Raw genomic sequence first — 115343 nt, forward strand, 5'->3', positions numbered from 1 at the left:
TTGCCCTCCTCCACCCGGCAGCCCTCCGGGCTCAGGAGCACCGTCTTTTTCTGATCATCAATGGAAAAATAGTAGCTCTGTGGTTTCTGCAGAGCCTGGGGCTGAAAGTGCTGATCCAGGCTGGCAAAGATATCGGCAATCATGGCGCTCACCAGGGAAGAACCCTGCGCCTAACGGCGCAGGGCCTCCGTCAACGCAGGGACAAACTGTTTCACATCAGCCACCACCAGCACATCGGCCACTTCGCCGATGGGCGCGTCCTTGTCGGTATTGATGGCAACCACATAGTCGGAATTCTTCATGCCCGCCAGGTGCTGAATGGCGCCGGAAATCCCGCAGGCCACATAGAGCTTGGGCGTGACCGTCTGCCCCGTGTTACCCACCTGACGGCTGTGATCGACCCAGCCAGCGTCCACCACCGGACGGCTCGCGCCCAGTTCGCCGCCCAGGGCCTGGGCCAGGGCCTGAACCATCTCCACGTTTTCAGCCTTGCCGATACCACGGCCAGCGCTGACGATGATTTCGGCGCGGCTGAGATCCACGCCGGTTGCTTCGGCGGCCTCATAGCCCACGAACTCCATTTTTCCCTGGCCGACGGCGTCCACTTTCCGCACATCGGGTGTACCCGCTGGTTCCGCCTGGGGATTGAACGCCCCCGCCTGCAGCGTCAGCACCGTCAGCTCGGTGGTGGCCTGGACGGTGCGTCGCAGTTTGGCATTACATGCCGGAACAATATAGCCGTCCTCCGCCACCTCCATGACTTCGGAGATCTGTCCGGCTCCCAGTCGGAACGCCACCCGTGGCGCCAGATCCCATCCAGAGGAGGAGTGAGAGAAGACCACCATCTGCGGCTTCAGCTGGTCAACAATCGCGGCTATGGCATCGGCGTGGGCATCTGGTTGAAATTCTCTGCCAGCTGGCGTCTCCAGCAGATGGAGGGTTCCATTCCAGGCGGGAAGCTGCTCAGCGCTGCCAGCCAGAAACATGGTGGCTTCGGCACCCAGCGCCTGGGCGAATGCCACCAGCTCGTATGTGGAGTCCTGTATCTTTCCTTCGCGAGATTCTCCTATCAGTAATACGTTCATGGCTGCCTCCTTACTTCACCAGGCCGGTTTTTTCTTTGAGTATGCCCACCAGCTGCGTTACCAGGACAGAAACTTCCCCTTCCAGCACGCGGGCGCCGCCCTTCTTCTGCGGAACGAAGAGGGCCCGGGTGCTCACAACCGCAGCGGGCTCAGACAGAACCTGTGCCGCCGGAATGCTGGTCAGCTCCTTCTTTTTGGCTTTCATGATGTTGGGCAGGGTGGGGTAACGGGGAGTGTTCAACCCCAGCTGACAGGTGAACAGAGCCGGCGTGGGCACCTTGACCACCGCCTTGGTACCGCCCTCGAGTTCACGCTTCACCGTCACGGTGCCACCGTCGTAATGGAAGCTGACCACGGTGCTGACTGCGGGAATACCCAGCATCTGCGCCACCAGAATCCCCACCTGTGCTGAACCGCGATCCTGGGACTGCATTCCCGTGAAGATCAGATCAAACCCTTCATTCCGGGCAAAATTGGCAATCATGGTGGCAATTTCCCAGGGGTCGCGCTTGTGGCTGCTGTCATCCTGAATATGCAGCCCCTTATCCGCGCCCATGGCCAATGCCTTCTTCATGGCCTCCTTGACCCGGTCAGGGCCGATGGAAAGCACTGTGATTTCCGCGCCACCACCCTGGGACTGCAGCTGTACCGCCTGCTCCACGGCGTACTCATCGTACTCATTCATGCGCCAGGCCAGATCGCTGTCCTCATACCAGGTGCCTTCGCCATTAACCTTGAAGCGCGATTCCATATCGGGAACCTGCTTGATACACACGAGAATTTTCATCATAGCCTCCCATTAACCTTCGGTTTCCTTATTCTACAGGTATACATCACAGGCGCTCGGCCAGGATTTCCGCGATATCCAGCGGTTTGAGGTCACCCTCCAGCTCGGCTCCCTTCACGCCATCTTCAAACATGGTCAGACAGAAAGGACAGTTGGAGATGAGCACCGGCGCGCCAGTCTGTGAAGCCATTTCCACCCGATGCTGGCTGATGCGGCTGCCCAGATTCTCCTCGGCCAGAATTCGCCCGCCTCCAGCTCCGCAGCAGAAGTTCTCCATACCACAGCGCTCCATCTCCACAATGCGGGCACCAGCAGCCTTGAGCAGCTGGCGGGGCGGGTCGAGTATCTCATTATGACGGCTGAGGTAGCAGGAGTCGTGGTAGGTGCACTCGAAATCGCGGGAGCTGAGCTTGAGTCGCCCCGCTTCCAGCAGTTTCTGCAGAAAGACAGTGGAGTGCTCCACCTCCACATTCAGTCCCAGGTCTTGGTAGTCCTTGGCCAGAGTATTGAAACAGTGGGGGCAGGTGGAAACGATCTTCTTCACACCATACCCCTCCATCAGCGCGATATTCTCCGCCGCCAGGGTCTGGTAGAGATATTCATTGCCCAGCTTGCGCATCGGCTCACCACAGCACTTCTCCTCTTTACCCAGGATACCCACCCGTACGCCAGCCTGCTGACACAGCTTCACAAAGCTGCGGGCCACGTTCTGATTGCGTTTGTCAAAGGAAGCGTAACAGCCCACAAAGAACAGTATATCCACGTCAGCATCCTCAGCCAGAGTCCGGATGCCCAGATCCTGTGCCCAGTCGCCACGGGCAGCAAAGGGCATACCCAGGGGATTTCCATTTACCTCAGTATTTTCCATGGCCGCCATGACCTCTTCACCGGGAAACTCGCCCTCCATCAGCACCAGATTGCGACGCATGTCGAGAATCTTGCGCAGATGCTCAATGGAGGCGGGACAGATATCCTCACAGGCACGACAGGTGGTGCACGACCACAGGGCATCCCGCGACACGGTGTCGATGAGGTTCGCCTCACCACCAGCAAAGGCGACCTCACCCACCTGGTTGACAACCTTCATGGGCGAGAGGGGTTTGTCGGTAACATGGGCCGGACAGCGATCCTGGCAGCGTTTGCATTGTGTGCAGGCGTCCGCGTCAAAGATATCTTTCCATGTCAGATCCTTGACGGTGGCCGCACCGAAGCGCTCCGCGCTTTCATCTTCCAGGTTCAGGGTGGACATTTTCCCCATGGGCCCACGATAGGCCAGCAGGGAGTTGGCAGGCGTGGTGAAGAGGTGGCGCAGCTTGGTAAAGGGTATGGACACGATGAACAGCAGCGCCAGGGCAAAGTGCACCCACCACAGATACAGGTGGAGGTTCAGCAGTGTGGACTCACCCAGCCCCTTCAGACCATGGGCGAACACCAGGCCCACCGGCGACCAGATGGCCAGGGGGGTGCCCAGCTCGGTCACGGCCATACGCGCCCCTTCCAGCACAAATCCGCTGAACAGAATCAACAGCAGGAGTCCGTGCATGAAGGCGTTCTCCCAGCTGGTTTCAAGGCCCCGCGGGCGAACGAGATAGCGCCGCACCAGCAGGCCAAGCAGCATGAGCATGGCGACGAGTCCGGCAATATCGAGGCTGAGGGAAAAGACTTTATAGAAGTTCCCCTTCAGGAACTGTATGCCGAAAATGGGGTCAGTGATATCGGCCTGCAGCAGGATCAGGCAGGTGCCGATAAAGAGGATGGCAAAGCCCCAGAAGAACAATCCATGAGCCGTTCCGGCTCCCCGAACCCTCATGACCCTGGTCTGCAGCAGCATGTTCTTCAGCAGACTGATGACGCGTTCGCGCAGATTATCGGTGCGTGTCAACTCTCCACCCTGGCGATACACCTTTATACGGCGCCAGAAGCCCCAGGCCATGATGCCGATTGCCAGAAAGCTCAACAGGTACATGGGCACCAGCGTGAGTGCGCTGCCACCGACATTCCAGTAAATTTCCCGTGTAAACTCCATAATTCCCCCTTGGGTAAACTTCTCTTGCGGCTGTGAAGTTGTCATCAGTTCCGTAACAGCGCGGTACCGATCACCAGACGCTGAATTTCGCTGGTGCCTTCATAGATTTCCGTGATCTTGGCGTCGCGCATCATGCGCTCCACCGGGTACTCCCGCGTGTATCCATAGCCACCGTGAATCTGTACGGCTCTGGTGGTCACATCCATGGCAGTCTCCGACGCGAAGAGCTTGGCCATGGCGGCCTCCCGAGAGTAGGAACTGCCGCTGTCCGCCTGAACCGCCGCGCGGTATACCAGCATCCGGGCCGCATCGACCCGCGTCTGCATATCCGCCAGCGCAAACGTGATTGCCTGGAAATTGCCGATGGGCTGATCAAACTGCCTGCGTTCACGGGCATAGGCAACAGCATGATCCAGGGCCCCCTGGGCGATGCCCAGGGCCTGAGCGGCTATGCCGATACGGCCTCCATCAAGGGTCTTCATGGCCACCTTGAAGCCTTCGCTTTCACTGCCCAGGAGGTTTTCCAGCGGGATATGGCAGTTTTCAAAGACAAGTTCCGTGGTGGGCGACGAGCGGATGCCCATCTTGACCTCTTTCTTGCCAAAGGAAAAGCCAGGTGTCCCCTTTTCCACCAGAAAGGCACTGATACCATGGTGCTTGCGGGCCTGGGGATCGGTACGGGCGAACACCACATAGATGTCAGCTTCGCCGCCATTGGTGATGAAGTTCTTGCTGCCATTGAGGATCCAGCTCTCCCCATCCCGCACCGCCGTCGTACGGGTACCACCGGCATCGGAACCCGCCGAGGGTTCCGTCAGCCCGAAAGCGCCCATCTTCTCACCCGTTGCCAGGGGTCTCAGGTAACGCTCCTTCTGCTGTGGCGTACCGAACAGATTGATGGGGTTGGCCCCCAGGGAGACGTGGGCCGACAGGGTCACCCCGGTGGAGGCGCACACCCGGGAGAGCTCTTCCACCGTCAGTGCATAACTCAGATAGTCAGCACCGGCCCCGCCATAGGTTTCCGGAAAAAGAATGCCGGTCAGCCCCAGCTGCGCCAGGCGATCAAACATGAGCTCGCGGTCAAAGGTTTCTGTCTCGTCACGCTGGGCAGCTGTCGCCGCTACCTCCTGCGTGGCAAATTCGCGCACGGTATCACGGATCAATCGCTGCTCTTCGTTCAAGGTAAAGTGCATGGTCTACTCCCCACCTGGTATAAATTGAGGCGCTCGCTTCTGTAAAAAAGCCTGCATGCCTTCACGCTGGTCAGCACCGGCAAAGAGTCCCGCGAACAGCGCGCTTTCATAGGCCAGTCCATCGTCATGACCCATATCCAGGCCACGGGCAATGGCCTCCTTGGCACTGGCCACCGCATTGCGACTGTTTGCGGCTATCCGCCGGGCACACTCCCGGGTTCTCTCCAGCAGTTCAGCGGGCTCACACAGAGCGTTGGCAATGCCCCATTCACAGGCTTCACGGGCGCTTATCATGCGTCCGGTCATGATGAGTTCATTGGCACGGTTGCGCCCCACCAGCTGTGGCAGCCGCTGGGTTCCACCAAATCCCGGCATGATTCCCAGGGTCACTTCCGGCAGCCCCACTTTGGCCGTGGAGCTCATGTAAACGAAATCACAGGCCATGGCCAGTTCCAGACCTCCCCCCAGGGCAAACCCATTGACCGCCGCCAGCACCGGCGTCTTCATGGAGACAATGCGACGCAGGAGCTCCTGCCCCTGCCGCGCAAAGTTCAGTGCCTGGGCGGGTGTCATAGCAACCATGGCGGCAATATCCGCGCCCGCCACAAAGGCCTTCTCGCCAGCACCTGTCAGGATGATGGCACCTATGGCGCTGTTTGCTTCAAGCTCCTGCAGCGCCTGTTGCAGCTCCATGACAACCTCGGCGTTCAGGGCGTTCAGCGCCTTGGGCCGGTGAATGCAGACCAGGGCGGTGTGTTCGTCTCTTTCAAGAATCAGATGCCGGTATTGCACGTGAACCTCCTCACAGTGCGCGCAGATACATGAAATCAGGCCGGCAGCCAAAATAACTGCAGGCGCGTCCACTTGGTTTTTTCAGCAGCCTGCTAAGGGTATGAATAAAATCCCTGACCACTCTTGCGGCCCAGTCGCCCGGCGGCCACCATCTGGGTGAGCAGCGGACACGGGCGGTACTTGCTGTCCTTGAAGCCGTCAAAGAGCACCTCCATGATCGAAAGCACCGTGTCAAGACCAATCAGATCCGCCAGTGCCAGCGGGCCCATGGGCTGATTGGTGCCAAGGCGCATGGCCAGGTCTATATCCTCTGCAGTGGCCACCCCCTCATGGAGAGTGCAGATGGCCTCGTTGATCATGGGAATCAGGATGCGGTTTACGATAAATCCGGGGTAATCGGCGGAGATGGCCACTTCCTTGTCCATGGATTCCACCAGCTGACGGGCACGGGAAAAGGTCTCTTCGGAAGTCCCCAGGCCACGGATGATTTCCACAAGGCCCATGACCGGCACGGGATTCATGAAGTGCAGGCCGATAAATCGTTCGGGGCGCCTGGTGTTGCTGGCCAGGCGCGTGATGGAGATGGAAGAAGTGTTGGAAGCGATAATCGCTTCCGGCTTGAGAATATCATCAAGGTGCTGCAGGGTTTCCAGCTTGGCCATGAATTTTTCTGTTACCGCTTCTATGGCAATATCACAGGACTGAAATTCCTTCAGGGAACGGGTGCACCCTATACGCCCGAGAATCGGTCGAATGGCGTTTTCTTCCAGCTTGCCCTTCTCCACCTGACGGATCAGGTTTTTTTCAATGCCCGCGACACACCGCTTCAACTGCTCTTCACTCATATCGTGAATGATAACCTTATATCCGTACTGAGCACACACCTGGGCGATTCCACTGCCCATCTGCCCCGCGCCGACAACTCCGATATACTGCATATCCTGCTCCTACACCCGTTCAAATATGGCGGCAACCGCCTCGCCCCCGCCAATGCACAGGGTAGCCAGTCCATAGCGAAGGCCTTCGCGTTTCATTTCATGGAGCAGGGTTCCGGCAATGCGGGCACCACTGGCACCGACAGGATGACCGATGGAAACCGCTCCCCCATTGACATTCATTTTTGCCAGATCTATGCCCAGGGACTTCATCACCATGAGTGGAACCGCAGAAAATGCTTCGTTGACCTCGAAGAGATCGATATCTCCTGTCTTCAACCCCGCCAGAGCGCAGGCCCTTTCGATAGCCCCTATGGGCGCCTCAGCAAAGCGATCGGGATGGGTACTGAAGGTGGTGTAGGCCACAAGGCGTCCAAGTGGCTGCAAAGCGTGCCGTTGCACCGAGTCCTCGTCAGCCAGCAGCGCCATGGCCGCACCATCATTGATCGTCGAGGCGTTGGCTGCCGTGATGGTGCCTTCTTTGGAAAAGACCGGTTTCAGCCCTTCAATCTTTTCGAAGACCACTTTGAAGGGCTCCTCGTCATCGGAGATCAGCTTTTCCCCCTTACGCACAGCCTTGAGAATGGGAACCATCTCCTCAAAAAAGCGGCCGTCGCGGGTCGCCGACTGGGATCGCTCATAGGAGCAGATGGCATACTTGTCCTGTTCCTGACGGGAGATACGATGGTGTTTTATGAGTTCTTCCGTCACCAGCCCCATATGACGGCCGCTGTACGGGTCGATAAGGGCGTCATGGAGCATCAGATCAACGGATTGTACCGCGCCCATGCGCGCACCGAACCGCATGGATGGAAGAGCGTAAGGGCTCATGGACATATTCTCCATACCCCCGGCCATCACCAGTGACGAGTCACCCAGGCGAATGGCATCGGCCCCGAGCATGATCGCCTTCAAACCACTCCCGCAAACCTTGTTCACCGTCAGCGCCGGAACACTGTCAGGTACCTCCGCAGCGCGCATGGCCTGACGTGCCGGGGCCTGCCCGGCTCCACCGGTCAGCACCTGACCGATGATCACCTGGCTGACCTGCTCCCCCTCAAGGCCCGCCTCGGTCAGCATACAGCGCATGACCGTTGCCGCCAGTTCTGGAGCGGGCATATCCGACAACTGGCCGCCAAAACTGCCAAAGGGCGTCCTTCGTGCATCTACAACATATACTGTTTCGTTCATAGCACCACCACTCTTTTACGTTCACGTAATACACAGGGCATCATTTTCCAGCAACCTCCATCACTTACCGCTCTCGGTTTTTGCGAAAATACAGCGTTTTATTCACTACGGCATGCTCAACGTGGTCATGGTCACAGAGGCTGATCCGATAGACGCGATCCAGGGAGTGCGCTGACTCCAGCTCCCTGCGGATATACTCAAGCTCCGCGTCTTCAATGGAGAACTCAGCGTACAGCGTTGTCCTGCCAGGTTTAAGAAATGCGATTTCAGCAGACTTGTCCCACACCACATACGCTTTCCCGAGCAGGCGCATGAACATCACCATGTACACCGGGTCAACGGCGGCAAACATGGAACCGCCAAAAAGCGTTCCCACAGCATTGCGCGTCCAGATATTCAAAGGCAGCTTCACCTTCACCCGTTTCCAGTCGTGGGATATGAACACCACCCGCGCGCCGGTTCGGCGATAGGCAGGAAAGATATTGAAGGCCAGTCGCGCCAGTTTTGACTTCCATGATTCGCGCAGGTTTTCCATATGCATGCAGACCTGATTACATCATCTTTACGTTAATGTCAACTATAAACAAAACGCTATTATATTCCCAGTAAAGCAGCAGCTAACCAACCAGTTAACCATATTCGGCAATTGACAACTTCGCCATGGAGTGATAACTTGCAGAAAATCTTACGTAAAGGTAATTCAATGCCAACTCAGAAAAGTGACCTCATCCCCATCGGCGAAGTCGCAAATCAATTGGGAATAACCACCAGGACCATCCGTTATTACGAGGAAATCGGCCTGATGGGCTGCCCTGAGCGACTCAGCGGCAACACTCGCATGTACGGTCGCCCCGACATACTGCGACTGAAATTCATCCTGAAGCTCAAGGAGCTCGGCATCACCCTGAAGGAAATGCAGGAACTGGCGGAGAACTTCGACGTCCACAATCAGGATTTTGCCACCATTACGCCGAAGCTGCTCGACATACTCGACAGCCATATCAACAAAGTCGATGAAAAGATCGCGAAACTCAGTTCACTGCGCAAGGAAGTCGTCGAGTATCGCGCGCGCATCGTGGACATTCTCAAAGGAAAAACGCAACCCATACAATAACCCGTGGATTCACCGGAGGATCATAATGTCTTTTCAGTACCCTGTGCAAATGCGGTTTTCTGATATTGACGCTTACGGTCATGTCAATAACGCTGTTTTCTTTACCTACCTGGAGACAGCCCGCACCAACTTCTTCCTTCAGTCGTTCCGCCACTTCCTTGACCAGGGGCTGCTCTTTCTGGTCGCCCATGCAGAATGTACCTACCGCAAGCCCATCCCGCTCTGTGAATCGGTGAACATCGACATGGATATCGCCCACATTGGCCGCAGCAGCTTTACGATCACCTACCGCATTCATGACGGAACCTCCCTCTACGCTGAAGCCAAAACCACAATGGTCTGCCTCGAAAAACAGTCGGGCAAACCCGTGTCCATTCCCGAAGAGCTGCGTACCCTGCTGACAGAGCATCTGACCGCACCAGCCTGAACACACTGCCCCTCAACGACATGGGAGGGGCATGTTTCGGCTGTTCTGCTTTTCCCCTCACTCCCCATTATCAGCACCGACCCACCTGCAGAAAAAAGGGAAGCCCGCAGGCTTCCCAAAACAAGGAGGTTCTCTTCAGCTTTTCTTGTTATCCAGGTGACTCTTCAAAGTGTTATCGTCCAATCTTCCATCGAAAAAGCGCACCGCGCGCGCAGCCATCAGAGACACAAAACAGGCGATCATGCTGTCCCGCCCTAACAGGTTGCTGAGATACCTTAAACACGCAGGCAATTGAAAATCCACAGGTGCAAGGCGCCTGCAGAGCAGCCTGCTAAAGTCCCAGCATTCCTCGCTTCAGGCTGGGGTCAGCCGGAGTATGGCCTAGGTAGATCCCCAGGATGCCTTTCGCCAGTTCAGGGTTTCGCAGGGAACCCAGTACGGTTCCATTCTGCAGGGCGGTGATGGTTCCATCGCGCAGCAACCGCAATTCCACCTGATCACCCCGGACAAAATCCTGAGTGAACCAATCAAGGAACGCGACCGTGTCTGCCTGTGCGGCCATTTCGGGTGAATTGTTTCGCAGCCCTGCCTCAAAGGCTTCCACGATATTCTGTTTGCCGACCCTGCGATGGAGGAAGTCCATGCGTATGATCTTGCCAGCTGGCTCGTTTACGGCTTCCTGGAAACTGCGCACGGAAGCAGCGGTGTACAGTGAGCCAATGTAGATATCGAAAATCATGCGTTTACGCACTCCATATCCGTTCAACTTCAACTCATCATTCTCCAGGGTCACAACCGCGGGCAGACGCACTCCGGCAACCTCCACAGCACCGGCACCTGTTCCGGTCAGCAGAATCAGCAGTACGATTGACAGAACTCTCATGACTCTCTCCCTCACATGTTCTTCAGTTTCACCATACATCAGACCCCTACTCAACCCGGGTTCTCACCAGCTCCCAGCTCTTGACCTGCCAGGTGATGAATCCCGTCGCCACCAACCTGTCATCCTGGTCGTACACGCGTGTCTGCACCTGTCGCTGGACCACACCGTCTGTCTGAAGCGGTCTGAGAAATTCTTCGGCAATCTGCTGCTCCGTCAGATCGGTAACGGCCCGCAGACGACTTTTCGCCTGATAGGCATACTCCACTTCCAGACGCGCCATAATCAGGCGAAACCGGGAAGGGTCTATATGGCTCAGCAGGGTTATGCCCGAAGAAAATTCGGCGATGGTGGCAATGGCACAGGCGTGTATGCCACGGATATGGTTGAAATTATTGCGCCTATAGGGCGCTGTGGTCATAATGCCCTTCTCGTCAATACTGAGGATGCAGAAGCCGTGGGGCCGGTTAAAGGGGATCATCCTCCCAAGCACCAGGTTCAGCACCCACAACCAGAATTTCGAGTGCCGGGCGCGCCCCAGCAGTGTACGCAACAGAGCAAATCCTTTCATTACACTTTCCTCCCGGCTGCAAAGCCTTGATGTACAGCGTCAATAACCATGGCCGGTTCATGGGCGTCTCCCACCACATGGCAGGCAATGTGCTGCTGTGATGCCAGGGTCTGCAGACCGCGCACACTGCGACTGCCCACTGCCAGCACCACGGTATCCGCTGCCAGCAGCTGACTGCCCGAAGATCCACTGACGCGCACGCTGGCCTCTTCGATCTGCTCCACGTTCGTCTGGGTGAGGGTGCGAATGCCAAAGCGTTGCAGATCCTGCAGCATGGTCCAGCGGGTCGTCTTGCCAAAGTTGCGTCCGAGCTTGTCTGTGGCTTCAACGATGGTGATATCCTTCTCGCCTCGGGTCGCCATGCGCAGCAGTTCTACGGGTTCCTCAGCGCGATGGGCCAGCAGGAATTTCAACTCCTCACCGCTGAGCGTGCCGGACTCGGCCAGCAGCAGGGCGGTTTCGATTCCCACCGCGCCACCGCCGATGATCACGACCCTTCGGCCCGCTTGGGCTTTACCACAGAGCACATCCCACGCCTGAACAACATGGGGTTTTTCGGCACCGGCGATTTTTGGCAGCACCGGCTGCGCACCGGTGGCCACGATCAGAACATCGGGGCGCTGGGCTTTCAGCAGTTCCTCATCCACTTCGCGGTTGAGGTGCACCTCCACCCGCTGGCGACTGAGTTGATGGGCAAGATCCTTCGCCAACTGTACAAACTCTTCGCGTCCCGGTGGAGCCCCGGCCAGGAGTAACTGTCCACCGAGCCGTGAGCCCTTCTCGCAGAGCAGTACCCGATGTCCACGGCGCCCGGCTGCCAGCGCGGCACTCATGCCCGCAGGGCCACCACCGGCCACCAGTACCCTGCGCGGGGTTTCCGCTGGCTCCAGCATGGTCTCCAGCTCATGGCCCGCCTCGGGATTGCACAGGCACTCCACCGATTTCATCTTGAAGAGATTGTCAAAACAGCCCTGACCGCAGGCCACACAGTGAATGATCTCCCGCTCGCGGCCGGTCGCCGCTTTGCGGGGCAGCCAGGGGTCGGCAATCAACGCGCGCCCCATGGCCACCATATCGCACATGCCCTGCCCAAGCAGCCTGCGCGCTGTCGCAGGATCGTTGATACGATGGCTGGCAATGACGGGAATCCCCACAAGGGTGCGTATTTCACGGGCCAAATAGGCGAAGGCACCCCGTGGCACCTTGGTAATTATCTGCGGAACCTGGGCTTCATGCCAGCCCACATTGACACAGATGGCATCGACCCCGACGGCCTCGAGAGCCAGGGCGAAGGTCTGCAGGTCGCGGCGACCGATACCACCGGGCATAAAGTCGTTGCCGTTGAGACGCACCATCACCGGATAGGCATTTCCCGTGGCCTCCTTGACGGCACGCACCACCTCCAGGCCAAAGCGCATGCGATTCTCCAGGCTTCCTCCGTATTCATCCTGACGTTGATTGGTCAGGGGTGAGAGAAACTCGCTGATGAGATATCCGGTTCCCGCCAGAATCTCCACGGCATCAAAGCCCGCCTCACGGATCCGCGCGGCACTGCTGGCAAAGCGACCAACGATGTCCTGAATCTCCTGGGCGCTGAGTTCGCGGGGCGTCTCGCCGGTAAGCCGCGATGCCACTGGCGACGGAGCCACGGGTTTTTTGCCGCCCAGCAGCATGGAGTGGTTGTAACGTCCAGCATGGTTGATCTGCACGGCACTGCGGGCACCATGCTCCTGAATGGCCAGGGCCAGGCGACGCAGTCCTTCCACATACCGGTCATCGTGGGCACCTATATTACCGGGATTACCGGAAAGCTCGTCCACGGTGGCATATCCGACACAGATCAGGCCTGCCCCGCCCTTGGCACGCTCGGAATAAAAGGCCACCAGGGCATCAGTCACCTGGTAGTTGCGACACATGTTCATGTGCATGGCCGGCATGCAGATGCGATTGGGGATTTCCATGGTGCCAATCTGCACCGGCGTGAAGAGGATATCTTCAGCAGTATCTGTTTCCGTAAGGCACTGGGAGGCTTTGGGCGCGGGCCCGCTGGATTCGAAGAGGCTTGCGAACTCGGCGGCCACCGGCTCCAGCAGGCCACTGTTTTCCAGCGCGCGCCGCAGGGGTTCGGGCTCCTGCAGGAAGTCCTGCATGAAGACGACTTCCGAGGCCTTCAGATACTTGTGAAACGGGTCTTTGAGGGTGGAGCCGAAGAGCTCTTCGATGATGGCCACCACGCTGGGACGATCCATGAGGGGCAGCAGGCGACGCGCCCGTTCCAGCAGTTTGGAGACATAGAAGAGGATGGTGTCATCCACACCGCTGATGCGGGTGCGGTGGCCGGGGTAAATCTCCTTACCCCGCAGTGTCGCCAGTTTGCCGATGGTTTCGCTGTAGGCATGGTAGTTGTGGAAACGCCCTCCACTTTCCAGATCCACGTCCAGCAGGGGTGACTGGAAGATTCCCTGGAGGAGGGTATCGCCGGTGACAGCCCAGTCGCTTCCCACATACACCAGGTCACTCTGGGAGTGTCCCGGACAGGGGAGAACCTCGAACCCCAGACGCGCGGGCAGATCCGATTCCTCGAGAATACGGTACTCCTCAGGCACCCGGGGGAAAATGGTTCCCTCATCCATGGAGTCCCGGAACTGCTTCACATAGGCAGGGCTGAAACCCAGACTGCCCAGCAGGTCTCCCAGGCCATCCAGCCACTCGCCGTGGCGGGTAATCTTAAGGCTGTCGCGATAGGGGAGCCATATCTGGGCGGGACTGTTCTCCTGCAGCCACGAGGCCAGGCCGTAGTGGTCGATATGGCAGTGGGTAATGATCACATGGCGCAGGCGCTCCAGATCCATATGTTCCTGGAAGTAGCGCTGAGCTGCCGGAGTAGGGGGACCGCTGTCGAAGAGAATGATCTCGCCATCGGTTTCCATACTGTAGCAGTGCACCTCACCGGCAATGTAGGGTGTGTCTATGGAGTGTTGTTGCATGGGTTTGTCCTTCCAGACGTAATGCTCTTTCTGCCCGGCAGCAGGGAAAGAAAAAGGACACCCGTTGCCGGGTGTCCTGCCGGAGTCGTTGCGGCTCAGAAGATATACTTTTCCTGTTCAATGGCAGTTGCCGCCAGGGCACGCTTGGCCTGCAGCAACCCGGTAGCGTCGTACTTGGCAAAGCGTCGGATACCGGAAAGGATCATGGTCAGCGTATCACCCTCCTCCGCATAGAAGGCACCGCGCTGCGCGGCTGCTCCCGCTGCTTCACAGGCGCTGAAGGCGCAGATCTTCAGGGTTGCCGCCATCAGTTCCTTCTTCTGGGCGCTGATCTGGCTGGACTGGGCCTTCTCCACCCGCTTCAGTACGCTCTCCAGAGCGAAAATCTGAATGCAGAGGTCGGCGGCGGCCAGCAGAATCTCCTGCTCATCCTGAAGCTTGTCCATGTACTTCTGTACCGCCGCACCGGAGAGGATCAGGAAGAGGTTTTTCAGGTTCTTCACCAGCTGCTTCTCACGGGCAAAGGGGTCATTTTCGTCAAGCTCTTCGAAGGAAGGAGTCATCAGCTGTTCAAAGGCTTTCATGGCTTCACTCTGCAGGGGAAGCTCTCCCTTCATGGCCTTGCGCAGGATCATGCCGGGAACCAGCAGACGGTTGATTTCGTTGGTTCCTTCAAAGATCCGGTTAATGCGCTCATCTCGGTAAAAACGCTCTGCCGGATATTCACTGACAAACCCGTAACCACCGTGAATCTGCAGCACTTCGTCGACGGTTCGCGCCAGCACCTCGCTGCAGAAGACCTTGGCGATACCGCATTCGGGAGCATACTCCTCAATGCCCTTCTGATACTCTTCGTAATAATTGTCAATGCCCTTCTCAATGGTGGCCAGCTTGTTATCCAGCAGGCCGGCCAGACGATAGATCAGGCTTTCGGCGGCGAAGATATCAGCGGTCATATTGGCAATCTTTTCGCTGATGGCACCAAAGGAGCTGATGGGCCTGCCGAACTGCTTGCGCTCATTGGCATACTTGATGCCCTCCTGCAAAGCCATCTTGGCCGCGCCGCTCACGGCGGCACCCAGCTTGAAGCGGCCCACATTGAGGACGTTAAAGGCAATTTTATGGCCCTTGCCGATCTCTCCCAGCAGGTTTTCCACGGGGATCCTGCAGTTATTGAGAATAACCTGGGTGGTGGAAGAGCCCTTGATGCCGAGTTTCTTCTCCTCGGCGCCAATCTCCAGCCCTTCAAAATCCTTTTCCACCAGGAACGCGGTGAAGTGCTCCTTGTCGATCTTGGCGAAGACCGTAAAGAGCTGGGCAAAACCGCCATTGGTGATGAACTGTTTGGTGCCGTTGAGGATGTAGTACTTGCCATCCTCGGACAGCACGGCCGTGGCCTGAGCGCCCAGGGCGTCGGAACCGGAACCAGGCTCGGTCAGGCAGTAGGCGGACATCCACTCGCCGGTGATGATTCGGGACAGGTAGCGCTCTTTCTGCTCCGCTGTGCCATAGTAGATGAGGGGCAGCGTGCCGATGCCGGTATGGGCGGCAAAGGCCACCGAAAAGCTGCCGGCGGGAGCAATTTTCTCCGCCACCAGCATGCTGGTGGCCTTGTCCAGCTCCAGTCCGCCCTCTTCCTCGGAGGCGTCGGTCATCAGGAGGCCAAGCTCACCAGCTTTGCCCATCAGCTCCACGACCAGATCAAAGTTCTGCTGTTCGATCTCGTCAATATGGGGAATGACATCGTTGGTGACAAACTGCTGCGTGGTATCGGCAATCTGTCGCTGCTCATCGGTAAAGTCTTCGGGAGTAAAGATATCTGCGGGATCCATCTCGGTGATCAGGTATTCGCCGCCTTTGAAAATTCGTGCCATGTCAACCTCGCCATTGTGTGATTTTCAGAAAGACACCTGCAGTGGTGCCAGAATCCAGCGTGTCAGTCAGCTGCCTACAGGCGCTCAAAGATACCTGCTGCGCCCATGCCGCCGCCAATACACATGGAAACCATGCCGAAGCGTTCCTTGCGGCGTCCCATTTCGGCCAGCAGTGTGGCGGTGAGCTTGGCGCCGGAACAGCCCAGGGGATGGCCCAGGGCAATGGCTCCACCATTGACGTTGATGATGTCCGGGTTCAGTCCGAGTTCGCGCACCACGGCCAGCGACTGGGCGGCAAAGGCCTCGTTGAGCTCAATGAGCCCCAGGTCGCTCTGTTTCAGGCCGGCCATTGCCAGGGCAGCGGGAATGGCCGCCACGGGGCCGATTCCCATGATCTCCGGTGCCACTCCCCGTACGACAAAACTGACATAACGGGCAATGGGGTCCTTGGATATCTTCTTCAGGTACGCTTCGGAAACCACCAGGGCCACAGCGGCCCCATCGGTCATCTGCGAAGAGTTGCCGGCGGTAACCGATCCTCCCATGCGGAAGACGGGCTTCAGCTTTGCCAGGCCCTCCAGGGTAGTATCCGCCCGCACACCATCGTCAACACTGACCACTTCCTTCTTTCTCTGCACCTTGCTGCCAGCCAGGCTCACCTGCTCCACTTCCACGGGCAGAATCTCATCCGTGAAGCGCCCGGAGGCGATGGCATCGGCGGCCTTTCGATGGCTGGCCACCGCAAAGGCGTCCTGGTCTTCGCGGCCGATGTTGAACTGCTCGGCTACTTTCTCTGCGGTTATGCCCATGGAGGCGTAGGCTTCGGGCCAGTTGCTCACCAGATCGGGGTTGGCGCTGTACTTGTTTCCGCCCATGGGAACCATGGTCATGGACTCGGCACCGCCGGCGATAATGCAGTCACCAAAGCCGGCCATGATGCGCTCCGCTGCCTGAGCAATGGTCTGCAGGCCCGAAGAACAGAAACGGTTCACCGTCTGACCAGGCACCTGGTAGGGCAGCCCCGCCTTCATGGCAGCCACACGGGCAAAGTTCATGCCCTGTTCGCCCTCGGGAAAGGCGCAGCCGAGGATAATATCTTCCACATCGTTTCCATCAATACCCGTGCGCTCCACCAGCCCTTTGATAGCGGCGGCGGCCAGATCGTCGGGGCGCATGTCCTTGAACATGCCTTTTTTCGCGCGGCAGCCGGGAGTCCGGTAGGCCGCCAGTATGTATGCTGTCTTCATGTATCCCTCCTCATCAGTTGCGTAATGGCTTGCCTTTTTTCAACATGTGCTGAACACGTTCCACCGTCTTTTTATTGCCGCAGAGCTTCAGGAAGCCTTCACGCTCCAGATCCAGCAGATACTGTTCGCTGATGGGTGTTCCCGCAGGCACATCACCACCGCAGATGACATCGGCAATCACACTGCCCATGACGGCTTCGTATTCTGTGGCAAACCCACCCTGAGCCATATTCCACAGCTGGCTCTTGATGCTGGCGGCAACACTGCGGCCAGGCGCGGGGATATTCTCCAGTGGTTTAGCGGGACGGTAGGTGCGGGCCAGGCTCTGAACCTTGCTCTTGGCATCGGCCACCAGACGATCGATGTTCATGGAGATGGAGTCGCCCTGGCGCAGGTACCCCATGCCAAAAGCCTCTGCGGCTCCCATGGAAACTTTGGCCATGCCGATATTCTGGAAATTCTTGAAGATGAAGGGGGAGACATCCGTATCAAACTGCTGGGCCAGGCTTACAGCCCGCAGACACATCTCCTTGGTGCCGCCACCGGCGGGCAGCAGGCCGACACCCACTTCCACCAGGCCCATGTAGGTTTCGGCGTGGGCGTTTATGGCGTCGCCATGGAGGGCGAATTCACAGCCACCGCCCAGCGTCATCCCAAAGGGCGCCACCACCACGGGAACCCGCGAGTACTTGACGGCCATGGTGGCCTGCTGGAAGGCCTTGACGACCATGGCGACGTCATCGTAGGCACCTTCGGCCAGCGCCACGGCCAGCATCATCAGGTTGGCACCGACCGAGAAGTTGGCACCCTGGTTGGTGATCACTAGGCCAACCCCTTCGCTCTCAGCCCGTTTGATGGCCTTGTGGGTCATGGAGAGAATATCACCGCTGAGGGCATTCATCTTGGAGTGGAACTCAAAGGCGAACACGCCATCACCCAGATCCACGATGGAGCAGTTGCTGTTCTTCTCCACCACCGCTCCGGCCCGTCGCAGGATATCAAAGTGGATATGCTCTGGGTCCATGGGAACTTCGCGGTACTGTCCGCTCTGGATGTCGTAGTAGAGGCGGGTGGCGCCTTCAAACCGGTAGAAGCTTTCGATCTTCTCCAGGGCAGCCGGCACGGCGACTCCGTCGGCCTTGGCCCGCTTGACAAATTCTGCCACGCCGATGGCGTCAAACATCTCAAAGGGACCGATCTCCCAGTTGAAGCCCCAGCGCATGGCATTGTCCACGTTGACAATATCATCGGCGATTTCAGGAATGCGGTTGAAGGTGTAGATCAGCGTGTCGCGCATGCTCTTCCAGGCGAACTCGGCGCCCTTATCACTGCCGTTGACCACCATTTTGAGGCGCTGCGCCGGGTCGTCAACCTGCTTGACCGCATCCACGGAACCAAAGCGGGGGCGCTCGGAGGGCTTGTATTCGCCACTGATGTAGTCATAGTAGAAGACCTTTGAACCGCCCTCTCCCTTTTCCTTGCGGTAGAAACCACCCTTGGTCTTGTTGCCCAGCAGCCCCTTGTCGATCATGGCGCGCAGGAAATCGGGCACCTGGAAGACATCCCGCTCTTCGTCATTCACCAGTACGTCATAGGAGTTGGAACCCACATGGGCCAGGGTGTCATTACCCACCAAATCAGCAGTACGGAATGCGGCACTTTTGGGCCGGGCGGTGGCGGTTCCGGCGACGGCGTCTACCTCTTCCACGCTCATGCCCATGTCCAGCATGTGACGCATGGATTTAAAGATGGCGTACACGCCAATGCGGTTGGCGATAAAATTCGGAGTATCCTTAGCCGAGACAATGCCCTTGCCGAGGCTCTTGCCCAGGAAAGTTGACATTGAGCTCAGCAGCTCGGGGTCCGTATCACTGCAGCCCACAATTTCCAGCAGGCGCATGTAACGGGGTGGGTTGAAGAAGTGGGTCACCAGGAAATTCCGGCGCACTTCCATGGGCAGTACACTGGCCAGCTCGTTGACGGAGAGGCCGCTGGTGTTGGTGGACAGAATGGCTCCCGCTGACAGATTCGGCACGACCTTTTCCGTGAAGAACTGCTTCTTGATCGCCATATTTTCGATAATCACCTCAATGACCCAGTCGCACTCCCGGAGTCGACCCATATCGTCTTCGAAGTTGCCGGTTTCGATGCGCCGGGCATCTTCCTTCAAATAGAACGGCGCGGGCTTCATCTTCAGCAGCCCTTCATAACCGCCACGGACGATGCGATTGCGCACTGTGGCGCTCTCCACGCTGAGGCCACTGGCTTTTTCCGCCTCGCTGGCTTCACGGGGCGCGATGTCAAGCAACAGCACATCGAACCCTCCATTGACCAAATGGGCAGCAATGGTGGCACCCATCACACCCGAACCGAGCACGGCTACCCTTCTGATTTGCCTCATGTTTTCCTCCATATACGCATAGTTTCTCTGTTCACTGGCCTGTATTCATTCAGTTTACTTCTGAGCGTTGCCATTGCCGTTACCGTTGGCGTCGAACATGCCCTCAATGCTGACCCGATACTTCTCGGCAATGACCTTGCGCTTGAGCTTCAGGGTCGGCGTGAGCTCGCCATCTTCGATGGAGAAGTCGCGGGGCAGAATGACGAATTTTTTGATGGTCTCGTAGGAGGGCAGCTTCGCGTTCACATCGCGCACCCGCTCTTCAAAGAGCTTATGAACTTTTTTATGGGTAACCAGGTCGCGAATTTCGATATAGTTCAGCTTTTTGTCCTGGGCGAATTCCAGCAGCCGCTCAACATTGGGCGTCAGGAGCGCTACCAGGTACGGCTTGCGATCGCCATACACAAACGCCTGGGAGATGTACTTGTCCAGCTTGAGTTCATTTTCAATCGGCTGGGGAGCCACATTCTTGCCACCAGCGGTGACAATGATCTCCTTTTTGCGATCGACGATATACACAAAGCCGTTTTCATCAATCCGCGCAATATCGCCGGTGTACAGCCAGCCATCGATGATCGTCTGGGCAGTGGCTTCAGGATTCTTGTAATACCCCTGCATCACCTGAGGGCCACGCACCAGCAGTTCACCGTCCTCGGCAGTTTTGACTTCCGTCTGATCCAGTACCTGACCCACAGAACCAAACCGGTTATCGGCAATGGTGTTCAGTGTCAGAGCCGGACTGGTTTCGGTGAGCCCATATCCTTCAAACACGGGAATCCCCACTGCCCACATAAATTCGTTGATGGTCTTGTCCAATGGAGCACCACCGGAAATAAAGAACCGCATGCGGCCGCCGAAGCGAGGCTTGATCTTGCTGAACACCAGGCGCTTCGCGAGCCCGTACTTCACGCCCAGCGAACCGACCGGTTGGTTTTCTATATAACGGCGATAGACGTACTGTTTGCCGACATCCACTGCCCAGTGGAACAGACTGCGTCGCACCGCCGGCGCCTGGTGCACATTTTCGTAAATCCGGGAATAGATCTTCTCAAAGAGCCTTGGCACACTGACCATGACCGTGGGACGAATCTCCTGAATATTCTCCACCACCTTGTCCACGTTTTCCGCAAAGGCCACATGGGCACCGTACATCAGCGGAGCATGGTAGCCCGCCGTGCGCTCAAGAACGTGGCTCAGGGGCAGAAAGCTGAGGAAGACCTCGTCTTCCGCCATGCCACCAAGCTTCTGCACACCGGCGCAGGCGTCAAAAAGCATGTTGGAGTGCGTAAGCATGACACCCTTGGGTACACCCGTAGTACCGGAAGTGTAGATAACCGTAATCAGATCTTCAGGTGTGATCTGTGCTATCTCCTCTTCGAGCTCAACACGCTCTTCATCGGTCAGGGGATGGGATACTTCCGAAAGCTGCTGAAGGGTATTCACCGGCAGATCATCGGAGCCGAGGAACTGCTCAAAAGAGACCACCCGCTCCACATGGGGAATATTCTGCCGGATCTGCAGGATCTTCTCGTACTGCAACCGCGTGGAGACGAACACAATGCGCGATTCGGAGTGGTTGATCACATACTCTGCCTGCTCAGCTGTATTGGTGGCGTAGATAGGCACCGTTATGGCCCGCGCCGCCTGGACACCAAAGTCCGCAATTGCCCAACCGGTACGATTTTCCGAGAAAATCGCCACTCGGTCACCAGGCTTGATACCAGCCTTGCGCAACCCCCTGGAGGCCATCAGAATGCGATCATAAAACTGCGCGTAGCTCAGCGTCACCCACTCACCACGCCGCTTGAAGGTCACCGCTGCCTTATGGGCATGGCGCTTCGCGTTCAATTGCAGGATTTTTAATATGGAACCATATGACATCATATCCATAGCACAGCCTCCTGGAGCATGGGTCGAAAATACATAACCTTTACGTGCAAGTCAACCAAAAAACAAACGTCTTTATAAATGCGAGAACGGGACGCACCTGAGGCGCGCCCCGTAAAAAAACTCAGAAGGAGTAGGTCAATGAAACACCGACAATGTTAATGGTGTTACTGTACTCACCCCGCAAAGAACCTTTCAGGGTATTCTCGGGAACACTCTGCTGCTGGTCAATTTTTGCGTCCTTCACCATGAGGTGAGCGTAGCCCACATCAATACCCATACGCTCATTCACCTGGTACCCAAGACCAACAGAAATCCAGGTGCGATCATTACCGGGGACCCGTGGCTGACGGGCCTGGGCATCGGGAATCGCCTCCTCGTCAAGGGCCAGGCCGGCGCGCAGAATCGTGCGTGGATTCAGGCGATACGTGGTTCCCACCGAATAGCGCATCTGATCTTCCCAGTCGAAGGTGGTGACACTGTCATCACGACCGTCACTGAACTGCACCCGCAGCTCATCAAAGGAGCTCCAGCCCATCCAGGTCACGTCAGCCATAACTGCCCAGTCGGGATTCACCTGATGATGCACACTCAAGGAGGCACTATCGGGAACCTTGATCTTGGCCTTGGCGCTGCCGTTGGCAAAATTGGGCGAAGCGGCAATGGCGCCATCAAGAGCTGGATTTCCCGATATGGTTTCCGGAACTGTGAACTTGGCACTGCCGCTGGCCGTATAGCTGATGGTGGAACGATAGGCAAAACCCATGCGGGTCTGATCGTTAAACTCATAGAGGAACCCGAAGTTAAACCCATAGCCGGTATCGTCCGCCTCCAGCACCACCTTGCCATCACGGTTATGCACCAGGGGAGCCAGTGCCTCGTTGTAACCAGATTGCGCATAGGCGATAGTCCCGAAATCTATGGCGTTGGAGAGCTCGGCATCCAGGTACTGCAGGCTCAGGCCGGCCCCGACACTGAACTGATCATTGACGCGCCACGCGATGGACGGATTGACGTTCACGGTCATGAAATCCGATTTAATGGCATAGTAACGGCCATACCAGTCTTCCTTGTAATCCGTGGCATTACCAAATGGCGCGTTAATCCCCAGTCCGACGTACAGACCATTCTCCAGCTCAACCACAGAGTAAAAGTTCGGCACAATCGTGTTCTGCCCAGGCTGCCCGCCAGTGCTTCCACCCGTCGTCGAACCATCGTCCTTAAACTTCAGATCAGGAACAATCAGCGTCATGCCACCAACAACCTGCTTCCCCTTCAGCAGCGTCATAGCCGCAGGGTTAAAATAAACCGTCGTTGCATCAGCACCAATAGCGGCACCCCCGGAATACGCGTTCCCAAGCCCGCTCACCCCCTGGGTCGTTATACCAAAACCTGCGCCATAAGCGTGGGTAATTCCACTGCACAGAAGCGCACTTACCGCAAACGCCATTCTCTTTCCACTCATCTCTCCACCTCGCTGATAACGTTTTCAAAGATTATCACATGATACAGGCAAGCAACAGCATCAGGTTTATCGATCCTTTACGTTCATGTCAACATCAAAATAAAACGTATTTATAATCTTGACGCCTTCGATAATCCCCCACTCAATCAGATATATTTACCCTGTCAATCTTCTACAGGAAATACCACTGCATTTAAAGATCCTCAATGACCTTAAACGACTCGCTCACTTGCCCTGTCAATCATAACATGCGTTTACAATTAATTTATCCCCATAAGCGAACCCACCACCACAACAACCAGGAAATCTGCGGAAATCATATTTCCAAACAGCATTTCACGACATACGGCATCGTATTTCTGCGTTTTACCTGGCAAAGCATGAGAGAGAGCCAATCCAAAAATCCCCATACACACCAATGAGAAATCGGTATCTCCTGAGAGGCTGCTGAAAACCCCCATCTGCTGCGTTGCCGGGCATCGCTCGTCACTGCGACGTACAGGGAGTACGCCTCACTCCTCACCTTGCTCGCGCCTTGCACCTGAGAGCTTTTCAATTGCCTGCATAACGCTATGGACCCGCAGGGTTGACGCCATGACGGCGGCAACCGCAAACCTAAAGCCACGGAGGGCGGTTGTTTGCGGTCCCCAGTTCCAGGCAAGCGAACGGCTGAAAAAGACAGCACTGGGGGCCGCTTTTACGCCATTCCAGCATGGCATAAGGGTCGGCGCCGACAACCTCCCGTTTCGGGGGTGCGAAAGTTGAGATCAAACAAGAAAAAATTTCATCCGATTGATCACATGATAAACAACAGAAAAAGCCCCTGAAACAAAGATTTCAGGGGCGAATTTGATTTGCGTAAAAACTGAAATGGCGGAAGAGGTATCAGTCACTTTAAGCGCATATCTATCAGCAAATAAGATACTTTACTGGGGTCAACTCTGTTTATACCCCTAAAAATACCCCTTAAAATAATTCACACTAATAAGGGTCATCCTTCGCCATTTACTCTAGCTGACTGTCGATGTAATCGTACCAGGCTTGAACTTCTCTTGGGTTATACACTCCTAACGTGACCACCATTGTAATATAATTACTGGTGGTTACAACAGCCCTAGAGACATTCTCTCGGGCACCAGGTGGAACGTTCAGTGATACCCCGACACCCGCTGCCGCCACGGCCATGGCGGCGATGATCAATAAAGCATTTCTGTATTTTCGCATTTATTATTTCCCCTCCGGAGTGGAAATTCTCTCAAAAGCCGCTTTGGCTTCTTCCTGTTTTTCCCGCTCAGATTCGCTTTCTACCCACGCTTCGGCTGCCAAACACTCCAAGAGTACCGGTATTCTCCCTTGGAGGAGAATCTGGGCATGGTAGGCCGCTACCGCCGGATCGGAGAGCCATTCACTATACTTAAGGCATTGGACTGGGTATTTTTTGGGGTCAAGGGGATCAAACAAGGCAAGATATTGATAGCCTCTTTGCGCGATTTTCATTGAGAGAATTCCAGGGATTGGCGCTACGATTAGCGCTACAAAGAAGGCGTAAAATGTCGGCACTAAATACACTATAGTGCCGCTACTAATTAATACTGAAATACAGACAATAACGGCAACTACGATGCGCAGCAATAATCGTTTTTTTGCTGCATCCAATTCTGCTTGAGTGGGCGGCTGGCCCTGTATGTTGATTATTGTGCTCACTTCGCCCCTCCTTGATGGTTCTTTGCTTTCCATTGTTTAACTTCGACCAAAGACCACCTTGATGCTTTACCAATCTTAACAGGTCTTGGGAAGTTATCCCGCTGAATTTTCATGTAAATTGCCTGGCTACTCATCCCAGGTTTTCCAATAGCCGCTTTTACGCCTTGAATGTCGAGCATTTGCATAAAACTCCCCTTCACTACTTCCTGGACTCAAGCTTTCGTGCGATCCATTCCTCTATCTCGGACTCTTTCCAGAGCCTCCTCCTTCCGAGTTTGAGGCTCTTTGGCATTTCACCAGTTCGATCAAGCTTTCTGACAAAGTCCTTACTTATACTCAACATTTCAGCAATCTGGTTTACTCCTATCAACTGGTCAGGCATGCCCTTGTCCGATGAAGCGACATGGCACTCAGACGGCAACAACTTGTCTTGCATCACTGCCGCCTCCCCTTGCTCTTTGCGCATGCAGCACGTCGTTTTCAAACTGAAATCCAGCCAGGTAACCCGCATCAATCAACTCATTGCATGCCTTCTTCAGTAGCTCCTTGAAATGCGCAAGACGCTGAGTTCTTGAGCCACACAGCCTGCAGACATTGTCGATTTTGATTGGATAGATTTCTCGGTGAGTGCTCCAGTACATGAGGAGCCATTTTGATAGGTCTCGTGAGAGTTTATAACGAACATGCATTGGCATGACGCTTACAAATAGTCGCTCCATCCCACTGCTTGCCTGAATGAGCACCCAGCTCTTATACTCAATCTCAACCGACTCGATGATATGACCTGAAAATTCCCGAACAGGCTCTTTTAGATCACTTTCATAATAGGCAATTTCAATGTGCGATTTATTAATTCGCTTCAGTGATTGACGTATTCTCTCCCTTCCAGCCCCGCCCTTTTTTCCCAAAAGCGATTCCAGCTTAGTAAAATTCACCTTCACTACTTCTCCAGTTCGATATGGCAGCAGCAACGAAATTATCACAGTCAGCACGTCAAGATCATATTGACTCAACCTATATCCCGTGTACTTGACTTTATAGCCTGACTGGCAGGGTATCGATTCGTCAATGCGAAAATCTCTTCCTTTTTTGTCTTCAGATACCTGAAACAAACCTGACCTGCAAAGATCCGTGAAGATGATACCGTGCGCCCATTGGGCAACTCCCATCCTCCAACCCAGCGAATCAGGTGGACTATCCAGGAGTCGTGACTTGATCAAATGACATACTTCAGGTGAGTTTTTACTCATGGCAGCCCACAAGCTCATACGTTCACCTTCGGTCGCTTAGATTTCCGTGGTGCATGCTTGCGCACAAACTGTTTGCGTTTATTTCTTTGGCAAAGCCACGCGATTTCTGAAAACTGATTTAGAAGGTGCTCATTTTCATCTTCGAAGAATGGCAGAAATGGGGCTTCAAGGGTAAAGTGGAGCCACCAGCGCTCCAGTTCATCCTGCATGATTTTGATTGCTTCATCCCGGATTTGCCGAATGCGTCGATCCGACAAGTTGGCCGGACCACATACCTCAATACTGCTTTTCCGAAGGTTCTCGAGTTTATGAAGAATCTCTCGCTTCTTCTTTGGTATCGCCTGTTCAAGAGCTGGCATTAAGCCTGAGAGAACTTCCAGCATTTCCTGATAACTCTCCTGCTCTTCATGCTCATTTGCGCCGCTTTGATGCATGATTCTGTCGAAGTACTCGTTGTTATCAACAAGTTTCTCGTTTGCTTTGTAATCGATGTTTACTTTCTCATGAAGCGCCATTTTGAAGTATTGCTCGGGCTCTTCCCTTATGATCAGAACCTCGTATGCCGTAATGGTCGCTATCGACATAAAGTCTTCTTTTTCCAATCCGGAAAAATATAGTCGCCTCTTATGAAATTCTTTTTCAAGCCACTTTTCACGACGCTTGATGAACGCATTCACCCGATGCCAGTTCGTTGCAATTCGCGCAGCATTTGGGTAAATTGTTTCCGGGTGTTGTGCTACCGTACAACTCTCGTTTGCGCTGGCCCCCGTCGCCAAACTTGCGGCCAGCGCATCCCTTTTTTTCAGAGTGGACATCTCTTCCTCCTATGGTGCGCAGACATACTGCATCCGTTTCTCAACTTTCCTGAAACACCACTCCGGCACCTGGTCACCAAGCTCATCTCGCAGCTTCTGCTCTATGTCAGCTTTGCGGGTTCTGCAGTTCACAGCATCGGTAACCTGACAGCGCGTATAGCCATGTTTCTTTGCCCAGCTCGTAAGCGTCTCGCCTTGTAACGACAAGGCAAATGCTATATGGGCACGGCGTTTTCGTTTCCATTCTTCAGATTGCATGTTATTCTCCCTTCACTCGAGTATTGCACTATGCCAGTGCGTAATATTTATGTATTTGCGTATTTTGATGTTCGCATATCGCTAAATCTATGTCAAGCACTGAGGATAAAATGAGTGAAATATCACGAAGAATGAAAGAGTTACGCGAAGGCCTCAACCTAAACCAAGTGAAATTCGCGAAACTGCTTGGCACATCAAATACCATCATCAGCGACATCGAAAGAGGTTCACGCAACCCGACAATTGACCTGCTTATTAAAATTGCCAATACAGTTGAGGGCACTGACCTGCACTGGATACTCACAGGGAAAAGGTCGCCAGCCAATCAACAAATTGACTCTGATAATGCATCTATCGAGGAATTGCTTGCTGGTTCACTTCGCATTGACCCCGCATCTGCGAAACTCCTACTCTCTTCCCTTAAGGAAGGCCCAAAGCAGCAACTCGCATTGCTCTTCCTGAAGGCATTAAATGGCGACACGTCAGCCATGGCAGAGGTATCCGGTGCCATGAAAGCCATGGAAGCGCTTCTGCTATCCAGTCTACGGAAATAAAAAAAGCCCCAGGTTGCAGTAAGCATCCTGGAGCTCATCAATATTCGCAATTCCGGGAACCTCTATCCCGTCCTTTCAAAGGAAAACCCCGGGCCGCGATGTGCACCCGGGGTTTTTGGTATTTGAGGAAAAAATCTACTTTTTTAATTTATACTCACGATACCCAAGCCACACAGCTCCTGCCGCAACAAGCACCGTGGCGTATAAACCCCAGGCAGCGTTTGAGCCAAAATTAAACCAAAGCAATAAAGCGACGCCCAGGTAAACCCCCCCCGGCTACCAACTGAAGCACAGTTTGTCTGATCCAGGAAAAAACACCGTAGGCGATAGCTGCAACCAGCATCAAATAGGCGATGCCACCCACATGATGCCCTGTCTGAAACATTCCAACACCCCTCCAAACAAACTGATTCAGTGGCATAAACCACAAAACAACCCCGGCAACACTTACCAGTAAACCCTTAATCTTATTATCCATGAATCACCTCCGTTGTTTTGGTTATAATGAATCACAAGAGAATTTCAAAGAAAATTTTCACACTCAGCTCGCTGGAATTCCCTCCACCACAGCCTTCCCAAACACAATCCGGGCATAGCGCTCCATCTTCTCCACGCTGCTGATCCTTGGCGCCAGCGTGTGGCCTTCCTCCGGGCAATGCCACTCAAGATACTCACCCCGCTGCTGCAGGTGATAGACTCCAAAGCGAGTGCGGCAGATCAGCGGCATCTTCCTGACCGGCATACCCTGTGTCAACCTCATTCCTCTTGCTTCGACGACACTGACCATACATCACCCCCTGGTCACTGCGCGGAGGAGCTGGGCCACACTGTCAGCCGTGAAGCCGCCATTACCCTGCTCTTCATGATTCTTCATGTAGTTTAAGTGCTTTAACACCTGACCCATTTGATCTTCCAGGGCGCTCACCCTTCGGTTAAGCCCCTCCATCCAGGGAGGAGTATCTTTGTTGATGGTCATTCGCACAAGGCTCACATGGGTTAAGTCCATCATCCGTATCAAACTCATGAGCTCACGAAACCTCCAGGCTGGAACATCACTGAGCAACTGAACATTGAAGTGCTTGCGGATTATCTTTGCCATCTCAGCAAAAACATCTTCAGCAGCAGATTGCGGCACGCATAAATTCATTACACGTTCCTTCATGGCCTTCACGGCCTCTTTTTGCTGATCCTCATTTATCGCACTGCCGAACACTTCATAGGGAAGATCCCGTTCGACCAACCTGCATTCTTCGAGCAAGTCGCAGAATTCCCGCACCGGTCCATCCATCCACTTCTTCCCGTATTCGAAAATATCAGCGGCCAGGACAAATGTAGTCAGGACGTAGCCAACGCCGGGCACATACACCTCAGCATCACTCCGATTCGCTTCAGGAAACCATACTTTCGGCATAACTGAATTGGATTCCGTGAACTTGGCCACATCAACTTCATGGAGCCAGATTTTGCGATCAACCTGGACGTATCGAATATACTCCCGCTGCCCGTGAAAGATAATAGTCTCCACCGCCGGCAAGCAGTACTTGGGAACATACAAAGCCATAGATACAGGAAGTGCCCTCACCTTGGCGGTTTCGTCCACCTTACCAGCGGGAATGTCGATGTTGTAGTAGCGCATCATGGCCTGCGCCTGCGGCGTATCGCATTGACTGATTATCACCTGAGCCATAGCCACCGAAAACCAGGTCTGCATTCCTGGGTAGGTTTTACTCTTGGGAGTATTACGCTGCACCCAATCCACATTGACCTTGAACACATCACGATATTGCTCAAATATCCCCGCCAGCCATTCATCATAACTGACCCGGTGAGCAGCCCATATTCCAAGCGCATCGTACAGATTCCGAGCACGCACGGTGTTTGTCGAACGACTCCCAACAGTCCGGCACTCAATGATCAGCGGCGGCTCATTGCTTTTGCTTTCGCCTCCACCTGGAGCGCTGCCCGACCCCGGCAACTCGGCATCATCCCTGTGATACGCGCCGTGGCGGCGAATACTGGGCAAAACCTCAGAAGTGACCCAGCGCTTCACCTTCTTGGCCGCCTGCGTGCGGCTCCCAAGAATCAGTGCCCACATACCGGATTCAGTGACGAAGTTTGCTTTTTGCTTACCGCCAGGCGAAAGGGTGTAACGTACGGTTACGTCCTCGGCGTCAACCAAGTCTTTAAGCGCTTTTCTGGAGTTTGTATGTTCCAACGCAGTGCACAGATCATTCACGTTGAACAGGGGTTCGCCATCCACAATGTCTGTGCGAACAGGTATTCCATCGTAATTAAATTCGATAGTTTGAAGATTGGTGCCACTCATGGCCGCACCTCCCTGGAAACCACAGGGAGCAGATCAATGACTGACGCCTGGATATCATCGCGGATATCCTGCATGATGAGCATCAGGCCGCACCTGCGAAAATCGTTGATTTCGGTGATGTTGTCGCTGCTGAGGGCAAAGGAGAGGAAGTCGATCTTGCGGGAAACGTCTTCGAGACGAGCCAGCGGATCAGCTGGCGCAGAGGAGAGTTGTTGGGCCATGATGGCACCTCCAATGGTTTTGAGTATGCCGTCAGGTATGCGTAACGGCGGGCGCACTCACGGTCCATTGGAACCGCCCCGGTATTCCCGTAAAGGTGTTATATTTCCGGCTGTAACCCGCCAATAATGGTTGGCAGAAATAAAAAAGCCACAGCTTACGGGTGCGGATAGCCGCCAATGGTTTCGTGAGGATTTCAGGATAAGTGAAAAGTGGTGGGGATGTCAAGGGGGGATATGAAAGTTACATTTTAATTGCAATACTGATTGATATTACTTAACATTCAATCATAATTGCAAGGAGGAGACTATGAAGAGAGTGATTATCGTTTTACTTACCCTTAGTTCTTCGCTCGCCCTTATGGGCTGCTTCAGCCCGACTACACATCAGCGGCAGCAACAGCAGCAGTTTGCCGAGCTCATGCAAGCCCGCATGCAACAGGCCAACCAGCAGCGTTTCCAGCAGCAACAACCACCGCAACTACAACAACCAGAATCGTTTATCACGGAAGATGAGTTGATGAATAAAATAAATCAACTCCCCGCCCTTAACAAACCCGTCACCTACCAGATCCAAAAAGCAGGCCCTATTATCAACGGTTCGCGTTACCTTGACCCAGAGGGAAATATTGAGCGAATCAGGATTGATAACCTTAGTGGTGACTCAACCTATATGATTTATGATGGGAGAGTGGCAACTATTAAGTTCATGCGAGCAGGTACAGGCAGCCCTCCAATCACTATTGCCACTATTCAACGGCAGGTGAATGGGCAACAGCAAGTGACGACGGTGACTGGTCAGCGATTCGTGGGAGACGATGTAATTGCACTTTCCAGGGGCTTCCTCGTGACCCGCGGTGGTTTTAATGGTTTCATTTATGAGCTTGGAAAGCCCGCTATTTCCGTGGCCATACCTGAAGACTGGAGAATTACTTCATATCAACCAGGTGAAGTACTCGAAACGCGACACCTTCTCGCCCACAAACCAGACACTGCTCAGCAGGGATCTGTGGCATCTGTGGCAAGTGCTGTGAGGAGTTTTGGTTCTACTATCGGAGTAGCGCGACGTGATGATTTTGCTCTCATTAATTTTGACACCGGCGCAGCCACGCTGATCAACATCAACGTTGATGCACTTGCGCGACCACTCTTTAACCAATACGGAAATCCTGACTACGAGCACATTCGCTGGCGGCTCGACTGGTACAACACTGAGGAACTTGGCCCAGTGCTCCTCTCAAGGGAAGACGGGACGCGTGCTTTTGCCACAATACTTAACACAAATGAGCAACATGTGATTTTTGAACGGAGAATGGGAATCAACTGGATGGTAGCTAAAAGAACACCCAATGGAGGCATTGAAGTAGTGGCCCGGTTAGGCCTACAAGATAATGTCATCCCCGATCTCGTATCTCACCTTCAATCATCAAGTGAATTAGCTGCAGAATAGACACTGAAAACGCCCATTTTCTCCCCAGTAGGTGCCCCGCTGGGGAGTTTTTATAATCCCAGTTCCCTATGGTAATTGATCAGGTGGAGTGCCGATACTCTTTTCTTGATAGGATGTTTTGATTATTGGCTTTTGCAGCCTGAATATATGTCTCTACGTACTTCTCGAATTTTGTTGCGATAAAGTGCGCCTTCCCGGTCAACCTGGAATGCTCCGAAGCAGGTATTTTGAATGATTCAGAGGATATATACTGTTGATTGGAGATATAAAGAGCCTTCGAGAAATCTAACCCCTTCTGCTCACCATGAACTGTGAAATAGGCAGCTTTATGCTTTATTGATGTCCTCAGCGGGATTGCGAAAGTCGAGGTGAGAGTTGTCATTGTAAAATGAGAAATCAAGCTTTCTTAACTGCATTTTTTCACCACATAAATAGAAAAGCCCCCGATAAAGGAGGCTTTCCCGACAGGTAACTCTGTTTGGGGCTTTCATTATTTAAAGTGGGGTGCCCCTGCCGCCACTTACATTCTGTTTGGAACTTTCTTTTTTTAAGGTGGGGCGCTCCTACCACCACGGCCTGTCTGTATGTAATCTAGGAAAAGAGTCAGGGGATGTCAAGGGGGGAGTTATATGCTGACTATCCAACACTGCTCGTTAGCAGGCTAAGATAACTGGGCTTCTTCATCCAAGGGTTTTCGCAGTTTAACCCATCCGTTTATCGTTGGCTTATAACCGTCTGGCCCATCAGCGATCTCGAAAAACAGCTTTCTGTAGGCATTTATCAGGCGCTTGGCATAATCGTCGTGACGCTTCCCGATAGTTGCACATTCGTATTGCCTTAACTGTCGCAGCTTGTTTAAGGATGCCCCGGAGGCCTTATGGATTTCACGAATAATAAGTATTTTATAGATATCCAGCGCCCCTCGAAAAAGGTGATTGAATCCACGCTGCACGTTGCTGCTGAACTTACATTTATCCCCAGGTAAGGCAGCCCAGGCTGAAACCATATGCGATAAAAAATTATGAAATTCCGTCAGCGGATCAGGGAAGTATTTACTGTTTTCATAATAGAGACTGATGGTGGTATAAGCCTCGTAAAACAGATGGAATATTTCATTTTTATGACTATCTGTAAACTCAAGCGCAATGGTTCGGCTGTTATCATCATCTACAACATCGTTTATCTTGATATGAAGAGACTCTATTTTCCACTGACTCTTTTGAACAGCATCAACGAACCCCTGTAGCTCTGATTGGTGAAACCGCCCTGAATCAAGTAGAATCTTGAGTTTGAAAAGGAAGCCTTCTGTTGCCAGGAAATTTCTACCCGCCGTGAAATAAGAGATAAGCTCGCGTTCCATGAACTTCGCAAAATAATATAAATAAAAAGCCAGCCCCCGAGGGCAAAGCCTAGGAGCTGGCACGGTTTGATTTTCTTGAGTCACCGACCAGTATCCTCCAGATAGTCTCTGTAGGAATACCCTTCCACTAGGCGGCGGGTAGCCTGGCGAATATTCTCATCTGGAAACTCGGTTACAGCACCCGCCACATTACCCTTACCAGGCCTGTTGAAATACTCAGGTTCACGATCTGCACCCTGAAACATGACATCATGCTCGCCAAGAGCATACTTGCCGCCATGGTTTGGGAGAGGAATCATGCCCATACACATCTCCTTCTACTGTTTTACGAGTGGATTCATCCCTTAAATTGTTATGTGCCCACACTGGACTACAAAAATGTAGCTTAAGAATCTACATCATCAACGGTGTTGTTGCAATAGTGAAGTGTGTATTTACTGTCACATAATTTCCAGAAAACCCTGACAGTAGCAGGGTAATCCGGTCGTGGGTCTCCGCTGTGTTGCCGGTGAGTAGTTTGATAGTTTACGTTGATATAGATTTTTTTAATTGACAAGTTCAAGTGATGAGATTTTTCAGAGCAAAACGCTATTCACATAACCGGAAACATCACCCGATTAAAGCAGCAGCATCTTCGTAAATCCGCAACCAACCAGTATTTCAACATCATTTCAACACTAAAACCCACAAAAGTTGTGGAAAACGCATTAGTTAAGGCTAACATGTGTACTCAGCCGACGTTTTTGTGTACTCAGCCGACCTTTTAGTGTATTCAGCCGACCGGAAAAACAGTTTTCCACAGGATAAACCACTGCAAAAAAACCATGTTACTTTTTACGCAATCTCCTAAAGCTATTATTAAAGCTATTATTAAAGAAAAGAGCAAGAACCATGCCAAATATTCATGTTTTTGCGTATTTTTTTATTGACAGAAGAAGAAAATTTACTACCATGAAAAGCATCTCTCACTCTTGCCCTTAACTGGGTCTCGCCTGCACTTTGCAGGTTTATAAAATCACACACACTACTTCACTCCGCGATTCTATGCACTCCATAGCCGGAGACTGTGATTCCATGTCCTGCATGGCCAGTAGTATTGTCGTTTGATTTTCTCCTTGAGCAAGGATAAACCCTTCCCTGCTGTCACAATGCGCCTGGGCTATCTAGTTACGCGCCATTTCCCTTTCTACCCCTTCAGGTGTTTTGTAATCCGCGATTCTATGCACTCCATAGCCGGACGGCTGCGGTTCCATATCCTGTATGGCCAGCCTGCATCTTCGCACCTGATACACACATAGTCATCGTTTTAAAATTTCCAACCCACCAGGGTGCAATATCCCTGTGGGATACGTGCGTCCTGGAATTACATTCTAAGGAGCATGTCATGGATGTTGTTATGTTTACTACGCTTTGTGCGGTTCTCCCTGTAGTCGCCCTTGTGGTTGCCACACTGGAGAAGCCAGCAAGAAGAGCGATAGCAGAAGTTAAGCGTACCCGGGTCAACCCGAGTACCTTAGAAGTTATCTAATCAACCCTGCAGGGGGTCGCAAAGTACCCCTTGGGGGAAAAATGCGTCCTCCTGGTCCATTACCTGCCGCATCTGCAGCAGCGAACAACTGGAGGATTCAAAGATGAAGCGCACAAAACGAGTTGAAATATTCAAACACGAGATTCTCGGTATTTTCTTTCGCACCATAAATGGCGTCTCTAATCACTTCGGAATGACCTTTGACACCGTTCCATACGGATCAGTGCTTATTGGTGAAAGATGGCTTCCGCAAGGAGGGCATCATGTTTGAAGTAGAACTCGGCGAATGCCGAATCATCCGTGATGCGGAAGGTGAAGTTATGGACATGGAGTTCTTTCCATACCCCGGTTTTGTCTTCCAGGAAGCCCTTTTCCTTGAAGGAATCAATCTCCCAGCCCATGAAGCCGCCCAGGTGTACCACTCGCTTCACGGCGAACGGATCATAGACTGGCTGAAATGGGCAATTGAGAACTTCCACGCGATGGAGGAATTCTATGCCGCATAGGAGAAACTCAGACCCAAAATTCATGACAATTATGGCGACAAAACTTCTTGATCTCGGAAATATGGTATTTGCCGGTTTTTTTATCGCAGATATCTTTTCTGAAGAAGCGCCACTTGTTATAACCTTTGCAGTTGCCATTACATCTTGCCTTTATGCTGTTTCTGCTATACTTTATGCTTTAGGTACAGCAGAAAAAAGAGCTCCTGATGATGGCACCCAAAAGAACCAAGGAGGTGAATTATGAGCAACCCTATACTGGCATTGTTATCGCCATTTATTTTGCTCGCGATCGGCATACTTGGTGGTAGATTCGTCTACTACTGGTCGCACCGAAAATAATTCCACCTCACACATCAATCAAACACATCATCTACCCCAAGGGGACCAAAGCCCCTTGGGGCTTTTTGCGTCTCCGGAACCAACTGGAGGATACCATGACCATACAAGAAATCTTCGGAGAAGCAGTCTACTCTTACTCCCGCGCTCAAGCCATTGCCGATGGCATCCTTGTGGACGTGTCAGAAACCGCTAACGAAGCTGGGTTCACCGTACCCGTCGCCATGACAAGCGCCCTCTGGGAGGACGCTGTATCATGGGACAATGGCCATCCGAGTCCAGCTATACCTTGGCAGTTAGCCGATGATCCAGAAACTTATGGCGATAATGCTGGACACTGGATCTTGGTGTCTTCTGATGGTGAAAATGAGTTACCCGGTGGCCCATGGCCAACCCAGGAGCAGGCAGAGCAGGAAGCACGCAAACACATACAAGAAGCACATCAAGACGAATCAGGTAGACTCTGGGATGTTTTGTATATGGCCGCATGGGCCATTAAGAACAACCGTGTTGACGGCCCAGAGTTGAAGTTCAGCCTGAAGCGCATACCAAAAGGCGACACCCGTGCCCGCCTTGTCACTTACAAAGCCTACAGTGGCCCAGGTGACAACGGTGAACACGTTATCACCCTCATGCTTCCGCATGAGGATTGAGGGGTGAGTCATGAACCTGTGCAATCTTCCAGCGGCAGAGGAGATTGACTGCCACGGGCAGTTTATAAGGATTATATGGCCCGATAACGATGGGTACGAGGGGTATGAAGACGACTGGTTTTGCCGTGTATGCGGTGAACAGGTTGATGATCCCTACGACCCAGATTGTGAATGTAACTTATAACCACCCCACCCGGGGAGCCACGCTCCCCGCTGGGGAGTCGTGCGTTCTCTTGGAACACCCAATAAGGAGCACGACATGAAAAAGATATCTGTATACGAAATCGTAACCAACAAGATCATCGACCAACTGGAAAAAGGCATAATACCCTGGCGCATGCCCTGGAGCAAAAACGGCCTCGCCCGCAACTGGAAAACCCAGCGGCCTTATCGTGGCATCAACGCCATGTTGCTTGCCCCAGGCGAGTACCTGACCTTCAAACAAGTTCAGGAAGCCGGTGGAAAGGTCAAAAAGGGAGCCAAAGGGCAAACCGTTGTCTTCTGGAAATTCCCCAAGGACCAGGAAGAAGGTGAAGTTGTCCAGGTAGAAGGTCAAAAGAGGGCTCCAATCCTCCGCTACTACAATGTTTTCCATATCGACGATACGGAGGGTATTGAGAGTAAGAGGATAGGTGAAGAGTGGAACCACGATCCTATCCAGGAAGCTGAGCGCATCGCCGCCAGCTACCAGCAAGGACCATCCATCTCCTTTGCCCCAGGCAAAGCCTTCTACCGCCCCAGCACGGACCAGGTATCAATCCCATCACTGAGCGACTATAGGCAACCAGAAGAGTATTACTCCACCCTCTTCCATGAACTGGCTCACAGCACCGGCCACCATTCACGACTCAACCGCACAGGTGTTGTCGCGAGTAATGGCTTTGGTTCTGAAGTCTACTCGGAAGAGGAACTGGTAGCTGAAATGGCTGCAGCTATGCTTTGTGGCGTTGCCCGTATCGAGAACGTGACACTGGAAAACAGTGCCGCGTACATCGGTAGCTGGCTTCGCAAACTCAAGAGTGATCCCAAGATGATCATCAAAGCTGGCAGCGCAGCCCAAAAGGCAGCTGACTGGATACAGGGGGTGACCCATGAAGAACATTGACCTTCATGTTCAACTCTTTGAATTCAAGAACCTCAAGGATTGTATCAAGGTCATAATCACCGCCAATCGCGGCAAGTATGTCATCAGCGTAATTGATGAAGATTCAGGGAATACACTTCCTGAAAAGCTCATCAGAGACGATATCGACTCCGCAATTGAAGAAAGTGTCAAAATAATCAAGTCATAACACCCCAACCGGGGGCACAAAGCCCCCGATGGGGCTTTTTTTGCGCCTCCAGAAATGGAACTGACAATGCAAAAAGACAATCAATTCTACCCGACACCCGCAAAACTCGCCCGCCACATGTGGTCAAAATTCACAACGCGCCCAAGGCACCCCAGAATACTTGAACCATCTGCTGGTAAGGGGCACTTGCTTGATGTAGCACCTGCCTGGACCCAAAATGGCTCCAGACAAAATAACCCTTACGAGTGCATTGAGTTGTCAGCTGACAATCTCGCTGTACTTGAAAGCAAAGGGTATCGTGTCATTGGCTTCGACTTTCTCCAGTTTGAGGGCAGTGGAGCCTATACCCACAACCAACAAGAACCAAGCCTATCCCATACACCCCTCCTTTTCAACGAAGAGGAAGTCGTGTAATACCCACACCGCCCCGCACCGGCCACCAAGCCCAGCGGGGCTTTTTTTTTGCCCAAAACGAAGTGGCCCCCTGCCAGGGGAGGAGCAGGGGGCCGAAGGAAGGAGTTCTATGAGAGAAGGAGAGAGTGAACAACAATAAAAGCACGTTACATGCCAAGAGTGTAAGTGTCACTATAGTTCAAATTACACTTGGAACCATTATAAATTGCTGTGCAATTTCAATACACCCCTGTGCAAATTTTAACCATTCAGTAAACTACTTGTCACTCAAGGTAATTCGCAATTCCAGCCCCACCTGCACAAAACTTCCGCTCCTACCCACATACCCTGTAGGGAGATGATTATTCCCTGACCTCCATTCAAGCAGAGGCCTACATGTACGAAAAGGAGAATTTCTGGGAAGTGCTATACATATCCGAACGCATTCTGAGTGCTCACTTTAAGCGATCAGTCTTCATTAACCCAGCCCCGCCCCATGATGTATTCATTTACAGCAAGGATAGAACTGTCTCTGTCCGCGATCAAATTCCATATTCCGTACTCAAAACCATTCTCGCCTCAATCTCTCATCTCAATGAGTCCCGAATATTTACCAGAAGAATGACGCACTCCTACCGCCGCATCCGCATACTGCAGCGGTCACGGCAAATTCTACAGGCGAGAGTGCTGAGAGTTACTCTATCCAGGGATCTCATTCTGGAGCTCCCCGGAATCCACATAAAAGGCCTCTGCTCCTTTAAACACCAAACCCGCCTGGCAAAATCCCTCGACATTAATAGCTCGGTGCACGTCTACCCGGTAGCCGTTCGAGATGGTGTTGTTATGTGCTCAATGCAGCACCCGGTCATCCCAGAAGCACTCTTACGTCAAAAACTCAACCAAGATCACAGCCACATTCAGTTTGAATGCACATACCGCTTACCAGGCATCAAAGCAGTCATAACCACCAATCATAAAATCCCATGGCAAGCCATAAAAGCAACAGCCAAGGAGATCGGCGAGCAAATACTTATCAAACTGGATGGGCAACATGTTCAGTAAATTCCGAAAAGACAGACCACTCTATCTTGGTGATGGTGTTTCCCTTTCAAAGCAGCACAAGCCACTGCGTATTTCGATTGATCAGAAGCACCGTAGTGGCCACTTCTGGTGCTTTGGAACCACTCGCAGTGGAAAGACCCGCCTCATCGATGGCATGATTGAGCAGGATATTCGTGCCGGTAGGAACATTGGGTTCATTGATCCCAAAGGCGACATGGAGATCCTTGCAAAAATCATCCAGGTTGCCAGGGAAACTGGCAGGATGGATGACCTGATTATAATTGACCCATTCTTCCCGGATATCTCAGCCAGGCTCAACCCACTCAAGCACTGGTCTATCATCGAGGAGCTTGTTGGGCACACTGTGGCCGGTATCGAAGTGGGCCGTGAGCCGTTCTTTTTCAACGTATCCTACGAACTCACCCTGGTTGTAGTTCAAGCGCTGACTCTCATTGCAGAGGCAGACAACACTAAAGCTCTATGGAATTTTGAATTCCTCAAAAATCAGATATCCCGGCTTGACCTGACAGAACTTCATAACTCTGTAAGCCATCTCGACTCTGACGAGGCCCGCCAAATTGCCCGCGATATCCGGGCAATCCTTAGCAACCCACCAGACTACTACGGCAAAGTTGCCTCCAGTTTGCGCGTTGCCCTTACTGAGCTTTCCCAGGGTGCAGTTGGGTATATTCTCGGCCAGACAACGGACGAGAACCGCATCCTTGACCGGCTATACAGTGGCAAAGGTGTGATCTTTGTGGTTCGCCTTGCCTCTATGATGACCAGGAAAGCCAGCTACACCCTCGGCAAAGTCATTATCTCAATGATCCAGGCGTATGTAGGCCGATTATTTCTTTCCGGCCAGAAACTCAATCCAGAACTGTGCCTCTACATCGATGAAGCTCACAATGTGCTTTATCAAGGTATTGACGACCTATTCGCGAAGGCCGGCGGAGCCGGGTGCTGGGTACACGGATTCTGCCAGAGCTACAATCAGCTGGTAGCAGCCCTCAAAGATCGTTCCCTTGCTGACTCCATCATGGATAACATCAACACAAAAATGTTCCTCCGGGTTCCCGACCCAATCACCGCCAAGTATGGTCTGGAGCACTTTGGCAACATCAGGAAATTCCTGCCTATCCTCAGTAGTGACGGCCATTTCTCAATGCGCGAGGCAGAAGAGGCGCTTCTGCAACCCGATACCCTGCAGAAGCTGCAGCCGCGCCAGTTCTATATGACTACATACAGCGGCGCGTACAAAGGCATCACGCTGCCCTGCGAAGAGAGTTATGTGAAGCTTAAGTTCCCAGGGAGCGATGCCAGTGAATCCGTGCTCACCCATGACAACACAGATTCAAGGGGTGAAGGATGATCGCGGCACGTAGAACTCTGGCAATTCTAGGCGTCATTCTTTACTCCAACACCGTTATCTACCTGATGACCATCGGTAAACTGAGCCCTCGGTATGCGCTACAGATAACAGGCGTCGTCGTGATCATTTGCTTAATCATCAGGACCCGATATTTTCATAAAAACCCTGAAATCATCATCAATATCGCTGACATCTGCAGCATCTGGAAAGAAGAAACGCCCCTGCCAGTCCAAACAGATCCGGTACCCATCCAATCGGCCCCACCTGAACATATACCTGGTCCACCTGAAGAACCCATGAGCAATGCAGCTCCCCCAGAAGAAAATACCCAAAATCTCATCCCTGAAAAGTTTAACGAAGCGGATATGGGATGGTTCAAGGCCCATGAGTACCTGACGCACCTGTCATTCCAGGTGAATACATCAGAGAAGCCCATCGCTTTTGATTTTGGAGGCTATGTCTTTGTTTCGAGCGGTGTACTGAGAAAGGTCCTGGAGAGCTATGCCATCACAAAGGAGCGCTGGAGAGAGGAATATACGAACCAGACACAACACATTAACGATTTCCTTACTTCAACACTCCAGAAACTACTGGCATTCGATGGTTGTGGCGAGTTCGTGATTCACATGCCAGGTAAAGCCAAAAAGAACAGCCTGTACGCCATTCCTCTGCACCACTTTGATCAATCACATTTCGGCAGCACGCAGCTGAAAATAGAGATCATGAAGATTGAACCGTTTGTTGAACAACAAAACGACTTGGAGGAGGAATCATGAACCCACTTGATTACGTCAACGAGGAAGAATATGGCCAAATGTGGGCCATAATTTTTGAAAATCTCTTCTCGGGCAACATTGCCCGCGCCTTAGCGCTCATGTGCTTGCTTGCAAGCATGTGGTTCTGGATCAGGAGGAAGCAACCCGCACTTGGCTTCATATTCGTGATCTTTACAGTGATATTTGCCTTCGGGCAGCCATTGGTGGAGGTATGGGCATCATGAGCAGCTCAGGTCCTGTGATCGTACAGTCTTCCCCAGGCAGGAGCGAGCCACCAAAGAATATCATCGATGCAATCAGTGATATTCAGCGTTTCAGCGTCTCAGAAGTAACCGGATCACTGCCTGAAGACTTCTTCACCATAGCCAACAGGCTGGACATGTTCTTTGTTGGCCTGAAAACGGCCCTTGCGGGCCTTATCTTCATGGCACTGCTCACACCCCTGTCCCTTGGGGTGATCGGCCAGTATATCCCTATTTTTGGCGCAAAAGAGCCAACGTTATATGACCAGTTCTTTGCATATTACCTGATGTTTGCCTTCACTCTCAGCTACGCCTTCTTGGTAGCTATGGTGGGGAAGTATTATCGCGGTACCGTAGTGAAAGTAACTATCCGCAATCTCATGGCAGGCGTGATGGTAGGAGCCACGCTCAAAGCCCTGATCATCTTCATCATCTACCATGTCATCTACTTTAAAATCCTGACACCGCAAACCCTCTCATCCATCATTGCTCACCTGATGAAGCTACCCTTCATCTCTACCCAAACAGGCCACGCCTGGTACTACTGGTTACTCGATTTCAGGCCAGTATTCATCCAGGGGGCATGGCTCCAGGTAATTGGGGCATGCCTTTTCATCGCCATCCCTATGCTCAGCATAGCTGGATATAAATACCATCGTAAAAAGGAGAAACTTTATGACCACTTCTAATGACAACAAAAAGCAAGCCAGACAACAAACCCAGGAACAACAGCGTCAGCGACGCGACGAGACCAGAGCACGAAAACTGGAGTCAGCAGCAAAGCCGAACTCTGCTGTTATCGAACAGAACACATCGGAGACATTCTACTTACGCCGCCAGATGTCAAGCTTCGACTTCTTCATGCGCCGATTCAAAGATCGCACCGGCATCTCAATTCCGTTTGCCGAAGCTGAGCGGATACGCCAGGAAGCAATTAACCCACTGCTGGACGCATTCTTTGAAACCAATAAGCGCCTGGCCAAGGAGCTGGCCATGGAGTTCAAGGGAACAAAGTTCAAGATCGCTGGCGAGCAAGAAGAAGCTCCGGAAAAGGAAAAGACCACCAAGACGTAATCACTATTAGGAAAACTCACAGAAACCAATAAGCCCTGCTGTATTCGCGAAATTTGCGTAGAGCCAGCAGGGCTTTTTTTTCGTCCCGGTGCCCACGGCCCCGAAGAACTCCCCCTGCACCCACCGGCCACCCCTACCCAGCAGACATCACCCGCACCAGAGCAGCCAAAGACCATCGCCAACAATGGAACCGGTGCGACAATTAAGGCTCCAAAACCGCCAGTGAAGAATATGGCTGAAGTTCAGCAAGATGAACCTGTCATCAGAAAGGGAGGTAGTTCGCCAGGAAAAAGAGGGATATGACCAAACATAAATTCCCTTGACATGTATGCACATTGTGCCGATATTATACGTGGACGCGGGGTGAGAGAAATCACATCACGCTCCACTTCCGAGGCTCGACATTCATGGTCGAGCTTTCGCGTTTCTGGGGTAAAGATGCTTTATATTGCGTACCTTGACGAGTTTGGTCATATTGGCCCTTATATCAGTGCAACAGACCCTAAACATAAAACTCATCCGGTTTTTGGCTTAGGGGGCCTTGTGTTACCGTACAACCAGGTACGCGACTTTTCTACTTATTTCTTCAAATTGAAAAATAATCTCCTAAATTTTGAATTACAGAAAAGCAAAAAACACCCTGCAAAATGGGAAAAGAAGGGCTCTCAACTTTATACCGTCAAAAATGTGGAAAAATATCATGAACTCCGGGCAGCAACCTATCGTCTATTTAATGCCGTCAGAGATAGGGGCGGATTTTTGATATATGTGGGCATTGAAAAAAAGAGACGGGTGGAGGGTCATGACGCAAAAAAACTTTACCATTCCGTATTGCGCGAAGCCATAAAGAGGCTTGATCAGGAAGCTGAACAACGCGAAGCCCAATTCATGCTCATTCTTGATCAACAAGAGGAAAATGTACTCCGTGGCGAAATTGTGGAAACGGCATCAATTGCCATGTATGGCGTAGAGCCCCGTTATAGATTGATTGAGCCTCCGGTTCAGGTCGAAAGCCATCTCTATCAAACAGTACAATGTGCAGATTGGCTTTGCGGTATCTTTGGACGCTTAATTCATTATGAATTTGAGCCGACAGTCAGGCCGGGCTACAAGATCTTTCTTGATTATTTCAATGATCGCATCAATCAAGTAGCACTCAGGAGTAGTATTCGTTCCCTTCCTAGACCTGCATCATCTCAGGATTTTTCCCGGCTACAGGCACGATTCAACCACTGTCAAAAATAGAAAATCACCTATTATTGTCGTAAAACTACTGACCAATCCCCGCTAGGGAATTCTTTAATCATCCGCAAAGGCTCGTTCAGTCAAGCGCAATCCACCAGCTACCCACAACACAGAGAGGGCCCGCCGCCCACCGCCGGCGCCACTCAGTCAAATATCTGGAACCCGCCGGCCTCCCGACCATCTACACTCACTCTGGACTCTCCCCGGCAGCAGCCATTGGTTCGCGCCGATGAACGGCCCCGGAAACTCCCCCTGCACCCACCGGCAACCCGCGACTCCGGAGAGATCCCCCGGTACCCGCCAGCCGCCCATTGCCCGAAGAGATCCGCAGCATTCATCCCGGTGTCCAGCCCGGAGGAGACCCCCTGGTACCCGCCGGCATCCCGTCCATCAACACTCACTCTGGACTCTCCGGCAGCGGCCATTGGTTCGCGCCGGTGCACGGCTCCGAGGAGATCACCTGGTACCCGCCAGCTGCCCGCAGCCCGGAGAGATCCGCAGCAGAAAGCAAAGGACACTCCTGTTTTTGGCAATAGCCTACATAAATACAATGGGACAGAGCGGAAGTCCCAGCTAAATGAAAATAAATTTCAAAAATCTGAAATCAGAAAAAATTGTAAAAAAAGCCGAGTTACCACGCAGATGGTAATTCGGCTTGATGGTTGATCAAAGTAGGTGGAGAGAACTACTGATTGCGGCCTTTATGGACACTGATAAGAAGCCTGATGCTGAATTTGCGCTTATGATGGGTGATGAAATACCGCTGAACAGCTTCCCAGGAAAGCCCCTGACTCCTTAATTCTTCAATCACAGGCAGGTGTTTTTGTAAAAACACACGGGAAGGGTGAGTGGGACGATTGCGAGGGCTCCTCTTCTTACTCGTCGAGGATCTGATAAACCCGGCACCAGGGCGGTATGTTTTGCTGACCTTCAGCAAAGCTGCCGTCCTGGTCTGCTCCTTCGTAAGGTTTTGCGCCTGGCACTCATTGATAAATTCGCGATCAGCCGCGAGCAGCCGAGACTCATGGAGTAGTTGAGCCTGATCCTGCCAGCCCATCCGATAGAATCGATGAAGCACATCAGGAAAGCGACTGGCGCTCAGTCCAGTCGCTTTAGCCAAAGACTCATCAAGATTTATCCGAGAGGTACTCATTATAGACTCCAATCAGGTAAGGGCCTGACACGGTCAGCCCGGTTTTGGACTTCAATCGCTTCGCTACTTCCCTCCACGAGCAACCACTTTCCCTCAAGTCAGTGATATACGCAAAATGCTGAATGATCTTTGCGTACTTGAATTTTTGCTTAGACCTCCAGTTTTCTGCCTGTATGTAGCTCATCACTTCGTTTCGCCTGACTTCAAGAGGGTGCGCAGGCCCTTTGCGCGAAAGCGCAAACTTGGCCTTAGCGACCTCAGCCTTGAACTCTTTAATAGCTAGCAGTAGGCTTGCCATGGCAGCCTCTGGGCCAGAGGCGTCAAGCTTACCGGCGTTTGCAACAAAGCCTGGCTCTGCCAGGAGACGGCTTTGTCTGCACAATATATCGGTAAGTGCCTCTGAATGTTGTGTCTTGAAGTAGTGCATGGCCTTAGACCACTGCCTACGATGGACACCACATAGCTTCTCGATGGTCTTTTCTTGCGGTTCCATGTCTCTTGCTCCGGTGATTTTTCGGTTGCCATTGAAGGTCAGTTGCGAAGCAACTGGACGGAATTGGCAACCGCCATATCGCAAAATACTGATTATTTTACAAATAACAAAATCATTGCATGATTACTATAAAAATTATTTATTTGTAAAAAATATTCGTATTGCAGCGATCTCTTTGCTTTTTCTCTTATGAAGCGCATCGGCGCGGATTTTATCCCCGTTTAGTGACGCAGTCACTAAACGGGGATTCTTGGACGTTGTTGGTGGGGAATTTTGCGAATTTCCAGCGACGAAGGAGCCGAAATTCAGGAAATTCCCAGACCAATGACAACCTTCACCCGAGCCCAGCCGAGGCCAGGCATTATCCACACTTTCCATGCCTGCCGCCGAAGGCGGCAATGGGAGCCATGGAGACCTAAGTAGAAGTCTCAGAAGAGCTCCCAGGTGGTGTGGGAAGAGTGGATAATGCCATGCATGGGGCCAGAATGGCCCAAATACGACATACCTCGCCATATTAGAGGCGAGTACCTCCCCAACGCCGCTTCCGCCGCGACTTTTCCATGCCCACCGTAGGTGAAGGGGCAGCAAGGACCGCTCATAAGTCCAATTGCAGCCCCTATGGTGTGGGAAAGTCGCGGCAGCGGCGCCTGCAAGTTATCCACACCACGGAGCACATTGAAGTATAGAGCTTCTGTGCTCCTGTTCGCGCTTCGCGCTCCGGCATGGATAACTTGCAGCCAGTGAATAAAAGTGGACTACATAAGTGGGGCAGAGCGGAAGGAGCCATGAAAGGAAAATTTTTTCAAAATATGGTCAAAAAATTCTAAGACTGCTTCCTGAGCTGCCGTGCAACAGGTGGTGCAATGTTTTTCTTGAAAAATTCCCGGATTTGCGTAACATGACACCTACGCATTATTCTTGCCCTTAGCTGGGTCTCGCCTGCACTCGCAGGTTTTCAAGATTATCTTTCACTTTACTCCGCGATTCTATGTACTCCATAGCCGGACGACTGCGATTCCATGCCCTGCATGGCCAGAAAGTGAACCAAAGATATTCTTCTCCCTGAGTAAGTGAAACTCGCTTACTGTCATTTGACGCCAGGTTGCCGTTTTTACTGCAAAGAAGCGTCATTATCCCTATTGGCATATTTGCAATCCGCGGTTCTATGTACTCCATAGCCGGATGGCTGCGGTTCCATGTGCTGCATGGCCAGTCAGTAAATTGCCCATCATCAAAAACCCATTCCCTTCAGCCCAAAAACACGATCAACTCAATAAAGCACCATAATCCGCCTGTTTGCACACGGTATGCGTCAGCATACTGTAGTGGCGTGCTGCTTGTGTTTGAGCGTGTAACCTTTGTGGGAATGTACCAATAGAAGCACTGGCATTAGCTGGATGCAAAGAAACAAGAATTGTGAGGTGAAAATGAAGAACAAGAATCGCTGTGAATGAAGGTGGCCCCTTCTCAGCGTGTGGCGCAGATAACCACAGTAAAAACTTGCCAGGTGAACCCAAACATCTGCAAAGAAAAGGGTAATACTCTATTCGGCGTGCGTGGAGGCTCTACCACACAAAAAAAGAGAGTGTTTCAGACCGAATTTTGCTGCGCCAGCAGCAAAATCACTGAGACGAAGCGCTTGAGGAGTCTTAACAATCGGCTTCCCCTGTGATCCACATAGCCTATAGAGCTATTTCTAGGAGGTCAGCCATGCATGGCAGCGTGCAAAAACAAGTGAAATCCCTTTTCCGGACGGTTGATTCCGTCGGGACATCCAAACACCAGGCAAAAGAAGTCGCACGATTTCACGGGGCAAAAGGATGGCATGAAGTAGGGAGACAAATTGGAATCCACTCACACCGCACTCGGGATGAATACACCCGCGTCTGGGGTGAGCTTGGCCAGTATATGCGTTCTGAATTCAAGATTCGCGATATGCAGCGGATCACCCCAGAGCACGTACAGTCTTTTCTTGAAGGTAAAATAGCGGCGGGAGTGACCTATAACTCATTCACCACATACAGCTCCGCTCTTCAGAAGCTGGAAGTGGCTCTCGATAGGTTGGGCGAACAATACGGGAACCATGATCCCGGCACCTACGGTTTCAGCAACACTATAGCCCTGATGCGAGCAGAAGCCAGAGGAGTGCTTGAGCGAGCAACTGAAACCAGAGCCTACGAGGCGCCAGGTAAAATCATTGAAAGCCTCAGCGGCACCTTCCAGCTTGCAGCCTCAATGCAGCTGGAGTCCGGAGCGCGGATCAGTGAAATCTCAACGATTCACGCCTCCCAACTGAACCCAGATCGTAACTCCGTCACCGTCCAGGGCAAGGGTGGCAAAATCCGCGAGCTGCAGCTCTCTGAAAACACTTACATGAAGCTTGAAGAGGCCATAGGGGCTGCACACAAGGAAACATTCAGCCTTTCAGGCAGTTTTTACCGCAGTGCCCTCCAGGTTGCCGCAAAGCACAGCAACCAGAAATACACCGGCAGCCATGGGCTCCGGTGGAATTTTGCCCAAAACCGAATGGCCGAACTTACAGGAGGCCAGGGCAAACCCTATGAACAGGCTCTAGTCCAGGTATCCCAGGAAATGGGCCATGAACGCGGCTCGATCACAGAGCATTACCTACAATGAAGACTTTAACATATCATCAGCACCAGATACCGCTTCATCACTTTGATTTGTCATTAAATCCGGGAATCTCACAACACTGTCGAAGTAGTGGGGATATTCTGCAGGAATACATGATCTCGCCAGACAGTAAAGCAGGAAATAACAAAACAGATTCCACCAATCCGTATTCAGGTCGAAGCCAGACCGCCAAAAAAACCAAAAAACTTCCGGCCTCACCCACATACCCCTTAGAGGGGAATTTCTCCTCACAGCAAATTCCTGGAGGACAATTATGAAGTGCATTGGCCAAGACATCGGATTTGGAGATGTGAAAACTGTTATTGAAGATCAGATGCTGAAGACGCCAACAGCGATCGCCTATGAAGGCTTTGGCGCAAGAGTTGATCTGGATGGCCCGACATCCATCGAATTTGAAGGACAGAACTACCTGGTCGGCGAGGATGCCATTGAAAGTGGCCAGCCTGTTTTTGAGACAACCAGTATTGATTTCCTGCTCCGCTACGCACCTCTCTTGGCTTATCACGCCATAAAAGCTGCAGGCTTTGACTTTGACGAGAAAATTCACCTTGGCGTAGGCCTCCCCGTCTCCTATTACACCCCAGAGAATAAGGCAGCCCTGGCTAATCGCCTGAACACTGCCGTGGTCAACAAGGAGCGATTGCAGTTGAACACACTGGTATACCCCCAGGGTGTTGGTGCATTCTACGACTATCGACTGACTACCAATGAGAAAATTTCAAGCGCTCTCATCGTTGACATTGGCTACAACACTGTTGATGTCGTTCACATATCCAAAGGACGCCCAAACAAATCCGGCAGCGGTATGTTTGACCGGGCCGGAATCTCTGTGATTATTCGTGAGCTTTCACGCTTTATTTCAGACCGGCACCAGATTCAACTTTCCAACCAGGTGATCAAGGAGATTTTTATCTCTAAAAAGCTTTCCCTGTACGGCAAGGAAATCAGTCTGGAAGAACCAATTCGGCAAATTGTCGAGCGCTATACCACCCACCTGCTGCATAGCCTGGAGGATGGGTACCACCAACAACTTGCCCAGGCTCAAAAAATCGTCATTACCGGTGGCGTCGCCCACTACCTGCAGCACTACATTCCCACAAAAATGCAGGAAAGCATTGTCATTCCAGAATCACCTGAATTTGCGAATGCGCGTGGCTTCTACAAGGTACTGATAGCATCCATTTCCGATTCGGAGAATGTCGATGCGTAAGCAATACACCTTCGACCCTGACGTGCACACTCTTATCACTTCGGCTCCGTACCACGCACGGAGCCTGATAGTGAATTGCCTGATCCGCTACGGCTCTCAAACAGCAGAAGGGCAAGCAATACTCAAAGCAGTTGGAGCAAAAATTGATGCAGTGGGCTCATCAGAGAAGTTGGTCACCACTGACGATACACTATCGAAAGACAATCTCCCTGCTCTCGGTAAAGGGCAGCAAAAGGAGTCTCTCTCACGACCACCAGATGATTTCCTCGGCAATTTTGACTGAGAAGGAGTTGTAATGAAAATAGAACTTGAGCAAAAAATAGTTGATTTTCAATCAATCCAACGTTGGGCCTATTACGACCCGGAGCTCGGTTGGATGCATGCTGATCATACGTCCGCGACATTGGAAGATTTTCAATCGCATATCAAACACTTCCGAGTGAATGTGATGGTGAACTACACCTGGCATTCAGTTTCGCAACGATACCGGACAAATTGCAGCCCTGTCGCCATTAACCTTAAACTGAATCAAATCACCCTTGAGATACTTGTGCAAACAAATCTTGAGCAATCAGGATACGACGGTCTGATTAACGCTGAAATGGATTGCTCATGCCGTCCGGGGCAGATGTGCCCAGAGCCACAACCAGATACCTGTACTGCAGCGGTGTTGCGTGACGGGCAGCTGGTTGATGCTTCCGTTAGCCACTTGATTGCCCACCACCACAGCGAAAGTGGACATACCTTTTGCTTTGGTTTTACTGAAAAAGCAGGCACCCGGAATGTGACTGATGTAGATGCAAAGATTAGCCGCCTGGCAGATTGCATCCGCGTCAACGTTAATCCTCACATAAAGCTTTTTTAAGGAGATAAATGGTGAAACAAAACGAAAAAGACTTCTACGCAGGAATCTGCGTAGCCCTGCAGATTGTTGCCCAGCGCGGCGAATGTGTGATCTGGCGGGAAATTGCAGGATCAGTGAGTGAGGAGCGGCTGCGGAAGTATGTTACGGAAATTGAGCCGACCGAATACGAAGTGGCCGGATTCAGTAGATTCGCAAAAACCGAGTTGGGGTGGTAAATGAACGCCATTGACCTTTTCGCTGGCCTTGGCGGTTGGTCTACCGGTGCAAGGATGGCAGGTATCCACATCCTTTGGGCAGCAAACCACTGGCCGGAAGCCGTCAAGTGGCACGCCAAAAACCATCCAGACACAGCCCATGCCTGCCAAGACCTTCACCAGGCTAACTGGGAGCAGGTCCCCAGTCATGATATTCTACTGGCCAGCCCCTGCTGTCAGGGACACAGCAGGGCGCGGGGCAAAGACAATGGCAATCCGAAGCATGATGCCAGCCGGTCAACCGCCTGGGCGGTGGTGAGCGCGGCAGAATTCCATCGCCCCCCATTTGTGATCGTTGAAAATGTGCCGGAGTTCATGCAGTGGACGCTGTACCCAGCGTGGGCAAGTGCAATGAACGCACTGGGTTACCAGCTGGCCCCGCACGTAATCGACTGCGCTGACCTCGGAGTGCCGCAGAATCGCATAAGGCTTTTCCTTGTTTGCACCCGTAGCCGCGTACCCCTTCACCTGAAATTCCCAAGTAAAAATCACCAGCCTGCCTCATCATTTATTGATTTCAGCGCAGGAAACTGGTCACCAATCCTTCGCCCAACGCGCGCAGCCGCAACGCTTGCCAGAGTAGCAAATGGCCGCCGAGAGTACGGTGAACGATTTGTTATGCCGTATTACAAATCCGGCTCAGGATTAACCGGCAGAAGCCTCAACCGTCCCATTGGGACAATTACAACCATCGACCGCTGGGCGGTAGTGGATGGAGAGAGAATGCGCATGCTGACTGCAGATGAATGTCTCGCAGCACAATCATTTCCGGCAGATATAGCGCGGCCAAAGAGCCATCGCCTGACGGTGCATCTCGCAGGTAATGCAGTACCGCCATTGGCAGCCAGCAATATACTGAAAGCCCTCACCAGGGCGGCGTGAAGGAGAATCTATGTCAAAAAGAAATATTCCCATCAACATACAGGGCCAACCACCCACTCAGGCAGAGCTTGATCGTGCAAAAAAACGATTATTGCTGCGCATCGTAGTTGCCGTTATTGTCTGTATTTCAGTATTAATTAGTAGCGGCACTATAGTGTATTTAGTGCCGACATTTTACGCCTTCTTTGTAGCGCTAATCGTAGCGCCAATCCCTGGAATTCTCTCAATGAAAATCGCGCAAAGGGGTTATCGTTATCTTGGTTTGTTTGATCCCCTCGACCCGGAGAAGCACCCAGAGGAATGCCTTGAGTACAGCAAGTTTCTCTCTGATCCTGCGGTAGCGGCCTACCATGCCCAGATACTCGCCCAGGGGAGAGGACTGGTGATTATGGAGTATAGGGCAGCTAGGGCATGGATAAGTGCCGCTCCTGAACGTGAAAAACAGGCCCAGGCTAAAGAGGTATATGCGAAAATATGCTCCAATATAGTCGTATAAAACAAGGAGTCATTTATAATGAATATTCATTCAGCATTAATATTTGTTTTTATTGTATTACTTATGATATTTTTGCACACAAGCCCACTTGAATCAAGCCAATGGATTGGAATGGTTATGCCATATCTCTTCATTCCGCTATTGATCTCAGCAGCTCTTTTGGGTGTTTATGGAAATAATGGTGAGGCTTTTTTAACTACCCTCGCCGCATTGGCAATGTTTTTACTGTTTACAGCTGAAGAAAGGGTGCCGGGTCTCTTTAATAAGGACGGTGAGAATCAAACACATCAAGAAGAGAGTGCAGTTGATGTAAAAAATATCAGTGAAATTACTGGTGCAGAACTCATTGAAAAATTCAAGGTGTGGCTCGCTTTTCAGCCTTCCTGCGACCTTGATGATTACTACTGGAATCCAACAACAAAACGCTGTGAACGCTTCGATGATCTGCTACCTGGATGCAACAAGTTGAGCAGCGAACCAGCACAGCGCAGTAAACGCTATCAGGAGGCACAAAGTGAGTAGAAAGACCAAGAACAATATGTTGCCGTATCCTGGAAGTAGTGCTTCACCTACTGCACAGCAAATTCAATCCTTAGTTAATCAGGTGGAAGAAGCTGGCATTAGGAATGTAACGGATTTAGACGCAAAAACCATACAGGATATCCGTGATGGGAAGATTATTGTAGGTGACCCTAAAGGCGATATGAATCTTCAAAGAGAATATTTGGATCATCTGCAGACCCTGCGGTAGAGGCGAACTTTAGTCTTTAACACAAAAGAGAGTGTATTATGAAAAAAGAGCTTTTAATGATTTTTGGCAAGAATAGGGTGTTTGGAATAAAATCAACATTCTATATCTTGCTGTGCGGTTTTCTGTGGATTACAACCTCAACCCCATCGGTGCCTTTTGTAATTATGGTATTTGATCTTGTGAAAATGCTTGGTCTTTTAGCCGTATTACTTGTGCCAACTATAATGCTTTTAATACGAATGGCAGCTTCCTCTTACACGGAAGATCCACCATTTAATGGTATAAGTCACTTTTTAAGAATGCTTGGTGTATATTTTACAATGCTTTGGTGGATCGGGTTTGGTGGTGATGCCTGTTATACGTGGTGCCTCGAAAATACGACTGAGGCAATAGCTGTCGCAGTAGCGCTTTTTCTGGTTTATGTAATAGTCCAGTTAAGTGGATTGGGAACGGATACTAAAGTTAGTTCACCCACAACCGGCTATTACGCAGTATCACCAGAAATCTACAAAAAAGACAAGCAACCGAATTAGTGGACCATCATAAACCATAAACCGCACCCATTGGGTGAGATATAAGGAGATAAATAGTGAAACAGGAATTTAATATTAGCAGCCCTTGGACAGGTGCCCAAATTCAAGCCCACATAAAAACCATGGAAGCGCACAACCGACTTATAAAAGCCCTGATTTTCGCAGTATATGTAACTTTTGCATGTTTAGTTATGTATGCTCTCCTTCACCCGCAAATAATTATGAATAATGTATTCTTGTCTGTGGTGGTTATTTTTATATGCTCAGGCATTATCACTGGATTGAGTTTAAGTTTGTCAAAAATCTCTGATTTCAAGGAAACGGAAAGTTACCCACCACAGCTCATTAACCCACAAAACCCTGATGTGCAGCACTATTTACAGCGTTTGCGCTCTATTGGACGTTACTACCTCACGCGGCAGGAAATAAAAGAACTATTGGTAATTGAGGAAAAATACGAAGCCTTGCAAATTAAAAACAAAATTATTGGATATAAACCAGGAGATGTTGAAGTTTAAAAAGCTTCGCAATTGGCTGAATTATATGATGTTGTAGATAGACTTCGCCTCCATGACGCCGCTGCAGCTGGCCAAAAAGATCGGTGCGAATACTGGCGCATCATAGAAAATCCAGGAGGATTAAAGTGACAGGTGTATTCACAAACTATGAGGAATTTATAGCCTGGGCTGAAAAATCTGCCCCTGATATTTTTCACACAAAAATCCTACCATACCCTGACGGCGAGTTGGACTACATCAAGGAGTCGTATTGGTGCGGGCAAGAAAGCGTTAACGTACATACCGTATTAGGCACCAAGCACCCGGACTATATTGGCCTTACATGGGGAGAGCTCCTCAGAAATGGCAAAAGGATGCATATCAATATTCCCCTTGCGATAAGCAACCCAGGTTATTACGAAGGTACAGAGCGCAAGCAACCGACTATGTATTTCACCGCCATCAACAACCAGGTGTTTATTGGGGGTGACGGAAATCACCGGACATGCATTTCCAGGTTTCTGAGTAACGCTAAGGAAGCCACTCATATACACGGCGTTACAGTATACAGCTACGCAACTGACACTGTTCTCACACAAGGAAGCAGGCTGATTGAGTTGGCTATCTGTAATTCAGATTCGACAGACATTAAACTCAAAGCCCATTCTCCTGCGCTAACACGCAAAGACGGCCCCAACTATCACCGACAAATTCACGACCCGCATATTAAAATCACCAACATTAAACAGGGCAGCTCTGTCGATCTTCGAACCGGTGAAGAGATTGATGCTCTCCTGGAAGCGATCAGGAACCGCTCACGCATCAGGCGTCTTTTCACGCGCAACAACCCTTTTCGAGATTTCGTCCGGTAGCACCCCGCAATCATCCCTCCCAGTCAGGCCACCTTCGGTGGCCTTTTTCTTTTTCCAGCGAAAACTTCCCCCTCCCCTCGCCCACTCTCCTGAGTCTTCTATCCCGGTTTTCCCAGAAAACTTCCGCCCTGATCCACATGCCCTATAGAGGGGCATATCTCCCCTCCAAAAAATCTTGGAGGAACCAATGCGACGATTTCCAGCCTTTTTTCTTGCCGCAACCGTGGCAATGTCCGGACAGCTGGCATTCGCCAGATCTCCCACTCAACAACTCTATCCGTCGCCCCCGCAACCGGACACCGTGATCAACCAGATCCAGGTGCCCCAATTCGTGCTCACTCAAACCCCAAAAAAAGGAGGACTGACAATCACCCAAGGACTGACAATTACCCAGCGGATTCCGCTGCAGATCCAGGCACTGCCAATTGCCCGGCCAGCAAGCACAACTGAGCAAGCTCCGCTGTGCAAGTTCACCATCGAGGGTTTTGACCTTAATGGCTTCACCCTGACAGAGGCCCAAAAGGAGCGAATCAAGGAGCTTGCATCCTCTCTTCAAGGCTCTGTGGCAGTCACCGGCCACTCTGACCATTTCGGGCCAGCATGGGCCAAGGAAAGGGTAGCCAATCGCAGAGCCGAGAGCGTCGCGGCCTACCTCACGACTCTTGGTGTGAGTGTGGCATCCGCTACCGGCCAATCTGATCACAATCAAATATCCACCAACCCCGCGCAGAATCGCCGGGCAGAAATCACTTTGACGGAGTGCAAATGAATAATAAATTCAAGGAACTGTTTTCGAAGAAGCCCTCGCAGGCTTTTCTCGCTACCTGCATGGCAATCATATCAGCGGGACTGATCTTCACCTGGGACCGAAGCCCGGCAGGCGAGCCAGTGCCTGCTGTGGTTGTGAGTCCTGAGCAGGCTGAGGAGGTTTTTCGCGCAACTCATCCTGCAACTACCATTTCCAGTGTGAAGCGCAGCCCCATTCCAGGACTGTTCGAAATTCACCTGACAAATTACCAGATCATCTATTTCTCGCCCGAAACCAGGCTGACCATCTTTGGCCGCATCATGGACGAGTTTGGCCAGGACATTACCTCCATGGCCAGCATGGATGCCATTTTGCCTATGGCTCTCAAGATTGGCTCTGGCAGTACAGAAGTGATTGAAGTCACTGACCCTGGCTGCAGCTGGTGCCTGAGAAGTTATCAGTTTTTCGCTGATAAAGATGTCACCAAGTACCTGTTGTTTCTTGGCAGTTTTGCCCCGGAAAAATCCGAGCACATCCTGTGTTCAGACGATCCGGCTGCAGCTTACCACGCTATCTATAGCGGCCAGACCCCTGACACGCTGCTTTCCTGTGACGAGGGTAAAGCCACCCTGTCCAGTCACCGGGCTATTGCTGGCTCCCTCGGCGCTACCGGCACTCCCACATTCATCATCAACGATGACGTAATCCGTGGCTTCAACCAAGCACGAATCCTGGAACACCTGCAGTGACTCATTTGAGCCTGCCAATCCCCAATTATTCAAGGAGAACTCCCATGAGTACATACAAGTCATTCTTTACAAACAGATTCTTCGGACCCGTACAACCCAAACTGCAGCATCCCGCAAACTCGAACGTATCCACCAAACTGCTCATTAGCTTCTTGCTCATCCTGGCACTTATCTCCATCTCCCTGGCGTTCTCCCCGGCAGCTGGTGGACTTGGTGAGCCTGTCTACAACCTGCTTGTCAACGACATTACCCAAGGATTCATCGGCATGACCGTGGCAGTGGGCCTGCTGTGCTTTGGAGCCTACCTGGCCAGCAAGAATCTCATCCTTGGGCTTCCTCCATTTGTCGGTGCGGGTGTTGTGTACGCCTCTGAGGAAATTGCTACTGGGATGGGCTTCATCCTCATGTAATTGCAAAACCCGTGCGGTACCGCTGCCGCACGGGCTTTATTCGCATCCACCTTGACTCACTCTCTGGAGGAATTTATGCAAACCAACTTTCCCAAATACATCTGGGCACCGTACAGTATCGGCGGCCTGGAGCCAGACGACCTGACCGTTCTTGGTATCGGCGTCGGAGTGTTCTTTCTGATATCCACGATATATGGCCTGCTGTTTATCCCTTTCCTGTTCCTTATCTATCGGCCATTCAAGCGCTCAAAACCCCGTGGAATCTTCCGGCACCTGCTTTTTCGTCTGGGGCTGAGCACGCTTTCAGGTTACCCACGCGGCGGCTGCCGAAAGTTCCGGGAGTAGGCCATGAGACGCTATAAGCACCTCTCCTCCACAGCCCGCGTGGTTGCCAAAAACAAAATCCTGCTGCTGGCAATCGTGGCAATAGCCTTCCTGCAGCTGCTGTCGTACTCCACCATCCGGGAATTCAGCCAGACCCACCGCACCATCATTCAACCCACCGTGGTTGACCAGCCCTACTGGATCGAAGGTGGTAGCGCAAGCGCTGAGTATGTGCAGCTTATGGGCCGCCATGCCCTTGATCTACTACTGAACTACCACCCACGCAGCGCCGCCTACCAGTTCAATACCCTCTCAAGTCTCTATAGCCCTGGCACATTTGCCGCCGCTCAGGAGTATTACGGTGAGCTGGCTGAGCGCATCAGTGCTATGGGATTTTCCAGCGTCTACTACCCCAGTAAGTTCACTATCACCCCTGACACCATCACAGCAGAGGGCATGCGCACACGCTGGAGCGCCACCGGCAAAACAGACCAGCAGGAGACGTACGAAATCACCTACGCCATACGCCATGGCCGCTTTGAAATTTCAAACATCCGGGAGGTCAAGCGATGAAACGCACCATAGCTACCCTGTTCACGCTCTTGTGCCTGCCACTGTACAGTGCAGCCACCATCAAGCCAGATATCCCAACACCTATCGAACTCTCAAACCTTGAGCCAAACCGCATCTTGTGCCCCATCGGTGACCACGTCTCCCAAATAGTATTTGCCGATGACAAACCCCTCACAGTGCAGTATCAGAACACCCAGGCATTCTTGCAATTCAAGCATGCCGTGGTCAGCGATGAAACTGGCAACGAAGTAGAACGCCTGCACTACAGCGAGTCCACTGACCTGTATGCTATTTGTGGTGATGACGTGTACCACCTGGTAGCCAGCCCCAAGGCTATCCGTGGCCAAACAATTCGACTGGGAGACCCTGGACTCCAAAATATCCGCAACACCCTGGCGGATTTTCGGCAGCTGGATATTGTAGACCGCGCCCAGCACATCGTTGAGCGTGCCTATACGGAAAACCTCCCCACTAGCTGGCAAGTATGGAATGAGCGCAAAGAGCCCCTTGACCAGTTTGATCAAATCACCGCACACCACCGCCGCACCATCGAGGCACCCGGCACCGGCTTACAGCTGCGTGAATACGTCATTATCAGCAAGCAAAGCGGTGTGGAACTTACCGAGCGTGACTTCATCCACCCACCATTCACCCACCACCCGTTCTTTATCTCCCTGGTCGATCACAGACTGCAAAAGGGTGAACAGACCAGGCTGTTCGTTGTGGAGCGTGTGCGATGAGTGAGATCCTGGAAAAAATCAAAGAGGTATGGGCCAACCTGGACCCACGGTGGAGAGTTATCGGCATGATTGCCGTTATCGGTATGAGTATCGGCACCGTGGATCGCTATGTACTGCGTCCAGTTGACAAACCAGAGCCTGCCCCGGCAACCCAGCAGCGCTTGAGCCCCGGAGTGACCAAGCAAACAGAATTGCCGTTTAATCGGCAGTTTGACGACGATATGTTCGCAGACGTGCGCCGCGACCAGCAGGCCTTCCAGCGCCAGATGCAGGAAAAAATTGAAGCCCAGGAGCAGGAACTGCAGGCCTTGCGCGAGCAGGCGCGAATTATTGAGCAGCTGCAGCCTTACCTTCAGCACGACGGCAGCGCCTACCCTCCACCGGGCATTTCCCCGGCCCCGTCCCCTTCAGTTCCTGAGCCAGAAGCAAGGCCGCGACCTGGTACCCGCGAAGTCCAGCAGCAACAGTATCAGCCTGCCGCACCTGAGCCGGTGCGCACCGTGCGCTGGAGTGGTGGTGTCCGGGTAGCTGAGAACAGCTTCACGCCAGAGGTTATCACCGAAGAAAAAGTGCGGCGCACGGTGTACATGCCCAGTGGCTCCTTTGCCCGCGCCACCTTACTCAATGGCACCAGCGCAAAGACCAGCCTGGCTGGCCAAAGCAATCCTCATATCGTCAAACTGCGAATTGACGACCTGACCGTACTACCAAATGACCTCAAGAGAAATTTGGATGGATGTTTTATTCAGGCCAGTGCCCACGGCGACCTGGCTGATGAGCGAGTGCATCTGGAGCTGGCGACTCTGTCTTGTTTGACCCATGACGGCAGAGGTGTGATTGACCAGAACGTCAAAGGGTATGTCACCGCTGCAGACGGTCAAAAAGGGCTGCCTGGTGAGGTATTCGCTGCATTTCCCGGCAGCCTATGGCGCGGAGCACTGGTATCCGCTATCGGTGGCCTTGGTGAGTTTGCCTCAGAGTATCGCAGCAACTCTACCACTACGGTTACCGGTGCTGGATTGGTGTCTGAGCAAGGCAATATGAGTTTTGAGGACTACGTGATCGGTGGCCTTGGCACCGGAGTGCGCCAATACACCGAGGATCTCGCTGAATTCTACTCAAGCCTGATCAGGCAGCAAGGCCCATCTATTCAAATCCTGCCCGGTGCCAGAGTGACCGTTCATTTCTCCACCGGCACAGAACTCAAAATCCGGGAAATTTGCAATGAGGAGTTAGAACAATGCGACGACCTCTCCTAATACTCAGTGCTGCTTTCATTGCAGCATCTATGGCCCTTAGCGGCTGCGCCAAGATGGTGAGTCCATACCCCACTGAACCACGCTGCCGAGCCGATGTTGAAGGCAACTGCCTCGATGCCCACAACGCCTGGGAAGTTTCCCGCGAACGTTCACGGACGCGGTGAACCATGATTCAAAAATTCATCCGCCTGCTGCGGTTTCACCCCAACAAAAAGACTGCGCCGGAAACAGCTACGCGGTATCTGCGGCGCTTCACCATCGCTGAAACCAAAGCCCGTCTGCAGTGGCTGCAGAACAGGGCCAATAAAGGAGTATGAGCATGAGATACACACTGATCGCCATCCTGCTGTCCACACTGACGATAATCAGCGCCTGTGGCAAGAAAGCGCCAGAGCCCATTGTTATAGAAGAAACTGCACCAGCGGCAACTCAAACGAGTGAAGACCTCTACAAGGAGGAGCTGTTTACAACCTACCGTAGCCTGCTTGCTGAGCCGAGCACCCCGATGGTGGTGCCACCCCGCACCATGCGAGGGTATGTGGTGCCTCATGAGCGCATAGCCCGCAATGGCAGCTCGACGCTTATTGATGAGCACTACCGCTACTGGCAGACCGGCCAGGCTCAGTGGATACTTGAGGGCCTGCAGCGCAGGGGCAGGGAGTAAGCCATGGTAGCCCGCAAACTCCTTGACCGCTTTGATAAGTTGCTCGGCACTACCTATGGTGGTGGTGTCACCTACGGAGATATCCAGGACATGGTCTCACGCCACCCGTTTGGCCCATTCCTGCCCTACATCTCCCACGACAGCGCTACCCATACCTGGTACAACAGCGACGACAGCGTGGGCTTCCTCTTTGAGTGCAGCCCACTCTATTTTGCTGGTGATGATAGCTATACCCAGATGGAGGCTCTTTTCAAAAAAGAGCTGCCAAACAACACCGTCATACAGTTTATTTTGGCAGCTGATGACTATATCGATCCCATGCTTGATCGCTACCTGGCCACCACCAGCGTAGAGAATCCGGTTCTGCAGAACATTGCCAAGATGCAGGCCGATTATCTGCGTCAGTCAAAGCGTGGCCTGCCAAGTGTCAGCTCCCTGCCAGTGCGCCACTTCAGAAGCCCGGTGAGCATTAAGTTCCCAGAGAAAAAAGTCTCTGCCCTCAAGCTTCGCCAGCTCTACAAAGAGACCAGGGAGATTCTTGCTGGCGCTGGCATGAACCCTCAGCCCATGGGGCCTCAGAAACTCCTGCACTGGCTTCGCCGGGTATTTAACTCCAACAAGGATATCCATAGCCCCGCCCTTGGCAGCTACAACGACGCCATTCCTATGAACAAGCAAATCGTGCTTGCTGAGAGTGAAATCGACGTTGAAGGCCGGTACATCAAGATTGGAAGCAAGAATCACGACGGGCAATTTGAGGGCAGCTACTTCCGGGGAATCTCGATTAAAAGCCCTGCCCCAAGCATTGACTCACTGGAAATGCATGGGGTTGTGGGGGCAATCACGGGCGGCGGCTACTTTGCCGACACCCAGCAGATCCCCTGTAACTTTATCCTCAGCGTCAATATTTTCTTCCACAAAAACATCAATGCTGCCCTTGGCCGCAAGGCCACTATGACCGTGCGCCAGCAGGCCACAGAGCAGGACGCAAAAACCCTCAGCAAGCGCCAGAACGAGTTCACCACTATCAAGGACGACCTGGCCCACAACCGAACTTACGTGCGCATTATGCCCACTATGTGGATATATGACCGGGACCTGGAAAAGGTGGATAATGCCGTATCCACCGCCAAAAACCTGTGGGAGGCCAGCGGCTTCTTAATGCAGGAAGAGTCGCATATCCAGACTCCCACCTTCCTGGCCACCCTGCCCTTTGGCCTGATTCCCGATGAGTCCATCATCAAAAATATGGTGCGCGACTTCCAGTGCAACACGCAGCAAGCGCTGCCCCTGCTCCCGGTGCAGGCGGACTTTGCGGCGTTCTCCAAGAATCCGGTCATTCCCTTTATTGGCCGCAAAGGACAGCTGCAGGGAATTGATATCTTCGATCCACGGGCAAAATCCTACAACGGTCTGGTGGCCGCCGACACCGGCACCGGTAAATCGGTACTCATGAACTACATCATCATGAACTACCTGCGCACCGGGGCCAAGGTAACTGGAATTGATATCGGGGATAGCTACCGCAACACCTGCAATATGGTTGGCGGCCAATACATCGATTTTGAAAAGCAGATCTCCATGAACCCCTTTGGTTTCGTCAGCGTTGGCGGCGATGCCGAGGACCAGAACGAGAACCTGCAGGTTGTGGTGCCACTAATCGCACAGATGGCATTCGCCCACGACAGCGTGATCGATAATGAATACTGGAGCCTCCTTGACATGGCTGTGAAGTGGTCATGGGAAACTTATGGCCCTGACGCTGATGTGAACAGTGTCTGGCAATACTGCAAAGAGTTCAAACAACGATACAGTGGCGAACTGCAGCACGCGGACAAGATCATGGCCGAGAAAGCGGAGCTACTGAGTATCTTCCTGGAAAAATGGACCACGACAAAAAATGGTGTCTACGGCGGCTGGGTCAATGGGCGCAGCGAGCTCAACATCAAAAACAACAATTTCACCATCTTCGAGCTTCAGCGAATCAAGGGTATTCCTGATCTTTTCAGCGTCATGAGCCTGATTCTCATTAACGCCATCACGATGGATCTTTACCTCTCCGACCGTTCCCGCAAGAAAATTGTCCTGCTCGAAGAAGCAGGTCAATTCCTGCGGGAATCCCCGCTCCTGCTGCAGGTCGTCAACGAAATGTACCGGCGCATACGCAAGTATGGCGGCGGGTCATTCGTGGTAACCCAATCGCTGCTTGACACCCTCAGCTGGGGCGACACCGGGCGAACCATTATGGACAACGCCCGCTGGAAGTTCCTGCTTGAGTCAGACTCCTTCCCCAAAGCCAAGGACGAAAAACTCCTCGATGTCAGCGACTTCGTGCTGGAGCTCATGAAGTCCACCAAATCAAGAAAGCCTGACTATAGCGAGATCTTCGCCATGACCCCTATCGGCATGGGCCACATGCGCCTGAGCCTGCCACGGTGGGTTTTCTACGCAGTCTCCACCGATGGCCCGGTGGTCTCCCAGATCGAAAAACTCAGAAAGGAGGGACTATCCTATGACCAGGCTATTAGCTGGATGGTTGATAATTTTGAGTTTTAGTGCTGTGGCCCTGGCCAGCCCCAAGGAACAACTCCGGGAAATGTTCAGTAATAGCCCTCAATCTGATGGCGCACTCAGCGAGCAGCTTCGGGCGATCTATACTGATGACATGAGCCCTGAAGAAGCTATAGCGATTGGCCGCAGCCAGGAGAACACCCGGTTCAACAAGTCGCGGATGGACCGAAACTTCTTCCGGCCTCTCACCGGTGGTGGTGAAATGTGGACCCTTGATGGCCAGACCGCATTCGATGTCAGTGGTGTTGCTTGCCCCGGTGCCAATGACTATCTGCAAGTCACCGTGGTGCCCTCGCAAACCAGCGGTGACATTGCTCAGTTGATGATCCGGCAGGACACTAACTTTGACGGCATCCAGAACTACTTCTGGCAAGCACCCCACCCTATCAGCGGTGTATGTGCCAATGGTTATATCAGCTGTAATCCCGGTACATGGCAAAACTGCACACCCTATCAATGGCTCATCACCAATGATAACCGGGTATCAAGTACTGAGGCCCCATCAGACGACATGTTTGGCTGCTTCTGTGTCAACAACAGCTGTGGCGTGAACCTGGCGTGGATAAACCTCAACAATATCCTGACAACTCTTGGCACTGGTATCAGCAGTGCCCTGCAGGAGTATAACGCTCACCTGGTTATTACCGGCGCTCATTTCCAAAACTCGAACGAAATTGTCTACCAGGCGCAGGACAGTGCCAACTGTTCTGATGTGCAGGGTGGCTCTGGCGTGCAGTATTTTGATAAGCGTGATGATAGTGCCCTGGTAGCAGCGAGTTCAGAGGCATATATCAACCCGGAAAGCGATACTATTGTGGGAAAGATTGTGAGTGAGTCTCGCGAGAACCTTGAATATGCCATCTGTCCTATTCGCCGCAACCTTACTGTTCAAGCACAGCAAAACACCTGGCACAACAACCGCCACTGCCCCGAAGCCGACATTGAGAGCTGGGCTGCCGATGCCCTGGCCTATGAATGCAATGTCCAGCGATCACGAAATGCCGATATCGACCACACCAGAACACTATTCTACAGTAGCAGGCATGACGTGATGGCAGGTTTTCAGGTGCGGGTCAATCCAGATACAGAGGACCTGGAGATGCGTTGGCAGCACCTTAATTCATCAGGCACCTCTGAACATGGCTCAAGTCCCTGGTGCAACCTGGCTCCATCCGCTCCTTACCAGCAATGTCGCCTGGACACTGGCCACAGTGGCAGCAGCACCGGTAGTACCCATCGTCTACGCCTTGGCTTTGATGTTGAGGAAGGGAAGATTCGTGTTCGTACCCGCTCAACCACCCACTGGCTACGCGACTCTACCCACCTTCACGCTGGGGCCGTCTATTCACCCGGTGGAAACGAACGGACTGGTAACTGGGTCAGCTTTGTTGAGGGCAGTGGAGGGAAGTCAGTAATATACCTCTCGCAAGTATATGACAACTGTTCCGAAGGCTGGTATGACGGCTGTTATATGGAACGCACAGTAGAATATTATATTGAGGTCTCCGATGACCTCTCCCGTATCCGCATTGGCGGAGACGGCCTTCAGACTTCCCCATGGCTCGATATCACTGCAGGCTGCAGTGTAGAGTGTCAAAAGGATGTGTTTTCCGAGTCCATCTCTGATGGGTGTGAGCCTTTCCGTGATAACCCGTCCTGTGTACAGGTGGGTGAAACAGTTGATGGAGTGCGCACCATCAACAACTCGCACCATACTGGTCTTTCACCAATCCCCTCCACAGTTACCTTCAACGGTGTGTTTGGTACCTACGCCTATACACGGCCATTCTGGGAAATAACCCAAGAATACGCCTGTGAAACTGACGCAGAAGGGTTTGACTTTAATGACTCCCTGGAGCGCTACGCAATCGTCAGTGATTCGGTTGACCTGCAGGGCGGCAGGGCAACATTTACAGATCGTCGCAGCACTACCAGCGGATTTGTGACGGATAATTATTCGATTCGCATGCATGATTTTGGTCCATTAGACCCGGAGCTGGTCTGTAAAACGCGCAAATGGGTTGAAGATCCCAAGGCTACGGCCCAGGTCAATGAAACCGAGGTGCGCGGTGATATTGGCGTTTGGAAATTCAACTACTACGTCTGCATTGATGGGTTATGCCCTGCCGGTGAGGGTGAAGAAATCGTACAGGAGTGCATCGAGGCAGATGACTTTGCAGAAGCTGCTATGGCCATGGAGACCCTTGACTCCTTGCGTAAGGACATTATGTGCAGCTCAGGAGTACGACAATGAAAAAATTAATAACCCTTCTTCTGGTACTTATCCCGCTTGTAGCTATAGCTGACATGAGTCCTGTATGTCCTGATGAATACACGTATAACCCTTTTGACGGTACGTGCGAGCAGATTATCAGCACATGTGCGCCTGCATGCTCCGTATCTGAAGATGAAAACTGTTCCCCACAGCAGGCTTGCGAGCCATGCCCAGGGCATCAGTGGCATACTGGTCACAATCAGTGCGCGCAGCGCACTACAGCACCACTAAGCAACTTTGAGCCCGGCGACGTGTTTGACGGGGTGGTCAATCTCGGTGATAACATCTGCATGCCGTGGGGCCAGTTTCTGCAGGATGATGAAGATGACATCTGGGCACCAACAGACAATATGCGCCACTGCCGAGACAATGTCTGTCCAGAGGACATTGACCAGTGCTTTCGGACCACCCAGTTTCCCCATCATTGCACCGGGTATTCCGGTCAATTCCAGTATATGGAAACCGACCATGTGTGCGACTGGACCCGTAATATCCAGGAGTGCACTAATGGATTTACTTTTAATCACTCCACGAGGCAGTGCGAGCAATACCTGACTCAAAACAGGTCCTGCCCACAGGGGCAATACACCGTTAATCCTGAAACAGAGCTGTGTGAAGAGTTCTTAACCGCACCCTACACATGCTCTGTTGGTAGCTATAATTCCACCACGGGACGCTGCGAAAGACTTCTCACCGCTGCTTATACCTGCAGCCCTGGAAGCACGTATAATTCCAGCACAAAAAGGTGCGAATCCACCAACACGGTTGCCTCTACCTGCCCTGCCGGAAGCACCTGTCCTCCCACGCCGCGCACGTGCCCTTCTGGCTACACCCTCTCCGGTACAAGCTGTGTGCGAACAACCAGCTCAGCCCCATCCTGCCCATCTGGTTATTCGTTCGTAGGAGCAAATAACCGATGTGAGCGCTTTGATAACCCGGCACCCACCTGCCCGTCAACGTACAACTTTGTACATGCAAACCATCGCTGTGAGCGATTCCGGCAGGCAGAGCCCTGCGGAAGTGGTTACTTCAACGCGCCCCATAAAGCCAGGGTAATGCGAGTCTATCGAGCGCTATTCAGTCGTGACCCGGAAGCATCAGGGCTGAATTACTGGTTCGAAGTCTCTCGTAACACACCCAGTGACGCTGAATTGGTAAGCGCCATGCTGGCATCAGCATCCACCCAGGACCGCAATCGCTTCCATGAGAAAGCAGCCAATCACCCCACATACACCACATGGAGTGCCCAACAAACTAATGCCATGGCCCTCGCCATGTACCACAGCATCCCTGCTGCCGGTCAGTGTCAGCGCGTTATTACCCAGAATCAGTGCGCATCTGGATACACCCATATTGCCTCAGATCATCTTTGCCAGGATCAGTATGAGCTACATGGCAATACCTGCCGTCGCATCCTGCAGATGGAAGGTATTTGCCCGGAAGGTACCCGGCGCAACCTTACTACGAGGCTCTGCGAAACCATCACCACCACTACTCCGGCCTGTGCTACTCCTGGTGAATGTGACGAGACAGACAACTATCTTCCCACCACTTGCCCGAACCACTTCTGGTGTGCCGAGTTTGAAGAGCAACCCTGCCCATCCTCTCACCCGGCGTTTAACCAAGTCACCCTGCAGTGCGAGCGTGTGGTGCAGACCCAACCTCCAACTTGCAGTGCAGGCTACAGCTGGAATAGCTCATCACTGATGTGCGAACGCACCTTGACCCACACGCCATACACAAGCCCTGGCCAAAACCCTTCCGAGCGCTGCGTGCTGCGTATAGAGCAGGAGCCCACCTGCCCACCCGATCACCCCTACCGAATAGACGATAAATGTTACTCACGCTGGAAATGCCCATTTGATCCAGGTAACCCCAGTAAGCCGTGCAGAGATATTTGGAACCAGGGCAACCCGGTATGCTCAGAGCATGATTGCCTTATTGTCTCTGAAACGGAGGAAGAGTACGAGGACGATGAATACATTGATGACGGGCAAACTGATGAGTATGGCCAATGCCTTGACCAGATGTTTTTCTTCTCCGGTGAGAACGTGCGTTGTTATCGCCGCGGTATCCGGCGACTCCTCACGAGCTGCTGCACCACACGTAATCCCGACGGGATGACCCACGCAATTTCAGGTTGTAATGACAGAGAATACAGAGCCTTCCACCGCCCCACCAATCAAGAACCTGTCACTATGATAGGCCGCACTGTTTACCCGTCACAGCGCAAGCCAGGTGCAGTCTACCTTGGCAAGCGCTGCGCCGTGCGCTGGAGCGGAATTGGCTGCGTTCAGTCACAGGAAGTCTACTGCGTATTTAGCTCGCTGCTGGCCAGACTGATCCATGAACAGGGCCGTTTACAACTGCCTGCCAGGTTTGACCCTGATCGGCCATTTGGGACTACCCGCGCACCCAACTGCCGAGGTTTCACCCCTGAAGAGTTCACCATGATTGATATCTCCAATATCGACCTCAGCGAGTTTTATGACTGGCTACTGAGTACTGTACCCGCTGAAGTGGATGATATCGGCAATATCCTTATTCCTGAAACCCCACCACCAACCTTTCATGCTCCAGAAGCGTCAGATGTCCTTGAGCGTGGATTTGAGAGTCTGGGAGTAGAACAATGAAGAATATTCTTATCCTTGTATTGACTGCCGTACTCCTGAGCATTTCCCCGGTCAGCGCCGGGGAGAGCCAGGCCGAAAACATTGAAGCTGTGGCCGAGCGAATCAACAACCTCTATTTCTCAGACGAGTGGCAAAGTTATCTGCAAAACGAACAAGATCGGCTTAAAATCGAAGTTTTCGGTGAAATCATCGAGGATTATATTCCCCAGGAATTCCCGGGCAGCCGGCCAGATACTCCACTGTCCGCCGGGGATGACGAACCCTTCTCTCCAGCACCCGGGGAAACCGTCCTTCCCGATGGGGCCCGAGTGCTGGTGTTTATCTCAAGCTCCATGCCCGATCACCTGCTGCGCACATACCTGGAACAAGCCGACGGCCAGCCGCAGATACAGTTTGTCATGCGTGGATTCATCGACGGTATCACCAAGATCATGCCCACGGTGGAGTTCATTGCCAGGCTGCAACTGAAGGACCAAAACTGCGAGCCATTCAAAGAAGAGTGCGCGATGCACACCAATGATGTCAGCGTAGATCCTGAGCTCTTCAGTCAATTCGATATCACCCAGGTGCCAGCCATGGTCTACTTGCCCCACGTGGGTACTCACCAAGGGCTATTGTCTGAACTGCCCCACGCAGTGCTCCATGGTGACCCTCCACTCTCATGGTTCATCGCCCGTGCCCAGGAGTACGATTATGAGTAACCTGTACTACCGCCTGCAAAAGCACCTTCCCGCCATAGAGCTTTCCAGTGATGGCATTATTTTGCGGGCAACTAACGCATTCTGTGAGTTATCCAGATACGATGAGGCCACCCTTCTTGGTAAGCATGCTGGTATTCTTCGTCGCATATCAAAGCATGTCCACCACCGACTCTGGCCAAACTTACCCCAGCAATGGAATGGACCACTGCGCATCTACACGCCAGCTGGCACCCCGGTAAACGTGTCGGTCAACGTCTTCTCACACGATAATCTCTTCTATGCCTGGTTCCAGGACCTCTCCAAGTGCCAGGGCAACTGCCGGGAGCTTCTGCGCTTGAGGCAGGCCTATCACACGACCCGCCGTGAAGCCACTATGGACGCGCTGACCAGGCTGGCCAACCGCCGAAAAATCAACGAAGTGCTGGAGCGCGAAACCATCTACAGCAATATCGGCCACACTCCCCTTTCCCTGATCCTGCTCGATATCGACCACTTCAAGCACGTCAACGACACCTACGGCCATGGCGTGGGAGATAAGGTCTTGATTGCCCTGGCCGGACTCCTGCGCCACAACACCCGTGACAACGATGTGGTGGGCCGCTGGGGCGGCGAGGAATTCATCATCATCTTACCCGGCTGCCCTATAGGTACGGCAACGGAAATAGCCGAGCGTATCCGCACTGCTATTGCAGAGTTTCCATTTGCAGATATTACCCACCCGGTGACCGCCAGCATTGGCGTCACCGGGTATATCTCCGGCGAATCCATCGAGGACCTGATGGGACGGGTAGATCATGGCATGTACTCAGGCAAAACCGGTGGCCGCAACCAAGTGGTGAGGTGCTGAGATGCAACTGGCGCGATATACGCCTGAGCAACTGGAGGTAGGTATGTGGATTGAAAACTACATACCCAAAGGCCTCGAGTGTGCTCCAGTGGGCCCGACTGGTTTTTTACTCACAGAGCAGCATATCAGGCGAATCAAAGAGGAAGGGCGAGACTGGGTATGGATACACAAGAACCGTGGGCTGCTGCGTATTCGAAAGCACAGCCCGAGTGCTTCGATGCCCGAAAAAACAACCCCACCACCTACCCAGGCTCCGGCAAACAGCACCGCTATGAACACTGACCAGCTGCTGGATTATCTCGATAATCTGCAGCCTGGCCACGATATTGAGCCAAAGGAGGACGTGCAAAAAGAGCTGTTCCGGGCAGCGGATATTATCAAGATCGCAAATGAGCAGATGCAGTATATCCTCACACACATCTCCAAGGGCGGTACCCTTGATCATAGCCAAATGCGGACCCTGACCGAAATCTCCGATCAGATTACCCGCAGCATCTACGCTAATCATGATGCGCTCCTGAGCGTGTGCCTGATCAAGCAAGTGGATAACACCACATACCAGCACAGCATCAATGTGGCCGTTCTCCTGGCCCTGGCCGGGCGGCGAATGGGCTATGAGACAAAGCAACTTGAAGCCCTGGCCCTGGGCGGCCTGCTGCACGATACAGGCAAGAGTAAGGTCCCGATCAATATCCTCAATAAGCCTGGCCGCCTCACCAATTCCGAGTATGCAATCATCAAAAGCCACGTCCAAGCGGGCACCCACTTGATCGCCCACCATCACACCCTCAGTAAAATCACCCGCGATGCGATTACCCAGCATCACGAGCGATTTGACGGTAGTGGCTACCCACTGCGACTTAAAGGTGCCGAGATCAGCGAGCACGGCAGACTGACAGCTATTGCCGATGTGTTTGACGCTATCATCTCAAAGCGGCCATACCACCAGCCTCTTAATCCCATCTCCGGGCTCAAGCGCATACTCTCCTGGTCCGAGCACCACTTCTGCACCTATACCGCCCACCAGTTCATCCGGGCTATCGGCCTCTACCCTATTGGCACACTACTGCGGCTTGAAAGTGGCCTCCTGGGAGTTGTGATCGAGCAGAATCCACGCTCACTGCTACTGCCAGTGCTGCGCATAGTGTTCAACGCTCGGAAGAGCACTGCCGTCAATTCACCCTACGTGCTCGACCTGGAAAAACACCCACAACAGATTCTCGGGTATGAGAATCCTGAGAAATGGGGCATTAATCCGATGCTGCACCTTATTGGAGGAAATTGTGACTCAAAATAATCATTCAAATCTCACCGTGCACCCTATTCACAACAGGCTCATGATCGAAATCCATATTTGTGATTCGATTGACAAGTACCGTGAAATGACAGGGCACCCTGACGTGCCGGTTTCTGAGATTACTGCTGAGACAGGCTTCACTGCCATGGCGCTCCAACCTCATCTCCAAAAATGGATTGATGACGGCGAAGCAATGCCCAGTAACCAAAACAGGAATATTGATGAGCACATTGAGTACCAAGGGAAAACTTACACGCACATCCGCATCACCGAGAAGTTCGTCCGGTGACCACGACGCAATAATTTCCACTCCCCTGTTCCGGCCAGAATTCATCTGGCCGGTTTTTTTTATTCAGTAGATTTCCTTCCACTCGATTTCCCCAAAAACTTCCGCCCTATCCCACATACCCCTTAGAGGGGAATGTTTCCCCCTGCATAAACCCACGGGAGGATTTTATGAAGTTCAACAAAGTAATGCTTGGAGGAAACCTGACCAGAGACCCGGAGCTGCGCCACACAACAGAGAATAAACCTGTTGTGGAATTTGGCCTGGCTATCAACAACCCATTCAACGAAGAGGAAGTCCTTTTCCTCGACATCACAGCATGGGGCAAGGCCGCGGAGAACACTGCCAAGTTCACCAAAAAAGGTTCCAGTGTCTTCATCGAAGGTCGGCTCAAACCTAATAACTGGGAAGACAAGGAAACCGGCCAGAAACGCAGCAAGATCACCGTAACCGCTGAAACCGTCCAGTTTCTCGACAAGAAACCAGCTGAGTAGCACAGCCCAGTCTCCCTGGATTACCCAGGGAGACTGGCAAGGAGGAACTTATGCATCTGAAACATGTCGCCATCTACCACAGTGATCAACTTGGTGCGCTCACCGAGCAGCAAATTTATAGCGCTCTGGAGCGCATGCCATTTCACGAAACAAGCCCAACCCAGGAGCAGACTATCGGCTGGGCCGCTTTACCCCTTCCTACAGCACCCAAACTTAAGTGTATTGACGGGTGTTATTTCATGCGTGTGCGGCAGGAGACTCGCAAGGTCCCAGCGAGCACAGTCAAGCGAGAAGTCACCAAAAAAATAACTGAACTGCCTTACGTGCCAAAGGCAAAGGAGAGGCGTTCAATAAAAGAGCTCGTCTTCCGTGCGCTGTTAGCGAAAGCACTTCCAGTGCAAAAAGACTTCTTTGTTGTAATTGACCCAACCACTCATACCCTCTTGGTCGAAACTGCTAATGAGAAGCAAGCAGACAGTATTGTAAACCTCATAACAATGAGCTTCGAGCAGGAGGATCTATATCCGCAACCATTTAGTTTCAGCACCCACTTCTCAGCAACTCTCACCCAGTGGGCTAAGGATAAAGAAACTCCCTACTACCAAATCCTGATCCTTGACCGTGCTAGCATGAAACATACTGAAGGCGGCACACTTACATCGAGCGGCAATGATCTTACCGACGATGATTTTCAGGCCCACCTTGATGCCGGGTTCAGAGTGACAAGGCTCGCCCTTGAGCTCGATGAGCAAATGAGCTTCACCCTCACCGAGTCTTTCACGTTCAAGAGCATCAAATTCCTCTACCCAAAACCAGAAGAAGACTGCCCTGAAGACTTCCAACTTGCTGCAGCCAGAAACGGCATTGCAGCTCTGCGATCTGCAATGTCCACCCTTCAAGTACCTGGAAAGGAGTAATCCATGACTGAAAATAAGCCTGCCGGGAACCTGTCTATCACTTATCCCATTCTTGTCGCCATAGCCGTGTCTATGATCACCAGCTACGCGATGACACGCTACAGCTTCCCGGAGCCACCATTTACCAGCGTAATGGTTATCGACAGCTCCAGTTTCACAAAGAATCTGCGTCAATCCTATGTGGATGGTGCAATCTCAGAAGAGCAACTGCGCGAGCAGCTGCGCTCACTCAACCAGCGAGTACAAGGCCACGTCAGCGACGGAGCCCTTGTGCTGGAAAAATCAGCGGTAGTAGGTGGCCCCAATGTCAGGCAAATCAACTAACGCAGGACTACTGGTGCTGCCTCTGCTGCTGACGGCCTTTATCCTGCTTATTGGGTACCTTGCACCACGGCTTGTTGTCAGCACCACTCCCTCACTGCCCCATACCGTGTTCTGGCGCACCGACAAACCAGTCACCAAGCTGATGCTTGGTGACTACTGCCATTTTGCGCCGCCAGCAAGCATCAGCTGGCAACACCTCCCAACCGTTCCAAACCCCATGTTCATTAAGCGAGCCAGCTGCATGCCCGGCCAACAGTTGGTACGCCAGGGCGAGCACTTCTACTGTGATGGCCAATATATCGCCACTGCACTCAAGCGCCGCCAGAGCTTGGAGCGCTACCCCTCGTTCACCTGGGATGGTCCAGTCCCGGCGGGCCAGGTGTTTGTGACTGGCAGCCACCCGCAGTCCCTGGATAGCCGGTATTTCGGCTTTGTCTCGCTCACTGCCATCAACGAGATTTTGAAAGGAGTCCTGTAATGCCTGTAGCCGCCCCTCTCTTCAAAAAACGTCAGGCCACTACACTCAACATCAAGGAGATAATATCCTGCCCAAATTTTCTTCTGTCCCACCACGCAGAAAGCATCACCCGCCAAATTGAGCAGGTGCTGGCTGATCCCGAGTTCTGCCGCACTCGTGATTCCATGGTGTTGGATTTTTCCGAAATCCGGTATTACGCCAGCCGAGCCATCCACGCACTGGTGTTGAGCCTGAATGCCCTCATCAGTCAGCACAGATTCGAGGGATTCATGGTCGAAGGCATGAATCCACTCGGATACGCGCTCGCGCAGCACGTGCTGGAGCAGCAGATCATCCTCAATACCTACATCCATGTTCACGTTCAAGATGAGTTTTCACGGGGAGCAGATATATGAACCCAGCAACCGGTCTGCCACCACTACATCATGACAAATACTTCTGGTTCGCCATGCTCGGCGGGGCCATGATTCCCCTGTCCGTCTACCCCATCGGGTACATCGTGCTGTTTATTGATGCGATCTCCCGGAGTGCATCATGAAAGCCATAGCCCTCCCCATGAGTATTATCATGCTCACTGCCATCTGCCTGGCCAGCCCCGTGCACGACCTGGGCAGCCATGGCCAGGTCTATGAGATCGCAGAGGAAAACGCCCTCAATGCAATCATGCAACGTGCCTCCGAAGTGGACTGGGACAGTCACTTCGATGAAGAAAAGATGAAGCGCATGATCCGCGACTACCGTCCACCCACTCTGACCCGGACCATTCCCACTGCAACAACCGAGAGCGTGCTTGCAGTGGACATGACATTCACCCTGCCATTCGATATCCCCGATGGTAGAGGTGGGATTCTCTATGGTGCCGGGTACCAGTTCAACCCACTTGAGTACCTCACCAGCCCGCTAGAACCCATCGTGCTCATCAATGCAGACGATGACGACCAGGTGCGCTGGTATGTCCAGAGTGAATACCCAGGCACCTACCACTACCTGCTCCTCACTCAGGGTAGCCACTGGATATTCCATGAGGAGTACAGCGATCTTCGTATCACGCCGTACTACGCCAATGATGAATTCCTTGAGAAGTTCCAGGTCACTGCCGTGCCTGCAGTCATTACTCAAGAAGATCTGCACATGAGCGTCCACCAGTTCCCGCCACCCGATGAAAATGACGAGGTGACTGAGGAGGTTGTCCAATGATCAGACTCATTATTGCAATTACCATCAGCCTTGCCACGGCCCATTCATCCCCAGCGAAATGCACTGGCTCATTCCTCAACCCGATCTCAGAAATAGCCTGGCAGAACGTATTTCCTGTGAAAATTGCTACGGCCACTATCATAGCCAGTCCGGAGGACAGCTCTGATATAGCCATTGACACAAGCTATGCGCCAGTATGCACCTGCCCAGCGCCACCACCTCTCATGATGAGAGTTGGTGTACCTATTGGTTATTACGAACCGTCCCATCTGCTTGAGACAGTTAAAGACCCTTTCTGCTTTCCGTCGCTTGGCACCAGCGCACCCATATCCAGTTACCGGGGAAAGCTGGCAGGCACCCACGAGACAGAGGAAACCGATGATATCGGCTATGGCGCGACCTCTGCCCAGGCCCATTACCTCATTTTTCCCGTGTGGGAGATGATGGATATGTTTATCGACATCCTCTGCAAAACGGTCGGCACCGGCATGGACATTGGATACCTCACTGAAGTGGACCCGTTTTGGAACGAGGACAAAATGAGCGTCCTTATGCGGCCCGAAACTATCCTGTTCGCCAATCCTCTGGCCCAGATTTCATGCCTGGCTGATTCCATTGCCGCCAACCTTGGCCGCCCACTTGACCCTATGTTCTGGTGCATGGGCAGCTGGGGCGCAACATATCCCATGACCTCAGTGATCAGCAATCCTGACAGCACCGCAGGGAACGCTGCCCTCGCCGGTCGCTTGATCGCCAATCTCAGTCGCCACGGCATGATTAATGACGGCAACGTGTACCTATGCGCCGATATGCCCACACCCATCTGGATCAAGTCCAACTACCGACTGACGATCTCCCGCCCACAGAAAAGCAACATGGCTATCCCTATAGGGCGAAGCACACTAATTTGGGGCCACTTTAAAAACCCAGGAATTCCGGGTGCTTCACGAGGACCCGATAATTTCATCTGGCCACTGTTCAGCAGGCAATCCTGCTGTGCCAGCTATTAAGGAGTTCGAATGCTTAAACTCTTGACACTTATATGCACTATGGCGGCGGTTGTCCTGTCTGGCCAGGCAGCCGCGCTGGAGCTACCGAACCCCAAGCGCGGATTTTGGTGGGGAGAGAGGGCCCAGGAAGAGCAGCCGGTAACTGAAGAGACTGCGGACAAAGCCCCGGATCTCCCAGCCCCGCCGTTGCGCCTGAGTGACTTCACTCCAGAAGAACTCTGGACTATGCCGCCAAGCGAGTTCAGCGAGCTGGTGGAGAAATTCAGTCACCAGGCCATTCAATTCCCGACTGAGGAGAACGCCTACGCCTATCTGGCGCTCAACGACATCTCCAGGCGCAAGGCACTGGAGTTTACGAACATCACCAGCTTCGTCTCTCAACGCTATCCAGAGTTCTCACCCGGCTACGACCACCCAACCAACGTACCAGGCAGGCAAAGCCTGCTGGCACGGCAGGCCCAGGAGCGGCAGGATGTAATCAGTTCAGCGGCCAATGAATTTGGCCTGCTGTACTTCCACGATCCAAGCTGCAGCGCCTGTGTGGCTCAGGAAGGCATCCTGCAGTTCTTCAATCGCAAGTACCCATCCTGGGGCATCAGGCCGGTCAATATCAGAATGGAGCCTTATGCAGCCGCTCAGTTTGGAGTGCAGCGCACACCAACAATTATCGCAGTGCATCTGCAAAGCGACGAATGGCTCCCGGTCACCAACGGTGCCGAATCACTTGACAATATTGAGGAGCGCTTGTTCTGGACTATTCGCTATCTACGAGGCGAGACCAACCCGCAAAACTTCGGAGATTTCCAGTATCAGCAGCAGCGAGACCAGAACAGAAACCATGATCTCTTCGAGCGCTATCAATATATTCAGAACCAATCTTCAAGGAGCAACCCATGAAGCTCAAATCACTCATAATCGCATCTCTTATAGCCACTGCCCCAGTAGTGGCATCCGCCCAATCTATTGACTCCTGGTATGACCAGAAGACCCGGTATGGCAGGCAAAGTATTTCTGGCGAAACCCGCACCTACCACACTGCTGGCAGCGCCAGCTACCGCATATCACCCCAAAGCAACTATCTTATGAGCATCCAGCCGCCACGCATTCAGTCAGGTTGCGGTGGAATAGATATCTTCATGGGTAGCGCTTCATTCCTCAACCGAAATTTTCTTGTAGAACGATTTGAGGGCATGCTGCAAGCGGCTCCATATGTGATGATGGATATAGCCGTTAATGCTCTCAATCAACAGCTCGGCGGAGCTGTCAGCCGCGCACAATCTATCATCGACCGCCTGAACCAACTGCAATTTGATGAGTGCTCATCTTCAAAGGTCATGGTGACCCAGGTCATGGGCATGAGTGGTGCCCTCGGCGACAGGCGAGAAGAAATCGAGGGCGACGCCATCAGGGAGTGGGGCGTTCGCTCTGGTACTGCAGGGTTCATGCACGGCATCACACGCGACTGGGGTGCTTTACGCGATGAGTTCACCACAACAACGCACCAGGACTTGCTGGCTGGTTGTACCGATATCTTCAAAGACGTTTTCCAGCCAGGATCAATGATCGACAACGTGCTCTATGCATTCTATGGAGCCTCAGTAGCCGTCTATGCTGACATTATTCGGGGCCTTGTGGGCGATGTGAGGATTTTGGATATTCACTCAGGTGGAGTGCCAACTGGTAACCTTCAAGCCCGCGCAATCCTGCCTTGCCAGCCCGCAGATAGTGCTGACCTGCGCACTATCGCTTTTGGGAACATTCAGATTCAGGAGTTCCCAGAGTATGAATGCAAACTGCCCGCAGATAGTCGATCACGAATTCACGAGTATGTCGGAAGTCTTCTCAGTGATCTGACCGCCTCACTAAGGAGCTATAACAACCACAGCCTCACTGCTGACCAGCAGGCAATGCTCCAAGTCATCACCATTCCCGTCATCGAAACTGTTCGTACAGCCATCGAGGAAGAGCTTGAAGATGATGTAATCAGAAGGCTCGCCGAACTAATCTCCCTGAACCTCGCCTACCAGATGATCTACAACTTTCACACTATTGCAACCGCAGCAATCAATGAGGCCGAAGATGTGCTGAAGGCAGAGCGTGGCGCAAAACCAGGTGAGCTGACTTTTACTTGCCGCTACGACATCTTTGATGAGGGCTTCAGTTCTTTGCTTGAGCTCAGGGATAACTCAAAAAGCATGATCACTCACCTGGCAGCCCAATACTCCGAAATCGAACACACTACAGTCGAAGCAGTAGATCGCCTTTACCGCCTCAGTGAAATTCGCCGTGAGAACGCGGAAACAGGCTCATTACCCGTAAGCACGAGAAATGAGGAGTAACCAATGGAAATTACTATCTACGGTGGATTTAACACCGTTACCGGCATTATGCAGCAAATTGCCTTATTCTTCTCAGATTCGTCCTTACCGATGGTATTTATTGCCATGTTTGTAGCCGGTGTCCTGGGCGCAGGGATTAACGAATTCTATTCAGGTATCCAAAGGGGCAAGTCCACGATAGTGGCCGCCCTGATTACCTGTTTGCTCGGCCTGGCCTTATCCAAGGTCTTTATCTTCAACACGGGCAACCTGGTGATTTATGACCGCACCTCCAATCAGCATGCTATAATTAGTGATGTGCCTGATGGTCTGCGGATCATGTACCGGCTCTTCAACACCCTGGAAAACTTCTTTGTTGAGCGCTGGTACACTGCCAGCCATCACCCAGCCCTTGACTACCGCGACAACGCCAATGGCATCGGGTTTGACATGTTTCTGAACGCTTCCAAGGTAGGCGGCATCCCCAATGACCCACTTATTAACCGCTCATTGCAGCGCTACTGGACAGATTGCGTGACCTTTGCCCTGAAGGTTCCGGCCAGCAACCTCACTATGGCCGAGATGATGCACGGCGATGCCCCTGGCGGCCTGATCGCATCATTCGGTAAAGCGCAGCACCCAATGCTCCAGACCCAGTTCTATCAATCCAACGATACCCATAAAAGCGGCACCTGGATGAGCTGCAGGGATAGTTGGGACAACATCAGGCCATATATCACCAATCCGGCAAACTTTACCCAAAGCCGGGACAGGATATGCGCATCAGCTGGAGTTGATATCAACGACCCGTTGCAACTGCAAAGCTGTGAGCAAAAAATCAACCAGCACATTCAGTTCATCTCCAATGGCCAGGTCACAGGCGGTCTTGGCCACTTCAACGCGCTGATGAATCTGGCCAGATCAACTTTCGAAGTCACGAAAATCGGTGGCGACCATGCTATTAACCGATTTATCCAGCAAGATTTCACGGTCAAGGGAATCGGCGCAATCATGGGCTCATCAGGTTACATGGGCGAAGCTCGCTACGCCATGTTTGCTATCGTTGGGGCGATGTCGTGTGTATTGATGCTCCTGTGGCCGACACCTGTATTTGGGAAGGCCTTTGCAGGGATCATCTACCTGTGGGGGTTCATATTCTTCTGGGCAATTGGTGATGCTATTGCCCATAAAATTGCTGTTGACCGGGCATTTGACCTGTACGCAGAACTCCGGGCTACTGGCGGCACTATTGGAATAAACACCCTCTTTCATATCCCCAGCGAGACCGCAAAGGCGCTTGGGGTGTTCGGCCAAATGCGGGCCTACTCAATGCTGGTCGCCACAATCATCACTGGATTCCTCTTCAAGGTATCAAGCCCAGGCATGGCCCAGCTTGGCAGCCGCATAGGTGGTGCGATGTCTGATATTGGCAGCTCGGCAGCTGAAAGGATGATGACACCAGGTGGGTACAATTCCACCATTGAGAGCACTAAAATGGGACAGGGCCATCTGCAGCAGTCGCTTTATAATACAGGGCATGGCTATGACGAGTATTCTAATGCGGAAGCGAATAGAGTTGGAAAAGACTTTGGCCAAAACTTCATCCAGTCTGATGTCGCGGAGGCCCTTGATAAACAGGGACTGCTCCCCAATAACATTCCAGGAGGAAACATGGCGGCACTAGGTGCTGCCGGTGGCAGCACATTCAGGATTGCGGCTGACGGCGGAGTTGCGGATGGTGCGATTAATCCAGATACGAGCAAACTCTCAACGATGATGATAACGAAAGCAGGTACCGAGAATCCTGATGGAACATTCACAGGCGTTGAAAAACACGGCACCCCAGACCTTGGTTACCTCCAGGTATCCGCAGGCACTGCCACACAACAGGCAGCGCGTGACACCTACCAGCAGATGGATCAGAATCAGCAGGCCGCGGCCCGAGCATACACCGAAAGCACCAGCACACTTGATAGCCAACGGCAGAACTTTGATGAAACCGTGAGAAATTCGGATGTATACAGTCGGCAGGATCGGGAAGCGCTGGCGCATGTACAAGCGCAACAGGGAACACTCGCGACAGGACTTGCCAAAAAAATATCTGATAGCACAGGGATGGACTACAAAGATGCTCAATCAATTGCAAGAGCACTTACTGCCTCAGTTACTGCCAGTGCAAGTGTTGGTACCCCTGGTGGAAGTATCTCTCCTGTAAAAGCGAAGCTGGAAGCCGCGCTTAAAGCCGAAGGCAGGTCACTTGATGAAGAAACTATCACTCGCGCCCTTAACTCTCTTGAATCTGACGACTGGAGCAAAGTCAGGAGCTTCCAGGAAACCCAATCCCAAACGTACAGTGGGCTTGCTGAAAAAGCCACCAGCTCATCTGACGAAAACGCCATCGCTGCTGCGCGTGGGCTGGTTCACAGCCTTGACACCCAGCGTCAAGCATCTGAAGCATTCACAGAGTCCAATACCCGCCTGTCTGCCGCCGGGCAAGTCTTGGAGCGTGCAGAAACAGACTCAACATCCAGAAACAGTAACTTGTCTGCAGTGGTTCTTGACAGGCTCAAACAGACCTATGGGGATGGCGCTGCTGACACTCTCCTGCGCGAAGCAAACACCAGTGGAAACGCGGCAGCTCGCGCCAAGGTGGATGAGGTAGCTGCTCAGGTAGCCCAGCAGGAGATCAAGACAGAGTTTGACAGAACACTGGGCAAAAAGATGGCAGATGTGCAGAGCACTACCGCGAACATCGAACCTCCTAAGTCCCAGGCTGAGGTTGCCGACGGGTACGAAAATCGAAACTATGAATCCGGAGTGCCAAAGTCCGATAGGAACAACCTGGTTATGCCCCCTCTGCCAGATGGCACTCCACCAATATCCGATGAAAACCCAACTGGCCACCTTGTCCCTGCAGCCCAGATCAATGCGGCTGCAGCACAAGGTTCTGGTGATTTTAACGATCAAACGTACACAGCCACCCATACACCAGGATCAGGAAAAGAGGAGATAAAGGAAAAAGAGGAATATATGAGAACAAGGGGAGTTCATTATAATAATAACCCAAAGGGCAAAGTAACAGATGAGCAGCGGCACGAAGCAAACTCTGCAGCCCCGATAAGAGGCTTCAGACATAACCGCTCAGACTGACAACACCACCCAACAAAAAAGCCACCCGAAAGGGTGGCTTTTTTGTTAAAACTCGTTTATCGATCCCAGTTCCAGTGGTTATCGAGGCTTAAATCAAAAGTATTCTTCACATCATCATCACACAATCCACTCGTTACATTCAACCCTGTCTCAATCCAAGGCTTCTGCCCCTCAACGGGACCCAAATGAGTGAGCTGTCGGCCTTCATGGAAATCAGCGGGAACAGGCACCTGGTCTGCGGGAGTATCCATGCCATTTGCCTTGCGGATCTTCTCACGTAAAGCGAGGAAGTAAACTGCCAGAACGCCGAAAACAAGAAGTGCGATAACGCTATATTGTAAAAACAGTAAAGTATTCATCTCTTTTATCTCCCTTGATTTACTTGAATCTCAGATAGTAGTATTATCGGAATTCCCAGCGCAAAAGTCAAGGAAAAAATCGCCGCAATGCATTATTTTACATTGAGTTATCCACAACCTCCGCCATTTTAGCCACCGTGCCTTCCTCCACCGACGGCCACCGGGCCGCCCGGCGTGGGGGGTACCCCTATGGGGGGTCGCCGGGTCTGCGGTGGGTAAATTATGTATAAATCTGCTTCCATTATTGACTTTCAAGTCTAGTTGGATACAGTACATCCAAAAATATAACCCAAATACTGTAAAACAGCACAACAAAATATTTCTGTAGAAAGAGTTTATTATGAGAGCCCTTCTTATAGCCACTACCCTGGCTGGTATTTTCTTCATTTCTGGTTGCGGAGAAGCGCCTTATCAAAACAACTATAAGCGCACATCAGGGTACTCCACTCAGCAAACCCCAACCTACCCAAAGCAAACAAGTAATACACCCCAGCAGCAATTGGCAATTGCACGCAATGGTAACTATTTCAGGAAAAATATCCTTAATAATGAAGAGAGGAAGTTATACTGGGCTCTTGTTCATAAATTAAAAGGCAAAAAACTCACTATCATACCCCAGGTAAGCCTCGGTGAAGTAATTGGCTCCAAGATTGACAGTGAATTTTACGCTATTAACTCCAAGCGCTGCGATTTTTGCATTGTCGATCAAGACACGTTTTTACCGTTGTTCGCCATTGAATACTACGGTGATGGCCGCAACTACGGCTTAAACAGCGGGAGCAATAATATACGAGATGCAATCAAACAAACTGCCCTGGAGATAGCAGGGGTAACCTACATAATAGTTAGACCGCAAGACCTGAGTGATATTGATTCGTTTATAGACAGAGAAATTCTTGGCCGTATCTGAAACACTCGTCCGGCAGATTTTCTCTGCCGGACGAGTTCGCATTAGTTTAGCTTCTGCATCATTGAGTCAATCTTCCTAGATAGCTCAGTAAACGCTGAATGCTCCCGTTGCACCGCTGAGTTCGCTATGGCGCTCTGCTCAAGCCTGGCGAAATGATCTTCCAGGCGCACAACTCTACCACGCAGGTCCTCACCACCAGACTCAAGAGTTGAAACCCGCCCTTCAAGAGCAGCGATCTTGGTCTTGAAATTTGTCAGTGCTCCGTGAATCTGCACGCCATAGTTCTCAATACCCTCCCGAACCCTTTCTCGTACATGATTTCTCACCATATCAAGGGCAAGACGATGAACCTCCAATTCTTTTTCGTAGTCCTGGCGGGTTTTACCCTGACCAGTCAACTTCTCAGTGACTTTTCCAGGCCCAATAAACAAGTCCTGGGAATCCGGGTGGGTGATATTGAAGTACCTATAATACTTCACGGCCTCTGGTAATCTGCTGGCCTCTACCACTGCCCGGCTGGCGTTATAGGACAGCATTACCCGCAATCCTGACCAGGCATTAAACCAGATAAAATCTCTACCCTCCATAAGGGAAAGATCAGCGCAGCGTCGCTTCCACCAACTACTGAACACTTCCTTGTACCCGATCAGATCATACAACTCCTGAGCGTCATAAAACTCTTCCTCAATACCACCAAGCAGCACCCTTTGTGGCGCTATTGGAAAATCCCTCTCCAAGGAGGAAGATGCAGGCGCTTCAGAATGCGGTACCCTTTTCTGGCCAGCCAGGGCATGCTCATACTTCCCATGTTTCCGAATGGCCGGAAGAACCTCCGAGGTCACCCAGCGCCGGAATTTCTTTGCCTCTGGTTTGCGACTTTTCAGGATGGCATTGTAAAGTCCTGACTCGTTGATTATCGTCAACTCTACCTGCCGCGAAATGGCTCCATGACGGTTTTGGCTAGATGTGTCCACATTGTGGACACCCTTTTCATCATCATCCAACATGCGAACCATATGAGGTGCATGCTTGAAGTCAAGCGCCTTGGCAATATCACTGGCCACGAACCATACCTGCTCATCCAGAATCACCGTGCGCACCTCACACTCTCCAAAATGGAACACCATGGGCGCTTCGCTATCCTGGCCAGCCCTCTGGATTCCTTCGCCGCTCCTCTCGCTATCCATCTCACAGCGCGACTCTATAGCTTCCCGTTCATCAAGATGCCTCTCGAAGGACTCCCGTGCCAGCTTGTCAAAGTCAATCAGTCGCTTTGATCCGGATTCACCTGAATCAAGAGATGCTCCCGCATTTTTCTCACTGGCACTGCCTGAGCACAGCTGATCGCGGTAAAGCGGGAGGAGTTCTTTTTCTGCCCAGCGGATAAATCGGCGAGTGGCTATAAATTTTTTTGAGTGGGAGGTTGCGAGCTTGACATAGAGCCCTCTAAGGCTAACACAGAGCATTGGCATACGGCCTTCTGGGCTGAGTTTTCTGCACCAATTTTCATCATCATCCAGGCTCCGCACTATATCTTTGGCAGTCTGATATTCCAGCGCCTTGGCAATATCCCGGCCCAAAAACCACACCTGTCCATCGAGGGCAATAACCCTGAGACGCAGCCCACAATAGCTATGCTCATTAAAGGTGACTTTCATACATCACCCCCAGTAGACCCTACAAGTGCCTCAGCGTTGTTTCGGGTAATTACCAGCTCTTCCTGAATGCCACGCATTAAACGAACAAGCCCCTCACGGCAATTACCTGTCATGTCTGACAGGTCCTGGTGAAGGGCGTAGATGATAAAGTCAATGCGCTGCTGGGAGGACTCTACAGAGTCAATAATGTTGAGCAGGGTGGTGTGAACCGGTGGTGGAGACTCAGGAATGGTTGGAAATACAGACGTTGTTCGGGCCATGATGGCACCTCCAAGGTTTTTTTAGTGTGCCACTCATGTATGCGTGAATGGCGGGCGCACTAACGGTACCTTAGGAACCGCCCCGGTATTCCCCGTAAGGGTATTGTATTTCCGGCTGTAACCCGCCAATAATGGACAGCAGATACAAAAAAGCCACAGCTTACGGGTGCGGGTGTCCGCTAAGGTTTTGTTAGATCTTCAGGATAGGTGAAAATTGGCGGGGATGTCAAGGGGGGAGTTATATGGTCGTTCTCGAACGGTCGCCAGTAAGCAGCTAAGCGGTAATAATTTATGTGCGATAGGTAATGAAGCGCACGAGCATGATTATCAACTCGCATACCTCGGGAGATAAGCAACTCTAGCTGCTCATGATAGGTTTTCGGAGGTTTCGTGAATTGCATTAATAGACCCCAAAAAAATAACCCCCCATGGTGCGCAGATCTGACGGGATGCGTGGGGGGTGTTGTTAAAAAACAAGCTAACACTTCACGAAAAAAAATCAAGCGAAATTTTTTTGCCAACCTTAAAGGCTCATTCGATCAAGCGTAATTCACCAGCTATTTCCTCTATCACACCCCTGCCCCGCACTCTCTGACAATACTGCAAATAATGGGTATACGGATTTAATGGTTGATGGGGCATCTTCACTCCACCAACCTGATGCCACCCTCAGATGGTTGATAGATCGACCCCGTAGTTGAGTTCCTCTAAGAAGTCTGGCAGTCCATAACCGATGGTTTTCTTGTAGAACGGAGAGACCTTCGCAGTCGGGGCCTTCTTCTTGTGCTTGGTGGTGTAGAGCATTCGTGCCCGCATCACCTCGAAGGAGTAACCACGTCCTTCACGGTTCTTGTCCTTGGCCAATCGGTTGATCGACTCAGTGTAAGCGTTAGTGACGGGCATGTCTGTCTCAAAGTAGGTCATGATCTCTTCGCGCCAGTTGCCCACAGCCCTGACCAGATCGCTCCAGACTTCCTTCTGGCCCTTGGGGATGGTGTCTATCCAGTCGTCCAGGGCGGCCTCTGCCTGTACCCGTGTGGAGGCGTCCCAAATACCGTAGAAACGCTCCTTGTGTTCGTATGCGGCTCGCAGCTGCGGGAATGCACCCGTCCATGTTTCCATGATTAACCACTCCCGGTCTGAGACTTCGTGAGCACGTTTCAGCAGGATTTTCCGGTCTCCCTTGAGGGTTCGGCTTTGGGCGGGTTTCAGATCCTTTCTGAGACCCTTACGCACCTTCTCCAAGGCATCGTTGGCCATACGCACCACATGGAACTTATCGACCACAATGCGGGCCTGTGGCAGCACGGACTTGACCGCTGCCCGGTAGGGGTTCCACATGTCCATGCTGACGATCTCGACCTTTTGTCGGTCTTTCAGCTTCATTAGGTAGTTGGTTACCACATCCTGTCGGCGTGTAGCCAGCAGGTCGAGCAGGGTTCGCTCCTCGATGTTGGTCAGAATGCAGCGGTAGCGCTTGTTCAGGTACAGCTCGTCGATACCCAAAATGCGGGGTGTCTCGAAGCGGTGCCAGCGCCCCAGGAACTCGGCGCGGGCGTTGAAGATGTCGCGTACCGTCTTCTCGTCTAGACCGGTCTGTGCCGCTACGAAGGTGTAGGGGTGATTGAAAGATTCCTTCTCCACGTATTCATGCAGACGCAACGTCATGCGGAAACCGTCCACCATCTCCGGTAGCTGGGGCCTGAAGGTGGTCTTGCAGGCCCGGCAGGTGTACCGGCGTCGGACTACCCAGAGGGTGACCCGCTTGCCGTGGATGGGCAGATCACGATAGGGAACATCACGCTTGCCGAACCGCACGAACTCACCCTGCACTCCGCATTCTTCGCAGGCAATGGGATCGGGCGCGTCCACTTGGAAGTGCATTTCGTCGTCGGTTGTTTTGCAGCCAAGCACCTCATACTCTGGCAAATGTATGCTGTTACTTTCTTGTAAATCGTTCATTCAATATCCTAAAAAAGGTGCCCGTAATGCCTGGTGATATGTTCTCGACTGATCCCTGTCATCCGAGACACCTCCACTTTTGTCACTTTTTTCTTCATGCGCTTCAGACTGTAAATCGCTTCTTTTATTGCGGACTCGGACTGTTCCCGCCTATGTCGGTGAACCCTCAAGGCCGCCTTTTGGCGGTTTGTCAGGTCTGAATCACTCTCAATATCCTGATATGTGGGAAAATCTTTTTTATTCAAACAGTTGGGAGACACCCAAAGACATTCCGTCCTCTTTGTTCGAGTTTTGCTTGTGCTGGCGTATGTCTCTATATCTACTCGATTCCATCCCGCATTTTCTAACGGAAGGTAAACAGGTGTTTTATAACCCGACAAAACAAACATCCCGCTAGACGACAGCAGCAGATCGACAAGCGTATGATGATCCTCAATGGTCATTTCATTCTCATACTGACCATTAATTCGAGTGTCTGGCACATACGGGGGATCGAGATAGAACAGGGTTCCAGGTCTATCATATCGAGGGATTAGATCAGTGAAGCACAGGTTTTCAATCTGAACTTTTCGCATTCTCGCTTGCACATTGGGAAGACGCTCTATGCCCGTGTGAAACTTGCGAACGCTGGCACTGTATCCACCTGCCGGAGCGTCAACGCAGTATGACCACTGCTTAGCTAAGCCCCCGTGAGACTGGCGTTGCACAACGATCATGAGCCTTGCAAGCTCAATTTCATCATATTCATCATCGATAGATGCAGCTGCGGCCTTGAACTCATCTCTACTGTATGGGGTTAATTCCAGTCTGCGAACCAGCTCTTGAGTTTTTCGCTTGTCGGATAGCACATTAAACAGACTGGTCATCTTTCTGTTCAGATCGTTATATACCTCAACTTTGCTTGGTTTTTTGCCAAGCAGAACAGCTCCACTTCCACCAAACACATCGACATACGTCTGATGATCTGGAAAGTGCTTAACGATCTCCTTTACCAGCCTGCTTTTACTTCCGAACCACGTAACAGGCGGCGGTACTGGCTCATATTGCTTCATTCTCACTCCAAGCAACCATATATCACATAGATAGATATTATGTGATATATGGTTAGGAGGCAACAAAACAACCAGCTTTTCCGTTGAGAAAATGAAATTTGTGAATGAACGCCAAGGTAGAGATCAACCAGATATTCCGGTTACCCCAAATAATCATCGCATTGACATCCTCCCCGGCCAGAAGGCCAGAGATTCCCCGGCACCTGCCGGCCGCCCACAACACAGAGAGATCCCCCGGTATCCACCGGCCGCCCACGGCCCGAGAGAGCACCCCCGGTACCCGCCGACAACCCACGGCGCCGAGGAGATCACCTGGTGCCTGCCAGCTGCCCGCAGCCCGGAGAGATATCCTCGGCATTCGTCCCGGTGCCCAGCCCTGGAGAAACCTTAGTTCACCTAACCTTACTCGCAATATATTGCAGTTCTTTTTGCACCTCGCGCAGTACTTCCACAAGGCCTGCATGATCTACCTCAGAGATCGAAGAAATTTCGCCACCGAGCGCAAAAGCGACAAGTCCAATCTTTGACCCCAACTTCCCCAATAAGTCCTGGATTTCTAAAACCTCAATCCTAGCCTCAACTCGATTAAGATACTCATTCTGTGACATTTACAACTCCTTAATAATTATTAAGGAGTAAATCGTGCGAAACTAGATAAAACTGAAAATTACAACTAATTTTCCAGGAAACTTCCGGTGGCTCCCATTTTAATCATAGAGGTAGATGTACTTCGATTAAGTCAAAGGAGCTATACAATGTCAATTATAGGATATGCGCGAGTGTCAGCGAATGACCAATCTCTTGATATTCAGATCGAGAAGCTCATGAAAGCAGGATGCACTAAAATTTTCCGTGAAAAGATCAGTGGTGTAGCCAAGATAAAACCCGAGCTCTCCAGCCTTATGGAATATATACGTGAAGGGGACACTGTCATTGTAACCAAACTTGATCGCATTGCCCGCAGCACAAAGCATTTGCTTGAGATCGTAGATTCTCTTGAAGAAAAATCTGTATCTTTCAGAGTCCTTAATATCGACTTAGACACATCCACCCCTACAGGTCGCCTCATGATCACCATGCTTGGCGCAATAGCGGCATTTGAAAGAGAGATGCTCCGCGAACGCCAAGCAGAGGGCATCGCAAAAGCAAGGGAGAAAGGAAAATATAAAGGACGCAAACCTGTGGCGAGAGCAAAGACCGAACAGATCATCTCGATGACAAAAAGGAATATCCCTCGCCGTCAGATAGCCAGGGAACTTGGCGTGAGCTCAGCATCTATATATCGGATATTGAAAGAGAATGGGGTGAAGCTACCTGTGATACTTGGTGAAAGATCTGGCACAGGAGAAGAAATTGCCAGTTTACTTACATCAAAGACTCCCTCCAATCCGTGAGATGAATCCGACCCATAAAGATTTGCATAGTATAAATTGAAATGCTAATTTGCGTATAATTTAACCACTCAGGAGGTACTGATGTCAAAAAAAGACACTATAGATAAGCTTGTCAAGAAAATCACCGAATTTGAAAAATCCTACAAGAGAGCGGTAGATCGCAATATCAAAAAACTTGGGGTATCCCCTTCGCAGTTTAAAGTCCTTAAAACACTAGGCGAACGAGGCTCCCTGAAATTCAAGGATGTCTGCGACGCAACACTCATCACAAAGGGCACCATGACCGGTGTCGTTAACAGGCTTATCAAGGCCGGCCTCGTTGAAAAAGAGCAGGACGTGAAAGACACTAGAGCCTGGATTCTCTCTTTAACACCAAAAGGGAAAGTGGATTATGTGTCCCTGAATAAAAATTACAGCCAACTGGTTTCCAGTATCTTTAAAGGGGAAACTGAAGAGCGCCTCAAGCAATACATCACCCAGCTAAATTCATTGCAAGCTATCATTAATCAGAGCGTGTAATGAAGATTCGCAGAATACTTGCCACCACCCTTCCTATGCTTCTCTTCACGATATTAACAGTAACGTCCCTTTATGCTTCACCGGCCAATTTTACACAGGCCAAAACACTAATGAAGCAGGTATATGAGGATAATCCCGTTACTTTTTACTGCGAGTGCTCTATCACATGGCAGGGCAATAAGGGTGCAGGGACTATTGACCTTGAGGGATGCGGGTACAAGATCAGAAGAAATGAGACCAGGGCAAGCCGGGTGGAATGGGAACATGTGCTCCCAGCCCACTCTTTCGGACACCAACGCCTATGCTGGCAAGATGGTGGCAGAAGCAACTGCGTAAGGACTGACCCCGTGTTCAGGGCCATGGAAGCAGACATGCACAACCTGACCCCCGCAATAGGCGAAGTCAACGGCGACCGTAGCAACTACCGCTTCGGTGTCTTACCAACCACCGATTATCAGCACGGCAGCTGCGATTTCAAAGTGGACTTCCAACAGCGGGTAGCCCAACCACGTCCTGAAATTCGTGGTGATATTGCCCGGATATATTTTTACATGCACGACCGGTACAACCTGCGTATGTCAGACTCCCAGGAAAAACTCTTGATAGCCTGGCACAAGCAAGACCCGGTTGACGAGTGGGAACTGGAGCGGGACAGGCGAATTGCAGGCCATATAGGACACAGCAACCCCTTTGTCACTGGTGAGCGCACCTGGCACCGGGGTTACCGGCCAACTGGCGACGGACTCACCGAGAATGCCACTTCCAATCAACCACCCATTGACCTCACGGGCCCGGTGCGCGGTAACCAACGCTCAAAGATTTTCCATCGACCTGATTGCCCTGGCTACGACACCATTAGCGAACACAACAGAGTCGAATTTGCCAGCCCCAAGGCCGCTGAGGATGCAGGGTATCGAATTGCGGGCAATTGTCCTTGAGTGGCAAGCTCCCAGGAGGTATATTATCTCATTAGGGTATACTTGTGTGAAAATTTTGTATAGAGTGTGAAATGTGTCTCAATGGAGTTGTTTTTGCTGTTTTGAGATAGATGTCTTGCAGGGTTAAGAGCCTCAATGAGAATTTGCGGCATGGTGGTGTTCACTGTAATCTCCTCGGTACTTGATAGAGAGCGGTAGACGCTCCGCTGCTACCATTACCGTATACGCGGGGATATACCGAGAACAGGAAGTTTCTCCCATCGAGGGGTCAAGTATCTCTCGTGCAATACTCCGCGCTGCCCGATATGCTTCTCCTGCCAAAATCACACTGGAGCCTTCATGACCGCCAAAATCATAGGCAAGTGCGAGCTGCCCGATACTCCACTTGAAATACCGCTTTTCGTCGAATCCGTGCCTGCTGGCTTTCCCTCCCCGGCCCAGGATTATGTTGAACGCACCCTGGACCTCAACGAGCTCTGCATCCGCAATGCACCGGCAACTTTCTTTGTGCGGGCAGAGGGTGATTCCATGATCAATGCGGGAATCCGGCCTGGTGATATCCTCATCGTGGATCGCTCCCTTGAACCACGGCACAAAGATATTGTTATCGCCAAAATTCATGGCGAGCTGACGGTAAAGCTCCTGCATACCACTCCAACCATATCTCTTGTGCCCATGAATCCGAATTATCAACCAATTCAGGTCAGGGAAGAGCATGAGATGGAGATTTTCGGAGTCGTTACCTTCATACTCCATCCCACCAGGCGCTCTGAGCACCATGAGCACACCTAAACCCCTCTATGCCCTGATCGACTGCAATAACTTCTATGCCAGCTGCGAGAAGCTATTCAGACCCGACCTTGACCATCGCTCTGTGATCGTCCTGTCCAATAATGATGGTTGTGTGGTAGCGCGAAGCAAGGAAGCCAAAGCTCTTGGTATCAAAATGGGCGAACCAGCCTTCAAGATTGAGCACATTATAGAGCGGGAAAATATTGCCGTATTCTCATCGAATTATGCCTTCTACGCTGATATCTCCATGCGGGTAATGCAGACCATCGAGCATCATTGGCCCGACATGGAAATCTACTCCATTGATGAAGCTTTTCTGGACCTTTCCAGGCTCCCGTCAACAACCAGCCCCACAGAGCTCTGCCATTCCATCAGGGATGCGATATACCAGTGGACTGGCATCACCGTCAGTATTGGTATAGCCCCTACAAAAACCCTGGCCAAGGCCGCCAATTATGCCGCCAAAAAGTACCCGGCGACAGGTGGTGTTGTACATCTGGAAACCCAGCAAAGAGCGCAGAAGCTTCTGCAGCTCATGCCGGTGGGAGAGATATGGGGGATTGGACCACGAACCACTGCCAAGCTCATAAACATGGGCATGGAAACCGCAGCAGATCTGGCCGGTAAAGACCCACTAAGCATGAAAAAGCGATTCTCTGTGAACGTCGCCCGCACCATTGAAGAGCTTCAGGGGAACCCTTGTTTCCACCTCGAAGAAGACCCAGCACCCCGCAAGCAGATGGTATGCTCTCGCAGCTTTGGTGAGCGAATTACACAAAAAGAGGCTATGGCCCAGGCCGTCAGCACCTATGCCAGCCGCGTAACCGAGAAGATGCGCGAGCAAAACCTGCAGACCAATCATGTGACCGTATTTCTGCGCACCAGTCCCTTCAACGATAGCTTGCCCTACTACAGCAATGCTGCCAGTGCAACTATTGGCGCACCAAGTAATGACACCCGCGAAATTATTGCCATGGCCAATCAGTTGCTTGATTACATCTGGAAAGACGGGTACCGCTATGTGAAAGCCGGGGTGATGCTCAGCGAACTCACCCCAGCATCAAGCCGGGAGTTGGGCTTATGGGAAGATCGCCAGGAATATGACAAACAGCAACGCCTCATGGCAGCCATTGACAGCATCAATCATTCAGGCAAGGGCCGAGTATGGTTTGCCAGCGAGGGCGCTTCCAGGAAGCAGGAGTGGAAGGTCAAGCGAGAGCGACTATCGCCCAGCTACACGACAGACTGGAGTGAGCTACCGGTGGTACGGCTATAGTCAGTCTCTATGCCAGAAAACTTGGTTGTGCAGAAAATTTCATCGCAAGCTTGCGCACAAAGTGACCAACCAAAAGTGCATATCCGGCAAAAAGAGGTAGTGCGGAACAACTCGAATTTACCGATTGATGCGCCTTTATGTCTGTTGCCATACACAAAACAATGAGTTCGACTCCCCGTGCCATACCACTATATATTGTTTTGCCCATCCAAATAATCAGCCCACCACTGCATTAACTCCCGCCTTTCATCCAGATAATCAGCCCGGTGATACGCCGCCCGGATCCTGTTTTGTTCCTGGTGTGCCAGTTGCCGCTCTACGGCATCGGCACTGAAGTCTGACTTTTCATTGGCAATGGTGCTAAATAGCGTCCGGAAGCCGTGGACGGTTGAGCGCTTGTGGAAGCCCATGCGGTACAGGGCATAGAGCATGGTGTTTTCTGTGATAGGGGTATGGGGTTTGTTTTGATTGGGGAACAGGTACTTGTTTTTGCCCGAATACTGAATAAGCTCTTCCACCACAGCCACCGCTTGCCGGGATAGGGGTACTCGGTGATCCCGTCGCATTTTCATTCGCTCAGCCGGAATGCACCAGAGTGTATTATCAAGATCAAACTCCTGCCAGCTGGCAAACCGAATTTCATTGGTCCTACTTGCTGTCAGCAAGCAAAGTTTCAATGCAAGCTTAGTGATTGGGTGGCCATGGTAGCCCTCAATAGCTCGAACCAATTCAGGAACTTCCTCAGCAGACAGAGCGGCAAAATTCTGTTTCTTTTGTGGCTTCAGACCCTTCACCAGGCCAGCAGTTGGATTCAGCTCAACGAGGCCATGAGCAAAGGCATAGTCGTATATCGCTGAGATACGCTGCAAAACCCGTCTGGCTATTTCACTGGCCCCCCTATCGTCAATGACCTTGACCACATCGAGCAACTCACGAGGCTTTAACTCATAAATTGGGCGGGAACCTATATAAGGAAAAACATTGGTCTCCAGTGAATTTATGACATCACTTCCGTGACGCTCTGTCCAGCGGGGTTTTTGAATTTCACACCATGACCTGGCAACACTTTCAAAGCTGCCCTCTTTTTGTCGCAGTAACTGATTTTCTGCTTCTTCGCGATACCTTTTCGGGTCAATCCCTGCTGCCACCTGCACCCGTACCTCCTCGCGAAATTCGCGGGCTTTCGACAGTGGTACTTCAGGATAAGTGCCAAGGTGTAGCTCGTGGGACTTCTTTTCATACCGATAGCGCATTATCCAGTATTTCCCACCATTGGGTTTGATGGTAAATACCAGGCCACCTCCATCATATAGACGATACTGCTTATCCTTCGGCTTTGCGCTATCAATTTGCTTGACAGTCAAAGGTGTCGTAACTGCTGGCATAAATGGAACCTCGCTATTAGGGGTATTATGCGCTCCCTGCAACATTATACCCCTGAAAATACCCCTAAAAAAGTTGTGTAGTAGGTCATACTTCATCCGATTGGTCACATTAAAAATAACAGAAAAAGCCCCTGAAATAAAGATTTCAGGGGCAAATTTGATTTGTGTCATAATCAAGTTGGCGGAAGAGGTAGGATTCGAACCCACGGAGCTTTCGCTCAACGGTTTTCAAGACCGCCGCCTTAAACCACTCGGCCACTCTTCCGTTTCAACGGGAGATGGTATACCATACCTTTTTCCGCGATAGCAAGTACATATACTCTGCCAAGGATGAATATTTATGGTGATTGATGATTTAAAATTTGATGATCGTGGTCTGTTGACGGTGATTGCTCAGGACTGGCGCACGGGCGAGGTCCTGATGGTGGCTTTTGCCAATCGCGAGGCGGTTCAGAAGACGTTTGAAACGGGCAGGGTGCACTACTATTCCCGCTCCCGTCAGTCACTGTGGCTCAAGGGGGAGTCCAGCGGGGCTTTCCAGCTGGTCAAGGAAATCCGCACGGATTGCGATCGCGACGCGCTGCTGATCAAGATTGAACAGCTGGGCGGTGGTGCCTGTCATACGGGTGAGCGTTCCTGTTTTTTCGAGGTGATGCGTGCGGGTGAGTCGGTTTTTGATGTTCTGGAGCGTCTGGAGGGGGTTATTGAAGAACGTCGTCTCTCCACCGGCGAGAAGTCCTATGTCAAGAGTCTGCTGGAAAAGGGCGAGGATACGCAACTGAAGAAGGTTGGCGAAGAGTCAATGGAATTTGCCTGTGCGGTGAAGGACAGGGACTCGGCCAGGGTGGTGGCGGAAGCGGCTGATGTGCTCTTTCACATGGCGGTGTGCATGGCCGACAAGGGTATTGGCCTGGGTCTGATCAAGGATGAGCTGGCACGGCGTTTCGGCACGGGTGGTCACGAGGAGAAGGCGGCCCGCTCGTAGCACTGGCCGATGAAAGCATTTTCCCGGTAGACTTCAACACCCCCGCTGTCTGGCAGCGGGGGTGTTCTGCGTTTAATCGGTTCTGCCCTGGTCGAGGGTGACGGGGAAGGGGCGCGTGACTTCACCGGTGTACAGTGAGAGGTGCGGGAAGGGGATTTCGATGCCATTGCGGTCGAAGGCTTCCTTGATCTCCTCGTAGAGGGCGTTGCGCGCATCCAGGAAGATTTCGCGCCTGGCCCAGACACAGAAGAGAATATCCATGGAGGAGCTGCCAAAGCCAGTGATGATAAAGACGGGCGCTGGCTCATCCAGGCAGTTGGGGTTGGCGTTGGCGACGGCCAGCAGGATTTCCTTTACCCGTCGCAGGTCTTCTTTGTAGGCGACGCCAACGGCTATTTCCATTCGTCTGATGGGGAATTTGGTCAGGGTGGTCACTTCTGATTTCAGGATGCTCTCATTGGGTATGCGCACGTAGAGGTTGTCAAAGGTGCGCATTTTCACGGAGAGCAGGTCTATGGCGATGACTTCCCCGGTGGTCCCTCCTATTTTCACCACATCGCCCACGGAAAAGGGACGTTCGCCCAGCAGGAAGAGTCCGCTGATGAGGTTTGATGCCGAAGTCTGGGAGGCAAAGCCGATGGCCACGGTCAGGATGCCGGCGGCGCCCAGCAGAATACTGAGGCTGAAGCCGAGCTCGTTCAGGGCAGAGATGAAGAAGAGCAGGAGAATGGCGTAGCGGATGACCTTGCCAAGGATCAGCACCTGGTGTGAATCCAGTTTTCTGCTGGCCACTTTTCCCATCAGGCGCGAGACGATGCGCGCCACCACAAAGCCTGCCAGCAGGTACAGGGACGCCCGCAGCAGGTGCAGCAGCAGGTCAGCGTGTAAAAGTTTTTCCCATTCCATGTTACGAACCTCCTCCCGAGAATATGGAGCTGAATGCCTTGACGAGTACCTGACGATCCGGTTTACGGCGTGGCGGCGCTATCTCCACGCTTTGCCCGCATATGGAGGGGGCACCGGGCTGGATTTTCAGCTCGGCGGCCTGGTCGTCATCACCGCGTTTCACCAGGATTTCCTGGGTGGAGAGCTGACCGGTGGACTCGTCCTGATACAGGCTGACCATGGGAAGAGGCAGGCAGAATCGTTCGAAGTTCAATGGGGTGGACGCGTGATTTTCGATGGTCACGGGGGTGAGTGCCCGGTAGCGTTCAAAACTGATATCACCAGTCTGGGTGCGTCCACGGGTGCGCAGGAGGTAGCAGAGTTCGCCACTGCGGGTATTCGCTCCAAACCAGGTATCCGAGAGCGGCTGGGTAGGAATTTCCTGAAGAAGGTGATTCCCAGAGCCGGTCACCAGCTTCACCCACACCGGTGTGCCGACGTAGAGGGTCACTTTCTCCCCCGGATGGATGGTGCTTGGCTGGGCCGGACGGATAACCACAGAGCGATCCGGGAGACACGGCAGCAGGGAAAGCGCGTCTTCGGTTTCCCGGAAAAGGTGTCGCTGCAGCTTGCTACTGGTGGTTGTTCGCTCTTGAAAGCGAAGGGGGATTTTCCCGGAATTTTCTTCAAGCTTGTACTGAAAAGACACCTGCCATTCCCGGGACAGACGGGTAAGCGAGAGCTGAAGCTGATGGATCAGCCAGTGGCACGACTGATGGCACGGGAAGGTAAATTCCCCCCAGTGCCCGTGGTCAGTGTATTCCTTCACAGGGCTTTCCATGAGGCCTCCTTAACGGGTTAGAGTGTGATGAGCGATGAACTGCGCCATTCGTTTGTCGGTAACAGCTATGTGATTCGTCAGCCAGTGCACGATCTGCCGGTTCAGATCCATCACCAGGGCCGATGAGGCGCCCTCGTCCAGGAGCTGCTGCTTCATCTGCTGCACCTGCGCGCGAAAGTGTTCATGCTGGGCGACATGCTGCTGATATTCCGGATAGCTGTTTTCGCGCATGTACCGTTCTTCGGTGGTAAAGTGTTCGTGAATATAATCTTCAAGAAACGCCATGGTCTGATAAATGGCGTCTTTGGCACGGCCAAGCAGCAGTGCGTCAAAGAGATTATTGATGCGGTTGATCAGCTCACGATGCTGCTGGTCGATTTGCGCAATGCCCACGGCAATATTTTCGCTCCACTGAATGTGCAGATGCCTGGCCGTCAGACCGCTGAACTGTTTATGAAATGACTGATCCACGGAGTCATAGGCGGCGTGTATTTCCATGAACTCCTTTTCGCATACCAGGAAGGCGTCTACAATATCGGGGTCGAAGTGGCCACCACGTTCACTGCGGATGATCTCACAGGTTCTTTCATGGCTGATGGGCTCTTTATAGGGGCGTCGTGAGCGCAGGGCATCATACACGTCGCACAGGGCGAAGATCCTCGCCTCCAGGGGAATCTCTTCGCCTTTGAGCTGATCGGGATATCCACGGCCATCGTAACGCTCATGGTGGTAGTGGGCGATATTGCGCCCGATCTCCAGAAAGGGGTCGTGGAGCCCGCACTGGTCGATGATGGACTGAATCACATTGCGACCGATGGTGGAGTGGGAGCGCATGATGGCAAACTCCTCATCGCTGAGCTTCCCCGGTTTCAGGAGCACGTGGTCGGGTACGCCCACCTTACCAATGTCATGGAGTAAGGAAGCGTCGGCCATGTCTTTAATAAATGTTTTGCGCAGCAGACGGGAAAATTTCGGGTTATGGCACAACTGCAGCGCCAGGAGCATCCCGTAGTTGCGGGTGCGTTCCAGGTGATCGCCGGTTTCGGGATCGCGCCACTCCGCCAGATTAGCCAGGGAAAAGACCGTCGCCTTCTTGGTTTTCAGGGATTCATGAAAACGCCGGAACTTGGCGTACCCAAGGCTTGCCAGCAAGCCATAGAGCAGACTCACCGCGAAGAGGATCAGCAGGGTCGACTTCAGGGTCTGATTCTCCGCGAAACGCTGATCAGCAGCCACCACAAAAACCAGGGGAGTCCCCATGAAATCATGGGCAAGATGCGGCAATGACTCGACATCAACCACAGCACCTTCACCATGGCTCGCGCTCAGGGGCAAGGCGCCCTGCATTTGCATGTCATGCTGCCAGAGAATCTCTCCGTAAATCGGATTGACGACAAGAACCTGGTGTGGCAGTACCCGAAAGAGGCGTTGCGGGCTGAAGGAAACGCTCATGGCTGAACCATCCCCCAGCGGCACCGACAGACGCATGGACTCACTTACCGGCACACCACCATGAAATTCAAGGCGTGGGCCACTCACCTGCCCTTTCCAGAAGGGTACCTGCTGATTCACGAGGGTCGATCCATCGCGTGTCACTGCCAGGCGCAGGGCACCTTCTCTGTCCCACACCGCCAGGGCCTGGTAATTGCGTACGGTCAGAAATCCCTGGAATAGCTCAACCTGTCGCTCCTGCGCCCAGTCGTGTTGAAGCTGACCGAGAAACTGCGCACTTTGACTGAGGAAGTCCAGTTCGTGAACAAGCGCCTGGCGGGCATTTTCCAGGACTGCCCGAACTTCTGCCTCCTGCGCTGCCACCACATCACGGTGGGAACGCCAGCCCTCCGCTGCTATCACCAGTATAATGAGGAGAAAAGCGGCCAGGGAACCCAGCACCACCCCACGGTGATAGCCGAGGATACGTACAGCGAGTGGCTGCGCGTTGTGCCTGTCTGCGTCGGTGCCGAAACCATCTGCAATGCGTCGAAAAATATCAGGAGCCAATGACACACCATTCAGACGACATTGCGCCCACCCGTACGCTCCAGAGTCTGTCGCGCGGAACGCAGTAATTCTTCCGTTGTCGGCCAGTCAATACACTTGTCGGTGATGGAGACCCCGTAGCAGAGTTTGGAGGAACAAGGGGCCATGGGTTGATTGCCGGCCTGCAGGTTGCTTTCCATCATTACGCCGAAAATGGAGGTATTGCCACCCGTGATCTGCTCCAGAACAGAGTGCAGCACTTCAGCCTGGCGGTCGTGATCTTTGAAGGAATTGGCGTGGGAGCAATCCACCATGATGGAAGGAGCCAGGCCGGCCTTGTGGAGGACTTCCTCGGTGTCCCTGATATCAGCGGGTTCATAATTGGGCTTCTGACTGCCGCCCCGCAGCACGATGTGTACCGACTGATTGCCCGTGGTCTGCACAATGGCCGTGCGACCTTCCAGGTTGATACCGATAAAACTGTGGGGGTGCTGAGCCGCCTTCATGGCGTCTATGGCAATCTGCAGGCTTCCGTCGGTGCCGTTTTTGAAACCAACGGGGAAGGAGAGGCCACTGGCCATTTCCCGGTGTGGCTGCGACTCCGTGGTGCGGGCGCCGATGGCACCCCAGCTGATCATGTCCGAGAGATACTGGGGCGTGATGGGGTCCAGCATTTCCGTGGCAATGGGCAGTTCCAGATCGGTAATGGCGCACAGCAGCTGACGGGCAACCCCCAGCCCTTTGGATATCTGGTGGCTGCCGTCCAGATCGGGATCGTTGATGAGACCTTTCCAGCCAATGGTGGTCCGGGGCTTTTCAAAGTAGACACGCATGACGATGAACAGCTGATCGCTCACCTCGCGATTCAGCCTGGCCAGGCGCTGGGCATACTCAAGGGCGGCTTTCGGGTCGTGAATGGAGCAGGGGCCCACCACCACCATCAGGCGACTGTCCTTGCCCGAGAGGATATTGCGGATATGCTGCCGCGCCTGGGTGACAAAGGCAGCCCCTTCACTGGAGAGGGGGAAGACCTGCTTCAGACTGGCAGGGCTGATAATGGGGGTCAGACGACTGACGTTCAGATCACTGGTACGAATCATAAAACCTCCTGAAAAACAAACCTCTCCCCGGTGACCGATTCCGGAGAGAGGCATTCATGGTAACAAGGATCTGTGGCTTGGTTCCAGGGACGTCCTAAAACAGGCCGATGGCCCGCAGAAACACCAGGCCAATGGCAACTGGTGCCACAAAGCGCAGGATAAAGATCCAGGCATTGCCCCACAGGGTATCTCCAAAATCAGAGGATTCCAGCGCGTCGGATTTCTTCCATCCCCAGCCGATAAAGAGAGCGATGATCATGCCCCCCAGCGGCAGGAAGATATTCGAGGCGAGAAAATCCATGGAGTCCAGGATGTCCTTACCGAAAATGGTGACGTTGGAAAGCACTCCAAGACCAAGCGAAGATGGTATACCAACCAGGAAAATAATACCACCGATTACCACCGTCGTCATATGCCGACCCCACCCGAAAACACGCATGAAATAGGAGACGGCCACCTCAAGCAGTGACATGGCGGAAGAAAGGGCAGCCGCAGCCAGCAGGAAGAAGAAGGCGATTCCCACCACAACGCCGATTGCCAGATTCTGGAAGATATCGGGCAGGGTGATGAACACCAGTCCGGGGCCAGCTCCAGGTTCGCCTCCAAAGGCGAAAACAGCAGGGAAGATCACCAGACCTGCCACGATGGCAAACATCGTGTCGAGGGAGACAACACCCACGGCGGCTCCTGGCAGCTTTTCCTTTGGGGTGAGGTAGCTGCTGTAGGTAATCAGCGCCCCCATACCGAGACTCAGGGAGAAGAAGGCCTGTCCAAGTGCCGCCAGGTAGAGTTCCGGACGGGACAGAGCGCTCCAGTCAGGCGAGAACAGAAAAGAGATGGCTTCGCGGGCAGCGCCAAGGCTGAGGCTGTAGAGTGCCAGCACCAGCAGCAGGATAGCCAGCAGGGGCATGAGGATGCGGTTGGCGGTTTCAATGCCTTTCTTCACACCCAGGAAGACAATGCCAATGGTTAACGCCATGAAGACAAACTGCCAGAACAGAGGTTCATAGGCATTGGTGATAAAGCCGATGAAGAAGCCGTCATAACCGTTTTCCGGTGTACTCCACAGAGAACCCGTCAGATAACTGACCAGGTACTTGACGGTCCAGCCGCCAATAACACCGTAAAAGGAGAGAATGATAAAGGCCGAGGAGACACCCATGATCCCCGCAACCACCCAGGGCTTGCCGGGAGCCAGTGAGGTGAAGGCACCAACCACATCGCACTGGGATTTCCGACCGATGGTGAATTCCGCCATGACAATGGGCAGACCAATGAGCAGTACGCACAGAACATAGACCAGCAGAAAGGTTCCACCGCCATTTTCACCGGCCACATACGAGAAGCGCCAGATGTTGCCCAGACCCACGGCTGAGCCCATGGCGGCCAGAATAAAGCCCCAGCGCGAAGCCCAGTGTTCGCGGGGAGTAAGATCACAACGCTGCATACCAACTCTCCATAAATGAGTGAATAGCACACCTTCCCCAGGGAAAGTCCTCACCGAGCCTACGCAATCTTCAACATCTTTTGATACAAAAAGCCCATCACAGGAAGTATATACACGCTGAGGAACAAAAAAATGACAGTGAATTACTCCACACGAAGAGGAATCAGGGTGACGGCATTGCTGGCAAAGCCCGCCAGGTCGGGGGCACCGGCTTCAAGCAGGCCCGCAAATGCTGCCGTGGCAAAAATATCGGGCTGGACCTCAGCGTCAAACTCCTTCTCCACCTGCTGCGCCAGGGCGGTGATTTCCGCCAGCACAGCGCTGCTGCGCTCCCTGACCAGAATAATGACACGCACCATGGCATCAGGTTCCGAGGAGGGCGGAAAGGCCAGAATATAGACCCCCTGAACCACTGGCAATGGCTCCAGTAAGGCGACAAAGGCGTCCAGCACTTCACGGTGTCTGCGGGACAGCACATCAAGAGAACTTCCCATGGCCTAACTCCTCGCCGTCACATAGAGCACGGGTACCTCTGCCTGACGGGCAACCTCATTGGCCACGCTGCCCAGAACCGCTTCACGGAGAAAACCCTTGCCCTGATTGCCCATGATGATCAGCGAGGTGTCACGGGGATCGGAACGTTTCAAAATTTCCTGCAGCACAACACCCTCCACCAGTTCATAACTGGCATTCAGACCTTCCGCAACCAGAGCGTCCCTGAGCTTGCACAGGCGCTCTTCGTCAAAGGCATCCTGTTCCTTCATGGCTTCGGCTGAAAGGTAGGTCAGTCGACGCTGGTTGTCATTGACATGGAGAATTCTGATGGGACATCCGTGCACCATTGCGATATCACGGGCTTTCTGGAGAGCCAGGGCAGAGAGCGCCGAAAAGTCATAGGGCACCAGCAGGCTGGTGAAAAGTCGCTGACAGGGCGCAACACCCTCTCCTTCAGGGGAGTCCAGCAGCTTCACCCGCACCAGCAGAACCGGACAACGCGCTATCTGCAGCACTTTAAAAGAGACACTGCCAAGAGCTGCCGCCCGCAACAGGCTTTCACCCCGTGAACCGATGACAATGGCATCCACTTCATAGTTGGACGCTTCTTCTTCAATGGCATATACCGGCATGCCAAGGGGAATATCAATCTGCACCCGCAGACCAAGCTCCTCAAGTTGTTCTTTGTACTGGGTCAATTTCTTCGTCGCTTCCGCTCTCAGGGCATTCTCAAGGCCCGGTACCACAGCGGCGTACACCACATGCAGCAGAATAACCTCTTCAAGGCCAAGCTGCTGCAGGTCGCCGACGCAGGAAACCAGAGCATCAGATGCCGCTGAAAGATCACTGCAGAGGAGAATTTTACGAAACATGGAGCCTCCTTGGCTGGGTGTATGGTGTAAAAGCCAGACCAGTTCGAAGATCACACACCTGCGAAAGGCTGTCGCAGCCAGCATGTAACCAGACTGACATAGTAGCCGCGCTCCGGCTCAGCGTCAACGATTTTGCTCGGAGCGGCTCTGGTCATATTTTTATAGTGGACATACTTTTATTCTGTTATAATCCTCGGAAAAGTACAACAATCGTACAATAAGTAACATTTTTCGCATTATATCCTTGAAGGGGTCGCTTGTATGGGGACGTTTGCCGGCGTATCTGATATCATCAAAACCAATGACATACCCACCACCATAAAAGAGTTTGCTCGCGATAACGAACTCCCCCTGAAGGAGCTGGACTTTTCCATTGCCTTTGAAAGCGACCCCTACGAAAGCAAGCAAATGGGGAAGGTGACCAAAAACTGGCAGATCAAAATCATGCGCAAGGCTCTGCGCGAATACCAGCACCACCCTATCATGCGCGTCACTCCCAATCGAGAAAATCCCCTTATCTGCGAGCTGACCTTCCTGACCCAGAGCAAGTTTGACCTCAATGACCCCAACCTCCTGAAGTCGGTGGTGGCGGAAATACGCAAGGTTCTGGCCTACAACCATATCGTCTTTGGCATCATCAGCTATCCGGAACTGGAAAAGATCGCGCAGCAGATCGTGGATATTGGCCGCATGAGCCATACCTCCGTCAAGGAACCCGCCCTTATCTTCCCCATTGCCCGCGGCCGCCTGCGCAAAAACGGCAAGGATTCCAAGACGGAATACCACTTTGAGACCTATAACACGGCAGGGCAGATTGATGAAAAGGGCAATATCGATTACAGCAAAAAGAACTTTACCCAGCACGTGGAAGACGGCCAGCTGATTGTCACCTACTACCGCGCCCTCAAAGGCAGCCCCGGCGTACTACCCGACGGTAAGTTGACGCCCCAGTACGTGGGGCAGACCAAGGACACCTTCCCCTTCCACTCGGTCACCAGCCGCCTCAGCGTCGTGGACCGCCCCGACCGTATCGAAGTGTACGCCCGCCAGGAGGGCTTCTTCTGCGTCGACAACAACGGTAACGCCGACATCAAGGATAATGTCACCATTGATGGTGCCGTTGACCTGGCGGTTACCGGGGATATCTACTTCAAGGAAGATGCCCGCGATGTCATCATCAACCACCAGGGCGTCAGCAAGGATGCCGTGGGCGCTGGCCGCACGGTTCAGGGCAAAAATGTCCAGATCAAGGGCAATATCGCCTCCAACGCCAAGGTTGCCGGTGAGAATGTGGAGATTGAGGGAACCATTCACCGCTCTGCCACCATCGAGGCCGATGAAAAAGTCAGCCTGACCCTGGGCAGTGGCACGGTACGAGCCGATGTAGTCCACTGCGACTCCTTCCAGCAGGGCACCATCTACGCGCGCCAGGTCTTCATCAAACAGCATATCCTCAACGCCACTATTTATTGTGAAGAGATCAACCATCACGGAACCATGCGCAACGCCGAGGTATTCTTCTCCGGCAACAGCGCCCATCTGGGACATATGGTTGGCGATGAGAACAGCGTCCACGCTGATCCGACCCTGGTTCCCGCTGTCAACGAAGTTCTCGAAGGCTACAAGGCCACCATGGAAAAGGATCGCGAGCGCATGACCGAGCTGAGCAAGCAGGCGCGGCGCATATCCTCGGAACTGCAGAAGGATCGCTCCCGCCTGGAAATGGCCATGCGCACGGTCAAGGAGTGCAAGGCTGCGGGCAGAAAAATTCCTCCTTCCTCCATCGCCGTCATCCAGAGTGTCCGTGACAAAAAGACGGAGCTGGAAGCCATCGTAACCGAGACGGAAACACTGAAAGTCGATTTTGCCAAAACAGAAAAACTCTATGACCGCATCATCAAAACCAGCAAGGAAGCCAACCTCTTCATAGAGGCCGCCGAAGAAGGCAATCGCATTCGCTTCTATGGCATTACCCAGACGAAGCACTTGAATCGCTTCGAGATACCAATCATGATCTGCGTTGAAGAAGGCAAGGACGAAATCAAGGTCCAGCGTCAATAATCACAATGTTCCTCTCCTGTTTCCCCTGTAGTTCCCACCCTTGTTGTGCTAGTATTCACTCTGGAGAAAAAAGGGGGACGGATGGCATTTTACTATCAGTACCAGTACACTGACCACTTTATCCTGGAGTACCATACTCCTGAAAAAGCCCCCTGCATCTCCATTGAAAAGATAAATGATCAGCTCACCTTCTTTGCCCTGTCCAATGACACGCATTTGAGCGACCTGTTGCTGAAAAGCTTGCGCGCCTATGTCACGGAACACCGGTTTTTCACCAGCTATAACTTTGTCCCTTTTCTGCGCGAATACGCACGGGGCGAACTCACCCTGAAGCACCGTCTGCTGCTGGGAGTCCTGGACCAGGGCAGCCAGACCCTGCGCTTTATCAATTTCGGCATGTACTATGTGCTCTTCAAGGATACGGATGGACGGATTTTCACCGCCCGCGATCACGAAAACACCCTTTCCGAACAGCCCACGCCCTTTCGCGTCCAAGTATACCCCCTCAACGATATTCAGAGCGTCTTCTTTGCCAACAATTCCAGGCTGCTCAGCATGGCTGAAGCCAATATGGCCCTGCTGACCACCAAAAAACAGTTTCTGTATGTGCACAGTGCACTGGAGGATGTACAGCCGACTGCAGAGACCGGCTCCTTTCTCCTCATCAATCACCTGCCAGCCGGCTCCGTCACGATCCTCTCCCGCGAGACTGTCACGCAGCCGAATCTGGATGCCCTTTCCAACCTTGAAATACGATTCGAAGCCTCTTTGGCGGCTTCAGGCCTCCACGAGGAGCTGGCGGACAATGCCATGCTCATCTTCCATGAAATGCTGCTGAACGCCTTTGAACATGGTGTACTGCGCATGACATCGGAACAGAAGCAGGAGCTGATCCGCAGTGGACAGTACGAAGGCTTTATCATTGAGCAGGAAAAGGCCTGTACCGGCCAGATTGATATCAGCTGTGAACTTTTTGCGAACCGGGTGCTGCGCATATCCATCTCCGACAGCGGTGACGGTTTTGAGTACGAAAGTTACCTGCGGACAAAGGCGACAGAAACCCAAAGCCTCTTCCATAACCGTGGAATCAAAATTACCCAGGAGCTCAGCGATGGCATGTATTACTCAGACCAGGGGCGACAGGTTCACCTGATCCTCTCCCTGACCAGTCTCTCCGCCATTACTCAGCACAGGAAAACGACCCCGGAGGAAGAACTGCAGAACTCACCGCTGCGGGATGTGTCCATACTCTATGTAGAGGATGACGAACTGACCCGGGAGCTCTATGTTCGTCTGCTCAAGCGCATGTCAAAATCCCTCCATGTGGCGGAAAATGGCCAGGAAGGCCTTGAGCTGTTCCATAAATTTCATCCGGACATCATCCTCAGCGACATCCAGATGCCCGTCATGAACGGCCTCGATATGGCACGGGAAATCCGCCAGCACAACCGCGACATCCCGATCCTCCTGATAACGGCCTTCTCCGACAAGGACCATATCCTGAGCGCCATCGACGCCGGCGTCGATCGTTTTATCAACAAGCCCGTCCAGCTTGGCAAGCTGCGCATGCACCTGGAACATTACGCACGCATCATCCAGATGCAGCAGCAGCTCCAGAAACGCCTGGAGGAGGAACAGCGGCACCGCGAAGAGGAGTTTTTCGCCCTCAAGGACAAGAGCAGACGCGAAGAGCAGCAGCAGAAGGAAGCCTTCGCCAAGGAGGAGCTGATCATCCATAACGACGCCGCAACGCTCGAAGGAATCAGAGCCGAGGTATTCTACAAGCCCCAGGATATCCTCAGCGGCGACATCTACGGAATTTTCAGAATCGATGAACGCCGCACCCTTTTCTATATCATCGACAGCATGGGCAAGGGGATCGGCGCCTCCGTCACCGCCATTCTGTCGGCATCATTCATCAACCAGTACCTCAAGACCACACCCAAAGCAACAGCTCCATCATTACAGGATATAGTCACCACCTATGCCGACTATATCAAGAGCTACCTGCTTGATGACGAGGTCATTTCCCTCTCCATGGCCTGCATCGACACACAGAGCCTGCTGATGGAGTACAGCTCGTTCGGCATGTACCCGATCTTCATCAAGGATATCGACAAGGACAGCCTCCATGAGTGCCGCACCAATAACCTGCCGCTTATGATCTACTCCCAGGATATCCGCATCGACCAGTTCACGCTTCCCCGCAACTTCCATATTCTCATCTACTCTGACGGACTGTGCGAAAACGATGATTTCAGCGGTACGGAACTGCGGAGATCCTTCGTCAAAAGCCACTGCCTGAATGACATCCTGCAGGACTTCTTCAAGGCCACCAATAATCAGGAGCCGGTACCTGGCTCTGATGACACCAGCATCCTCTACATCAGCAACCAGAGTGTCGCACACCCTTGACAACACGCGGCACCTGGGTCATATACATGCACAATCATACCGGATGGGGAAGACTGTGAAACAACGACTTTATCAGTTTTATATCGGCTTTCTCGTGAACTTTAGCCGAATGCTCTTCTTTGTTCTGAACAGACTGCAGGTGAAGGGGGATCAGTACATTCCCACTGACGCCAGGGCCGTCCTGTACGTTTCCAACCACGTCAGCTTCCTTGAGACCATGGCCATTCCCATGACCATAGTGGGACGACAAAAGGTGCACACCTTGCGTATCGCCGCCAAAGAAGAGCTTCTCCAGATACCCGTCATCGGCCGCGTCCTGCGCAGCATTCACATCATTCCCGTCAAACGGGGCAGCGGAGCGAAGGCCTATGCCGCCATCCTCCAGAACATCCGCCAGGGTAACTCCATTCTGGTCTTCCCCGAGGGCACCAGGGCCAAAGATGGCATCATGAAACGGCCCAAGCGCGCCATCGGGAAACTCATGCATGAATCGGGATTGCCCATCGTTCCCATCCGCGTTGATGGGCTGCATACCTGGAGGCTGTGGAAACTGGGGCAGAAAGGTGCTCTCACCTTCGGCGAACCCTTTGCCATTGATGAAATACTCCCCGTCAATCAGGACGAAGAAGCCATTGACTACCAGCTTGTCGCTGATAAAGTCATGGAAAAAATACGCTCACTTTGCTAGAGTACCTGCCATGTTCACCCGAAAACAGCACCACTTTGTATTGAGGGAACCATGAAAAAACTGCTGCTTCTGTTTATCTTCATACACACTCTGGTTCTTACGGCAATCGCCGACAATTATGTTGCCGTTACCGGCGATCGGGTCAATCTGCGCGCGCAGCCCTCCACCAATGCCGAAGTCCTCTGGACCCTGGGCAAGTACTTCCCCTTGAAAGTGCTGAAGCAGCAGGGTAACTGGTATCAGGTGGAAGACTTCGAGGGTGACAAAGGGTGGATTCACAACAGTGTTGCCAACAAGGAAAACCGTGGCGTCATCGTCATCCGCAATAATGTAAATGTGCGCAGCTCCAACTCCACCAATAGCGATATTCTCTTCCGCACCAGCTATGGCGTTGCCTTCCGCATCATTGGTCAGCGCAGTAACTGGTATCAGGTTGAACACCCCGATGGTCACCAGGGATGGATTCGCGGTGATCTGCTGTGGGGCGCCAAGTAATCTCCCGTCTCTGACTGGAGCCATTGAGGGGATGGGGTACGCAAAGCCTGGCTTCCCATTTTTCTCTGCGCCTGCAAAAGTACTCTTCCAGCTTTTGCCATTGCCTTTATGCCTGTACGTCCGCGTAATCTGCGGACACGTTTTTTCCCTCATTCCCCAAAATCCCCTCCATGCCTTCTGTTTTCCTCCCTCGCCTTTGCTGTGAACGAAAGTTTCGTATCCCATAATTTTCATATAAAACATTAAAAATAACTCAACTTTCGCACCTTGTCGCGCTGGGCTAAGGTGTTGCTATAATGAGATTTACCATGAGGAAACAGTGTATATTTTGCGTACTTGACTCATCTGGCATCACTTTTCGTTTCCGGATATTGCCCTTTTTGACCGCCCAAAAAGGGCACAAAAACGCGCCCCCCGAACGCCCGTTTTTCCGGCTTATTGCTTGCCTGTTCTGGAGATCCGGCAGACACTGCGTCCCTGCAGTGCTGCCGGACCACTCACTTCCTGTGAGTGTCCCGTTCGGGTCTTGCCAGCCAGGCGTCGCACTCACCGGACGGGCTCAGGGGGGAACGGCCTGCTCCTGTTTCTCCCCCGTGTGCTGGCCCAGCCAGGACGCGAAGACTGGAACGCTATGGACCCGCAGGGTTGACGCCACGAGGGCGGCAACCGCAAACCAAAAACCACGGAGGGCGGTTGTTTGCGGTCCCCAGTTCCAGGCAAGCGGGCGGCTGATAAGGACAGCACTGGGGGTCGCTTCCCAGCCACTTTTTGCGGGTAAAAAGTGGCAAAAGAAACTCGTGTATATGGTGAGGATAATGTCAAGCAACGCAGTCTGTGCAGAACCACTTCCTCCATTCCAGCATGGCATCAGGGTCGGTGCCGATAACCTGCAGTTTCGGAGGTGAAACCTCGAGTTTGCAGAAAAAAATTCCCGCCTGCGGAGCAGGCGGGAAAAACCAAATACGATGAGCGAAGAATATTGTCATGTCCACTTCCCTGACGGGAACCATGGATAGTGGCAATGTTTCTCTTCCTGTTCCACACAAAAGCCGCTCGAATCTTTTGGGTTTCACTTGCCTCTGGTGTATCCCAAGGGCCTGGTACGCCACGAGGGCAGAGGTACGGACGCGTGTCTGCCCGCGGAAGATCACTGCCGTGCCCCTCAAGGGGGCAACCCTGAGAGCCTGGTCACCTTGCCAGCGCTCCCCGGATTGCCCCCCGAAGGGGGGATTGTTTAGCGTTTCATGTTCAGGACTTCCTGAATCATGCTGTCCGAGGTGGAGATGATGCGCGAGTTGGCCTGGAAACCACGCTCGACGATGATCATCTGGGTGAACTCCATGGAAAGGTCTACGTTACTCATCTCCAGGGAGTTACTGATGATGGTTCCGAATCCGGCTGAGCCGGGAGCAGCATAGTTGGGCTGTCCACTGGCATTGGTGGAGACAAAGAGGGAATTCCCAACCTTGGAAAGGCCCTGAGGGTTGGTGAAGTCCGCCAGGGTCAACTGAGCCAGCGGACGGGAAAGGTCGTTACTGAACAGGCCGTAGACGATACCATTTTCATCAATGGAATAGTCTTCAAGCGTTCCTTCCTTATAGCCGTTCTGCCGCTGTTTAGTGGTATCAGACTTGCTGGCGTACTGGGTAAAGCCGTCAAACCCGCCACCAGGCGTGCCCATGTCGATGACGACCTCCATTGGGTTGGCACCATTGTTGGGAACGATGAACAGCGGGCCACCGATCATCATTTCCAGGCCGCCATCGGGGCTGAAAGTAATGCTTCCCTCCGGCAGGGAGAGCGATCCGGCGCCGCCGGTGATCTCAGCTGGTTTGGGTACGCTGGCCTTCCAGGTCCACTGGTTCACATTACGCGGATCAGGGTCCTTGTAGAATTCAAAATCCAGAGAATGAACAAAGCTTTCGGAGTCAATGATATTGACCGTGGTGGCATGATAGCCTCCGGAAGCCAGCTGCTCCACACTCAGGGAGGTGGTGATGGCGTTGAAAATGGGGTTGCCCGGCACCGAGAGCTTCAGGTCGAGGATGGAGAAGTGTTCGCCATCATCGCCGTTGATGACAATAGAGCCATTCTCATTGACGTAGACACCCTTGTTGTTCTTGAGGTTCAGGGACTGCTCCAGGGCGTAGGCCAGGTCTCCCAGGGTGGTGTCGCTCTGTCCCAGGTTATTGTTCACCGACATGGAGGAGCTGAACTGCTGCCCCATACCAAGGGTGGCACTCAGGGAAATGCGGTCGTTGGTACCCAGGCCAAGGCTCGTGCCATTGCTGTTATAGAGACGTGCCAGCTTGGTGTCTTCGTTGGCACTGGTCAGGAAGCGCTCCGACGTTGACATGGAACCGGTCAGCAGGGTCGCGGGCAGGTTCAGGGCCTGGTTCAGGCGCGCCGAAGAGGTAATGATCTCGGCACCGGTGATATGGTGGTTAATGGGGCCACGCAGGATACCGGAAGTGCCGGCCGCGCTGACATTGAGGTTGCTGAATGGGCCACTTGCCGTGGTGTTCAGCTGGTGGCGCAGATTGATGTCACGGCCCACATAGTTGATGGGGCCTGTCATGCCGATCTGCATGGTACGGGCCGAAACACCAGCTGAGAAAATTACATTGCTCAGGGGCTCAAACAGGGGATTCAGCAGATCCTGATAGGCCGCATCAACGCCGGCATTGATAGAAACGCTCAGTTCGGCCAGTCCACCACTGCTGGGGTTTTTAAATTCGAAATCCTTGCCGGTCCAATTAACAATAAAGCCCGTGACCCCTGCAGCTACAAGCTGATCCTGAATATGGGCGGCGATATTGGCCATGGAGGTCATGGCAGTGGCATCGACGTTAATGGTGGTCAGAACCGTCTGTCCGGGGCGACGGAAGGTGATATCGAAGTTGGCCCCGTCAAAATCTGTACCATTAAAACCAAAATAATCGGTGGCTTCAAAGTCAGCATTCACCGCGCCCGTTGCCGTGGCATCAAAATTCAATCGTCCGTCCTCTTCCAGGGTGACATTCACATCGGCCAGGGCAGGGTTGGTATTGATGATGGTGATCAGTTCGTCCAGGGAGCTGAAGTAATAGGCTCCCGCGTTGCTGTTATTGCCACGAATCCCTTCAGGGTCATAGACAAAGGTGGCAATCTGGGGAACATCAACACCGGCCACGTTCACTGTGCCCGTGACCACGGAGATGGCATCGTTGGCGTCCTTAAAGCCCATCTTCTGCAGCGTAAAACCACCGTCGTGATTGTTATCATAGGTGATCTTGCCACCCAGCTGGTCGGACGTCTTGGGGTCGGCGCCGAAGATAAAGTCGCCAGTCAGATTATCCAGATACTCGTTGACGGCCTTGTCGTTGCCCACATTGGTGCCGCTGTAGCTCACCTGAATATTGCCCAGGTCAAACCCGGCGATATTGGCGAAAGCCAGGCGACCACCATCATTGTAGGCGCGTATGAGGTTCATGGCGTCGGTGGAAATGGAACCATCCTGGCTGTCACCAACGGTATAGGCGCTGAACGCGGTACTGACCGTGGTTCCGGCAGGAATTTTCACACCCGACGAAAAACTGAAGCGGATCCAGTCACCAGCACCGTTGACCTGCACCAGGTTGGGATCGGTGGCGTGGATGGTGACAAAGTCACCGGCGGCAAGCTCAATGCTGCGGTAGAGACCATTGGGGTCTTTGCTGCCATCATAGAGGGTCATGGGAGCGCCACTGGTGTTGGTGACGACGGTGCCATTCTCCAGGCGCTCGGAAAGGCGCACACCATCAGCCTGCATGCCCGTATAGGGAGCATCGACGTTGACCTCGTAGCCAGCCGGGAAAGCGGTGGTGTGATTACCGGGGGCAAAGTCGGAGTTGATCTGCATGATCAGCTCATCAAGAGTTGAAAAAGGTTTGGCCATGTTATCCACGCCGCCAATGGCAGTCGTGTCGAGGGAAACAGGGTTGGTGGCCGTGGAGTAGTAGTACTCCTGGGTCACCAGGTTGCCCTTGACTTCCATGGAAATGCGGATACGGTCGTTGCCGTCCTGGAAGTTAAAGACGCTGATATCGCCGATATAGGCGCGGCTGGTGGCGCTGACATTCTGCATGGAACCCTGGAGGCGGGCAGTCAGTTCTTCCAGGGTATTGAAGTCAAGCCCCTTGTTGTACTGCTCCTGGAAGAAGAATTCGCTGGATGTCTTGACGCCGTTGGCGTTGTACTGACCATTCAGGCTGGAAATGACGTTGTTGAATTTGGTGTTGGCGGGAACGCTGCTTGACTCCATGCTCAGATCCATGCTCTCGCGGGCCGTGACGCGCAGTTTTCCTTCCACAATATCAACACTCTGCACATACCCGGCAAAGCGCTCTTCGATTTTTCGCGCCAGCCCTCCCAAGGTACTGAAGATGTTATCATTGGAGTCAAAGTCCCGCGGAATACCATTGGCACTGTATTCATTTGAGGCGCTGGGACGGTAGCGGAAGGTCACCGTCTCCTGGACACCATCCTTGGTGATGGTCACCTTGAAGGTTTCGTTGTCCACGATGCTCAGACCGGTGTCGGCAGAATCGTAGAGCTGACCCATGCTGGTAAGCGCCGTGGCGTGGGACTTGAAGGTCACCGCCTGGTCATCGAGGATGGAGAGGGCATTGCCCTGTTCGTTGAAGAGTGTGGAGAGATCCTTGTTGCCGTCGGCAGCAGTGCGCAGGACCGGCGTACTGAGAATGGTTCCCGAAGCTTCAGCGTTCAGGTTCCCACCTAATTCGACATTACTCGTGGGAGAAGCCGGAGATTTTATTCCTACGGGAATCTGGATGTTACCCACAACGGTGGTGGGGTTGATGGTAAACTCGCCGTACTGGTTCTGGGTTGCCATGCGGCCCTGCATGACCAGACCATCGGGGGTGACCATCATCCCCTCTTTATTGAAGGTAAAATTGCCGTTACGGGTAAAGAAGTTCTGGGCGCCGTTGGAGACGACGAAGAAGCCACGTCCGGCAATGGCCATATCAGTGGACTTATTTGACGCCTCAATACCACCCTGACTGAAGATAAGGTTGGTGGAGTTGACCCGCGTACCAATACCCACCTGCATGGGGTTAACGCCGGATCCGCCGATGCTGATACTCATGACATCAGCAAAACCGGCACGGGCTTTTTTATAGCCGAAGGTGTTTACGTTGGAAATGTTGTTACCGATAATATCCATCGACCGCTGATGATTGACCAGACCGGATACACCGGCATACATGGATTGCAGCATGTTTGTGCTCCATAATAGTGTAGTATGCCTCCGTGCATTGTATTTTCCATCCCTGTAGTGTTTATGAAGTGCCCGGCTCCTTACCGGACACAGTCCTCTATGTCATATCGGACTCAGTGTCTTCCTCACCCCCTGAACCCGGATCCGGCATGCCTCCTGAGATGTTCGGCATATAGAAGCTCTCCAGCTCCTCCAGCAGGAACTCTTCATTGTTCATCATAAACAAGCTCACCCCTCCTTCATTGCGCACAGCGGTAATGAGTCCATAGGTATAGTTTTCCACTTCCATGGGATTGCCATCATCACCAAACGCCACCACCCGGTAGGTGTAGTGACCGTCCGGCAGAACCTGCCCGGAAGAATCATAGGCGTCCCAGGCGATGCTGTTGACGCCTTTGCCAAGGGCCCCCACATCAAGGCGATCGATAAACGAGCCCTGGGAGTTGTAGATCATTATCTGTACTTCATCGGAAGCTTCGGGCAGTTTAAACTCGATATTCTGGGTCATGCCCTGGTAGGCCTGAACTGTATTGCCAAGGGCGCGTGCTTCCAGACCGATATAGGCGGCGGCGTTGAAGTTCATGGTCTGCTGCTGCATGGCCACCAGTCGATCCACAGCGGCCGTCATGTTGGTCAACTGCTCCAGTTGGGAGAACTGCGCCGTCTGGGCAATCATCTGGGAGTTGTCCTGGGGGTTGGTGGGATCCTGATTGCGCAGCTGCGTAATCATCAGATGCAGGAAAGCATCCTTGTCCATCTCCTTCTTGGGTAACTCGGGCTTCAGAGTGCTCCAGTCATCAATGTTTCCGATGTTCCGAACTGGTGCTGATGTGTTCATTGGCATGAGAGCCTCCTTGTCAAACGGTTATATCCAGAGCGTCCGACGTAGCGATGGCACCGGTTTCACGGGTGTCATCGACATGTTCATGGTTTCCTTGGTTTTGGTGTGTTTCGGTATCATGATTCCGCGATCCTCCGTCGCGCTCACCTTGCTGATCATTGCGGGCGTGACGGAATTCCTCGGAAAACTGACTTTGGTTATCCTGGGCTGCGGACTGATGAGCTGGCTGAACTATTTCAAAACGCTCAACGCGCAGGCCCATGTTGCTCAGAGCCTCCCGCAGCTGTGCAGCCGCGCGCTGCATGTTTTCGCGCAGGCCACTGTCTTCCACCATCAGGCGACCCACCAGCTGGGCATTCTCAATGGAGAGGCGGATATGCACCTTGCCCAGATGCTGCGGATTCAACGCGACCGTAATGGTCTTCAGTGAGCCGCTTTGATGGACACTGACTTTGCGCAGTATCTGGTCGATGACACTGTCCATGTCAACCCGGCGCCCGGCAGACTCCGGGGCAGACTCCGGTGTCAGTGAACTCTGGGTTGCACTACTGCCCTGCTGTCCGACAAACGGCTGTCCTGCTGGCGTCGAGCTGGTGCTCCCTGCTGCCTGAAGAGTCACGGAGGACTCGGCATGTGCCGATACCGGTGTGGCTCCGGTGGCAGTTACGGTGTTTTCCCGCCCGGTGGCAGAAGTTTTTTCCGTGGGCAGCGTGCGCGTGGGCCGCTGCTCTTCCTGCAGGCTCTCATCTTCGGCTTCCAGAGCTTTGTTCATAACAGCCCTGGCAAGCTCGCTGTCGCGGCCCTGGGTTTCCTTTGCCATGGCCGCCTGGGCGACAACCGGTTGTCGTGCGACTGCCGCGCTCTGCCTGTCTACAGTTATTTCAGCAGCAGACCCATTGTGTCGGTTCGCATTCTGCTGTTTTCGGGAGAGCTCCTCCTCCAGGGATTCGCTGGAAGCGTCCGAAGCCACAACCCGACTCATGGCTTCCACCAGCTGGCGCAGGGGTGACTTCTCCAGCAGAGCTTCAAACCCCGCGTATTGACGTGGTGTAGCTATATTATCCGCCTGGGCTGTTCGTCCAGGATTCTGGTTCGCCTGAATCAGCATGCCCATGGCGGCAAGGGATTGGCCAAGCTGACGGGCTACCTCGGTCCCTTCAGCGGTTTCGCCCACAAGGCGCTGCAGTGCCTGCTCCGTCGCTGGCTGCTTCTCATGCAGCCCCAGGCTTTCGATATCACGCATCAGCTGCACAAAATGCTGCATGCCTTCTTCACCATCAAGCACCTGGGCCAATATCTGTCCATCATGCTCTGGTGTCATGGATCGGCTCTGGCGTACCTCTTCCATCATTGCGCTCATGGTCATCAGGCCCTGGAATACCTGGGCTATACCGGCCGGCAGATCATCGGGCTGCAGGCCCGCCTCATCCATCAGGCGCATGAAGAGCTCACCTGCCTGCTTCATGAAATGCACAAGAGTGCCGAGTTCTTCCGCCAGGTCAGTTCTGGCGAGAAGGTCTGCCGGGATATGGGTATCAGGATCTTCCACTGCAGACTCATCGGGCGCCACTACGGTTTCCTGTTTCTGGAACAGGGCACCAAAGAGCAGGGAGCGCTCAAGGTGATGATATGCCTGTACATCCTGATCCTTGTCGTCTTTGCCCTTGCGGTGGGCAGAAAATTTTTCAATCAGGAGCGTCAGATCACGGAGCTGTTGGGGGGAGAGTTCAAAGGAACTTTTTTCCAGATTCATCACAGTGCTGTTGAAGTCCATAACTTCTGCAATCAGCGCACGTCCAATGGAGTCGGGAGGAAGGACATTCTGATTGAGAATATCCTGCAGGGCATGGTTGAACTGGGGAGTCAGTACGTCCGACTGGGCCAGCTGGCGCAGGCTGCGGCCGGAAAGGGGCAGTGACTCAAGAGCTGTCTGCAGTTCCTGTTTCAGTCGCTCCATGGCCTTTTCGGCTTCAGGGACATCTGCAGGAAGCAAAGGAGAATTTTTTTCACTGGCTCCCTTGTCCATGGACTGGAAGAGGAGCTGCAGGAAACCACCTTGCTGGCCATCGGCCATGGCACTTCCTGTACCTTTATCTGCTTTTTTTAGAAGGGGAAAGTTCCCGATGTCGAGAATCTGGGTGATCAAGCTACACCTCCTGTCGTACAGGAGTGTCCTGCATGTAGCGTGCCAGAAATGAAAACAGGGGAAGTGCCGACCACAGGCACAGAAGAGTTCGGCGCAGGCGAGGCAGAAGTGGTGGCCTCCAGAGCGCGCAGCACCACCGCTTCTTTTCGCGGGAAACTACAGGGGAACTATCTCGTAGTGCTCCTGATGAAAATGGGGGTTGGACTTGATGACCAGCTTGACGCAGCAGTCCTCTTCCAGCTTTTCCACATATTCGGCTTCTTCGGAGAACATGATATCAGCCACATCGGCATAGGCCTCGATATAGAGCTTCTTGCCTTTGTAAATACCGGCGATACGCTGAATCTCCCGGAAAATATCGTAGCAGACGGTGTGGGGCGACTTCAGGAATCCGCGTCCCTCACAGTAGTGGCAGGACTCATACA

The 115343-nt window shown here is 52.6% G+C and carries 117 protein-coding genes and 1 tRNA gene (2 of these 118 running past the window's edge); 67 read left to right on the forward strand and 51 right to left on the reverse strand.

The window, feature by feature from the left end; translation table 11 throughout:
• From SELIN_RS07210 to SELIN_RS07250, 9 genes are all read right to left on the reverse strand, one after another.
• Window positions 1-143, reverse strand: partial view of a hypothetical protein gene (locus SELIN_RS07210; protein WP_013506008.1) — the beginning only. 163 nt of this gene lie to the left of the window's left edge; only the first 143 of its 306 coding nucleotides appear in the window; the start codon lies at window positions 141-143; its stop codon lies off the left edge, out of view.
• Window positions 144-170: 27 nt separating this feature from the next.
• Window positions 171-1085 (reverse strand): electron transfer flavoprotein subunit alpha/FixB family protein, encoded by a 915-nt coding sequence (locus SELIN_RS07215; protein ID WP_013506009.1) that lies wholly within the window; start codon window positions 1083-1085, stop codon window positions 171-173.
• Window positions 1086-1095: 10 nt separating this feature from the next.
• The gene (locus SELIN_RS07220; protein WP_013506010.1) at window positions 1096-1872 is read right to left on the reverse strand and encodes an electron transfer flavoprotein subunit beta/FixA family protein; all 777 of its coding nucleotides are present in this window, start codon (window positions 1870-1872) and stop codon (window positions 1096-1098) included.
• Between the two features lie 46 nt (window positions 1873-1918).
• Window positions 1919-3898, reverse strand: a complete 1980-nt coding sequence (locus SELIN_RS07225; RefSeq protein ID WP_013506011.1) for a heterodisulfide reductase-related iron-sulfur binding cluster — start codon at window positions 3896-3898, stop codon at window positions 1919-1921.
• A 44-nt stretch (window positions 3899-3942) separates the two neighbouring features.
• On the reverse strand, window positions 3943-5091 hold the full coding sequence (locus SELIN_RS07230) for an acyl-CoA dehydrogenase (RefSeq protein ID WP_013506012.1): 1149 nt from the start codon (window positions 5089-5091) through the stop codon (window positions 3943-3945).
• 3 nt (window positions 5092-5094) lie between these two features.
• The gene (locus SELIN_RS07235; RefSeq protein WP_013506013.1) at window positions 5095-5883 is read right to left on the reverse strand and encodes an enoyl-CoA hydratase/isomerase family protein; all 789 of its coding nucleotides are present in this window, start codon (window positions 5881-5883) and stop codon (window positions 5095-5097) included.
• A gap of 92 nt (window positions 5884-5975) precedes the next feature.
• Window positions 5976-6821, reverse strand: coding sequence for a 3-hydroxybutyryl-CoA dehydrogenase (locus SELIN_RS07240; RefSeq protein WP_013506014.1), 846 nt, complete (start codon window positions 6819-6821; stop codon window positions 5976-5978).
• Window positions 6822-6830: 9 nt separating this feature from the next.
• Window positions 6831-8009: a thiolase family protein gene (locus SELIN_RS07245; protein ID WP_013506015.1), complete on the reverse strand. Its 1179-nt coding sequence runs from the start codon at window positions 8007-8009 to the stop codon at window positions 6831-6833.
• A 64-nt stretch (window positions 8010-8073) separates the two neighbouring features.
• On the reverse strand, window positions 8074-8550 hold the full coding sequence (locus SELIN_RS07250) for a DUF4442 domain-containing protein (protein WP_013506016.1): 477 nt from the start codon (window positions 8548-8550) through the stop codon (window positions 8074-8076).
• A 162-nt stretch (window positions 8551-8712) separates the two neighbouring features.
• Here SELIN_RS07250 and SELIN_RS07255 point away from each other — a divergent pair, with 162 nt between their 5' ends.
• Both SELIN_RS07255 and SELIN_RS07260 read left to right on the forward strand, forming a co-directional pair.
• Window positions 8713-9123: a helix-turn-helix domain-containing protein gene (locus SELIN_RS07255; RefSeq protein WP_013506017.1), complete on the forward strand. Its 411-nt coding sequence runs from the start codon at window positions 8713-8715 to the stop codon at window positions 9121-9123.
• A 25-nt stretch (window positions 9124-9148) separates the two neighbouring features.
• Window positions 9149-9550, forward strand: a complete 402-nt coding sequence (locus tag SELIN_RS07260; protein WP_013506018.1) for an acyl-CoA thioesterase — start codon at window positions 9149-9151, stop codon at window positions 9548-9550.
• A 331-nt stretch (window positions 9551-9881) separates the two neighbouring features.
• On the opposite strand, the gene SELIN_RS07265 is transcribed toward SELIN_RS07260, so the two are convergent.
• The 14 genes from SELIN_RS07265 to SELIN_RS07335 all read right to left on the reverse strand — a co-directional run bounded on the left by SELIN_RS07265 (window position 9882) and on the right by SELIN_RS07335 (window position 26889).
• Entirely contained in the window at window positions 9882-10433 is a 552-nt protein-coding gene (locus SELIN_RS07265; protein WP_013506020.1) for a chalcone isomerase family protein, read from the reverse strand.
• 46 nt (window positions 10434-10479) lie between these two features.
• Complete coding sequence (locus tag SELIN_RS07270) at window positions 10480-11001, reverse strand: DUF4442 domain-containing protein (RefSeq protein WP_013506021.1); 522 nt, start codon at window positions 10999-11001, stop codon at window positions 10480-10482.
• Window positions 11001-13988 (reverse strand): oxidoreductase, encoded by a 2988-nt coding sequence (locus tag SELIN_RS07275; protein ID WP_013506022.1) that lies wholly within the window; start codon window positions 13986-13988, stop codon window positions 11001-11003. Before SELIN_RS07275 ends, SELIN_RS07270 begins: the two co-directional genes overlap by 1 nt.
• Window positions 13989-14083: 95 nt before the next feature.
• On the reverse strand, window positions 14084-15862 hold the full coding sequence (locus SELIN_RS07280; protein WP_013506023.1) for an acyl-CoA dehydrogenase family protein: 1779 nt from the start codon (window positions 15860-15862) through the stop codon (window positions 14084-14086).
• 74 nt (window positions 15863-15936) lie between these two features.
• Window positions 15937-17109, reverse strand: coding sequence for an acetyl-CoA C-acyltransferase (locus SELIN_RS07285; protein WP_013506024.1), 1173 nt, complete (start codon window positions 17107-17109; stop codon window positions 15937-15939).
• 13 nt (window positions 17110-17122) lie between these two features.
• A complete protein-coding gene (locus SELIN_RS07290; protein WP_013506025.1) occupies window positions 17123-19510 on the reverse strand; it encodes a 3-hydroxyacyl-CoA dehydrogenase/enoyl-CoA hydratase family protein in 2388 nt (795 codons plus the stop codon).
• 54 nt (window positions 19511-19564) lie between these two features.
• Window positions 19565-21400, reverse strand: a complete 1836-nt coding sequence (locus SELIN_RS07295; RefSeq protein WP_013506026.1) for an AMP-dependent synthetase/ligase — start codon at window positions 21398-21400, stop codon at window positions 19565-19567.
• A 121-nt stretch (window positions 21401-21521) separates the two neighbouring features.
• A complete protein-coding gene (locus SELIN_RS07300) occupies window positions 21522-22847 on the reverse strand; it encodes an OmpP1/FadL family transporter (protein WP_198007068.1) in 1326 nt (441 codons plus the stop codon).
• A gap of 1242 nt (window positions 22848-24089) precedes the next feature.
• Window positions 24090-24566 carry a hypothetical protein gene (locus tag SELIN_RS07310; protein WP_013506028.1) on the reverse strand — a complete coding sequence of 159 codons (477 nt, stop codon included), beginning with the start codon at window positions 24564-24566 and terminating at the stop codon, window positions 24090-24092.
• Window positions 24563-24751 (reverse strand): helix-turn-helix transcriptional regulator, encoded by a 189-nt coding sequence (locus SELIN_RS07315; protein WP_041725973.1) that lies wholly within the window; start codon window positions 24749-24751, stop codon window positions 24563-24565. Before SELIN_RS07315 ends, SELIN_RS07310 begins: the two co-directional genes overlap by 4 nt.
• Window positions 24752-24765: 14 nt before the next feature.
• Window positions 24766-25077: a helix-turn-helix domain-containing protein gene (locus tag SELIN_RS15505; protein ID WP_083805961.1), complete on the reverse strand. Its 312-nt coding sequence runs from the start codon at window positions 25075-25077 to the stop codon at window positions 24766-24768.
• Entirely contained in the window at window positions 24977-25834 is an 858-nt protein-coding gene (gene trfA / locus SELIN_RS07325) for a plasmid replication initiator TrfA (RefSeq protein WP_013506030.1), read from the reverse strand. The genes SELIN_RS15505 and trfA overlap by 101 nt, the downstream gene beginning before the upstream one ends.
• The gene (locus SELIN_RS07330; protein ID WP_013506031.1) at window positions 25831-26631 is read right to left on the reverse strand and encodes a hypothetical protein; all 801 of its coding nucleotides are present in this window, start codon (window positions 26629-26631) and stop codon (window positions 25831-25833) included. The genes trfA and SELIN_RS07330 overlap by 4 nt, the downstream gene beginning before the upstream one ends.
• A gap of 9 nt (window positions 26632-26640) precedes the next feature.
• Window positions 26641-26889, reverse strand: coding sequence for a helix-turn-helix domain-containing protein (locus SELIN_RS07335; RefSeq protein ID WP_013506032.1), 249 nt, complete (start codon window positions 26887-26889; stop codon window positions 26641-26643).
• A gap of 110 nt (window positions 26890-26999) precedes the next feature.
• On the opposite strand from SELIN_RS07335, the gene SELIN_RS07340 reads away from it, so the two are divergent.
• Window positions 27000-27443 carry a helix-turn-helix domain-containing protein gene (locus tag SELIN_RS07340; RefSeq protein WP_013506033.1) on the forward strand — a complete coding sequence of 148 codons (444 nt, stop codon included), beginning with the start codon at window positions 27000-27002 and terminating at the stop codon, window positions 27441-27443.
• Window positions 27444-27675: 232 nt separating this feature from the next.
• On the opposite strand, the gene SELIN_RS07345 is transcribed toward SELIN_RS07340, so the two are convergent.
• The 4 genes from SELIN_RS07345 to SELIN_RS07360 all read right to left on the reverse strand — a co-directional run bounded on the left by SELIN_RS07345 (window position 27676) and on the right by SELIN_RS07360 (window position 29990).
• Window positions 27676-27921, reverse strand: a complete 246-nt coding sequence (locus SELIN_RS07345; RefSeq protein ID WP_013506034.1) for a hypothetical protein — start codon at window positions 27919-27921, stop codon at window positions 27676-27678.
• Between the two features lie 63 nt (window positions 27922-27984).
• Window positions 27985-28230 (reverse strand): hypothetical protein, encoded by a 246-nt coding sequence (locus SELIN_RS07350; RefSeq protein ID WP_013506035.1) that lies wholly within the window; start codon window positions 28228-28230, stop codon window positions 27985-27987.
• Window positions 28231-28233: 3 nt separating this feature from the next.
• Complete coding sequence (locus SELIN_RS13915; protein ID WP_013506036.1) at window positions 28234-29769, reverse strand: BRO-N domain-containing protein; 1536 nt, start codon at window positions 29767-29769, stop codon at window positions 28234-28236.
• Window positions 29766-29990: a hypothetical protein gene (locus SELIN_RS07360; protein WP_013506037.1), complete on the reverse strand. Its 225-nt coding sequence runs from the start codon at window positions 29988-29990 to the stop codon at window positions 29766-29768. Before SELIN_RS07360 ends, SELIN_RS13915 begins: the two co-directional genes overlap by 4 nt.
• Window positions 29991-30297: 307 nt before the next feature.
• Between SELIN_RS07360 and SELIN_RS07365 the strand changes: the two genes are divergently transcribed.
• Window positions 30298-31437, forward strand: coding sequence for a hypothetical protein (locus tag SELIN_RS07365; protein ID WP_013506038.1), 1140 nt, complete (start codon window positions 30298-30300; stop codon window positions 31435-31437).
• Between the two features lie 661 nt (window positions 31438-32098).
• Here the strand turns inward: SELIN_RS07365 and SELIN_RS07375 are convergent.
• On the reverse strand, window positions 32099-32881 hold the full coding sequence (locus SELIN_RS07375; protein WP_013506039.1) for a hypothetical protein: 783 nt from the start codon (window positions 32879-32881) through the stop codon (window positions 32099-32101).
• A complete protein-coding gene (locus SELIN_RS07380) occupies window positions 32878-33096 on the reverse strand; it encodes a hypothetical protein (protein ID WP_156788040.1) in 219 nt (72 codons plus the stop codon). Before SELIN_RS07380 ends, SELIN_RS07375 begins: the two co-directional genes overlap by 4 nt.
• A 1492-nt stretch (window positions 33097-34588) precedes the next feature.
• Here SELIN_RS07380 and SELIN_RS07385 point away from each other — a divergent pair.
• The 13 genes from SELIN_RS07385 to SELIN_RS07440 all read left to right on the forward strand — a co-directional run bounded on the left by SELIN_RS07385 (window position 34589) and on the right by SELIN_RS07440 (window position 43276).
• Window positions 34589-34831, forward strand: a complete 243-nt coding sequence (locus SELIN_RS07385) for a hypothetical protein (protein ID WP_013506042.1) — start codon at window positions 34589-34591, stop codon at window positions 34829-34831.
• A gap of 31 nt (window positions 34832-34862) precedes the next feature.
• Window positions 34863-35075 (forward strand): hypothetical protein, encoded by a 213-nt coding sequence (locus SELIN_RS07390; protein WP_156788041.1) that lies wholly within the window; start codon window positions 34863-34865, stop codon window positions 35073-35075.
• Window positions 35076-35265: 190 nt separating this feature from the next.
• Window positions 35266-35820 (forward strand): DUF6573 family protein, encoded by a 555-nt coding sequence (locus tag SELIN_RS13920; protein ID WP_013506043.1) that lies wholly within the window; start codon window positions 35266-35268, stop codon window positions 35818-35820.
• 259 nt (window positions 35821-36079) lie between these two features.
• On the forward strand, window positions 36080-36925 hold the full coding sequence (locus SELIN_RS07400) for an ArdC family protein (RefSeq protein WP_013506045.1): 846 nt from the start codon (window positions 36080-36082) through the stop codon (window positions 36923-36925).
• On the forward strand, window positions 36912-37112 hold the full coding sequence (locus tag SELIN_RS07405) for a hypothetical protein (protein WP_013506046.1): 201 nt from the start codon (window positions 36912-36914) through the stop codon (window positions 37110-37112). Before SELIN_RS07400 ends, SELIN_RS07405 begins: the two co-directional genes overlap by 14 nt.
• 66 nt (window positions 37113-37178) lie before the next feature.
• The gene (locus SELIN_RS15105; protein ID WP_156788042.1) at window positions 37179-37526 is read left to right on the forward strand and encodes a hypothetical protein; all 348 of its coding nucleotides are present in this window, start codon (window positions 37179-37181) and stop codon (window positions 37524-37526) included.
• Between the two features lie 375 nt (window positions 37527-37901).
• Window positions 37902-38567, forward strand: coding sequence for a hypothetical protein (locus SELIN_RS07410; protein ID WP_013506047.1), 666 nt, complete (start codon window positions 37902-37904; stop codon window positions 38565-38567).
• Entirely contained in the window at window positions 38557-39939 is a 1383-nt protein-coding gene (locus SELIN_RS07415; RefSeq protein WP_013506048.1) for a type IV secretory system conjugative DNA transfer family protein, read from the forward strand. Before SELIN_RS07410 ends, SELIN_RS07415 begins: the two co-directional genes overlap by 11 nt.
• Entirely contained in the window at window positions 39936-40715 is a 780-nt protein-coding gene (locus SELIN_RS07420) for a hypothetical protein (RefSeq protein ID WP_013506049.1), read from the forward strand. The genes SELIN_RS07415 and SELIN_RS07420 overlap by 4 nt, the downstream gene beginning before the upstream one ends.
• A complete protein-coding gene (locus tag SELIN_RS07425; protein WP_013506050.1) occupies window positions 40712-40939 on the forward strand; it encodes a hypothetical protein in 228 nt (75 codons plus the stop codon). The genes SELIN_RS07420 and SELIN_RS07425 overlap by 4 nt, the downstream gene beginning before the upstream one ends.
• Window positions 40936-41646, forward strand: coding sequence for a hypothetical protein (locus SELIN_RS07430; RefSeq protein WP_013506051.1), 711 nt, complete (start codon window positions 40936-40938; stop codon window positions 41644-41646). Before SELIN_RS07425 ends, SELIN_RS07430 begins: the two co-directional genes overlap by 4 nt.
• Window positions 41633-42031 carry a hypothetical protein gene (locus SELIN_RS07435; protein WP_013506052.1) on the forward strand — a complete coding sequence of 133 codons (399 nt, stop codon included), beginning with the start codon at window positions 41633-41635 and terminating at the stop codon, window positions 42029-42031. The genes SELIN_RS07430 and SELIN_RS07435 overlap by 14 nt, the downstream gene beginning before the upstream one ends.
• A 438-nt stretch (window positions 42032-42469) precedes the next feature.
• Entirely contained in the window at window positions 42470-43276 is an 807-nt protein-coding gene (locus SELIN_RS07440) for a DUF3800 domain-containing protein (RefSeq protein ID WP_049871109.1), read from the forward strand.
• 143 nt (window positions 43277-43419) lie between these two features.
• Here SELIN_RS07440 and SELIN_RS07445 read toward each other — a convergent pair whose 3' ends face one another.
• The 3 genes from SELIN_RS07445 to SELIN_RS07455 form a co-directional block, all read right to left on the reverse strand.
• Complete coding sequence (locus tag SELIN_RS07445) at window positions 43420-43677, reverse strand: hypothetical protein (RefSeq protein WP_156788044.1); 258 nt, start codon at window positions 43675-43677, stop codon at window positions 43420-43422.
• 284 nt (window positions 43678-43961) lie between these two features.
• Complete coding sequence (locus SELIN_RS07450; RefSeq protein WP_013506054.1) at window positions 43962-44429, reverse strand: hypothetical protein; 468 nt, start codon at window positions 44427-44429, stop codon at window positions 43962-43964.
• Window positions 44404-44922 (reverse strand): hypothetical protein, encoded by a 519-nt coding sequence (locus SELIN_RS07455; RefSeq protein ID WP_013506055.1) that lies wholly within the window; start codon window positions 44920-44922, stop codon window positions 44404-44406. The genes SELIN_RS07450 and SELIN_RS07455 overlap by 26 nt, the downstream gene beginning before the upstream one ends.
• Before the next feature lie 1710 nt (window positions 44923-46632).
• On the opposite strand from SELIN_RS07455, the gene SELIN_RS07460 reads away from it, so the two are divergent.
• From SELIN_RS07460 to SELIN_RS07650, 39 genes are all read left to right on the forward strand, one after another.
• Complete coding sequence (locus SELIN_RS07460) at window positions 46633-47559, forward strand: tyrosine-type recombinase/integrase (protein WP_013506056.1); 927 nt, start codon at window positions 46633-46635, stop codon at window positions 47557-47559.
• A gap of 271 nt (window positions 47560-47830) precedes the next feature.
• The gene (locus SELIN_RS07465; protein ID WP_013506057.1) at window positions 47831-48787 is read left to right on the forward strand and encodes a ParM/StbA family protein; all 957 of its coding nucleotides are present in this window, start codon (window positions 47831-47833) and stop codon (window positions 48785-48787) included.
• On the forward strand, window positions 48780-49070 hold the full coding sequence (locus SELIN_RS07470) for a hypothetical protein (protein ID WP_013506058.1): 291 nt from the start codon (window positions 48780-48782) through the stop codon (window positions 49068-49070). Before SELIN_RS07465 ends, SELIN_RS07470 begins: the two co-directional genes overlap by 8 nt.
• 12 nt (window positions 49071-49082) lie before the next feature.
• Window positions 49083-49652: a hypothetical protein gene (locus SELIN_RS07475; protein ID WP_013506059.1), complete on the forward strand. Its 570-nt coding sequence runs from the start codon at window positions 49083-49085 to the stop codon at window positions 49650-49652.
• Window positions 49653-49660: 8 nt separating this feature from the next.
• Window positions 49661-49867 carry a hypothetical protein gene (locus SELIN_RS07480; RefSeq protein WP_013506060.1) on the forward strand — a complete coding sequence of 69 codons (207 nt, stop codon included), beginning with the start codon at window positions 49661-49663 and terminating at the stop codon, window positions 49865-49867.
• Entirely contained in the window at window positions 49868-50788 is a 921-nt protein-coding gene (locus SELIN_RS07485; RefSeq protein ID WP_013506061.1) for a DNA cytosine methyltransferase, read from the forward strand. It abuts the gene before it with no gap.
• A gap of 10 nt (window positions 50789-50798) precedes the next feature.
• The gene (locus SELIN_RS07490) at window positions 50799-51284 is read left to right on the forward strand and encodes a hypothetical protein (protein WP_013506062.1); all 486 of its coding nucleotides are present in this window, start codon (window positions 50799-50801) and stop codon (window positions 51282-51284) included.
• Between the two features lie 18 nt (window positions 51285-51302).
• A complete protein-coding gene (locus SELIN_RS07495) occupies window positions 51303-51806 on the forward strand; it encodes a hypothetical protein (RefSeq protein ID WP_013506063.1) in 504 nt (167 codons plus the stop codon).
• The gene (locus SELIN_RS07500) at window positions 51799-52035 is read left to right on the forward strand and encodes a hypothetical protein (protein ID WP_013506064.1); all 237 of its coding nucleotides are present in this window, start codon (window positions 51799-51801) and stop codon (window positions 52033-52035) included. The genes SELIN_RS07495 and SELIN_RS07500 overlap by 8 nt, the downstream gene beginning before the upstream one ends.
• 38 nt (window positions 52036-52073) lie before the next feature.
• Complete coding sequence (locus SELIN_RS07505) at window positions 52074-52568, forward strand: hypothetical protein (RefSeq protein WP_013506065.1); 495 nt, start codon at window positions 52074-52076, stop codon at window positions 52566-52568.
• 56 nt (window positions 52569-52624) lie between these two features.
• Complete coding sequence (locus SELIN_RS07510) at window positions 52625-53086, forward strand: hypothetical protein (RefSeq protein ID WP_013506066.1); 462 nt, start codon at window positions 52625-52627, stop codon at window positions 53084-53086.
• Between the two features lie 125 nt (window positions 53087-53211).
• Entirely contained in the window at window positions 53212-53937 is a 726-nt protein-coding gene (locus tag SELIN_RS13925) for a hypothetical protein (protein WP_013506067.1), read from the forward strand.
• Between the two features lie 187 nt (window positions 53938-54124).
• Window positions 54125-54706: an OmpA family protein gene (locus SELIN_RS07520; protein ID WP_013506068.1), complete on the forward strand. Its 582-nt coding sequence runs from the start codon at window positions 54125-54127 to the stop codon at window positions 54704-54706.
• A complete protein-coding gene (locus SELIN_RS07525; RefSeq protein WP_013506069.1) occupies window positions 54703-55434 on the forward strand; it encodes a disulfide isomerase DsbC N-terminal domain-containing protein in 732 nt (243 codons plus the stop codon). The genes SELIN_RS07520 and SELIN_RS07525 overlap by 4 nt, the downstream gene beginning before the upstream one ends.
• Window positions 55435-55478: 44 nt before the next feature.
• On the forward strand, window positions 55479-55844 hold the full coding sequence (locus SELIN_RS07530) for a hypothetical protein (protein WP_013506070.1): 366 nt from the start codon (window positions 55479-55481) through the stop codon (window positions 55842-55844).
• A 75-nt stretch (window positions 55845-55919) separates the two neighbouring features.
• Entirely contained in the window at window positions 55920-56189 is a 270-nt protein-coding gene (locus SELIN_RS07535) for a type IV conjugative transfer system protein TraL (RefSeq protein WP_013506071.1), read from the forward strand.
• A gap of 3 nt (window positions 56190-56192) precedes the next feature.
• Complete coding sequence (locus SELIN_RS13930) at window positions 56193-56741, forward strand: type IV conjugative transfer system protein TraE (RefSeq protein ID WP_013506072.1); 549 nt, start codon at window positions 56193-56195, stop codon at window positions 56739-56741.
• Complete coding sequence (locus tag SELIN_RS07550) at window positions 56738-57481, forward strand: TraK domain-containing protein (RefSeq protein WP_013506073.1); 744 nt, start codon at window positions 56738-56740, stop codon at window positions 57479-57481. Before SELIN_RS13930 ends, SELIN_RS07550 begins: the two co-directional genes overlap by 4 nt.
• Window positions 57478-58740, forward strand: coding sequence for a TrbI/VirB10 family protein (locus tag SELIN_RS07555; RefSeq protein WP_013506074.1), 1263 nt, complete (start codon window positions 57478-57480; stop codon window positions 58738-58740). Before SELIN_RS07550 ends, SELIN_RS07555 begins: the two co-directional genes overlap by 4 nt.
• Before the next feature lie 167 nt (window positions 58741-58907).
• On the forward strand, window positions 58908-59057 hold the full coding sequence (locus tag SELIN_RS15110; RefSeq protein ID WP_013506076.1) for a hypothetical protein: 150 nt from the start codon (window positions 58908-58910) through the stop codon (window positions 59055-59057).
• Between the two features lie 2 nt (window positions 59058-59059).
• Window positions 59060-59404 (forward strand): TraV family lipoprotein, encoded by a 345-nt coding sequence (locus tag SELIN_RS07560; RefSeq protein WP_013506077.1) that lies wholly within the window; start codon window positions 59060-59062, stop codon window positions 59402-59404.
• Window positions 59405-59407: 3 nt separating this feature from the next.
• Window positions 59408-61960 carry a TraC family protein gene (locus SELIN_RS07565; RefSeq protein WP_013506078.1) on the forward strand — a complete coding sequence of 851 codons (2553 nt, stop codon included), beginning with the start codon at window positions 59408-59410 and terminating at the stop codon, window positions 61958-61960.
• Window positions 61917-64229, forward strand: a complete 2313-nt coding sequence (locus SELIN_RS07570) for a hypothetical protein (protein WP_013506079.1) — start codon at window positions 61917-61919, stop codon at window positions 64227-64229. The genes SELIN_RS07565 and SELIN_RS07570 overlap by 44 nt, the downstream gene beginning before the upstream one ends.
• The gene (gene traN, locus SELIN_RS14665) at window positions 64226-66883 is read left to right on the forward strand and encodes a conjugal transfer protein TraN (protein ID WP_013506080.1); all 2658 of its coding nucleotides are present in this window, start codon (window positions 64226-64228) and stop codon (window positions 66881-66883) included. The genes SELIN_RS07570 and traN overlap by 4 nt, the downstream gene beginning before the upstream one ends.
• A complete protein-coding gene (locus tag SELIN_RS07585) occupies window positions 66880-67584 on the forward strand; it encodes a TrbC family F-type conjugative pilus assembly protein (RefSeq protein WP_013506081.1) in 705 nt (234 codons plus the stop codon). Before traN ends, SELIN_RS07585 begins: the two co-directional genes overlap by 4 nt.
• Complete coding sequence (locus SELIN_RS13945; RefSeq protein ID WP_013506082.1) at window positions 67577-68431, forward strand: sensor domain-containing diguanylate cyclase; 855 nt, start codon at window positions 67577-67579, stop codon at window positions 68429-68431. Before SELIN_RS07585 ends, SELIN_RS13945 begins: the two co-directional genes overlap by 8 nt.
• Before the next feature lies 1 nt (window position 68432).
• Window positions 68433-69728 (forward strand): cyclic di-GMP phosphodiesterase, encoded by a 1296-nt coding sequence (locus SELIN_RS07595; protein ID WP_083805964.1) that lies wholly within the window; start codon window positions 68433-68435, stop codon window positions 69726-69728.
• Complete coding sequence (locus tag SELIN_RS07600; RefSeq protein ID WP_013506084.1) at window positions 69715-70017, forward strand: hypothetical protein; 303 nt, start codon at window positions 69715-69717, stop codon at window positions 70015-70017. The genes SELIN_RS07595 and SELIN_RS07600 overlap by 14 nt, the downstream gene beginning before the upstream one ends.
• Window positions 70018-70184: 167 nt before the next feature.
• Window positions 70185-70508, forward strand: a complete 324-nt coding sequence (locus tag SELIN_RS07605; RefSeq protein WP_013506085.1) for a single-stranded DNA-binding protein — start codon at window positions 70185-70187, stop codon at window positions 70506-70508.
• 50 nt (window positions 70509-70558) lie between these two features.
• Entirely contained in the window at window positions 70559-71425 is an 867-nt protein-coding gene (locus SELIN_RS07610; protein ID WP_013506086.1) for a recombination-associated protein RdgC, read from the forward strand.
• A 3-nt stretch (window positions 71426-71428) separates the two neighbouring features.
• Window positions 71429-71749, forward strand: a complete 321-nt coding sequence (locus SELIN_RS07615; protein ID WP_013506087.1) for a hypothetical protein — start codon at window positions 71429-71431, stop codon at window positions 71747-71749.
• Window positions 71730-72227: a S26 family signal peptidase gene (locus SELIN_RS13950; protein WP_083805965.1), complete on the forward strand. Its 498-nt coding sequence runs from the start codon at window positions 71730-71732 to the stop codon at window positions 72225-72227. The genes SELIN_RS07615 and SELIN_RS13950 overlap by 20 nt, the downstream gene beginning before the upstream one ends.
• A complete protein-coding gene (locus SELIN_RS07625; protein WP_013506089.1) occupies window positions 72227-72622 on the forward strand; it encodes a hypothetical protein in 396 nt (131 codons plus the stop codon). Before SELIN_RS13950 ends, SELIN_RS07625 begins: the two co-directional genes overlap by 1 nt.
• Entirely contained in the window at window positions 72619-72765 is a 147-nt protein-coding gene (locus SELIN_RS15115) for a hypothetical protein (protein ID WP_013506090.1), read from the forward strand. Before SELIN_RS07625 ends, SELIN_RS15115 begins: the two co-directional genes overlap by 4 nt.
• Window positions 72762-73424 carry a hypothetical protein gene (locus tag SELIN_RS07630; protein WP_013506091.1) on the forward strand — a complete coding sequence of 221 codons (663 nt, stop codon included), beginning with the start codon at window positions 72762-72764 and terminating at the stop codon, window positions 73422-73424. Before SELIN_RS15115 ends, SELIN_RS07630 begins: the two co-directional genes overlap by 4 nt.
• The gene (locus SELIN_RS07635) at window positions 73421-74434 is read left to right on the forward strand and encodes a TraU family protein (RefSeq protein WP_013506092.1); all 1014 of its coding nucleotides are present in this window, start codon (window positions 73421-73423) and stop codon (window positions 74432-74434) included. The genes SELIN_RS07630 and SELIN_RS07635 overlap by 4 nt, the downstream gene beginning before the upstream one ends.
• A 9-nt stretch (window positions 74435-74443) precedes the next feature.
• Complete coding sequence (locus SELIN_RS07640) at window positions 74444-75331, forward strand: conjugal transfer protein TraF (RefSeq protein ID WP_013506093.1); 888 nt, start codon at window positions 74444-74446, stop codon at window positions 75329-75331.
• Window positions 75328-76773 (forward strand): conjugal transfer protein TraH, encoded by a 1446-nt coding sequence (locus SELIN_RS07645; protein ID WP_013506094.1) that lies wholly within the window; start codon window positions 75328-75330, stop codon window positions 76771-76773. Before SELIN_RS07640 ends, SELIN_RS07645 begins: the two co-directional genes overlap by 4 nt.
• Window positions 76774-76776: 3 nt before the next feature.
• Window positions 76777-79902, forward strand: a complete 3126-nt coding sequence (locus SELIN_RS07650) for a conjugal transfer protein TraG N-terminal domain-containing protein (RefSeq protein WP_013506095.1) — start codon at window positions 76777-76779, stop codon at window positions 79900-79902.
• A gap of 56 nt (window positions 79903-79958) precedes the next feature.
• Here the strand turns inward: SELIN_RS07650 and SELIN_RS07655 are convergent, their stop codons facing one another.
• Window positions 79959-80261 (reverse strand): hypothetical protein, encoded by a 303-nt coding sequence (locus SELIN_RS07655; RefSeq protein ID WP_013506096.1) that lies wholly within the window; start codon window positions 80259-80261, stop codon window positions 79959-79961.
• Between the two features lie 340 nt (window positions 80262-80601).
• Here SELIN_RS07655 and SELIN_RS13955 point away from each other — a divergent pair, with 340 nt between their 5' ends.
• Complete coding sequence (locus SELIN_RS13955) at window positions 80602-81171, forward strand: DUF2726 domain-containing protein (protein WP_013506097.1); 570 nt, start codon at window positions 80602-80604, stop codon at window positions 81169-81171.
• 41 nt (window positions 81172-81212) lie between these two features.
• On the opposite strand, the gene SELIN_RS13960 is transcribed toward SELIN_RS13955, so the two are convergent.
• From SELIN_RS13960 to SELIN_RS07690, 5 genes are all read right to left on the reverse strand, one after another.
• Window positions 81213-82829, reverse strand: a complete 1617-nt coding sequence (locus tag SELIN_RS13960; RefSeq protein WP_013506098.1) for a BRO family protein — start codon at window positions 82827-82829, stop codon at window positions 81213-81215.
• Window positions 82826-83089 (reverse strand): hypothetical protein, encoded by a 264-nt coding sequence (locus SELIN_RS07670; RefSeq protein ID WP_013506099.1) that lies wholly within the window; start codon window positions 83087-83089, stop codon window positions 82826-82828. Before SELIN_RS07670 ends, SELIN_RS13960 begins: the two co-directional genes overlap by 4 nt.
• Before the next feature lie 669 nt (window positions 83090-83758).
• Window positions 83759-85051, reverse strand: a complete 1293-nt coding sequence (locus SELIN_RS07675) for an ISL3 family transposase (protein WP_013506100.1) — start codon at window positions 85049-85051, stop codon at window positions 83759-83761.
• Between the two features lie 8 nt (window positions 85052-85059).
• Complete coding sequence (locus SELIN_RS07680; RefSeq protein WP_013506101.1) at window positions 85060-86103, reverse strand: DNA adenine methylase; 1044 nt, start codon at window positions 86101-86103, stop codon at window positions 85060-85062.
• 392 nt (window positions 86104-86495) lie between these two features.
• Window positions 86496-86711 carry a hypothetical protein gene (locus SELIN_RS07690; RefSeq protein WP_013506102.1) on the reverse strand — a complete coding sequence of 72 codons (216 nt, stop codon included), beginning with the start codon at window positions 86709-86711 and terminating at the stop codon, window positions 86496-86498.
• A gap of 147 nt (window positions 86712-86858) precedes the next feature.
• Between SELIN_RS07690 and SELIN_RS07695 the strand changes: the two genes are divergently transcribed.
• From SELIN_RS07695 to umuC, 5 genes are all read left to right on the forward strand, one after another.
• Entirely contained in the window at window positions 86859-87497 is a 639-nt protein-coding gene (locus tag SELIN_RS07695; RefSeq protein WP_013506103.1) for a recombinase family protein, read from the forward strand.
• Window positions 87498-87578: 81 nt separating this feature from the next.
• Entirely contained in the window at window positions 87579-88016 is a 438-nt protein-coding gene (locus SELIN_RS07700; protein WP_013506104.1) for a MarR family winged helix-turn-helix transcriptional regulator, read from the forward strand.
• 110 nt (window positions 88017-88126) lie between these two features.
• Entirely contained in the window at window positions 88127-88954 is an 828-nt protein-coding gene (locus SELIN_RS07705) for an endonuclease (protein ID WP_269493434.1), read from the forward strand.
• Between the two features lie 339 nt (window positions 88955-89293).
• Complete coding sequence (gene umuD, locus SELIN_RS07710; RefSeq protein ID WP_013506106.1) at window positions 89294-89746, forward strand: translesion error-prone DNA polymerase V autoproteolytic subunit; 453 nt, start codon at window positions 89294-89296, stop codon at window positions 89744-89746.
• Entirely contained in the window at window positions 89733-91022 is a 1290-nt protein-coding gene (gene umuC / locus SELIN_RS07715) for a translesion error-prone DNA polymerase V subunit UmuC (RefSeq protein ID WP_013506107.1), read from the forward strand. Before umuD ends, umuC begins: the two co-directional genes overlap by 14 nt.
• A 188-nt stretch (window positions 91023-91210) precedes the next feature.
• Here umuC and SELIN_RS07720 read toward each other — a convergent pair whose 3' ends face one another.
• On the reverse strand, window positions 91211-92614 hold the full coding sequence (locus SELIN_RS07720) for a tyrosine-type recombinase/integrase (protein ID WP_083805967.1): 1404 nt from the start codon (window positions 92612-92614) through the stop codon (window positions 91211-91213).
• A tRNA-Ser gene (locus tag SELIN_RS07725) sits at window positions 92587-92672 on the reverse strand. The genes SELIN_RS07720 and SELIN_RS07725 overlap by 28 nt, the downstream gene beginning before the upstream one ends.
• Window positions 92673-92747: 75 nt before the next feature.
• Here SELIN_RS07725 and hisIE point away from each other — a divergent pair.
• Window positions 92748-93392, forward strand: a complete 645-nt coding sequence (gene hisIE / locus SELIN_RS07730) for a bifunctional phosphoribosyl-AMP cyclohydrolase/phosphoribosyl-ATP diphosphatase HisIE (RefSeq protein WP_013506109.1) — start codon at window positions 92748-92750, stop codon at window positions 93390-93392.
• A gap of 72 nt (window positions 93393-93464) precedes the next feature.
• Here the strand turns inward: hisIE and SELIN_RS07735 are convergent, their stop codons facing one another.
• From SELIN_RS07735 to SELIN_RS07765, 7 genes are all read right to left on the reverse strand, one after another.
• Complete coding sequence (locus tag SELIN_RS07735) at window positions 93465-94298, reverse strand: mechanosensitive ion channel family protein (RefSeq protein ID WP_013506110.1); 834 nt, start codon at window positions 94296-94298, stop codon at window positions 93465-93467.
• Between the two features lies 1 nt (window position 94299).
• A complete protein-coding gene (locus tag SELIN_RS07740) occupies window positions 94300-95118 on the reverse strand; it encodes a hypothetical protein (protein ID WP_013506111.1) in 819 nt (272 codons plus the stop codon).
• Between the two features lie 9 nt (window positions 95119-95127).
• The gene (locus tag SELIN_RS13965) at window positions 95128-97119 is read right to left on the reverse strand and encodes a bacteriohemerythrin (RefSeq protein WP_049871113.1); all 1992 of its coding nucleotides are present in this window, start codon (window positions 97117-97119) and stop codon (window positions 95128-95130) included.
• Between the two features lie 11 nt (window positions 97120-97130).
• On the reverse strand, window positions 97131-98198 hold the full coding sequence (locus SELIN_RS07750) for a 3-deoxy-7-phosphoheptulonate synthase (RefSeq protein WP_013506113.1): 1068 nt from the start codon (window positions 98196-98198) through the stop codon (window positions 97131-97133).
• A 94-nt stretch (window positions 98199-98292) separates the two neighbouring features.
• Window positions 98293-99645 (reverse strand): sodium-dependent transporter, encoded by a 1353-nt coding sequence (locus tag SELIN_RS07755; RefSeq protein ID WP_013506114.1) that lies wholly within the window; start codon window positions 99643-99645, stop codon window positions 98293-98295.
• A gap of 143 nt (window positions 99646-99788) precedes the next feature.
• The gene (locus SELIN_RS07760) at window positions 99789-100139 is read right to left on the reverse strand and encodes a hypothetical protein (protein ID WP_013506115.1); all 351 of its coding nucleotides are present in this window, start codon (window positions 100137-100139) and stop codon (window positions 99789-99791) included.
• 3 nt (window positions 100140-100142) lie between these two features.
• Complete coding sequence (locus SELIN_RS07765) at window positions 100143-101012, reverse strand: universal stress protein (RefSeq protein ID WP_013506116.1); 870 nt, start codon at window positions 101010-101012, stop codon at window positions 100143-100145.
• A 261-nt stretch (window positions 101013-101273) separates the two neighbouring features.
• Here SELIN_RS07765 and SELIN_RS07770 point away from each other — a divergent pair, with 261 nt between their 5' ends.
• The 4 genes from SELIN_RS07770 (at window position 101274) to SELIN_RS07785 (ending at window position 106671) form a co-directional block, all read left to right on the forward strand.
• Window positions 101274-103073: a flagellar assembly protein A gene (locus SELIN_RS07770; RefSeq protein ID WP_013506117.1), complete on the forward strand. Its 1800-nt coding sequence runs from the start codon at window positions 101274-101276 to the stop codon at window positions 103071-103073.
• An 81-nt stretch (window positions 103074-103154) separates the two neighbouring features.
• Window positions 103155-105488, forward strand: a complete 2334-nt coding sequence (locus SELIN_RS13970) for a response regulator (protein ID WP_013506118.1) — start codon at window positions 103155-103157, stop codon at window positions 105486-105488.
• A gap of 55 nt (window positions 105489-105543) precedes the next feature.
• A complete protein-coding gene (locus SELIN_RS07780; RefSeq protein ID WP_041725984.1) occupies window positions 105544-106176 on the forward strand; it encodes a lysophospholipid acyltransferase family protein in 633 nt (210 codons plus the stop codon).
• A gap of 51 nt (window positions 106177-106227) precedes the next feature.
• Window positions 106228-106671 carry an SH3 domain-containing protein gene (locus tag SELIN_RS07785; protein WP_013506120.1) on the forward strand — a complete coding sequence of 148 codons (444 nt, stop codon included), beginning with the start codon at window positions 106228-106230 and terminating at the stop codon, window positions 106669-106671.
• Window positions 106672-107905: 1234 nt separating this feature from the next.
• Here the strand turns inward: SELIN_RS07785 and SELIN_RS07800 are convergent.
• The 4 genes from SELIN_RS07800 to SELIN_RS07815 form a co-directional block, all read right to left on the reverse strand.
• Entirely contained in the window at window positions 107906-111931 is a 4026-nt protein-coding gene (locus tag SELIN_RS07800) for a flagellar hook-basal body complex protein (RefSeq protein ID WP_013506122.1), read from the reverse strand.
• Window positions 111932-112028: 97 nt separating this feature from the next.
• Window positions 112029-112775 carry a flagellar hook assembly protein FlgD gene (locus SELIN_RS13975; RefSeq protein WP_013506123.1) on the reverse strand — a complete coding sequence of 249 codons (747 nt, stop codon included), beginning with the start codon at window positions 112773-112775 and terminating at the stop codon, window positions 112029-112031.
• A 13-nt stretch (window positions 112776-112788) separates the two neighbouring features.
• Window positions 112789-114918, reverse strand: a complete 2130-nt coding sequence (locus tag SELIN_RS07810; protein ID WP_013506124.1) for a flagellar hook-length control protein FliK — start codon at window positions 114916-114918, stop codon at window positions 112789-112791.
• Between the two features lie 156 nt (window positions 114919-115074).
• Window positions 115075-115343, reverse strand: the 3' end of a protein-coding gene (locus SELIN_RS07815; RefSeq protein ID WP_013506125.1) for an Rne/Rng family ribonuclease. 1237 nt of this gene lie beyond the right edge of the window; the window shows 269 of its 1506 coding nt (coding positions 1238-1506); its start codon lies off the right edge, out of view; it ends in the stop codon at window positions 115075-115077.

Source organism: Desulfurispirillum indicum S5 (assembly GCF_000177635.2).
In the GTDB taxonomy this organism is placed as follows: Bacteria; Chrysiogenota; Chrysiogenetes; order Chrysiogenales; family Chrysiogenaceae; genus Desulfurispirillum; species Desulfurispirillum indicum.

Excerpts from the sequence above, each read along its gene's own strand:
- SELIN_RS07215 (WP_013506009.1), bottom strand. The coding sequence starts at position 1,085 with ATGAACGTATTACTGATAGGAGAATCTCGCGAAGGAAAGATACAGGAC.
- SELIN_RS07220 (WP_013506010.1), bottom strand. The coding sequence starts at position 1,872 with ATGAAAATTCTCGTGTGTATCAAGCAGGTTCCCGATATGGAATCGCGC.
- SELIN_RS07225 (WP_013506011.1), bottom strand. The coding sequence starts at position 3,898 with ATGGAGTTTACACGGGAAATTTACTGGAATGTCGGTGGCAGCGCACTC.
- SELIN_RS07230 (WP_013506012.1), bottom strand. The coding sequence starts at position 5,091 with ATGCACTTTACCTTGAACGAAGAGCAGCGATTGATCCGTGATACCGTG.
- SELIN_RS07240 (WP_013506014.1), bottom strand. The coding sequence starts at position 6,821 with ATGCAGTATATCGGAGTTGTCGGCGCGGGGCAGATGGGCAGTGGAATC.
- SELIN_RS07245 (WP_013506015.1), bottom strand. The coding sequence starts at position 8,009 with ATGAACGAAACAGTATATGTTGTAGATGCACGAAGGACGCCCTTTGGC.
- SELIN_RS07250 (WP_013506016.1), bottom strand. The coding sequence starts at position 8,550 with ATGCATATGGAAAACCTGCGCGAATCATGGAAGTCAAAACTGGCGCGA.
- SELIN_RS07255 (WP_013506017.1), top strand. The coding sequence starts at position 8,713 with ATGCCAACTCAGAAAAGTGACCTCATCCCCATCGGCGAAGTCGCAAAT.
- SELIN_RS07260 (WP_013506018.1), top strand. The coding sequence starts at position 9,149 with ATGTCTTTTCAGTACCCTGTGCAAATGCGGTTTTCTGATATTGACGCT.
- SELIN_RS07265 (WP_013506020.1), bottom strand. The coding sequence starts at position 10,433 with ATGAGAGTTCTGTCAATCGTACTGCTGATTCTGCTGACCGGAACAGGT.
- SELIN_RS07270 (WP_013506021.1), bottom strand. The coding sequence starts at position 11,001 with ATGAAAGGATTTGCTCTGTTGCGTACACTGCTGGGGCGCGCCCGGCAC.
- SELIN_RS07275 (WP_013506022.1), bottom strand. The coding sequence starts at position 13,988 with ATGCAACAACACTCCATAGACACACCCTACATTGCCGGTGAGGTGCAC.
- SELIN_RS07280 (WP_013506023.1), bottom strand. The coding sequence starts at position 15,862 with ATGGCACGAATTTTCAAAGGCGGCGAATACCTGATCACCGAGATGGAT.
- SELIN_RS07285 (WP_013506024.1), bottom strand. The coding sequence starts at position 17,109 with ATGAAGACAGCATACATACTGGCGGCCTACCGGACTCCCGGCTGCCGC.
- SELIN_RS07290 (WP_013506025.1), bottom strand. The coding sequence starts at position 19,510 with ATGAGGCAAATCAGAAGGGTAGCCGTGCTCGGTTCGGGTGTGATGGGT.
- SELIN_RS07295 (WP_013506026.1), bottom strand. The coding sequence starts at position 21,400 with ATGGATATGATGTCATATGGTTCCATATTAAAAATCCTGCAATTGAAC.
- SELIN_RS07300 (WP_198007068.1), bottom strand. The coding sequence starts at position 22,847 with ATGGCGTTTGCGGTAAGTGCGCTTCTGTGCAGTGGAATTACCCACGCT.
- SELIN_RS07315 (WP_041725973.1), bottom strand. The coding sequence starts at position 24,751 with ATGCAAATGCTCGACATTCAAGGCGTAAAAGCGGCTATTGGAAAACCT.
- SELIN_RS15505 (WP_083805961.1), bottom strand. The coding sequence starts at position 25,077 with ATGCGGGTTACCTGGCTGGATTTCAGTTTGAAAACGACGTGCTGCATG.
- trfA (WP_013506030.1), bottom strand. The coding sequence starts at position 25,834 with ATGAGCTTGTGGGCTGCCATGAGTAAAAACTCACCTGAAGTATGTCAT.
- SELIN_RS07330 (WP_013506031.1), bottom strand. The coding sequence starts at position 26,631 with ATGTCCACTCTGAAAAAAAGGGATGCGCTGGCCGCAAGTTTGGCGACG.
- SELIN_RS07335 (WP_013506032.1), bottom strand. The coding sequence starts at position 26,889 with ATGCAATCTGAAGAATGGAAACGAAAACGCCGTGCCCATATAGCATTT.
- SELIN_RS07340 (WP_013506033.1), top strand. The coding sequence starts at position 27,000 with ATGAGTGAAATATCACGAAGAATGAAAGAGTTACGCGAAGGCCTCAAC.
- SELIN_RS07345 (WP_013506034.1), bottom strand. The coding sequence starts at position 27,921 with ATGGATAATAAGATTAAGGGTTTACTGGTAAGTGTTGCCGGGGTTGTT.
- SELIN_RS07350 (WP_013506035.1), bottom strand. The coding sequence starts at position 28,230 with ATGGTCAGTGTCGTCGAAGCAAGAGGAATGAGGTTGACACAGGGTATG.
- SELIN_RS13915 (WP_013506036.1), bottom strand. The coding sequence starts at position 29,769 with ATGAGTGGCACCAATCTTCAAACTATCGAATTTAATTACGATGGAATA.
- SELIN_RS07360 (WP_013506037.1), bottom strand. The coding sequence starts at position 29,990 with ATGGCCCAACAACTCTCCTCTGCGCCAGCTGATCCGCTGGCTCGTCTC.
- SELIN_RS07365 (WP_013506038.1), top strand. The coding sequence starts at position 30,298 with ATGAAGAGAGTGATTATCGTTTTACTTACCCTTAGTTCTTCGCTCGCC.
- SELIN_RS07380 (WP_156788040.1), bottom strand. The coding sequence starts at position 33,096 with ATGATTCCTCTCCCAAACCATGGCGGCAAGTATGCTCTTGGCGAGCAT.
- SELIN_RS07385 (WP_013506042.1), top strand. The coding sequence starts at position 34,589 with ATGTTTGAAGTAGAACTCGGCGAATGCCGAATCATCCGTGATGCGGAA.
- SELIN_RS07390 (WP_156788041.1), top strand. The coding sequence starts at position 34,863 with ATGGCGACAAAACTTCTTGATCTCGGAAATATGGTATTTGCCGGTTTT.
- SELIN_RS13920 (WP_013506043.1), top strand. The coding sequence starts at position 35,266 with ATGACCATACAAGAAATCTTCGGAGAAGCAGTCTACTCTTACTCCCGC.
- SELIN_RS07400 (WP_013506045.1), top strand. The coding sequence starts at position 36,080 with ATGAAAAAGATATCTGTATACGAAATCGTAACCAACAAGATCATCGAC.
- SELIN_RS07405 (WP_013506046.1), top strand. The coding sequence starts at position 36,912 with ATGAAGAACATTGACCTTCATGTTCAACTCTTTGAATTCAAGAACCTC.
- SELIN_RS15105 (WP_156788042.1), top strand. The coding sequence starts at position 37,179 with ATGCAAAAAGACAATCAATTCTACCCGACACCCGCAAAACTCGCCCGC.
- SELIN_RS07410 (WP_013506047.1), top strand. The coding sequence starts at position 37,902 with ATGTACGAAAAGGAGAATTTCTGGGAAGTGCTATACATATCCGAACGC.
- SELIN_RS07415 (WP_013506048.1), top strand. The coding sequence starts at position 38,557 with ATGTTCAGTAAATTCCGAAAAGACAGACCACTCTATCTTGGTGATGGT.
- SELIN_RS07420 (WP_013506049.1), top strand. The coding sequence starts at position 39,936 with ATGATCGCGGCACGTAGAACTCTGGCAATTCTAGGCGTCATTCTTTAC.
- SELIN_RS07425 (WP_013506050.1), top strand. The coding sequence starts at position 40,712 with ATGAACCCACTTGATTACGTCAACGAGGAAGAATATGGCCAAATGTGG.
- SELIN_RS07430 (WP_013506051.1), top strand. The coding sequence starts at position 40,936 with ATGAGCAGCTCAGGTCCTGTGATCGTACAGTCTTCCCCAGGCAGGAGC.
- SELIN_RS07435 (WP_013506052.1), top strand. The coding sequence starts at position 41,633 with ATGACCACTTCTAATGACAACAAAAAGCAAGCCAGACAACAAACCCAG.
- SELIN_RS07440 (WP_049871109.1), top strand. The coding sequence starts at position 42,470 with ATGCTTTATATTGCGTACCTTGACGAGTTTGGTCATATTGGCCCTTAT.
- SELIN_RS07450 (WP_013506054.1), bottom strand. The coding sequence starts at position 44,429 with ATGAGTACCTCTCGGATAAATCTTGATGAGTCTTTGGCTAAAGCGACT.
- SELIN_RS07455 (WP_013506055.1), bottom strand. The coding sequence starts at position 44,922 with ATGGAACCGCAAGAAAAGACCATCGAGAAGCTATGTGGTGTCCATCGT.
- SELIN_RS07460 (WP_013506056.1), top strand. The coding sequence starts at position 46,633 with ATGCATGGCAGCGTGCAAAAACAAGTGAAATCCCTTTTCCGGACGGTT.
- SELIN_RS07465 (WP_013506057.1), top strand. The coding sequence starts at position 47,831 with ATGAAGTGCATTGGCCAAGACATCGGATTTGGAGATGTGAAAACTGTT.
- SELIN_RS07470 (WP_013506058.1), top strand. The coding sequence starts at position 48,780 with ATGCGTAAGCAATACACCTTCGACCCTGACGTGCACACTCTTATCACT.
- SELIN_RS07475 (WP_013506059.1), top strand. The coding sequence starts at position 49,083 with ATGAAAATAGAACTTGAGCAAAAAATAGTTGATTTTCAATCAATCCAA.
- SELIN_RS07480 (WP_013506060.1), top strand. The coding sequence starts at position 49,661 with ATGGTGAAACAAAACGAAAAAGACTTCTACGCAGGAATCTGCGTAGCC.
- SELIN_RS07485 (WP_013506061.1), top strand. The coding sequence starts at position 49,868 with ATGAACGCCATTGACCTTTTCGCTGGCCTTGGCGGTTGGTCTACCGGT.
- SELIN_RS07490 (WP_013506062.1), top strand. The coding sequence starts at position 50,799 with ATGTCAAAAAGAAATATTCCCATCAACATACAGGGCCAACCACCCACT.
- SELIN_RS07495 (WP_013506063.1), top strand. The coding sequence starts at position 51,303 with ATGAATATTCATTCAGCATTAATATTTGTTTTTATTGTATTACTTATG.
- SELIN_RS07505 (WP_013506065.1), top strand. The coding sequence starts at position 52,074 with ATGAAAAAAGAGCTTTTAATGATTTTTGGCAAGAATAGGGTGTTTGGA.
- SELIN_RS07520 (WP_013506068.1), top strand. The coding sequence starts at position 54,125 with ATGCGACGATTTCCAGCCTTTTTTCTTGCCGCAACCGTGGCAATGTCC.
- SELIN_RS07525 (WP_013506069.1), top strand. The coding sequence starts at position 54,703 with ATGAATAATAAATTCAAGGAACTGTTTTCGAAGAAGCCCTCGCAGGCT.
- SELIN_RS07530 (WP_013506070.1), top strand. The coding sequence starts at position 55,479 with ATGAGTACATACAAGTCATTCTTTACAAACAGATTCTTCGGACCCGTA.
- SELIN_RS07535 (WP_013506071.1), top strand. The coding sequence starts at position 55,920 with ATGCAAACCAACTTTCCCAAATACATCTGGGCACCGTACAGTATCGGC.
- SELIN_RS13930 (WP_013506072.1), top strand. The coding sequence starts at position 56,193 with ATGAGACGCTATAAGCACCTCTCCTCCACAGCCCGCGTGGTTGCCAAA.
- SELIN_RS07550 (WP_013506073.1), top strand. The coding sequence starts at position 56,738 with ATGAAACGCACCATAGCTACCCTGTTCACGCTCTTGTGCCTGCCACTG.
- SELIN_RS07555 (WP_013506074.1), top strand. The coding sequence starts at position 57,478 with ATGAGTGAGATCCTGGAAAAAATCAAAGAGGTATGGGCCAACCTGGAC.
- SELIN_RS15110 (WP_013506076.1), top strand. The coding sequence starts at position 58,908 with ATGATTCAAAAATTCATCCGCCTGCTGCGGTTTCACCCCAACAAAAAG.
- SELIN_RS07560 (WP_013506077.1), top strand. The coding sequence starts at position 59,060 with ATGAGATACACACTGATCGCCATCCTGCTGTCCACACTGACGATAATC.
- SELIN_RS07565 (WP_013506078.1), top strand. The coding sequence starts at position 59,408 with ATGGTAGCCCGCAAACTCCTTGACCGCTTTGATAAGTTGCTCGGCACT.
- SELIN_RS07570 (WP_013506079.1), top strand. The coding sequence starts at position 61,917 with ATGACCAGGCTATTAGCTGGATGGTTGATAATTTTGAGTTTTAGTGCT.
- traN (WP_013506080.1), top strand. The coding sequence starts at position 64,226 with ATGAAAAAATTAATAACCCTTCTTCTGGTACTTATCCCGCTTGTAGCT.
- SELIN_RS07585 (WP_013506081.1), top strand. The coding sequence starts at position 66,880 with ATGAAGAATATTCTTATCCTTGTATTGACTGCCGTACTCCTGAGCATT.
- SELIN_RS13945 (WP_013506082.1), top strand. The coding sequence starts at position 67,577 with ATGAGTAACCTGTACTACCGCCTGCAAAAGCACCTTCCCGCCATAGAG.
- SELIN_RS07595 (WP_083805964.1), top strand. The coding sequence starts at position 68,433 with ATGCAACTGGCGCGATATACGCCTGAGCAACTGGAGGTAGGTATGTGG.
- SELIN_RS07605 (WP_013506085.1), top strand. The coding sequence starts at position 70,185 with ATGAAGTTCAACAAAGTAATGCTTGGAGGAAACCTGACCAGAGACCCG.
- SELIN_RS07610 (WP_013506086.1), top strand. The coding sequence starts at position 70,559 with ATGCATCTGAAACATGTCGCCATCTACCACAGTGATCAACTTGGTGCG.
- SELIN_RS07615 (WP_013506087.1), top strand. The coding sequence starts at position 71,429 with ATGACTGAAAATAAGCCTGCCGGGAACCTGTCTATCACTTATCCCATT.
- SELIN_RS13950 (WP_083805965.1), top strand. The coding sequence starts at position 71,730 with ATGTCAGGCAAATCAACTAACGCAGGACTACTGGTGCTGCCTCTGCTG.
- SELIN_RS07625 (WP_013506089.1), top strand. The coding sequence starts at position 72,227 with ATGCCTGTAGCCGCCCCTCTCTTCAAAAAACGTCAGGCCACTACACTC.
- SELIN_RS15115 (WP_013506090.1), top strand. The coding sequence starts at position 72,619 with ATGAACCCAGCAACCGGTCTGCCACCACTACATCATGACAAATACTTC.
- SELIN_RS07630 (WP_013506091.1), top strand. The coding sequence starts at position 72,762 with ATGAAAGCCATAGCCCTCCCCATGAGTATTATCATGCTCACTGCCATC.
- SELIN_RS07635 (WP_013506092.1), top strand. The coding sequence starts at position 73,421 with ATGATCAGACTCATTATTGCAATTACCATCAGCCTTGCCACGGCCCAT.
- SELIN_RS07640 (WP_013506093.1), top strand. The coding sequence starts at position 74,444 with ATGCTTAAACTCTTGACACTTATATGCACTATGGCGGCGGTTGTCCTG.
- SELIN_RS07645 (WP_013506094.1), top strand. The coding sequence starts at position 75,328 with ATGAAGCTCAAATCACTCATAATCGCATCTCTTATAGCCACTGCCCCA.
- SELIN_RS07650 (WP_013506095.1), top strand. The coding sequence starts at position 76,777 with ATGGAAATTACTATCTACGGTGGATTTAACACCGTTACCGGCATTATG.
- SELIN_RS07655 (WP_013506096.1), bottom strand. The coding sequence starts at position 80,261 with ATGAATACTTTACTGTTTTTACAATATAGCGTTATCGCACTTCTTGTT.
- SELIN_RS13955 (WP_013506097.1), top strand. The coding sequence starts at position 80,602 with ATGAGAGCCCTTCTTATAGCCACTACCCTGGCTGGTATTTTCTTCATT.
- SELIN_RS13960 (WP_013506098.1), bottom strand. The coding sequence starts at position 82,829 with ATGAAAGTCACCTTTAATGAGCATAGCTATTGTGGGCTGCGTCTCAGG.
- SELIN_RS07670 (WP_013506099.1), bottom strand. The coding sequence starts at position 83,089 with ATGGCCCGAACAACGTCTGTATTTCCAACCATTCCTGAGTCTCCACCA.
- SELIN_RS07675 (WP_013506100.1), bottom strand. The coding sequence starts at position 85,051 with ATGAACGATTTACAAGAAAGTAACAGCATACATTTGCCAGAGTATGAG.
- SELIN_RS07680 (WP_013506101.1), bottom strand. The coding sequence starts at position 86,103 with ATGAAGCAATATGAGCCAGTACCGCCGCCTGTTACGTGGTTCGGAAGT.
- SELIN_RS07690 (WP_013506102.1), bottom strand. The coding sequence starts at position 86,711 with ATGTCACAGAATGAGTATCTTAATCGAGTTGAGGCTAGGATTGAGGTT.
- SELIN_RS07695 (WP_013506103.1), top strand. The coding sequence starts at position 86,859 with ATGTCAATTATAGGATATGCGCGAGTGTCAGCGAATGACCAATCTCTT.
- SELIN_RS07700 (WP_013506104.1), top strand. The coding sequence starts at position 87,579 with ATGTCAAAAAAAGACACTATAGATAAGCTTGTCAAGAAAATCACCGAA.
- SELIN_RS07705 (WP_269493434.1), top strand. The coding sequence starts at position 88,127 with ATGAAGCAGGTATATGAGGATAATCCCGTTACTTTTTACTGCGAGTGC.
- umuD (WP_013506106.1), top strand. The coding sequence starts at position 89,294 with ATGACCGCCAAAATCATAGGCAAGTGCGAGCTGCCCGATACTCCACTT.
- umuC (WP_013506107.1), top strand. The coding sequence starts at position 89,733 with ATGAGCACACCTAAACCCCTCTATGCCCTGATCGACTGCAATAACTTC.
- hisIE (WP_013506109.1), top strand. The coding sequence starts at position 92,748 with ATGGTGATTGATGATTTAAAATTTGATGATCGTGGTCTGTTGACGGTG.
- SELIN_RS07735 (WP_013506110.1), bottom strand. The coding sequence starts at position 94,298 with ATGGAATGGGAAAAACTTTTACACGCTGACCTGCTGCTGCACCTGCTG.
- SELIN_RS07740 (WP_013506111.1), bottom strand. The coding sequence starts at position 95,118 with ATGGAAAGCCCTGTGAAGGAATACACTGACCACGGGCACTGGGGGGAA.
- SELIN_RS07750 (WP_013506113.1), bottom strand. The coding sequence starts at position 98,198 with ATGATTCGTACCAGTGATCTGAACGTCAGTCGTCTGACCCCCATTATC.
- SELIN_RS07755 (WP_013506114.1), bottom strand. The coding sequence starts at position 99,645 with ATGCAGCGTTGTGATCTTACTCCCCGCGAACACTGGGCTTCGCGCTGG.
- SELIN_RS07760 (WP_013506115.1), bottom strand. The coding sequence starts at position 100,139 with ATGGGAAGTTCTCTTGATGTGCTGTCCCGCAGACACCGTGAAGTGCTG.
- SELIN_RS07765 (WP_013506116.1), bottom strand. The coding sequence starts at position 101,012 with ATGTTTCGTAAAATTCTCCTCTGCAGTGATCTTTCAGCGGCATCTGAT.
- SELIN_RS07770 (WP_013506117.1), top strand. The coding sequence starts at position 101,274 with ATGGGGACGTTTGCCGGCGTATCTGATATCATCAAAACCAATGACATA.
- SELIN_RS13970 (WP_013506118.1), top strand. The coding sequence starts at position 103,155 with ATGGCATTTTACTATCAGTACCAGTACACTGACCACTTTATCCTGGAG.
- SELIN_RS07785 (WP_013506120.1), top strand. The coding sequence starts at position 106,228 with ATGAAAAAACTGCTGCTTCTGTTTATCTTCATACACACTCTGGTTCTT.
- SELIN_RS07800 (WP_013506122.1), bottom strand. The coding sequence starts at position 111,931 with ATGCTGCAATCCATGTATGCCGGTGTATCCGGTCTGGTCAATCATCAG.
- SELIN_RS13975 (WP_013506123.1), bottom strand. The coding sequence starts at position 112,775 with ATGCCAATGAACACATCAGCACCAGTTCGGAACATCGGAAACATTGAT.